Source organism: Winogradskyella luteola (genome assembly GCF_019203985.1).
Lineage (GTDB): Bacteria > Bacteroidota > Bacteroidia > Flavobacteriales > Flavobacteriaceae > Winogradskyella > Winogradskyella luteola.
This window is the reverse complement of sequence record NZ_JAGSPD010000011.1, coordinates 1-102,544: the sequence shown is the minus strand read 5'-3', so window position 1 is coordinate 102,544 and position 102,544 is coordinate 1. Positions and strand designations below refer to the sequence as shown.

General features: G+C 33.7%; 100 protein-coding genes and 1 tRNA gene. 54 read left to right on the top strand and 47 right to left on the bottom strand.

What is annotated here, in order from left to right:
- Positions 1-932 (bottom strand): YDG domain-containing protein (locus KCG49_RS13330; RefSeq protein WP_218547175.1); only part of this gene is annotated, 932 nt, incomplete at its 3' end.
- An 842-nt stretch (positions 933-1,774) separates the two neighbouring features.
- Here KCG49_RS13330 and KCG49_RS13325 point away from each other — a divergent pair.
- The 10 genes from KCG49_RS13325 (at position 1,775) to istB (ending at position 7,535) form a co-directional block, all read left to right on the top strand.
- Entirely contained in the window at positions 1,775-2,431 is a 657-nt protein-coding gene (locus KCG49_RS13325) for an IS1 family transposase (protein WP_439901107.1), read from the top strand.
- Between the two features lie 31 nt (positions 2,432-2,462).
- Positions 2,463-2,636 carry a hypothetical protein gene (locus KCG49_RS13320; RefSeq protein ID WP_218547173.1) on the top strand — a complete coding sequence of 58 codons (174 nt, stop codon included), beginning with the start codon at positions 2,463-2,465 and terminating at the stop codon, positions 2,634-2,636.
- Positions 2,637-3,068, top strand: a complete 432-nt coding sequence (locus KCG49_RS13315) for a type II toxin-antitoxin system RelE/ParE family toxin (RefSeq protein ID WP_218547171.1) — start codon at positions 2,637-2,639, stop codon at positions 3,066-3,068. It abuts the gene before it with no gap.
- A gap of 445 nt (positions 3,069-3,513) precedes the next feature.
- Entirely contained in the window at positions 3,514-4,029 is a 516-nt protein-coding gene (locus KCG49_RS13310) for a hypothetical protein (protein WP_218547169.1), read from the top strand.
- Positions 4,030-4,183: 154 nt separating this feature from the next.
- Complete coding sequence (locus KCG49_RS13305) at positions 4,184-4,498, top strand: hypothetical protein (protein WP_218547168.1); 315 nt, start codon at positions 4,184-4,186, stop codon at positions 4,496-4,498.
- 107 nt (positions 4,499-4,605) lie between these two features.
- The gene (locus tag KCG49_RS13300) at positions 4,606-4,866 is read left to right on the top strand and encodes a hypothetical protein (protein ID WP_218547166.1); all 261 of its coding nucleotides are present in this window, start codon (positions 4,606-4,608) and stop codon (positions 4,864-4,866) included.
- Positions 4,867-5,267: 401 nt separating this feature from the next.
- Positions 5,268-5,384: a helix-turn-helix domain-containing protein gene (locus tag KCG49_RS16500; protein WP_256260008.1), complete on the top strand. Its 117-nt coding sequence runs from the start codon at positions 5,268-5,270 to the stop codon at positions 5,382-5,384.
- Between the two features lie 25 nt (positions 5,385-5,409).
- Entirely contained in the window at positions 5,410-5,676 is a 267-nt protein-coding gene (locus KCG49_RS16495) for a hypothetical protein (protein ID WP_256260007.1), read from the top strand.
- Positions 5,651-6,793 (top strand): IS21 family transposase, encoded by a 1,143-nt coding sequence (gene istA / locus KCG49_RS13295; RefSeq protein ID WP_369680367.1) that lies wholly within the window; start codon positions 5,651-5,653, stop codon positions 6,791-6,793. The genes KCG49_RS16495 and istA overlap by 26 nt, the downstream gene beginning before the upstream one ends.
- A 10-nt stretch (positions 6,794-6,803) precedes the next feature.
- A complete protein-coding gene (gene istB, locus KCG49_RS13290; RefSeq protein WP_218547164.1) occupies positions 6,804-7,535 on the top strand; it encodes an IS21-like element helper ATPase IstB in 732 nt (243 codons plus the stop codon).
- Positions 7,536-8,212: 677 nt separating this feature from the next.
- Here the strand turns inward: istB and KCG49_RS13285 are convergent.
- From KCG49_RS13285 to KCG49_RS13275, 3 genes are read right to left on the bottom strand one after another with little or no spacing between them, the layout of a single operon-like run.
- Positions 8,213-8,719 (bottom strand): hypothetical protein, encoded by a 507-nt coding sequence (locus KCG49_RS13285; RefSeq protein ID WP_218547162.1) that lies wholly within the window; start codon positions 8,717-8,719, stop codon positions 8,213-8,215.
- A gap of 5 nt (positions 8,720-8,724) precedes the next feature.
- Positions 8,725-9,207 (bottom strand): hypothetical protein, encoded by a 483-nt coding sequence (locus tag KCG49_RS13280; protein ID WP_218547161.1) that lies wholly within the window; start codon positions 9,205-9,207, stop codon positions 8,725-8,727.
- 18 nt (positions 9,208-9,225) lie between these two features.
- Positions 9,226-9,837 carry a hypothetical protein gene (locus tag KCG49_RS13275; RefSeq protein WP_218547160.1) on the bottom strand — a complete coding sequence of 204 codons (612 nt, stop codon included), beginning with the start codon at positions 9,835-9,837 and terminating at the stop codon, positions 9,226-9,228.
- 89 nt (positions 9,838-9,926) lie between these two features.
- Here KCG49_RS13275 and KCG49_RS13270 point away from each other — a divergent pair, with 89 nt between their 5' ends.
- Positions 9,927-10,160 carry a helix-turn-helix domain-containing protein gene (locus KCG49_RS13270; protein WP_218547159.1) on the top strand — a complete coding sequence of 78 codons (234 nt, stop codon included), beginning with the start codon at positions 9,927-9,929 and terminating at the stop codon, positions 10,158-10,160.
- A gap of 264 nt (positions 10,161-10,424) precedes the next feature.
- Here the strand turns inward: KCG49_RS13270 and KCG49_RS13265 are convergent, their stop codons facing one another.
- Together KCG49_RS13265 and KCG49_RS13260 are read right to left on the bottom strand one after the other, a co-directional pair.
- A complete protein-coding gene (locus KCG49_RS13265) occupies positions 10,425-10,859 on the bottom strand; it encodes a JAB domain-containing protein (RefSeq protein WP_218547158.1) in 435 nt (144 codons plus the stop codon).
- 80 nt (positions 10,860-10,939) lie between these two features.
- On the bottom strand, positions 10,940-11,329 hold the full coding sequence (locus KCG49_RS13260) for a hypothetical protein (RefSeq protein ID WP_218547157.1): 390 nt from the start codon (positions 11,327-11,329) through the stop codon (positions 10,940-10,942).
- A gap of 520 nt (positions 11,330-11,849) precedes the next feature.
- On the opposite strand from KCG49_RS13260, the gene KCG49_RS13255 reads away from it, so the two are divergent.
- The 5 genes from KCG49_RS13255 to KCG49_RS13235 are packed head-to-tail and all read left to right on the top strand — an operon-like array spanning position 11,850 to position 17,887.
- Positions 11,850-14,051 (top strand): DEAD/DEAH box helicase family protein, encoded by a 2,202-nt coding sequence (locus KCG49_RS13255; protein ID WP_218547156.1) that lies wholly within the window; start codon positions 11,850-11,852, stop codon positions 14,049-14,051.
- A gap of 1 nt (position 14,052) precedes the next feature.
- A complete protein-coding gene (locus KCG49_RS13250; RefSeq protein ID WP_218547155.1) occupies positions 14,053-14,268 on the top strand; it encodes a hypothetical protein in 216 nt (71 codons plus the stop codon).
- Between the two features lies 1 nt (position 14,269).
- Positions 14,270-16,462 carry an AAA family ATPase gene (locus KCG49_RS13245; RefSeq protein ID WP_218547154.1) on the top strand — a complete coding sequence of 731 codons (2,193 nt, stop codon included), beginning with the start codon at positions 14,270-14,272 and terminating at the stop codon, positions 16,460-16,462.
- A complete protein-coding gene (locus tag KCG49_RS13240; RefSeq protein WP_218547153.1) occupies positions 16,462-16,959 on the top strand; it encodes a DNA phosphorothioation-associated 4-like protein in 498 nt (165 codons plus the stop codon). Before KCG49_RS13245 ends, KCG49_RS13240 begins: the two co-directional genes overlap by 1 nt.
- A complete protein-coding gene (locus KCG49_RS13235; RefSeq protein WP_218547151.1) occupies positions 16,949-17,887 on the top strand; it encodes a hypothetical protein in 939 nt (312 codons plus the stop codon). Before KCG49_RS13240 ends, KCG49_RS13235 begins: the two co-directional genes overlap by 11 nt.
- A 19-nt stretch (positions 17,888-17,906) precedes the next feature.
- Here KCG49_RS13235 and KCG49_RS13230 read toward each other — a convergent pair whose 3' ends face one another.
- From KCG49_RS13230 to KCG49_RS13205, 6 genes are all read right to left on the bottom strand, one after another.
- Complete coding sequence (locus tag KCG49_RS13230; protein WP_218547150.1) at positions 17,907-18,386, bottom strand: hypothetical protein; 480 nt, start codon at positions 18,384-18,386, stop codon at positions 17,907-17,909.
- Positions 18,376-20,052, bottom strand: coding sequence for an ATP-binding protein (locus KCG49_RS13225; RefSeq protein ID WP_218547149.1), 1,677 nt, complete (start codon positions 20,050-20,052; stop codon positions 18,376-18,378). The genes KCG49_RS13230 and KCG49_RS13225 overlap by 11 nt, the downstream gene beginning before the upstream one ends.
- A gap of 2 nt (positions 20,053-20,054) precedes the next feature.
- Positions 20,055-20,447 (bottom strand): DndE family protein, encoded by a 393-nt coding sequence (locus KCG49_RS13220; protein WP_218547148.1) that lies wholly within the window; start codon positions 20,445-20,447, stop codon positions 20,055-20,057.
- Complete coding sequence (dndD, locus tag KCG49_RS13215) at positions 20,431-22,518, bottom strand: DNA sulfur modification protein DndD (protein WP_218547147.1); 2,088 nt, start codon at positions 22,516-22,518, stop codon at positions 20,431-20,433. The genes KCG49_RS13220 and dndD overlap by 17 nt, the downstream gene beginning before the upstream one ends.
- A complete protein-coding gene (gene dndC / locus KCG49_RS13210) occupies positions 22,515-23,876 on the bottom strand; it encodes a DNA phosphorothioation system sulfurtransferase DndC (protein WP_218547146.1) in 1,362 nt (453 codons plus the stop codon). Before dndC ends, dndD begins: the two co-directional genes overlap by 4 nt.
- Before the next feature lie 324 nt (positions 23,877-24,200).
- Entirely contained in the window at positions 24,201-24,491 is a 291-nt protein-coding gene (locus tag KCG49_RS13205) for a hypothetical protein (RefSeq protein WP_218547144.1), read from the bottom strand.
- A gap of 25 nt (positions 24,492-24,516) precedes the next feature.
- Between KCG49_RS13205 and KCG49_RS13200 the strand changes: the two genes are divergently transcribed.
- Positions 24,517-24,882 (top strand): hypothetical protein, encoded by a 366-nt coding sequence (locus KCG49_RS13200; protein ID WP_218547143.1) that lies wholly within the window; start codon positions 24,517-24,519, stop codon positions 24,880-24,882.
- Positions 24,883-24,924: 42 nt separating this feature from the next.
- The gene (locus tag KCG49_RS13195) at positions 24,925-26,298 is read left to right on the top strand and encodes an SH3 domain-containing protein (RefSeq protein ID WP_218547141.1); all 1,374 of its coding nucleotides are present in this window, start codon (positions 24,925-24,927) and stop codon (positions 26,296-26,298) included.
- 45 nt (positions 26,299-26,343) lie between these two features.
- Here the strand turns inward: KCG49_RS13195 and KCG49_RS13190 are convergent, their stop codons facing one another.
- The 8 genes from KCG49_RS13190 to rseP form a co-directional block, all read right to left on the bottom strand.
- Positions 26,344-27,366, bottom strand: coding sequence for a DUF3871 family protein (locus KCG49_RS13190; protein ID WP_256260005.1), 1,023 nt, complete (start codon positions 27,364-27,366; stop codon positions 26,344-26,346).
- Complete coding sequence (locus KCG49_RS13185) at positions 27,341-28,207, bottom strand: AAA family ATPase (RefSeq protein WP_218547139.1); 867 nt, start codon at positions 28,205-28,207, stop codon at positions 27,341-27,343. The genes KCG49_RS13190 and KCG49_RS13185 overlap by 26 nt, the downstream gene beginning before the upstream one ends.
- 141 nt (positions 28,208-28,348) lie before the next feature.
- Positions 28,349-29,557, bottom strand: coding sequence for a site-specific integrase (locus KCG49_RS13180; protein WP_218547138.1), 1,209 nt, complete (start codon positions 29,555-29,557; stop codon positions 28,349-28,351).
- Between the two features lie 86 nt (positions 29,558-29,643).
- A complete protein-coding gene (locus KCG49_RS13175) occupies positions 29,644-30,915 on the bottom strand; it encodes a DUF3987 domain-containing protein (protein WP_218547137.1) in 1,272 nt (423 codons plus the stop codon).
- Positions 30,896-31,234 (bottom strand): helix-turn-helix domain-containing protein, encoded by a 339-nt coding sequence (locus KCG49_RS13170; protein WP_218547135.1) that lies wholly within the window; start codon positions 31,232-31,234, stop codon positions 30,896-30,898. Before KCG49_RS13170 ends, KCG49_RS13175 begins: the two co-directional genes overlap by 20 nt.
- Positions 31,235-31,391: 157 nt before the next feature.
- Positions 31,392-32,282 carry a hypothetical protein gene (locus KCG49_RS13165; protein WP_218547134.1) on the bottom strand — a complete coding sequence of 297 codons (891 nt, stop codon included), beginning with the start codon at positions 32,280-32,282 and terminating at the stop codon, positions 31,392-31,394.
- Between the two features lie 91 nt (positions 32,283-32,373).
- Positions 32,374-32,447: transfer RNA gene (locus tag KCG49_RS13160), tRNA-Asn, on the bottom strand.
- 93 nt (positions 32,448-32,540) lie between these two features.
- On the bottom strand, positions 32,541-33,881 hold the full coding sequence (gene rseP / locus KCG49_RS13155) for an RIP metalloprotease RseP (protein ID WP_218547133.1): 1,341 nt from the start codon (positions 33,879-33,881) through the stop codon (positions 32,541-32,543).
- Between the two features lie 193 nt (positions 33,882-34,074).
- Between rseP and KCG49_RS13150 the strand changes: the two genes are divergently transcribed.
- From KCG49_RS13150 to KCG49_RS13135, 4 genes are all read left to right on the top strand, one after another.
- Positions 34,075-34,749 (top strand): SCO family protein, encoded by a 675-nt coding sequence (locus tag KCG49_RS13150; protein WP_218547132.1) that lies wholly within the window; start codon positions 34,075-34,077, stop codon positions 34,747-34,749.
- Between the two features lie 79 nt (positions 34,750-34,828).
- Positions 34,829-35,056 (top strand): FeoA family protein, encoded by a 228-nt coding sequence (locus tag KCG49_RS13145; protein ID WP_218547130.1) that lies wholly within the window; start codon positions 34,829-34,831, stop codon positions 35,054-35,056.
- Entirely contained in the window at positions 35,049-37,148 is a 2,100-nt protein-coding gene (gene feoB / locus KCG49_RS13140) for a ferrous iron transport protein B (RefSeq protein WP_218547129.1), read from the top strand. Before KCG49_RS13145 ends, feoB begins: the two co-directional genes overlap by 8 nt.
- The gene (locus KCG49_RS13135; RefSeq protein ID WP_218547127.1) at positions 37,149-37,292 is read left to right on the top strand and encodes a FeoB-associated Cys-rich membrane protein; all 144 of its coding nucleotides are present in this window, start codon (positions 37,149-37,151) and stop codon (positions 37,290-37,292) included.
- A 4-nt stretch (positions 37,293-37,296) separates the two neighbouring features.
- On the opposite strand, the gene KCG49_RS13130 is transcribed toward KCG49_RS13135, so the two are convergent.
- A complete protein-coding gene (locus KCG49_RS13130; protein WP_218547125.1) occupies positions 37,297-37,734 on the bottom strand; it encodes a hypothetical protein in 438 nt (145 codons plus the stop codon).
- Positions 37,735-38,047: 313 nt separating this feature from the next.
- On the opposite strand from KCG49_RS13130, the gene KCG49_RS13125 reads away from it, so the two are divergent.
- From KCG49_RS13125 to KCG49_RS13100, 6 genes are all read left to right on the top strand, one after another.
- Entirely contained in the window at positions 38,048-38,707 is a 660-nt protein-coding gene (locus KCG49_RS13125; protein WP_218547123.1) for a metal-dependent transcriptional regulator, read from the top strand.
- Complete coding sequence (locus tag KCG49_RS13120) at positions 38,694-39,494, top strand: transporter (protein ID WP_218547122.1); 801 nt, start codon at positions 38,694-38,696, stop codon at positions 39,492-39,494. Before KCG49_RS13125 ends, KCG49_RS13120 begins: the two co-directional genes overlap by 14 nt.
- A gap of 69 nt (positions 39,495-39,563) precedes the next feature.
- Positions 39,564-40,475, top strand: coding sequence for a metal ABC transporter solute-binding protein, Zn/Mn family (locus tag KCG49_RS13115; protein WP_218547121.1), 912 nt, complete (start codon positions 39,564-39,566; stop codon positions 40,473-40,475).
- 22 nt (positions 40,476-40,497) lie between these two features.
- A complete protein-coding gene (locus KCG49_RS13110; RefSeq protein WP_218547119.1) occupies positions 40,498-41,235 on the top strand; it encodes a metal ABC transporter ATP-binding protein in 738 nt (245 codons plus the stop codon).
- 26 nt (positions 41,236-41,261) lie between these two features.
- Complete coding sequence (locus KCG49_RS13105) at positions 41,262-42,389, top strand: metal ABC transporter permease (protein WP_218547118.1); 1,128 nt, start codon at positions 41,262-41,264, stop codon at positions 42,387-42,389.
- Positions 42,382-43,542, top strand: coding sequence for a metal ABC transporter permease (locus tag KCG49_RS13100; protein ID WP_218547117.1), 1,161 nt, complete (start codon positions 42,382-42,384; stop codon positions 43,540-43,542). Before KCG49_RS13105 ends, KCG49_RS13100 begins: the two co-directional genes overlap by 8 nt.
- A 153-nt stretch (positions 43,543-43,695) precedes the next feature.
- Here KCG49_RS13100 and KCG49_RS13095 read toward each other — a convergent pair whose 3' ends face one another.
- Positions 43,696-44,490, bottom strand: coding sequence for a molecular chaperone DjiA (locus KCG49_RS13095; RefSeq protein WP_218547116.1), 795 nt, complete (start codon positions 44,488-44,490; stop codon positions 43,696-43,698).
- A gap of 133 nt (positions 44,491-44,623) precedes the next feature.
- Here KCG49_RS13095 and KCG49_RS13090 point away from each other — a divergent pair, with 133 nt between their 5' ends.
- The 4 genes from KCG49_RS13090 to KCG49_RS13075 all read left to right on the top strand — a co-directional run bounded on the left by KCG49_RS13090 (position 44,624) and on the right by KCG49_RS13075 (position 47,111).
- Positions 44,624-45,028, top strand: coding sequence for a hypothetical protein (locus KCG49_RS13090; protein ID WP_218547115.1), 405 nt, complete (start codon positions 44,624-44,626; stop codon positions 45,026-45,028).
- Between the two features lie 134 nt (positions 45,029-45,162).
- On the top strand, positions 45,163-45,573 hold the full coding sequence (locus tag KCG49_RS13085; protein ID WP_218547114.1) for a BrxA/BrxB family bacilliredoxin: 411 nt from the start codon (positions 45,163-45,165) through the stop codon (positions 45,571-45,573).
- Positions 45,574-45,720: 147 nt separating this feature from the next.
- On the top strand, positions 45,721-46,458 hold the full coding sequence (locus KCG49_RS13080) for a lysophospholipid acyltransferase family protein (RefSeq protein ID WP_218547182.1): 738 nt from the start codon (positions 45,721-45,723) through the stop codon (positions 46,456-46,458).
- Positions 46,455-47,111, top strand: a complete 657-nt coding sequence (locus tag KCG49_RS13075) for an HD domain-containing protein (RefSeq protein WP_218547113.1) — start codon at positions 46,455-46,457, stop codon at positions 47,109-47,111. Before KCG49_RS13080 ends, KCG49_RS13075 begins: the two co-directional genes overlap by 4 nt.
- 1 nt (position 47,112) lies before the next feature.
- Here the strand turns inward: KCG49_RS13075 and KCG49_RS13070 are convergent, their stop codons facing one another.
- Both KCG49_RS13070 and KCG49_RS13065 read right to left on the bottom strand, forming a co-directional pair.
- Positions 47,113-47,286, bottom strand: coding sequence for a hypothetical protein (locus KCG49_RS13070; protein ID WP_218547112.1), 174 nt, complete (start codon positions 47,284-47,286; stop codon positions 47,113-47,115).
- Positions 47,287-47,298: 12 nt separating this feature from the next.
- Positions 47,299-48,177, bottom strand: coding sequence for an AraC family transcriptional regulator (locus tag KCG49_RS13065; protein ID WP_218547111.1), 879 nt, complete (start codon positions 48,175-48,177; stop codon positions 47,299-47,301).
- 212 nt (positions 48,178-48,389) lie between these two features.
- On the opposite strand from KCG49_RS13065, the gene KCG49_RS13060 reads away from it, so the two are divergent.
- Positions 48,390-48,950 carry a T9SS type A sorting domain-containing protein gene (locus KCG49_RS13060; protein WP_218547110.1) on the top strand — a complete coding sequence of 187 codons (561 nt, stop codon included), beginning with the start codon at positions 48,390-48,392 and terminating at the stop codon, positions 48,948-48,950.
- Between the two features lie 66 nt (positions 48,951-49,016).
- On the opposite strand, the gene KCG49_RS13055 is transcribed toward KCG49_RS13060, so the two are convergent.
- From KCG49_RS13055 to hemH, 7 genes are all read right to left on the bottom strand, one after another.
- Positions 49,017-50,090, bottom strand: coding sequence for a PA0069 family radical SAM protein (locus KCG49_RS13055; protein WP_218547108.1), 1,074 nt, complete (start codon positions 50,088-50,090; stop codon positions 49,017-49,019).
- A gap of 364 nt (positions 50,091-50,454) precedes the next feature.
- Positions 50,455-51,237, bottom strand: coding sequence for an enoyl-CoA hydratase/isomerase family protein (locus tag KCG49_RS13050; protein WP_218547106.1), 783 nt, complete (start codon positions 51,235-51,237; stop codon positions 50,455-50,457).
- Between the two features lie 67 nt (positions 51,238-51,304).
- Complete coding sequence (locus tag KCG49_RS13045) at positions 51,305-52,771, bottom strand: sensor histidine kinase (protein WP_218547104.1); 1,467 nt, start codon at positions 52,769-52,771, stop codon at positions 51,305-51,307.
- 153 nt (positions 52,772-52,924) lie between these two features.
- A complete protein-coding gene (locus tag KCG49_RS13040) occupies positions 52,925-53,473 on the bottom strand; it encodes a CopD family protein (RefSeq protein WP_218547102.1) in 549 nt (182 codons plus the stop codon).
- 106 nt (positions 53,474-53,579) lie between these two features.
- On the bottom strand, positions 53,580-56,663 hold the full coding sequence (locus tag KCG49_RS13035) for a VPS10 domain-containing protein (protein WP_218547100.1): 3,084 nt from the start codon (positions 56,661-56,663) through the stop codon (positions 53,580-53,582).
- A 47-nt stretch (positions 56,664-56,710) separates the two neighbouring features.
- Positions 56,711-58,066, bottom strand: coding sequence for an MATE family efflux transporter (locus KCG49_RS13030; protein ID WP_218547098.1), 1,356 nt, complete (start codon positions 58,064-58,066; stop codon positions 56,711-56,713).
- Positions 58,066-59,106 carry a ferrochelatase gene (gene hemH, locus KCG49_RS13025; RefSeq protein ID WP_218547096.1) on the bottom strand — a complete coding sequence of 347 codons (1,041 nt, stop codon included), beginning with the start codon at positions 59,104-59,106 and terminating at the stop codon, positions 58,066-58,068. The genes KCG49_RS13030 and hemH overlap by 1 nt, the downstream gene beginning before the upstream one ends.
- A gap of 339 nt (positions 59,107-59,445) precedes the next feature.
- On the opposite strand from hemH, the gene KCG49_RS13020 reads away from it, so the two are divergent.
- On the top strand, positions 59,446-62,967 hold the full coding sequence (locus KCG49_RS13020; protein WP_218547095.1) for a TraB/GumN family protein: 3,522 nt from the start codon (positions 59,446-59,448) through the stop codon (positions 62,965-62,967).
- 1 nt (position 62,968) lies between these two features.
- Here KCG49_RS13020 and KCG49_RS13015 read toward each other — a convergent pair whose 3' ends face one another.
- Complete coding sequence (locus tag KCG49_RS13015) at positions 62,969-63,868, bottom strand: AraC family transcriptional regulator (protein ID WP_218547093.1); 900 nt, start codon at positions 63,866-63,868, stop codon at positions 62,969-62,971.
- Between the two features lie 201 nt (positions 63,869-64,069).
- Between KCG49_RS13015 and hemA the strand changes: the two genes are divergently transcribed.
- The 9 genes from hemA to hemB all read left to right on the top strand — a co-directional run bounded on the left by hemA (position 64,070) and on the right by hemB (position 73,569).
- Complete coding sequence (gene hemA / locus KCG49_RS13010) at positions 64,070-65,320, top strand: glutamyl-tRNA reductase (protein WP_218547092.1); 1,251 nt, start codon at positions 64,070-64,072, stop codon at positions 65,318-65,320.
- Positions 65,313-66,893, top strand: coding sequence for a hydroxymethylbilane synthase (hemC, locus tag KCG49_RS13005; RefSeq protein WP_218547090.1), 1,581 nt, complete (start codon positions 65,313-65,315; stop codon positions 66,891-66,893). The genes hemA and hemC overlap by 8 nt, the downstream gene beginning before the upstream one ends.
- A gap of 38 nt (positions 66,894-66,931) precedes the next feature.
- A complete protein-coding gene (locus KCG49_RS13000) occupies positions 66,932-67,111 on the top strand; it encodes a four helix bundle protein (protein WP_218547088.1) in 180 nt (59 codons plus the stop codon).
- Positions 67,112-67,140: 29 nt separating this feature from the next.
- The gene (gene hemE, locus KCG49_RS12995; RefSeq protein ID WP_218547086.1) at positions 67,141-68,166 is read left to right on the top strand and encodes a uroporphyrinogen decarboxylase; all 1,026 of its coding nucleotides are present in this window, start codon (positions 67,141-67,143) and stop codon (positions 68,164-68,166) included.
- 30 nt (positions 68,167-68,196) lie between these two features.
- On the top strand, positions 68,197-69,549 hold the full coding sequence (locus KCG49_RS12990) for a TrkH family potassium uptake protein (protein ID WP_218547084.1): 1,353 nt from the start codon (positions 68,197-68,199) through the stop codon (positions 69,547-69,549).
- Positions 69,546-70,328 carry an EI24 domain-containing protein gene (locus tag KCG49_RS12985; RefSeq protein WP_218547083.1) on the top strand — a complete coding sequence of 261 codons (783 nt, stop codon included), beginning with the start codon at positions 69,546-69,548 and terminating at the stop codon, positions 70,326-70,328. Before KCG49_RS12990 ends, KCG49_RS12985 begins: the two co-directional genes overlap by 4 nt.
- Complete coding sequence (locus tag KCG49_RS12980; RefSeq protein ID WP_218547081.1) at positions 70,328-70,864, top strand: GNAT family N-acetyltransferase; 537 nt, start codon at positions 70,328-70,330, stop codon at positions 70,862-70,864. The genes KCG49_RS12985 and KCG49_RS12980 overlap by 1 nt, the downstream gene beginning before the upstream one ends.
- 666 nt (positions 70,865-71,530) lie before the next feature.
- Positions 71,531-72,433, top strand: a complete 903-nt coding sequence (gene hemF, locus KCG49_RS12975; protein WP_218547180.1) for an oxygen-dependent coproporphyrinogen oxidase — start codon at positions 71,531-71,533, stop codon at positions 72,431-72,433.
- A 146-nt stretch (positions 72,434-72,579) separates the two neighbouring features.
- Positions 72,580-73,569 carry a porphobilinogen synthase gene (gene hemB, locus KCG49_RS12970; RefSeq protein ID WP_218547080.1) on the top strand — a complete coding sequence of 330 codons (990 nt, stop codon included), beginning with the start codon at positions 72,580-72,582 and terminating at the stop codon, positions 73,567-73,569.
- Between the two features lie 244 nt (positions 73,570-73,813).
- Here the strand turns inward: hemB and KCG49_RS12965 are convergent, their stop codons facing one another.
- The 5 genes from KCG49_RS12965 to KCG49_RS12945 all read right to left on the bottom strand — a co-directional run bounded on the left by KCG49_RS12965 (position 73,814) and on the right by KCG49_RS12945 (position 77,707).
- Complete coding sequence (locus KCG49_RS12965) at positions 73,814-75,127, bottom strand: hypothetical protein (protein WP_218547079.1); 1,314 nt, start codon at positions 75,125-75,127, stop codon at positions 73,814-73,816.
- A 3-nt stretch (positions 75,128-75,130) separates the two neighbouring features.
- Positions 75,131-75,469 (bottom strand): hypothetical protein, encoded by a 339-nt coding sequence (locus KCG49_RS12960; RefSeq protein WP_218547078.1) that lies wholly within the window; start codon positions 75,467-75,469, stop codon positions 75,131-75,133.
- A gap of 22 nt (positions 75,470-75,491) precedes the next feature.
- Complete coding sequence (locus KCG49_RS12955; RefSeq protein ID WP_218547077.1) at positions 75,492-76,220, bottom strand: hypothetical protein; 729 nt, start codon at positions 76,218-76,220, stop codon at positions 75,492-75,494.
- Positions 76,213-76,461, bottom strand: a complete 249-nt coding sequence (locus KCG49_RS12950) for a hypothetical protein (RefSeq protein WP_218547076.1) — start codon at positions 76,459-76,461, stop codon at positions 76,213-76,215. The genes KCG49_RS12955 and KCG49_RS12950 overlap by 8 nt, the downstream gene beginning before the upstream one ends.
- Positions 76,462-76,978: 517 nt before the next feature.
- A complete protein-coding gene (locus KCG49_RS12945; protein ID WP_218547075.1) occupies positions 76,979-77,707 on the bottom strand; it encodes a GLPGLI family protein in 729 nt (242 codons plus the stop codon).
- 82 nt (positions 77,708-77,789) lie between these two features.
- Between KCG49_RS12945 and KCG49_RS12940 the strand changes: the two genes are divergently transcribed.
- Genes KCG49_RS12940 through KCG49_RS12920 form a run of 5 tightly spaced genes read left to right on the top strand, consistent with a single transcriptional unit; the run spans position 77,790 to position 81,827 of the window.
- Positions 77,790-78,908 (top strand): CNNM domain-containing protein, encoded by a 1,119-nt coding sequence (locus KCG49_RS12940; RefSeq protein ID WP_218547074.1) that lies wholly within the window; start codon positions 77,790-77,792, stop codon positions 78,906-78,908.
- Complete coding sequence (locus KCG49_RS12935) at positions 78,908-79,381, top strand: methylated-DNA--[protein]-cysteine S-methyltransferase (RefSeq protein WP_218547073.1); 474 nt, start codon at positions 78,908-78,910, stop codon at positions 79,379-79,381. The genes KCG49_RS12940 and KCG49_RS12935 overlap by 1 nt, the downstream gene beginning before the upstream one ends.
- On the top strand, positions 79,381-79,902 hold the full coding sequence (locus tag KCG49_RS12930) for a PaaI family thioesterase (protein ID WP_218547072.1): 522 nt from the start codon (positions 79,381-79,383) through the stop codon (positions 79,900-79,902). Before KCG49_RS12935 ends, KCG49_RS12930 begins: the two co-directional genes overlap by 1 nt.
- Positions 79,903-79,915: 13 nt before the next feature.
- Entirely contained in the window at positions 79,916-81,079 is a 1,164-nt protein-coding gene (locus tag KCG49_RS12925) for a serine hydrolase domain-containing protein (RefSeq protein ID WP_218547070.1), read from the top strand.
- A gap of 34 nt (positions 81,080-81,113) precedes the next feature.
- A complete protein-coding gene (locus tag KCG49_RS12920) occupies positions 81,114-81,827 on the top strand; it encodes a 3'-5' exonuclease (protein WP_218547069.1) in 714 nt (237 codons plus the stop codon).
- Positions 81,828-81,837: 10 nt separating this feature from the next.
- On the opposite strand, the gene KCG49_RS12915 is transcribed toward KCG49_RS12920, so the two are convergent.
- On the bottom strand, positions 81,838-86,061 hold the full coding sequence (locus tag KCG49_RS12915) for a fibronectin type III domain-containing protein (protein ID WP_218547068.1): 4,224 nt from the start codon (positions 86,059-86,061) through the stop codon (positions 81,838-81,840).
- A 229-nt stretch (positions 86,062-86,290) separates the two neighbouring features.
- Between KCG49_RS12915 and KCG49_RS12910 the strand changes: the two genes are divergently transcribed.
- On the top strand, positions 86,291-87,982 hold the full coding sequence (locus KCG49_RS12910; protein ID WP_218547066.1) for an ABC transporter ATP-binding protein: 1,692 nt from the start codon (positions 86,291-86,293) through the stop codon (positions 87,980-87,982).
- Here KCG49_RS12910 and KCG49_RS16490 read toward each other — a convergent pair.
- From KCG49_RS16490 to trhO, 8 genes are all read right to left on the bottom strand, one after another.
- A complete protein-coding gene (locus tag KCG49_RS16490; protein ID WP_256260003.1) occupies positions 87,977-88,105 on the bottom strand; it encodes a hypothetical protein in 129 nt (42 codons plus the stop codon). The two genes, KCG49_RS12910 and KCG49_RS16490, sit on opposite strands and share 6 nt — an antisense overlap.
- Positions 88,106-88,337: 232 nt before the next feature.
- Positions 88,338-88,991: a 3-oxoacid CoA-transferase subunit B gene (locus KCG49_RS12905; RefSeq protein ID WP_218547064.1), complete on the bottom strand. Its 654-nt coding sequence runs from the start codon at positions 88,989-88,991 to the stop codon at positions 88,338-88,340.
- A gap of 95 nt (positions 88,992-89,086) precedes the next feature.
- Positions 89,087-89,788, bottom strand: coding sequence for a CoA transferase subunit A (locus tag KCG49_RS12900; protein WP_218547063.1), 702 nt, complete (start codon positions 89,786-89,788; stop codon positions 89,087-89,089).
- Between the two features lie 94 nt (positions 89,789-89,882).
- Entirely contained in the window at positions 89,883-92,234 is a 2,352-nt protein-coding gene (locus tag KCG49_RS12895; protein WP_218547061.1) for a penicillin-binding protein 1A, read from the bottom strand.
- 8 nt (positions 92,235-92,242) lie between these two features.
- On the bottom strand, positions 92,243-92,743 hold the full coding sequence (locus KCG49_RS12890) for a gliding motility lipoprotein GldH (RefSeq protein ID WP_218547060.1): 501 nt from the start codon (positions 92,741-92,743) through the stop codon (positions 92,243-92,245).
- Positions 92,727-93,911 carry a PSP1 domain-containing protein gene (locus KCG49_RS12885; RefSeq protein ID WP_218547059.1) on the bottom strand — a complete coding sequence of 395 codons (1,185 nt, stop codon included), beginning with the start codon at positions 93,909-93,911 and terminating at the stop codon, positions 92,727-92,729. The genes KCG49_RS12890 and KCG49_RS12885 overlap by 17 nt, the downstream gene beginning before the upstream one ends.
- A gap of 168 nt (positions 93,912-94,079) precedes the next feature.
- Positions 94,080-95,084 carry a radical SAM protein gene (locus KCG49_RS12880; RefSeq protein WP_218547058.1) on the bottom strand — a complete coding sequence of 335 codons (1,005 nt, stop codon included), beginning with the start codon at positions 95,082-95,084 and terminating at the stop codon, positions 94,080-94,082.
- Positions 95,085-95,090: 6 nt separating this feature from the next.
- Positions 95,091-96,155 carry an oxygen-dependent tRNA uridine(34) hydroxylase TrhO gene (gene trhO, locus KCG49_RS12875; RefSeq protein ID WP_218547057.1) on the bottom strand — a complete coding sequence of 355 codons (1,065 nt, stop codon included), beginning with the start codon at positions 96,153-96,155 and terminating at the stop codon, positions 95,091-95,093.
- 398 nt (positions 96,156-96,553) lie between these two features.
- On the opposite strand from trhO, the gene recA reads away from it, so the two are divergent.
- From recA to KCG49_RS12855, 4 genes are all read left to right on the top strand, one after another.
- Positions 96,554-97,555 carry a recombinase RecA gene (recA, locus tag KCG49_RS12870; RefSeq protein ID WP_218547056.1) on the top strand — a complete coding sequence of 334 codons (1,002 nt, stop codon included), beginning with the start codon at positions 96,554-96,556 and terminating at the stop codon, positions 97,553-97,555.
- A gap of 108 nt (positions 97,556-97,663) precedes the next feature.
- The gene (locus KCG49_RS12865) at positions 97,664-98,110 is read left to right on the top strand and encodes a hypothetical protein (protein ID WP_218547055.1); all 447 of its coding nucleotides are present in this window, start codon (positions 97,664-97,666) and stop codon (positions 98,108-98,110) included.
- A gap of 28 nt (positions 98,111-98,138) precedes the next feature.
- Entirely contained in the window at positions 98,139-98,684 is a 546-nt protein-coding gene (locus tag KCG49_RS12860; RefSeq protein ID WP_218547053.1) for an RNA polymerase sigma factor, read from the top strand.
- A 3-nt stretch (positions 98,685-98,687) separates the two neighbouring features.
- Positions 98,688-100,274 (top strand): hypothetical protein, encoded by a 1,587-nt coding sequence (locus KCG49_RS12855; RefSeq protein ID WP_218547052.1) that lies wholly within the window; start codon positions 98,688-98,690, stop codon positions 100,272-100,274.
- Between the two features lie 125 nt (positions 100,275-100,399).
- On the opposite strand, the gene KCG49_RS12850 is transcribed toward KCG49_RS12855, so the two are convergent.
- Positions 100,400-101,128: a lysophospholipid acyltransferase family protein gene (locus KCG49_RS12850; protein ID WP_218547050.1), complete on the bottom strand. Its 729-nt coding sequence runs from the start codon at positions 101,126-101,128 to the stop codon at positions 100,400-100,402.
- A gap of 104 nt (positions 101,129-101,232) precedes the next feature.
- Here KCG49_RS12850 and trpS point away from each other — a divergent pair, with 104 nt between their 5' ends.
- A complete protein-coding gene (trpS, locus tag KCG49_RS12845) occupies positions 101,233-102,204 on the top strand; it encodes a tryptophan--tRNA ligase (protein WP_218547177.1) in 972 nt (323 codons plus the stop codon).
- Positions 102,205-102,544 lie beyond the last annotated feature (340 nt).

Here is a 102,544-nt window from a genome sequence, read left to right as displayed (position 1 = left end):
TACCCTGTGGTGTTGATCGTGATGCCTGTGCCTACGTTGGCTGATACGAAAGCAAATACTGGACTTCCGCCTAGACCTACATCATCTCCCGTTTCTACTCCCACTAGTGACGCTGTTCCTGTGGCACTTGCTGCGGTCGTATCGTCATAAACCTTGTCATCTCCTGTCAATCCTGTTATAGTCAGTTCTTTTGCAGTGATGTCTGCCGATAAAGTAGGCTGAGTCAACGTATATTTTCCTGCATCTGTTCCACTTAAAGTGTACCCTGTCGTATTGATCGTAATTCCCGTTCCTACATTTGCACTTGCAAAAGTGAAGACTGGACTTCCGCCTAAAGAGACATCGTTCGCTCCTGAGACAACTCCTGAAAGTGACGCCGTTCCTGAAGCGGATGCTGCTGCGGTATCATCGTAAATTTTGTCATTTCCAGTCAATCCCGTGATAGTTAATACTCCAAGGGCTGTCGTATCATTTGCATTGAGCCCTGTCGTTTCATAGGTCTCTGTTCCTGAACAATCATTGTAGGCATACACTTGAAAGAAATATGGTGTTCCAGGATCTAAGTCTGTTACTGTTATACTTGGTGATGCCGAAGTTCCAAAGTAAACAGCTTGCTGTCCTGATCCGTTCCAACTGGTATCCGCCGTTGGCTCATCCCCATCACTTGGTGAGGTAAATGAGTTCGTATCGTTGATATAAATTGCATAGCCATCTGCACCACTTGCAGGCACTGTAAAACTTGATAAAGTTAATGTAGAGCTGGTCTCGGTTCCGAACACTGGGCTTGTTATCTGTGCTGTGGGGGCTGGGCAGGATTCAACTGCAATATCCACCTCAAAATTCAGGTCAAAACCACTTTGTGCCCCTCCATCAAAATATAGAATACCGCCTGCATAAGCCGATGATGGTGCATTATGGAGAAAAAGTCTCATAACTCCAGAAATATTGAAAGTATATTTACTTCCACTTGTCAGGCTGATTCCCAGACCTGAAAAATCAAAAACAGTGGCAAAATTGCTTAGGGAGGTAGTCTCTTCCGTAATATTTTGACCAGTAAGCTGACCGAGTTGTGTTCCTCCCATTCCCTCTCCTGCATAAAGCGTTACGGTATGACCGTTGGAGGGGGCAGCCCCAATCACTGAAATCGTATTTAAAGTACCTGAACAGTTAGCCGTAAAAGACTGGCCTTTACTAGTGCCACTTGTAATAGAACCCGTACCGCCACCATCTACAGTAATGGTACATTGAGAATACGATTGATAGGAAAAAAAGACTAACAAAAGAGGAGTTAGTAGATAGGTAATTTTTTTCATAATGGTTAGATTTAAGGTTTATACAATAAAAACACAACTTGTTTTTGCATGCGCAAGTTAATATATTTTTTAATATTTATCGATTAAAAGCGATATTTATCGACAAAAAGCGTATTTTAGTAATGGTACGGATTAGGGTAGTAAATTAGGTCATGGAAAAATTCTATGTCCCAAGTGCAAACAAGTTCCTGTTAAAAATGGATTTCAAAATAACAAACAGCGAGCGTTATAGGTGCAAATTTTGCAACTATCGCTTTCAAAGAGAATGGTAGTGTAGTAAACTGGTGCTTTTGAAAAAGGCATGAAATCGGATATTGATAATCAATAGATTATAAAATAATAAGCTTTCGAAAGAGGGCTTATTATCGTTCTTTGAAATAGTAAAAGTTTGATAGATGTTGTTAAATAAGGATTCTCTATCCTTACGTGTAGTAAATTGGTGCTTGATTATTTTTACAGATATGAAATGTAAAAACTGTAATCAGTCAAGTTGTATCAAAAAAGGAAAAAGAAATGGTGAACAACGTTATTATTGTAAAAACTGTCAATGTAGTTTTCAATTAAAATATACCTACAAAGCTTACAATTCTAATACCAATGAATTAATCAGAAGTCTATTAAAAGAAGGCTGTGGTATTAGAAGTATTTCGAGAATCGTAAATATTTCATCTAAAACAGTTCTTTCAAGACTATTAAGAATTAGTAATCAAATTAAATCACCATATTTCAATAAGCTAGGCTGTAAATTCGAAGTTGATGAAATGTGGACATATATAAATAATAAAGATAACTTTACTTGGATTACGTATGCTATAGAAAGAGAAACAAAACATGTTATTGATTTCTTTGTTGGTAGTAAATCAAAAGAAAATATTAAACCATTAATCAATAAACTTCTCCTTCTCCAAACAACAAAGATTTATACGGATAGGTTAAATATATATCCACCATTAATTCCAAAAGAAGTTCATAAACGTTTTCAATATTGTACAAATAGGATTGAACGGATGAATTTAAATTTAAGAACTCATATCAAGAGATTGAGTAGAAAAACAATATGCTTTTCTAAGAACAAGATTTACTTAGAAGCTCATTTGAAGATATATTTTTGGGGATGAACTACTAAAAATAATATGGTATATTTAAAATATGAATGAAGGTTATTATAATAAAAAAGGGGAACTTGTAAGCAAACAGGAATTTGATAAAGAACGTGAACGTATTATTGCTGAGCGTATCAAAACTGCTGAAAATGATGATAACTTGATTGATGATGAGGATTTAGATTTTTACTTATCTGAATTAGAAAAAATGGCAGATTAAGTGGATTACAAAATCAAATATACAAATGAAGCAATCGCAGAACTCAACAAAGGGTTTCTTTGGTATCGATCTAAGGAATTAGAATTAGGTCAGCGATTTAAAAATGCTTTCTATAAAATTCGTACTGAATTAAAAGACAATCCAAAAATATTCAAAGAAATAGGAAATAATCATAGAAGAGCCGTTTTAGGTTCTTCTTTTCCATTTACGATTCATTATTTAGTGAATGAAAAAACCAAGACTGTAAAAATAATAGGTGTATTTCATCAAGGTAGAGATATTGACTTAGTGAAAGAGCAATTAAAGTTGAGAAAGATTCATGAACTCAAAAATGAAAAAGGCCAAAGATTAAATCAATTAAAAAAGATTCATCAGCGACAAGAATTAGAAAAAGATAAAGGAAAAGAAAGAGATAGAGGTTTGGAACGATAATCCAAAAAGAAGGGATAATAGTTTCAAATTAAAGATTATAAATAAAATTAAACGTTCTTTTAGAATACTGTAATAAAAGTAAGAAATAGCTTTGATTTTTTAACAAAACAGCAAAAAAATCATCTTAGGCTACTATCCCTTTGGACTGAAGCACAAGGGGTACAATGACGTGGTCTCTGCTAATGTGAACCCCGTGGCGAGCAGGTTTAAGTACAATGGCATAGAACTTGAAGAATCATTAGGTATGGATTGGTATGAGATGTCCTTCAGGTAATATGACCCAGCAATCGCAAGATGGACAGCTATTGATCCTGTAGATCATTTTGAATACTCAACTTATTCTGCTTTTGATAATAACCCTATATTTTGGGCGGACCCTAGCAGTGCTGATGGTGAGTGTCCTAGTTGCGAAACCGAAGAAGATTGGGAAAACTATTATTCTCAATTGGATAATTCTGCTAAATCTGCAGGATATGCTAACTTTGAAGATGCATTATTTCAAAGTGAACATTTAACTGCTAGTTACGATGGAAATGGTCGTATGACTGCATATAAAAATGGCGAAGCTATCGATATTGTAAAGTATGATAGCCAACTAGATGCTATCTCCAGTTTTGTTGCCGATGCATTATTGATCGAAGCTCCACTAATGTTAGGTAAGTTTATTAGTAATTTATCTAAAGGTGGCTCTGATGATGCAATTGAGACGGCTGTTAAAGTAGCTGATGGTGTAGAAGATGCATCTGGTACAGCAAATATATATAAGTATGAAGGTACAGCTGATAATCCTTTTGGTCATTACAAAGTTGAGACATCTTTTGATGGAACAACTTTAACCACAGATCAAGTTATTACAAGTTCTGATTTGTCAACAACAACGATAAGAGCAACAAACGGTAATAATGCTTCAGTTGTAGCTAAGGTTGATTTACCTAACGCTAAGGCAGCTCAAGGTTATTAAAGAAGTCAAATAGGCAAACAATTAGGTGCATATAATAAGAGTTGCAATTCTTGTGTAAATCATGTTGGAAGTGTTTTACGCAATGGCGGGCTAAATGTCCCAAATAGTGCCTTGAAAGAATATGGGTTTATAAAAACATTATTTTGATTAAATTATGGGAAGATTAATATGCAGTAATCATCATGAAAGTGATATTATACAGATGAGCAAGATTTTATATAAATATTATATAAATAAAGAGAAAACAAATGTTATAAAGCTCATTTTTAATGTTAATGACTTAGGGCAATTTGTATATTACTTTTCAGTCGATGATGATATTGAAAATATAGAAAAAATTAAATCAATTAATGATTTTGAGAAATTTTTCACTAGAACAAGTGGTGATCCTGGTTCATGCCTAAAATGTTTTAAGTCTTATCTCAAGTTCAATAATATTAGTATACAAGAAAAGAAAGTCAATATTTAAATTAGGGCTAAAAACTCTAATAGGACTATATATTTAATAATTTTGTACTAATGAAACTATAAAAGCTAAGTTATCTTATATACTGCTCAATGTTTTTTTCGTGTAATATGGATTTTAAAAAAGAAAATATAGGTACATTTAAAATCTTTCGGAATGATTCAATAAATGATTATTTGATCAGAAATAATGATTCTCAAATCAGATATTATGGTAATCCAAATTTAGAACCCCAGCATTCAAAAATTAAGTGGATATCGAATAAAGCTTATTCTCTAGAAGTTTTAAATGCAAATTCTAAATTTGATTCTTTAGTATTTTTAGTCGAAATAGATAGTATTAAGAATGATACATTTTATGAATCTATATAATATGAGAGGCCTTAATATTAAAATTAACAGGAGAATGATTAGGGCTAATAACACTGATTTACCTAATTAGGGTAGTGTCCCAAAACAGGACATGCCTTAAAATTAGAATCTAAATAATTGATAAACAGCAATTAGTAAATATACTAGCTGCTGTTTTTCTTCGTTCATGATATATTGAAAACAAAAAAAGTTTCTAAAAATTTTAAAATATGGGTAAAACCTATCACAATTTGCAAAATTCGGACATAGTATACCACTAATATCGGATGAAACTGAGCCACCCGTGCTGGACCAAAGTGAGCATAGCGTGCCGGCTTAAAGTGGGCCACTAAAAATCGTTTCTATTTGTGTTTACAAATAATCTTTCTTTTACAGGAAAAGATTATGGCAAACAGATAGACATGCGAAAAGTAAAAACATTATTTAAGTTATATGCTGAAGGTGTTAGCAAGCGGCAGATCAGTGCCCAACTGGGTATATCTCGCAATACCGTAAGCAAATACATTACTTTTTTTTAAGAGTTTTAAACTGACGGCTTATGAAGTGTCCGCATTAAGTGTAGAGGAACTCCATAAGTTGTTTTCAACCAAAACTAAGACTAAAAGTGAGCAGCTAAAAACCTTAGAGCAATACTTTCCATATTTTGATAAAGAAATAAAGAAAACTGGGGTTACACAATACTTGTTGTGGGAAGAGTACAAAGAGAATCATCCAGATGGTTATATGTTCTCACAGTTTAGGTACTGGTACCTAGAATGGCGTAATGAAGTCTCACCGGTAATGCATTTCAATCATAAGGCGGGGGGATAAACTGTTCATAGATTTTACAGGAAAGAAATTAACCATTGTAGATAAATACACTGGTGAACTGCAAGATTTAGAGGTCTTTGTTTGTGTATTGGGTGCTAGTCAATATACTTATGTCGAAGCCTGTGATAGTCAGAAAAAAGAAGATTTTATACGTTGTATTGAAAACGCCTTGTGGTTTTATGGTGGTGTTCCAAGGGCATTGGTAACAGATAACCTTAAGGCGGCAGTCACTAAAAGTAGTCGTTATGAACCAAAAATAAATGCGACCTTCTCTGATTTTGCAGATCATTATGAAACCACCATACTGCCCACAAGGGCTTACAGGCCAAGAGATAAAGCTATTGTAGAGAACGCAGTACGAACTATATATACTAGGGTTTTTGCTAAACTTAGAAAAGAGACTTTTCACAGTAAAAAGGCTATCAATGCACGTATACTAGAACTGATTGCTCAACATAACAATATGTCTTTTAGAGGGCGTGAATATACAAGAGCTTCATTATTCCGAGAATTAGAAACTTCAGAACTAAAGGCATTGCCGACAAAGCGCTATGAGTTAAAGCACTATGCCAATGGTACAGTCCATAAAAACAGCCATATCTATTTTAACAAAGACAAGCATTACTATAGTGTTCCCTATAAATACATAGGAAAAAAGATACGGATTGTTTATTCTGATAGTTCCGTAGAGATTTACTACAGGCACAATCGTATCGCTTTGCATACAAGGCATGGAAAAAAGTATGCCTACACTACCAATAAAGAACATATGCCGTCACATCACAATTTTGTGAGCGATTGGAGTCCAGAAAAATTTATAAACTGGTCTGCTAATATCGGTGATAACTGTCAAAGCTATATCATTAAAATACTAGACAAGAAACGACATCCAGAGCAATCCTATAAATCTTGTGCTGGCATTTTACAATTGGCAAGAAAAGTAGGAAATGAGCGCTTAAATAATGCTTGTAAAAGAGCACTGGATTATGGTGCCTATAATTACAATATTATTGTGAGCATCTTAGAAAAAGGTTGGTATGTTATAGAGGATACGCCAGATGAGCAAGAAGAGGTGCCACCACATAAAAACATAAGGGGAAATCAATATTATAAATAAAAACAGAGATATGAATACACAAACACTAGAACAAATGAAGCATCTACGCTTCTATGGTATGTACAGAGCTTTTAATGAAACTTTGCAGGCCAACACCGTCGATTACACCAATGATGAACTCATTGCTTATTTAATGCAATCTGAATGGGATGACAGATATAATAGGAAAATAGAACGCCTTACTAAAGCTGCAAAATTTAGATACAAAGCCATATTGGAGAATATTAACTATCAGCCAGGCAGAAACATCGATAAAAACCAAATACAACGGTTTTCTTCTTGTGATTTTATTAAAAGTCAAGAGAACATCCTCATTACAGGAAGTACGGGTGTTGGTAAAAGCTATATGGCTTCTGCTATTGGCCATCAAGCCTGCTCATTAGGATATAAGGTCATGTACTTTAATACCAATAAATTATTTACCAAAATGAAAACGGCTAAAGCGGATGGCTCATACCTAAGAGAAATAAACCGACTGGAAAAACAGGACCTGCTCATTTTGGATGACTTTGGGCTTAAAACTTTAGATAGTGCCAATAGACATATTTTTATGGAAATCATTGAAGATAGACATGGTAGGCGTTCTACCATCATAGCCTCTCAATTACCAACTGAAGCTTGGTATCAGATCATTGGGGAACAAACTATTGCTGACGCTATTTTAGATAGACTGGTGCACTCTGCTCATAGAATTAATCTAAAAGGAGAATCTATGAGAAAAAAATTAAAAAAGAATCACTAATTTTAAACCACAAATGAAACGATTTTTAGTACTTCATTTACACTGCTCAATTTAATCCGGCACAGGTGGCTCACTTTACCCGAATTTTCCAATCGAACCGCTAAACTAGATTTGCTAATCTCTGTAATCATTAGTAAAAATAAGCCTTTCAAGAGATTGGAAATAAAAAATCCCGTCGAAATCGACGGGAAGTCTAATCAGGCTCCTCAGGTTGGGCTCGAACCAACGACCCTCTGATTAACAGATACTTAAAGATATTTTTCATTGTTTTTCAATAATTTTCAAATAGCTGAAAATAAACATTTTATAAAAAAAGTACTTTCATATACTTTCAAATAATTACATCCTGTTTTAAAAATGTTGCAGCATTGTTGCAGCAACTTTTTTTTTAATCTATCTTATTACATGTAAGACTGTAAAAGCTGTAATAACTGTTAAAGGGTATAATTCTTGTTAAAAGAATCGGTCTGGACGGGACAATTCCATTAAAGTTTTATAATCTTATATGCAGTAAATTACAATTAATATCAACCTTATGTATGACTAATTGTGTGCCTTTTACAGTATATCTCCTGTTACATATCTATACAGTCTATATTGAATGCAAAGTTCCTCCACAATTAAACCTAACTTTCAATTTTAAACGGCAATTTACCTATATTAGGAATTTAAATATTTTAAAATCCATGCTGTAAATAATTTATATTACTTGTATTGTCTGCCGTGTTATATAGCAGTACAACTTCATAAACTGAATCTGTACAAATAAATAAATTCTCCAGACTTTCATTCAAAATTGATATATTATTTGAAAGGTCTTCAATGTTAACTACGATAGATTCTAACCCACTTCCTCTTCCACTATTACTATTATTAGCATCAAAGTTTAGCAAAGTTAACTTTATACCTATGGTATTTCCTGCTAAGTCCATCTGTTCTGATAGCTGCATAAAATTGGTAGTACCATTAAAAGAATTTGTGCCAACAGAATTTCCATCTGACACAAATTCCACACCAATAGAATAAGTTCCATCTACATCACAACTATCTGTTGAAGAACTACCAGAGAAACTTATCTTATGTGTTGGATTACTTTGTTGTTCTTCATTATTATCATCTGAATCACATGAACTAGCTAGAGTTATTGATAATGCTATAAGGCTGAATTTCAAAATTGATTTCATTGTCTTCATATTTCTATATTGTTATTTATAAGCAATAGCTCATATTTCTTTTCTTGAATTGTTTTTAATTGGTCTTCCCTAAACTGACTATTCATCATACAAATACCAGTAGTTTTATTGTCAGTTACTAAAATTTCAAAAAATAAATCTTCTGAAAATGTATACAGGATTGAATTTCTATGTGTTGTTTCTACTTTACCACGATTAGGTAAATTTGACTGTATGCATTGGTTGAAATAGTCTAATAAAACTCCTTCAAATTTGTAAAAAACAGCACATAAAACATTTTTATTGAATAAGAGTATGATTTCTTTAAAGAAGGGTTTAGAGAAAAGAGAATCAAACTCAACTATATTGGATTTAAATAAATTATATTTTGTTTCAAAATAACTATCAGACTTGATTTTATGCTCCAATATTTTATCTGAATAGTCCTCTAATGACTTTCCTGTTTCAAAATAAAACTCTTTAATGAGCTTTTGATTCATTGCATTTAATCTATTAGGTTAAAAAGGTAATTCCTCAAATAGTTCTTTATAAACTTCATCTGAAGCACGAACATCTCTACCAGCCACTTCAAAAATCTTGACTAATCCTAAGAATATTTCCTTAGCTATTACTTTTCCTTTTTGCTGTATATAATCTTCTGTAAAAGACTTAAGATTTAAAGTTGTACCAATGGCTTCTTCTCTCTGGCTAATAATATTCTTTGCAGAACTTATATCATTTTGGGTTATACCTTTCCTAGCTAAATAGGTCAAATGCTCTTTAGTTTTAACCCTTAAACTAACTTCATTTTTTATTTGGTCTGGCAACTTAGATTCATAGTAAATACGCTCTAAAGGACTGTATTTAATGTTCTTTTCAATTTCATCAACTGCATCATTAAACTGAGTTATTGAAGTATATCCAGCCTCATAATGTTCTTCTTGTTCAACATTTTCCCTACTAGAAGTTTGTTGGCTTCTAAGAGCTTCATTTAAACTTTTTGCACGAGACTTTTCATCTTCAAGTTTTTTTATCCTCTTTTCATAAAATTCCCTTGAAGATTTCTTATCCTCTAAGATTAGAGCTATTACCACTACAGCAATAAATATTATGCCTATTATCTGTGTCACTAAAATTAATTTAAAGCACAAACCTATCATATACGATATATGCTAAAACAAATATAACAGATTCATTGAGCCTATCAAATAAGATAGGAATGAATAAGCAAATTGTATTAGAAAAAGTTGGTCAAAGAATTAGGGAAATAAGACTTTCAAAAGGGCTTACACAGGTTGAATTAGTAGCCAGAATGGAGATTACTACAGACCCTAATAATATTTCAAGGCTTGAAGCAGGCAGAAGTAACATTACTCTTTTTACAATTTACAGATTGAGTGTTGCCCTTGAAGTCCCTATGAAAGAATTGTTAGATGTTGATATCCCAAATTAAGAAAATGGCTACTTGACAGTTACAGACTGAAATTGCACTAAATACTATCCAAAAGATAGAATTCAGTCTAAAGTCACATTTAGCAGGATAATTTCATACCATCAATAATAAGTTCCGCTATATTTAAATATCTACTTCCAACATATAAAGTATTGAAAAAGCTAATGATAACCATTATTAAACACAAGCTCATTCACATGCTTTTAAAAAAACAAGACAGGTCAGATATATTACAGATGTTGCAAATTTTGCAATTCCTGCAAATTAAAATATTCCATTATCTGCAAAGCTGTAGTAAGATTCCTTTGTGATTATTAAATGGTCTAATAATACCAAGTCAACTATTTCACAAGCCTCTTTCAACTTTTTAGTGAGAATTTTATCACTTTCACTAGGTAATAACTTCCCAGATGGATGATTATGTAATAACACTATTGATGAGGCATTACCTTTTAAAGCAATACTCAATATTATTTTTAAGTCAACACTACAACTTGCCACTCCACCTTTAGATAAGTCATAAATACCAAGTATAACATTAGCTCTATTAAGTAACATTAACTTCACTTCTTCTTGAAACTCAATAATATTCTTATCCCAATGAGCTAAAGCAATTTCAAACACAGTCTCACTATTATTTACAGTAATCCTCTTATCTCCTTGATTCGAATAAGACACTTGAATTTCACTAACTTTCATATATGCTAAATTTAAAAAGTGTCCACTATTGGTATAGATATAATATATCAATACGAACTATGGACACTTTTGATTAATTACTAAATTGCTTGTTCAGCTAACTGTCCATTTTCTGAAAGTGATGAATCAGTCATTAATTGGTCAATAGCCTCATCTTGTTTATTACTCTCTTCAGATTTTGGAACAAATACCCACTTGTGAGTTAAAACTAATTCTTCACCAGTCTCCTTTACAACATAAGTGTAAGGTTCTACTTCTTTCTTTATAATAGCACCTGGCATTTCAGTCCCTATTAAAGCTTTGCAAGTAGGCTCATCAAATGTGCTGGTAACATATGCCTTTTTAGCTGTAGCGTAGTATTGTTCTGTTTCTTTTGACATTAACATTTCTACTCCACCTTGTAATTCTAAAATAAAGAATGGATTTCCATCCTCTTTTTCTCTTTGTTTGTAACCTATGATTCTAACCATAATAAATTGATTTTTGAGTTATGAAATAACCTAACTAACTATTTCAACAGAATATCATTACAACTATCACCTTGAATGAAATACTATTAAAATACTATCAGGTACAAATGGGATTCATCTGCACAAATTGGTGAGGGTATTTAGTGCTGTGCTCAGTGCGTCTGAGTGAGGGGTTGGATTGACCACTAAGCTCAATAAATATCTTAAATGTTTTAGTTAGAAGCGAAGTCTATAGATTGGTAAGATGATTTTTTGAAACTTTAAAATTTATCGCAAAGAATAAATTCCTTAAAAATCAATTTTTACATATGCTGCCTCAAAAAAATAATTTCCTGTCAAATTGGGGTGGGGAATGTTACTTTTTTGAAGGTAGGGGGTGCTTTTTATAGAGAAGGGCACTCGTGCATAATCGATATTTAATTTTTTTTAGTTCAAAAATTTTTTTCAAATTTTTGATTATCATATTTTTAGGGATTAATCATCAAAATAAAAATGAAATCTCTTGTTGTAGAGTCACTTAATGAATAGTAGTTTTAAAGACATAAAATTTCCACCAACTTATAAGTATAGTTCTGACTCTAGCAACATTCCATTAGAATTTTATGAAGATGCCTTCCCAATATCCAAGACAATAGACTTACTCCTTGGGTATTTTAGCTCTAACGCAATAAAAGTATTATCTCAAAGCATTGCTGAATTTGTTTTTAATGGTGGTGTAATGAGATTAGTTACTAATCATGTTTACAGTGAATCTGACTACAAAAATTTAATAGACAACACCGCTATTAATGATGAAGACAAAGTACTAGATATATTTGGAGACCTAGCTGAATTAGAGAGTAATTTGAGTCAAGAAGGAAAACATTTTTTTGACTGTTTAAAATATTTACTTAAAGAAAATAGACTAGTTATTGTTCCTGTAAAATTTAATGGAACTAATCTGGCTCACAGAAAAAAAATGCTACTTTATGATGGTGAATCTTATATAAGTACAGAAGGAAGTATTAACTTCACTCTTCCTGCACTTTTAAAAAATTCTGAAAGCTTTCAAGTAAATGCTCCATGGGTTAGTGATGTAGCAAAAGCTATAATAGAAGAAGATAAAAAACAGTTTGAATCTATAATAAACAAAGAGCATAAGAGCTATAATTACATTGATAAACAACAAATAGAAGTTGTAGTTAATTCTATTGGTAGAGATAAAAATATTAGTGACTTATTAGATGACTCTCTCAAATTAGGAAATGATATTTATGGTTCAAAAGTAAAAGCCATAATTACCAGAAAAAAAGAGAGATTTGAAGCTAAACTTGAAGAAATAATTAATACTCCTAGATTTCCTTTTGCACAAGGACCAAGGGATTATCAAAAAGATGCTTATTCAACCTGGAAAGAGAATAATTATTCTGGTGTTTTTGCAATGGCAACAGGAACTGGTAAAACCATAACTTCTCTAAATTGTTTGTTGAATTTATTTAATATTGAAGGTAGCTACAGAGCTATAATTCTTGTGCCATCTATAGCACTTTTAAACCAATGGGAAGAAGAAGTGAAATCATTCAATTTTGGTAATATTTTAAAAGTAGGTGGTGGTAATAATTGGGAAAAAGACCTAGCTAACTACTGTAGTAATTATTCTTGGGGGCTTAAAGAAGACTTGGTTATAATTTCTACTTATGGTAGTTTCACATTAGATAGGTTTCAAAACCTTTACGAAAAAATTCAATCAGAATTTCTTCTAATTGCAGATGAAGCTCATAATATGGGAGCTAATAATATTAAGAGTAAACTATCCAATATCAGTGTTACCAGAAAAATTGGTTTATCAGCTACACCTAAAAGAATTTATGACCCTGAAGGAACTATTGCAATAGATAAATTCTTCAATGACACTCCTCCATATACCTATAACTTCAGTATGGAAAAAGCTATGGAATTTGGCTTTTTAACTGGTTATAAATATTATCCATTAATTGTTGAATTAACAGAAGAAGAATTTGAGGAATATTCCATTATTTCTAAACGCCTATTAAAATATTTTGACTTTAAGAATGGGGTTTTTAGAGATGACCCAATGGTAGAAATATTATTATTGAGAAGAAAGAATATCATCCATAAGGCTCATAATAAAATAGACTTATTTAGCTCTATAGTTGGGGAATTAAAGAAAACTAATAAAGACAAATATGTCTTTGCTTACATCCCGGAAGGATACTCAAATAATGAAGAGGGTAAATCAACTAAAATATTAAATGAGTATTTAAAAAGAGTACACAAGGATTTCCCTGAAATAAAAATGAACTCCTATACTTCTGAAGACCAAGATTTGAAAGATATCTTGAAAGGGTTTGAAGATGGGAAAATAGAAATATTGTTTGCAATGAAAATGTTAGATGAAGGTGTTGATGTTCCAAGAGCTGAAGTAGGCATATTTGCAAGTAGCACAGGGAACCCTAGACAGTTTATTCAAAGAAGAGGTAGACTTTTGAGAAAGCATAAGGACAAAGCTTATTCAACAATATATGATATGGTAGTGATACCAAAATTGGAATCACATACAGATGAATTTTTCAACATAGAAAAGAGCCTAGTTCGTAATGAGTTAAATAGGGTTGCTTATTTTTCAAGCCTATCAATGAATTTTTATGATTCAAAAGACACTTTATTAAGTGTTTGTAGAAAATATAATTTAGATTTAGATACCATAATTAACGATTTATAATATGGAAAGAAATGACATACTAAAAGAAATTCTATCAGACCCAGATTTGATGGAGAAGTATGATATAAAAGAGAAAGACCTTAAAGAGTTAACTACTAGTGCACCTTACAATAAGAAAATTATTGAAGTACTATCTGTTATTATAAATGAGAATGATAATCATTTGAATAGCTCAATGATTTACAAAAAGATTAAAAAAGTACATAACATAGGATAGCATGGCATCGATTATAAATAGTATTTCATTCAAAAATTTCTTCAATTATTATGGAGATTATGATACCACAAGGTATGACTTTGAAGAAGGAGTTAATATTGTAGTAGCAGATAATGGTGCAGGTAAATCAAAATTTTTCAATGCCTTTTTATGGCTTTTTTATGATACTGTACTTAATTCAGATGATAAACGAACATATCCTGTAAAAGACTTTGCAGTTAAGATTATATCTGATAAAGCTAAAAATGAAACCTTAATGGGTGATTCTGTAGAAACAGGTATTAAATTAGAATATTCTACTGGTAGATATAAGTTTCAAATAGTTAAGTCTTTTATAGCTACTAGAATTGGTGAAAAATTATCTGACTTTGATAGTTGGCAAATAACCCTAAATGATGTTGAAGTTGATAAAACAGACCACGTATTACCAAAGTATAAGCCTATCTATGATGCTGAAGAAAAGCATAGAGTAATAAATCAACTAATATTACCCACTTTGAGACAATATTCTTTCTTTCAGGGTGAAGAGGTTGATAAAATGATAGACTTTACAAAGAAGTCTAGTATTGAAGATGCCGTAAGAACACTTACCAACATTAGTAAGTATGAAGATATTGCAAAAATTGTTCAGGATATTTCAAATAAAGCCTACAATGACCTAAACAAGCAAACCAAATCTACTAGTGACCATAATGATAGATTAGAGAGTGCAATAGAATTAAAAAAATCTCTAGAGATACAGCTGGAGCAGGAAAATGAAAAGCTGAATATTCAGAAAGAACTTTATGAAACAGCAGAACAAGAGAAAAATGACCTAGAACAAAATTTTGCTAATGCTGAAAAGAGAAAAGAACTAGATGATAAAATCTCTCAAAAAAGTAGAGTCTTACGAGGTGTAAAAGAAGATTATGATAATTTCCTAGAAGGCATTAATAGTAGATTTTTTGATGGTGGTTTCTCTTGGATTTCTTTAGGATTTGAGCGATCTGTGGTTGATTTTAAAGATAAAATAAAGGACTTTAGGCAAAAAAGATATGAGAAAAGAGCATTATTGAATGCTACTGAAAATCCAAATGATTACTTCACTATTCTTCCATCAGATTCACCAGATGCAGTGACACTAGAACAAATGATAGAAAGTGAACATTGCCACGTTTGCAATAGGTCTGCCGAAAAAGGTTCTGATGCACATAATTATCTTTTAAAATTAAAGAATAGACCTAATGAAACTGACTCTACAAGAGATTTTGTCAAGAATGATTTAGAGGATTTTTTTGGCAACCTACAAATTAATGCATCACCATTTCTAAACAAGTTTGAAGCTATACCTCAAAGTGTTTTAAGAACACGTGAAAAAGAACTAGAATTAAAAAAGAGATTAGATAAACTCAATTCAGAATTAAAAACTTTAAAAGCTAGAAGAAAGGATATTCTAATTGCTGGGACAGAATCTGAAGGTGCAGATAATGCTTCAGATATTATCAACCAATACAAAGGTTCAATAAGAAGAATAGAACAAGCTTCTGGCAGGATTGAAAGATTACAAAATAATATTAGTGAGCTTAAAACAAAAATCACCAATACAGATAAAGAGATTACTAGTTTAAGACCGAAAGATATTCCTGAAGGTTATACCGTAAGCTATGAAATTACTCAAGATTTAGTTGAAGCAACTAATAAAGCTCAAGCTCGAGTATTTGACAAAATGGTAAGTCTATTAGAAAGTCATGCTAATGAACACTTTGAAAGTCTTATCAAGTATAATGATATAAAAGGTGGTGTTTTAAGCTTTGAAAAGACACCTTCTGGCGGTATTTCATTAGATTATATAGATGAGTTAGGAAATGATGTTTCTGGAGCTTCTGAAGGCTTCCAGAGAATGAAAAAGTTTGCAGTAGTTATGGCTATTATTTCTGCCAATACTTCTCAATACAATTACCCTCTACTAGCTGATGCACCATTATCTGCATTTGGAAAAGCCTTTAATAAAGGTTTCTTTGAGGCTATACCAGATGTTTTTCCACAAAGTATAATTCTTGTTAAAGATTTATATGATAAAGACCTAGATGGCAAACTAACAGATTTAGGGCAAAAGCTACTTGAAAGTAATACCATTAGAACCTTATATCTAAATGAGGTTGATGAGGAATTACCACAGATAGAAAGAACCACCAAAATTGAAAGAAGAAAATAATGAATAGTCAAGAATTTAGAAATAATTTACTTCTTAAAAGACCTAGATACGCAGTAAGTAGAATCCCTGTGTTGGATGCTTTTTCAGAGAAAGGAAGCAAAAGTGCAGATTATAGCAGATTTGGACCTTACTATGAAATTTATATCTATGCCATGATGTTAGGTATAAAGAAAAAGCAAAGACTACCATTACCCCCTAGAGACCTTACTAAAGACTTTATTGAAATGGGAAAATGGAAAAGAGATTCTTCTCTAATAGATTTTCTTTTGATGGTAATTTTTACTCAAACAGATAACTTACAAATTGATTGGAATGAACTTGAGGATATGGGACAAGAAGACCTAAACAAGGTAATCTCAAGTGTTGTAAATTTAATAGAAGAATATGCTAATGGTGGTTTAGCATACCTAGAAGAATTATGGGAGAATGGAAAACTTGACAACTCCCATTATATGTTTATAGATTTATATAATACCAGTAGTAATAATGACAATTAAAGAAGCAATAATAAAGTGTCTAGAGAGCACAAAAACTATGCTTACTACTTCAGAAATCCATAATCACATAGTAGATAATGGCTACTATGAGTTTGGAGCTAAAAACCCTGTAGCAGTAGTATATAGTGAAATAAGAGACCTAAGAATTAAGGGAGACACCAGAATAAAAAGGATTAAGTTCACTGGTAAAAATTATAAATATTATTCTAAAAAATATGAGAACGAGATAAATATTGATTCATTTGAATTAAACCTGGTAAAATCATCTTCTAAGAATTATTTTAAAGAAAAAGACTTACACATTTTGCTTGCAACATATTTGAAAAACTCAAATACTTACAGCAAAACGATTTTTCACGAAAAATCTAGAAACTCTAGAGATAGTCATCAAAAATGGGTACATCCAGATATTATTGGCATCCAATTTACAAGTCTTAAATCAGAAGTAAATCAGGTTTTTTTAAAAGCAATAAATAGGCTTGAGTCATTTAAAATATCATCTTATGAAATTAAAAAAGAAATAAATTCAGATTATGAATTAAAAAAACACTATTTCCAAGCTGTTTCTAATTCAAGTTGGGCAAATTATGGCTATTTAGTGGCATTTGAAATAAGTGATACTCTTTCTGAAGAAATGGAGAGGCTTAATCAATCATTTGGAATTGGTGTTATTCAATTAAGGGCAAATCCTTACGAAAGTAAAATTCTATACCATGCAAAACATAAAAATCTAGATTTTAAAACGATGGACAAATTATGTAGAATAAATCACGAATTTGAAAATTTTATAAAACAGGTGGAATTATTGCTTACAGCTGGAGAAAGATACGTTCAAGCTACAGAAAGAGAATTAGATAGATTTTGTGATAAATATTTTACAAATGATTCTGAAATTGAAAAATATTGTACAGAAAAGAAAATATGTTAGGTAAGCTAATACTTACCGCTTATATATAATCACATACTTCTTTAAGTATTTTCTTGGCATATGCATTTGCGTAATTCCAATCAGATTGTGGTATTCCTCTAGGACAAGTTTTACTTGTATCTGAAACTAATTGAAACCTACTTATTTCTGGCTCATATTTCTCATAGTATGACTTAATTAAATTTCCTTGAGATTTGCATAATTCCGTGTGAACAGAATGCTCTATGGCTTGGGTAAGAGTTTTCCATCTAATTTCTGGAAAATCTGTTCTCAAATCTGTTAATTCTACAGATAATAGATTGATTCTACTAACGTAATCAAAATCTGAATCCCCATATCTTTTAATCTTTTTAGTAAAAGTACCAGATTTATAAAAATGTTGAACCCATCTTGAAAAGGTTATTTTCTGTGTTTCGCCAATGTACAACAAGTCTTTCGAAAAAATAAAATATACAAAAGAACCCTCTAAATCATAATTATTAAAACCTTTAATCTTCATCTTCAAATAAAGACCAATTATTATTAACCCAATTATCGACCTGATGAGATGAAGACCTTGAAAACTTATTAAATACATTTACAGCCACCTCTGCATCAATATTTTGAAATTTCTGAATTGTTTGATTTTCGCCAACTGCCAACGCGTGAAATAAGGCTTCAATAGACTGTCTTTCAGGTGAACCTTTTTCAAGCTTACTTAATACTAAATCATAAAAAGGATGTAATCTATTTATTAGAACATAAGTTCCCTCTAATCTATCAGTTGCACTTTCCCATAAATTTCTTCCTTGTTCCCAATATCTTACCCTTCTAAAAGCTTCTTTATCCTCCTCATCTTCATATTTTGAATCATCTTCCAAATTTAACTCATCAGATTTTGATTCTAACAATTCTTTTCTGTTCTTAACTTGTTCAGGGTCTATATCTACTCCTTCTTCCTCTTCTTCCTCTAAAACAGAATTTTTTACATTAAATTCTGCTCCCTCATTTCCATTATTTCTTGAAGTTTTTAAAAGCTCATCACATTTCTTAAAAACATCTTTAGATTGTCCCCTAGCAACACTTACCAATGTCATCAATATTTTTTCAATTTCTTCCGAAATTGTCAAATGCTGTTTTGACACATCAACATCAAATAAATCATCATGTTCACTAGTGAATAAAATTTTGGCTCTAAATCCAAGTTCACCACGTCCTATGAATAATTTATCTCCCCATTTTATAAGTCTCCCATTTCTGTAAAAATAGAATCCTGCATTTTTTTGTCCTACTTCATATTTCTTGATATTTTTTTGTTCATTTTCATCAAAACCAACAAAATTTCTCATACTATCCTTTGGAAATACAGCAACTTGAATTTTAATATTTTCCCCTTCAGGATTTAATGGATTTTCAAATTCAGATTCTAACGCCTTACATGGCTTCTTACAATCGTAACTTTCTTTTTTAAAAGACTCATAGCACTCATCCCAAAATAAAATATCTTTTGGGTTGATTAGTCTCTCTTTTTCAACACTTTCTATACCTTCCTTAGATTTTATTATTTTTACCTTAAAATGTCTTCCTTCCTTCGACAGGTATTCATAATAACTTACTCCAGCTTTCTGTGCAATATCTGTTATAATTTTATTAGCTGAAACCCTAGATGTATAAATAATATCACTTATTGTTACTATAGTTCCTGTTTCAGCTTTATTCAATTTATCTTGAATAATATCAGAAGAAAGAGTAGTTGAGTATCCAAATTTATTGTTCTCTCTAATTATTTCTCTATCCAAGAAAAAAGTGTCTGAAATGACATCTTTTTGTTTACTTGTAACCTCAACTCTATTTCCTAACGAAAAACCTGCTGACTTTAAACCTAAACCATATTTTGAAAGACTATTCTGAGAATACTGAACATCTGAACCTAATTCAAGTGCTTTTTTTATTTCTTCAACATTCATTCCCGTACCATCATCTACAATTCTAATTTTTTCAATATTCTGAATGTTATTTAAAGATTTTCCATCTTTTATATGAAGCTCTATTGTTATATTATTGGCATTAGCCATAACAGAATTATCTACTATATCTAGTATAGCTGAACTAGGCTTATATCCTATTTTAGAAATTGCTTCACATATTCTATCTGCATTAATTGGTAAAACTTCGAAATTGCTCATATTTATATACTAATTATTGTCTTTTCAATTTTTTCAACAAGAAAATCAAACCCATCTATATTACTATTGGAGTTAATCTCATTATTTAGTAGTTGTAAACCATCATCAATGTGGAGCTTTACATATTTTCCTAAATCTTTATCAGAAATATGGATGTCATAATGTAAAGCTACCATACCTAGATAGTAGTCTAAATAATCTCCAAATAGCACTGACCTACTATATTCCTTACCACTTGAATTTTGAATGTCTTTAATATTCAACTTTTTATCTTGTGATAAAGAATAGGTTAATGCTATTCTGGAAATTATATTTTCTGTACCCAAATTAAGCTTGCGTGTTAGTTGGGCAACTACATCTCTATTCTCTTTACTTGTTCTAATATGTGTAAACATCTTTTTCTTTTTTAAACTCTTTAAACAAACTATTTACAGGTAAAGCTTTTAATGTAGAAGCTCCTAACTTATTCTGTATTAAAAAAGTCTTGCTCAAGTTTGGCTTAAGCAGTTCATATTCTTTTTCAGACAGCTCTTTTTCTAATAATGGGAAAAGTACCACTTGTTCTGAAATAGATGGGTAAAACTCTTGTATGATATTTTTAGAGTGAAACTTGTCAAACTTCTGTAATGGGCTATCAATAAATACTGGAAACCTAATGCCAGACTCATCAACCAATGCTTTAAGTAATGCAGTAGCATACAACTGTTGCTCTCCTTTAGATAGGGAATCTTTATCAATGACATTATTATCCTTATCCAGTAAATCTATATCCATTACATCATCTACAATATTTACTTTTACATTGGTAATAAAGTCCTTTTTATGCATTAGCTTACTTAAACCAAGGGATACAGATTTTTGAAGTGAGTATTTCTTCTCCTCTTTAATCTTAACAATAAGATTATTTATTTTTTCTAGTAAAACTTTAGTGACTTCATACTTCTTTTTATCAGTCTCTACAAGATTGAAGTTTTTCTCATATTCAACTCGTACTTTTTTATGAGATGAGAGCTTCAGTTTTAACGCACCTAAACCTTCATTTAGTTTATCCTTCTCTTTGAGAAACTTATTAATTGAAGTATCTGTTTCAGACTTTTCATCTCTAAACTGTCTAGCTAGATGGTTGTCCTTACGAGCTTCAGCCTGCTTTATTTTGTTTATAGTTCTGCTCAATAAAGCTCTATTAGTGCGCTCCTCTTTAACTATAGCATTAAATTGACTTAAGAAAGTACTTTTGATGTTATTCAAAATAGCTTCAAACTCCCTGTATCTTTCTTCTGCAAATTCTAATAATACCTTACCAGACACATCACTTCTACTAGAGTTTAACTTATCTTCCAGAGATTTTTTAATAGCTTTTTTTACTTTAGAATCAATTGTTTTTTCTAAATCTAAAGCCTGTAAACTTTTTAATATACTATTAGAAAATGCTTCTAATTCCTTTGATAATAGCTTATCATTTAAAGCACCATATAAAACATTACTTTCTGAATCTAACTGCTCTTTAAGCTTGTTCAAGTGTTTACCAGCAATAACTAAAGGTGTTAAATCCAAAAGCTTTTTCAAGTTATTTTTAATTTGAATAGAATCTTGCTTTAAATCATCTCTGCGAGATTTTAATTCCTTCAGTTCATCTAAAGTAATTGAGTTTCCTTCCCTAATTAGTTTTTCCTGAAGGCTATCACTTTTAGATTTCAACAAAACTAATTGCTTGTCTATATCAACTTGCTTATCTTGATTATGGCTAATCTCTTTTTCTAATTCACTTTCATCATTAAGAAGTTGCGTTAGCTTCTCTTGTTGTAATTCAGAAACTCCTCTTCTCTTTAATTTAACAAGTAAGGATTCTAGGTTTTTCTTTAATTCCTCATACTTCTTAATCCCTAAAACCTCTGAATAAGCTTTACTCAAACTACGTAATTCACTTTTAGATTTAGCCTCTGCAAGTGACACTATTTTTTCAGCATCAAAGAAGAAGAATTTTGCTATTTCTCTAGGTAAAATGAAGTCATTTATGAATACCTCATAACCTACAGATTTTGTAAGCTCATTTTCATCTCCATCAATTAGAATAGTTACTGTTTCTTCTAAACTAGAAAAATCATATGTACGTTTGATAGTAACTGTTTTACATGGTATGGATGGTATAAGTAAATCTTCAAGTTCAATTTCAACAGACATCTTATTGTTGTCCACTCCTTCTCCTAAAACATCTCTATTCAAAAGTGAATTAACATATGCTTCATAACCACCAGAATTTCTAATATCCTGTTTGTACTTGTCTTCTACTTGAGACATCAATTTACCATAGAAACACCATATTAAAGAAGTTAAAAATGTTGTTTTTCCAAAACCATTTTTACCAGCAATAAGACTAATATTTTTGTCTTTTTTTGGGCTTAAGTCTATTTCATTAAGCCCTTTATATATTCTAAAGTTTTCTAATGTTATTCTATCAATTCTCATTGTTCAATTTCTTTCACAAAGCTTTCTATTCTATTTTCTACATCATTGTGTAAACCATATTTAGATAGCATTAGTGTTTTGGTTTCTTGTAGCGTAATTAAGTTATCTATAAGATGATAGTAAGACATATCTTCTACGCATATTTCTCTCAATATTCTTTTCTCTGTATCATCTAGAGACTTAATATTATTTGTGCTAATTTCTTTATTGTAAACCTCTCTGTAAGCATTACCTACATTAAAGTCAAATATCATATCTCTATTCCAAACCACTTGTATTGCTATAAGCTCTTGGTTAGTAATAAGTGCAACGTGAGGTCTTTCTTCTTGTATATTCTTTTGAATTTGAAGAAGTTCTTTTAGTAGCCTATGTCTATACTCTGGAGTATAGTTACCTTGATTGTGCCCATCTTCAGTAACAGCCTTTTGTCCATTTCTTCTGGTAGTCATTCTGTTTTCACTAACATTTCTACCTTCAACCAGACTATCCCTAAAGTCCAACAAGGGTTTCATCCAATGTTGACCATTATCTATTAAAGCAGACATAGACTTGTCTTTCTTTACTACAGTACAAGTCCAACAACCAAATCTACTTTGTCCACAAGAAGAATGCTCTTTATTAGTTACAACAGTTGGGCATTCATAATCATCAGCACTTGCATCTGCATAGATTTGAAAAAGTATTGAGTTATCAAATCCCCAAGGAGATGGAACAGCATTAATAATATACCACACTTCCTCAAGCATCAATTCTTTGATAGGAGCATAGACATATGTATTGGCAGTAGTGTTGTGTTTAGATAATCTATTACCCTTTATCTCATGCTTACGCATTGACCTTTCTCTTGTAGCACTTTCTTCATATCTAGTACCTAACAATACTATTGCTTCTCCCTTTTCATCTATTTGCTCTAGTAGAAAATTAGAAGTAGGTCTAATCTTTAACTTATCTGTACACCATCTAAAGGTGTTGTTTGGAACTGGGTAACCTTTTCCCAATACATTAATCCAGAATGATTCTTCTAATTTTGGTACTGTTTTCTTTACTATAATTGGTAATCCTTGGTCTCTAGCAGCAGTTTCAATTTTTAATAAAACATCTTCTACATAACTACTAATAATAGGGTTTTCAACCATTGTGTCATTGCAGACTACATAAACAGGTCTTCTTAACTGAAATGGATATGGCATTTCATCTTTTATTCTAGTCAAAGCTTCCCACATTAAAGTGAGTAACACTGTTGAATCTTTTCCACCACTAAATCCAATTATCCATGGTCTTTCTGATTTATCTGCATAAGCATACTGGTCAATAAGCTCATTGACAATTGATTCTATTTTTTTATTCTTAATTTTCATAGTGGTAATTATAATTTGACTAATTTAAAGAGTTCTGTGACTCAAAACAATTGAGTTAGGCAATTGTTATTCAATTAATTTTAACAAAAAAAATCAAACCTCTCATAATGTAAGCTATTGTTAATTTTTCAGACTAATGTATAATCATGAGTCAAGAAAAAAAATCATCTTGGTTGTCTAGTAAAGAAGCACAGAAACATTTTAAAATTAGAGGGTGCGACTTAATGCATTATAGAACTCAAGGGAAGCTTGAATTTGAAAAACGTGGTAAAGCATATTTTTACTCGAAAAAGTGTTTAGAAAAGTTACACCACTCTAATTAATTTATTCTTTTTTTTTAACTCCTAGATAGGGGTAATATGGAGTTGGATTTTTATGATAAATCCCATTTTCATCCCAAAAATTGGATAAAAAAGGTCTCACCTGCCCATCTACGTAATTTACCAATCCAACCATAATATCTGGTTCTGCGTTCAAAACATCTTCAATTAGGGCTACTTGAAAAACTTTATGTTCGTTAGGTTGATTTCTGTCATATACATTCATTAAAACACAAAGATTATTTGGCAATCCAACTATTTCTAATCCCAATTCATTTCTATTTATCTCTTCCATTATCAATAAATTTTAAATAAATTTAATGAAATACTTTAAACATCAACAACATGAAATTATGCATTGGAAAACAAAAAACAAGCTAATAAATAACACTACTAAAATTTATCTTATAGAACCTGAAGAAGATAAAGCAATTGAATTAAGGTTACAGTTGCATCAAGAATACATAGCCTTTGAGCTCCATTTACCTATTCCTAAACATATTCAATACAAAAGCCTTTTACATGGCGGATTCAATTACAATCCAGAAACAGATATCCCTATTACTCATTACCAAATAAAAAGAGTAATAAGAAACCTAGAAAACTCCAAATTCTATAGAAATAATAAATCCGAGACAATTGATGAGCTAATAGTATTATTAAATTCAATGTCGTGTTTTTTATAAGGAATTCTATAAATGAATGTAAATTATTTCAAATTATGATATATGCCTAAGATAAAAAACTGTCGTGATTGTAGGATTCCTGGGGATTTGCTTATGGAAGGTGATGGTAGATGTAAAGCATGCCATGGTGATGGTAAAGATTTTTATAAGCAAGTTGCAAACATCCCTGGAGAACTGGTACTTGAAGCTCTAAATATAGAACATGATTCAGATGAAGATTGTGAAATCTGTTCAGGTACAGGTCAATGTCAAACTTGTGGTGGCACTGGTCAGGTACATATAGAAGAAGAGGAGAATGAAGAACCCCACTCTATTGAAAGTGAAGATACAGCAGAAGAATCTGCGTCCTCAATTTCTAATACAGATGATAGCTATCTTGACTATCTAGATTATGATTCAAGTTCTTCATATAAAAATTCAAAATCAACTCACAAAAGAAACAAAGACAGTCATTCTATAACTTTTGGTTGTATAGCCGCTATTATTATAGGTGCACTAATTTATTTTGGAATTGCTTCATTGTTTGACAACAAATCTGAAACTCAAAAACCAACACAAACAGAAAATAGAATAAATAGGATTGGTTATATATATATTAATTCAGGCTATGCGAATGTTTATTCTGGACCATCTAGTGATTATAATGTTTTATATAAATTAAAACGAAAAGAAAGGGTGCAGGTGTTGTCTCAACATATTAGGTCGAATTGGTATAAAATTTCTCATAATAATCAAACTGGATATATCTCAAACGAATTACTAACTTTCAATTATAATGTCTTTAAAACATACAATGGTAAGTTCTACAAGGAATTTTATAATAAATCTATCTCATTAACTAAGGAGAATAGAAAGATTATTGAGAATATAATGGAACAACTTAAAGATTACTCTGATAATTTTGAAATCGTTTGTTATGATTACTTAAATCAGAAATCAGCAGCAATTCATAGAGGTCAAGAAGTTAGGTTAATTGCTGGTAAGGCTAAAATTTCTAGTCAGTTTAGTATTGTATATAACAGATGGACCAATAGCAATAAAAACTGGAAGAATATTATAGTTATAAGAAGTAAGGGGGTAAAAAAAGAACCACTCATAAAATCCAACAATCAAAAAAAATCAAATGTTATAACTAATCCTAATTCTGTATTATCTGATAAAATCCTTAGAACTAAAATGGGTAGCTTTCTAACTCAAGGAAGGTTAAAGTTTAACACTATAGTTGACGGAAAACTGGAAAATCTTTTCTATCAAAATTTTAATATTCACGTTACAAGTGAAAGCCTAAGCAAGTTAGGTTTTATACAAATAGGTCACAATAAGTTCTCCCATAAACACTCCAATCGCACTTACACACAAAATGATATTTATCAAAGGATTATAATACCTAAAGCAAGAAATATACTCAAAAATTAATTGGAAAGAATCTTATCTTACCGATTAAGGTAAGATAAGATTTACTCAACTCAAAAACCAAGAATAGTTAGAATCACTATTTAGGGTGTTTTTAAGTCCATTTGTAAATTCAAATGCGTTAACATTTCTATCACCAAAAGTATCAATATAACTACTCTTATTAGCTGATGTGAACAGGTTATATACATTCCAAAGATTGATATTCCCATCTCCATTTTTACAAAACCTCTCATCTTGATAATAATCTTTAGCTATAGTAGAAACTTGCCCATCATTTAACAGCAATTGTGGAATCTGGATTTTTTCATTCTTTGGTAGATAATTGTACAGTCTTGACCTACCTATTAACTGTGCAAATTGCTTTTCAGTAAGGCTGTAATCAGTTAAAGCTAACATCTCTTTTAAATGCTTTTCTGCATCATAGTTGGCAATTAACTCTTGTACTTTTGCTGCCAACTCATTTACACTACCTACACGCATTTCTGATTGCATACCATCTGTACTAATACATAGGTTACAGCAAATCATGTTCTGAAACCCAACAAATACCTGAAACTTCTCTACGGACTTCTTTGAATATAGATTCTCCTTGTTGTATGCACGCACTCCGCCAATAGTTAGAGCTAATTCATTTCCATTAATACTTTCAGTAATACTAGGTACACGAATTATAAAAGCCATTCTTTCATAATAGATGGTCTTTTCATGCTCTAGCAAGTCTTTTGCTGATTTATGTATTGCACTTGGTGTTCTACCTTTAATTTGATGACTTATGCGAACTTCTGGAACATCTATACTATGATGTGAAAATGATGCTGAAATAGCATTTTGAACCACATGAATAAATTCAGTATGAGCAATAGTGCGTTCATTGTCTTTAGAAAAGACAGGTATTATACAATCCTTTTGTAAATGAGAGAGGCTAATACTTTTGGTATTAGCCTCTATGAAAGGACTTGTATTATATTCCTTTTGCACCAATGGTTTTACTAAATCTTCTGAAGAACCTAAACAACCATCTGAACCTTGTTCTTTTGGTTTATTATTGTGTACTGCTAATAGTTCCATTGTTTGATATGTTTTGTGGGTTTAACAATTGGGCTTTTGATTGAATGGTTTCTTTTTGCAGTTTAAAATCTGCTTCCAACTCCTTTATATGGTAGTTCTGCCTATAAAGCTCTCTTAATTGTTCTAAGTCATTACACTGCTTTATCTTAGCTCTAACATCATCTATATTCTCACCTTGATTGCACCATAGCAGAATCTTTCTTCCTGTGGCTTCATTTATTATAAACTCTGGTTTGCCCATAAACAAGCCTGTCCTATCTTTAGAACTAGTCACAAAGTGTTTAATATCTACATCAAAAACTAGGGTAAATTCATAGTCTGTTCCATCACGAGAAATAGACTTCAAGCCAACTTTTTCAGGAACATACTTACCATCTTTTTGATTTAAAACATAATCTTGTTTTGTTCTCATAGTTGCTATGATATGACAAGGTGATTGTAGTACTTTATTCAAAAATACTTTTTCAAGCGGTTTAATTTTAGCCCAATTTGTAAATGAATTACCTGCCATTTTAGAATGGTAGTCCAATAGGTATTCCCAACAATGTGAGATGGAATCTATTATGATAACTTCCATACCAGCTTTTTCACACACCTCAATGGCTTTAACGTACTTTTCTGGTTTAAACGGTGGTTCTAATGAAAGTACATTGTAATTTCCTAAATGAGCATACAAATCTGCACTACCATTTTCACTATCTATAATAGCTACTTTAGATAAATCACCATTAGTTAGTCCTTTAGCTAACAATAAACTGGAATAGGTTTTGCCACTTCCAGAACTTCCTTGTAAAGCCAGTTTGATTTTTGCTTTTTTTCTCTCTGATTTTCTTAATTGCATAATCTAAAAATTAAAAATTGTTAATATTAAAACGAACTCGTAAGTCCATAAACTGAAAAAGCACCTATACAAACTGTAAGGTGCTTTTATTAAAGTATTTGTGTAAAATGTTTCAGTAAAAACTGAATACAATCTGAATAGTTATAAGTCAATAAATTTTCTATTCTCTTCATCTAAATCCTCATCTGAAAACTCCTTGAGGTAGGCAATAGTAATGCTTACATCACTATGACCCATCATCTCAGAAATCTTCTCAACTGAAGTACCCATCATTTTGTGAATGGTTGCCCAAGAATGCCTAACTACATAAGAACTTAATCTTTTCTCAATCCCTGCCAGTTTAGCTATTTCTTTTAAGTTCTGATTATACCTGCTTAGTACCTTATGCTTTCTGTTTGCAATTTGAGTCGGTGTTAGATTTTCTTCTAAAAGAATAGGAAACACATAGTTTGTAGCTCTATTTTGAGCCTTGTAAATGTCTAATATTTCTTGTGCCGGGGGAATTACTTCCATGTTGATTCTACCTTTAGTTTTAGACCTTGTGTAATAAATTCTATTGTTCCTTATATCAGACCATTTTAATAGCATTAAATCTTTAAAATTCATGCCTCTTGTGTACACTGAAAACATGAAAAAATGATAGGTTTCCAGTAGATTAGGATGCTCAGATAAATCTACATTCTTAAACTTTTTGAACTCTTCTAATGTCAATGCTATTTTGTTAGATTCAGGTTTTAGCTTTGAGATTTTATAGGATTCAAATGGATAAGGTTCTTTAGGTACAAGATTTCTTTTTCTTGCTTTATTAAAAGCAGCCCTAAGCTGTCTCATTCTGAAAGCTACACCACCATTTTTACTACCAGTTTCTCTAAGAAACACTTCATACTTTTCTAAAAATGTTGGGGTTATATCTTTAAATTGAAACTTCTTATTAGTATATTTAATGAGTGAATTTTTGGTGTCATGGTAGGCTTTTGCACTTCCCATTTTACCTGCTCTTTTTAGTTCATCAATTAACTCATCAAAAAAATCTAATACCATTAGGTTTTGATTTCTTTTATTACCTCTAAAAACTTCTTCAAATTCATCTAAAGTAAAATCACTTTGAGATACTTGAAACTCTCTAATGATTTTTAATGCTTTTGATTTGAACTTTAGAAGTACTTCGTTTTCTATTTGATAATTTGGATGTTGCTTGGTAAAAGATTCATTTTCAAAATGTTCTTTATAGGCTTGAAGCCCTAAACTTATATTTTTTCTTTTTCTATCCTTTATTAATCTTAGGTATATTCTATGCTTACCATTAGACAAGGCTCTGGCATCCAACACCAATTTTACTGTTGTTGTCATCTGTTCTTAATTTAAAATTTGGCAAATAACTGCCCCCAGAATAGAGGCAGTTTAATTACATGAATTACAGGTTTTACAACCTTACATTATAAAAGTTTGTATTGCCCTTTTTTGATTCTCCTAATTACTCTCTTTCTATGCCATTGCTGTAACTTATCAAACATAGTTCTTTGAGTTACATTATACTTTTCACCTGCTTTATAGGCTTGTTTAGTAGTAAATGACATACCTAATTCAGATAAGATTTCATCATCTTGCATTGACAATCCACCATTATCAATTGAGTTATAAGTAAATTGACTGTGACTTAATAATGTTTGCATCAATTTTAGTGAAACCATAAAATCCGTATCACTACATTCCACATTTTCAAGGTTTGGCAAATTTTCCATATTTCTAATTGCAGTTAGTATCATTGCAATTCTAAAAAGAATTAAGCCATGCCTATGAAGATTTGAAACAAAACCTTCTGAATGAGTTTGAATAATATTAGTCCTTATAGGTCTTATTCTATCCAAAAACTTCTGCTGTTGAGCTTCAGTAAAAGTGAACTCAATAGGTTTTTCAAGTGATTGTAATTTGCTGTACAATTCAAATATTTCAGTACCCAGTTTCTTAAATCCTGTTTTATGGTTTCTTGTATTCTGGTCAAATACATTTTTAAAATCACTTAACTCATCAAAATTGTAGATAATGAACCTTGAAAACAAACCATTTTCTTTTGACTTAATTAATGGTTGCAGTTGGTCTGGTGTACCACTTATTACCATTGAAAGTTTGGGCTCTTTTATATCCTCAAATACCTTTTCTAATTTTCTACTTATAGAAATAGGCTCATGATGATAGGCTCTTCTCAAAACATCAGAATAATTGCTCCAATCATTTCTAAGCATATTGCTCATTGTATCAGCTTCACTTTCCATAATTAGTAAACCATGATTACTACTTCCCATATAAGAGTACATTTCTGAAGTACTAATATTTGCAGGTAGAATTTTTACCATTATATCTGGGCAGTCTTCCTTGTCATTTTTCTTGCCTTTGTTTTCACTTTCACATGCCAAATATTCATTTTTACTTTCTTGGTAAATCTTATCATGTATAGGTTCTATCAATAGCCTTGCATAATTCATTACTCCTTTTCCACTTGCTGGTGGTGCAATAATCATTACATATAAATTAGTACTAATTTCATCTCCATCATAAACTCCATAAATATTTGGTAAGCAATTACTAAGTACTCCTAAAGAAGACAACAATACAATGTCCTTTTCTCTATCCTTAAAATCATCTGTAAGAGATTTTAATTTTTCAGGTAATCTGCTATAAATAAAATCTTCAATCTGTCTTCTTTCCATCAGTCTTGCTTTTTAACGATTTATCCAAATTGTGGTTTTGTTTACTATTACCTTTTAAGTGATTATACACTTCTTGCTCTAATTGCTCTTTTGAAGTAGATTCATTCTTCATCATCCAATTATCTAAATCAGACTTCTTAAAGTAGAGCTTGCCGCCATTTGGCTTTGTAAATTCAATTGCTCCTTTTGAAGTTAACTTATATAAAAAGGATTCACTAACATCTAAATAAATCAGTGCTTCTCTAAAACTCAATATCTCCTTAAATGCTATGAGTTGCGTTTTTTGAACATAATCTGTCCTTCTTAATTCTTTTTTCATCTTAAAAATTTTTATAAATACCCTGAGCTCATTTAATTTGGGTATCTTATTTCTGAATGCGAATTTGAATTAAGAAGGATTGTAGGTCAAATGCCAAAAATGTAGATTTTCAATATTTTGAAAGAAATATTGTAGAATTTATGTAGAAGTAAAAGAATTAGTCTCTAAAGTACTTAGAAATGACATTAGGAATGAACGAATCTCTTGCTATTCTAGCTTGAACCGCAAACATTTTTTTTATACTTGATAATTGTGAATTATTTGACTGAACAAACATATCTTTCACAAAATTATAAAAGCAAGGCTTAATTCTCTTAGTAGTGTATAGCTCTTTGTGCAGTACCCAATAAGTAAACCTCAATAGCTCAAAAGTAATTTTAGGTTCTAATTGGCTCTCTATTTCAGGAACTTCTTCATTTTCTACTAGATAGTTGGTGTAATCAATAAGTCTATTAAAATCATCTTGACTCAAAATAGTTTCTTGCTTCTCATTTTTGCCAGCCATAAACTTTAATATCGAATAAACTTTCTCGCTATTGATGGCATCAAAGTCCAGATTACTTCTTAAAGGAATAATTTTTACAATATCTACATCAATGATAAACTCATCCATACCTGGTATAAGTAATAATTCATTGATGTACTTGACAAGACCTTTAAGTGGAATTAAAAAATATGGATGATAAGCTAAAAGGTCTTTGCTTTTATTGATTAAAAGCTGAATTGCTTTCACTTGAATTGACAAATAGCTTTTTATAGCAGTATTATCATTTCTAATACAAAATTGATATAGATATTCTCTCGAAGTATAATATTGTTTCTTAAGGTATTCAATTATTAAGTCTTTAGTATATTCTATATATTCTTTAGCTTCACCTGTTTCATCATCAATCTCAATACAGTAAACCACCGTTGAGTTTTCTTTAAATTTATAAGAAATATAAGGGCTGCATTCAAGAATATTATTTGCAATATCCCTTATTTTACTCTCCTCGCTTAAGGTAATTTCAAAAAATTTGATAGGATTTGTTATTGTACTTATATCCATGACTGCAAAATTATATAAATGTTGCAGCATTGTTGCAGTAAAAACAAAAAAAGCACCTACAATAAATTTGTAAGTGCCTTTATTTACTAAGCTCCTCAGGTTGGGCTCGAACCAACGACCCTCTGATTAACAGTCAGATGCTCTAACCAACTGAGCTACTGAGGAAGATTGTTTTCGCAATAGCGAGCGCAAATATAAATTATTTTTTAATCTCTACAATATGAAAATCTATTTTTTTAGAGCTATTTCTAAATTTATTTAACGCGTAATAGCTTTAAAAATATCATTACCATTTGCAAACAGTACTAAGGCAATTAAAATAAAAAATCCTACGATTTGTGCACGCTCTAAGAATTTTTCACTTGGCTTTCTCCCAGAAACCATTTCGTACAACAAAAACATAACGTGGCCTCCATCTAATGCAGGTATTGGTAATAAATTTAAAACAGCAAGCATAATTGAAAGAAATGCGGTTAGCTTCCAAAAGGCTTCCCAACTCCAAAAATCTGGAAAGATATCATAGATCGCCTTAAAACCACCTAAGCCCTTGTATGCTCCAGTACTTGGGTTAAAAATAGCTTTGAGTTGAGAGAAGTAATTAACTATTGTAGATTTAAATTTGGTAGCACCGGCCGCAAAACTCTCACCAAAAGAGTATTCTCTTCGAGTAACGTCGTAATAACCTAATTCTGTAAATCGTTTTGCATCGATAAGTCTAAAAATATTCAGTTTAGCATTATTGTTAACCTTAAGGTCTTTTGTAAGCACATCATTACCTCTTAATATTTCTGCATTGACTGTTTGTCCTTTAAGATTTTGTAATTCATCTTCAAACAAATCAAAATAATCTAGCTTTTTTCCATTAAGGCTTAAAATAACATCACCTTTTTTTAAATCCGCGGATTTATTAGCTGAAGAATCTGGAACGGATTCAACAATAAAAGGGTATCTGTATCTAAATAGATTTCTACTACCTTGATCCGACAGCTGACCCAAAAAGTTTTCGGGCAATGTAATTACTTTGGTTTGGCCATCTCTTTCAATAGTCATTTCTTCGGCACCAATAATATACTGTCCAATTTCTGAGTCTTTTTCAATATTCTGATCATTAATGGCCATAACCTTATCCCCTGTTTTAAAACCTGCTTCTTGAAGCACAGGGTTTTCAATTAAATAACCGCCTTTTAGACTATCTATTTTAATATCCGTATCTCCATAAAAAAAGGATACAAACACAAAAATTACGTATGCCAAAATAAAATTAACCGTAACACCACCCAACATAATGATTAGTCGTTGCCAAGCTGGTTTAGATCTAAATTCCCACGGTTGTGGTGGTTGTGCCATTTGCTCTTTGTCCATGCTTTCGTCAATCATCCCGGCAATTTTTACGTAACCACCAAGCGGTAACCAGCCAATACCATAAACGGTTTCTCCTATTTTCTTTTTAAATAGCGAATACTTTACGTCAAAAAAAAGGTAAAACTTTTCAACTTTGGTTTTAAAGAGTTTCGCAGGTATAAAGTGTCCTAGCTCGTGCAATACGATTAGAAGTGATAAACTCAGTAAAAATTGGGATATCTTTATTACAAATTCCATGTAGTCATTTTCAAATTTCGATTGACAAAAGTAATGTTTTCAAGGCATTTAGAAAACAATTGTATTTTTAATCGATTTATTTTTAACAACGATTTATAAATCGTAGAGTTTCAGTATCATATTTGTGTTAAAAAAGTTCAAGAAAATTAGCTTGAATTGTACCTTTGCCATTTAGAATTTGAACTTAAAATTTATGTCATTTCTTTCATACTTTAAACGGTATAGAAACTTCGGGTTTTTTTTTACCGTATTGTGTATAATCATTATTGCGGTTATATATAACATACTTAGTGTAAAGCAACCCTTGCCTATTTACCAACCTGCTATGGTGAGTGAAGAATTGGTGGATAGCACTATTCAGCATAAAGCAAAATATCATAAAATAGCTGATTTTAGCCTCATCAATCAAAATGGTGAAACCATTACCCAAGATACCTATAGGGACAAAATATACGTGGCCGATTTCTTTTTTACAACGTGCCAAACCATTTGCCCGATTATGACGGACCATATGTACAAAATTCAAAAAGAAATTATTAATGACGATGATGTAATGTTATTGTCGCATTCCGTGACTCCAAAAATCGATACTGTAGCTCAGCTTAAAAAATATGCAAAAAAGAAGGGTGTTATTGACCGAAAATGGAATCTGGTAACAGGAGACAAAAAACAAATCTATGAGTTGGCAAGAAAAAGCTACTTGGCGGTAAAGACAGATGGTAATGGGGATGAATATGACATGATACATACCGAAAATTTTATGCTTATAGACAAAAAACGTCAGATAAGAGGCTTTTATGATGGCACACAACCAGAGGATATTGATAAGCTTCTTGAGGATATAGAAACTTTAAAAGACGAATCTTAAATTCTTTAAAAAGGGCTTTAACCACTTAAAATTTTAGCTTATTTTTGCTTCTTTAAAATTATTCTAAATAAGCAAAGAGTTGACATTAGCAGATTTAAAGCGCGGGCAACAAGGTGTAATTACAGATGTGTCTTCTATTCATATTCCATTAAAACTTCTCGAAATGGGATGTTTACCTGGTAATTCTGTTGAACTTGTACAGGTTGCTCCTTTTGCAGACCCCATGTACCTCAATATCAATGGATCGCATTTAGCCATAAGAAAAGAGACTGCTATTCACATTTTAATAGAAACCGTAGATGAGTAAGCAAATCAATGTTGCTTTAATAGGAAATCCCAATACAGGAAAGACCTCTGTATTTAATGCTTTAACGGGTTTAAATCAGAAAGTAGGCAATTATCCTGGTATTACTGTAGAGAAGAAAGAAGGTGTTTGCAAACTGCCTCGTGGTGTTAAAGCACATATTATCGATTTACCTGGAACTTACAGTTTAAACGCTTCTTCGCTCGATGAGAATGTGGTTATTGAACTGCTTCTAAATAAAAATGATAAGGATTTCCCAGATGTAGCAGTTGTTGTTAGTGATGTTGAAAATTTAAAACGAAACCTACTTTTATTTACGCAGATTAAGGATTTAGAAATTCCGACCATTTTGGTGATTAATATGTCTGACCGCATGGATTACAAAGGAATTTCTTTAGACATAGATTATTTAGAGCAACAGCTCGAAACCAAGATTGCTTTAATAAGTACGAGAAAAAACAAAGGTATAGCAAACCTAAAAGAGCTTATCACTAATTTTAAAGAACTTTCCGTTAAACCTTGTATGAATGCTTCCTCTATTGATAAAACTTACTTTAACAACTTAAGAAAAGCTTTCCCAAATCAGCTATTATATAAGCTTTGGCTTGTTATTACTCAAGATGTCAACTTCGGAAAAACCGATAGAAAAACCATTGATGCGGTTTCAGATTTTAAAACCAAGTCTAAGGCCGATTTAAAACGTCTTCAGCAAAAAGAAACCATAAAGCGCTATCAGTTTATTAACGAAACGCTTAAAAAAGGACAAACTATTGACCTTAAAGCTGCAAAAGACCTTAGAATAAAACTCGATAGAATTTTAACACATAAAGTTTGGGGTTACTTAATCTTTGCAATAATTCTGCTAACCATCTTTCAAGCTATTTACGACTGGTCCAGTGTTCCGATGGATTTTATTGATAGTACGTTTGCTTCTTTTAGCGAATGGACTAAAACCGTATTACCAGAAGGTGCATTTACCAATTTAATTGCTGAAGGTATTATTCCTGGGCTTGGTGGCATTGTTATTTTTATACCGCAGATTGCCTTCTTGTTTCTATTTATTTCCATTCTCGAAGAAAGTGGTTATATGAGCCGTGTGGTATTTTTAATGGATCGCATTATGCGGCGTTTTGGTCTTAGTGGAAAAAGTGTTGTACCCTTAATTTCGGGTACAGCTTGCGCTATACCAGCAATTATGGCAACACGTAATATTGAAAGCTGGAAAGAACGCCTTATCACTATTTTAGTCACACCATTCACCACTTGTTCTGCTAGGCTTCCAGTATACCTTATTATTATTGCACTGGTAATTCCTGAAGGTCGGATTTTTGGACTGAGTTATCAAGCATTAACCTTAATGTTATTATACTTAATAGGTTTTGGAGCAGCCGTTGGCTCAGCATGGATTTTACATAAAGTACTTAAAATAAGAAGTAAAACTTTCTTTGTGGTAGAGATGCCAAACTACAAATTACCTTTGCTTAAAAATGTAGGTTTAACCGTTTTAGAAAAAACCAAAGCTTTTGTTTTTGGTGCTGGTAAAATTATCTTGGCAATCTCAATTGTATTATGGTTTTTAGCATCTTATGGGCCTGGAGACAACTTTAACAATGCTGAAAGTATTGTTACTGAGCAATATGCCACAAAGGATTTATCGAAAGAAGAGTTTCAACAAAAATTGGCGTCTCATAAATTAGAGCATTCTTTTATTGGTATCGCTGGTCATGCAATAGAACCCGTAATAAGGCCTTTGGGTTACGATTGGAAAATTGGTATAGCGATTGTGAGTTCTTTCGCAGCACGCGAAGTTTTTGTCGGTACTCTAGCAACCATTTATAGTGTTGGTAGTGACGAAGAGGAAACTATAAAAAATCGAATGGCAGGCGAAGTCAATCCTATATTGGGCGGACCATTATTTAACTTTGCTTCTGGTATTTCGTTGCTGTTGTTTTATGCCTTTGCCATGCAATGTATGAGCACACTGGCTATCGTAAAACGTGAGACCAATTCTTGGAAATGGCCAATGTATCAACTCTTTATTATGAGCAGTTTTGCCTATATTGTAGCGTTAATAGCTTTCCAAACATTAAAATAAATGAATACTATCATTCAAAATATATTGGTTTTTTCTGCATTGGGAGTTGCACTCTTGTTCTTAGTTAGAAAATTTATGTGGAAGCCTAAAAAGTTAAAATCCACCAAAGCTTGTGGAAGTGATGATGGTTGTGGTTGTCATTAAAAAATCACTTCAAAACTTTAGGCTGAAATACAACTTCTAGTTGATAATCTTTATTGGTCAAATCTACAACACCCTCAGGGTAAGGCATCAAACCAAATCCATATGCTTTAAAATTAAGTGTATCAAAAGCTAAGTTATTAGCTTCGATAGCATATTCACTTGTGTCTATCCTAATCTTCTTATCCTCTATAAAACTTCCTTTTTTATATATTGAAAGTAAAACCTCAGCCTCACCAGCTCTTACGCACATTACATTTTTTGGGCATCTAGAATCCGTAATTACTTTTTTGAACTTTATTTCATAACCTTCAAAATCTAATTTTTCACTTAACCTTAGTAGTTTACTTATGCTTAAAGAATCTTTTACCACTTGATTTTGTGCTTCTGTAGAATTAAATAATCCAACAAAGCCCAGTGCCAATAAAAATAATATGCTTTTCATCTGTTTAAATTTTTGTAATAGCTTGTTTTTTCCATTTTTATGTTTGTTGTCATTGATCATTGTTTACCAAATGCCCATTTTGAGCCTTAACATTTACCAATATATCTGAGTTCAATTATTAATGAACTAATTTTAAATAACATATATTATATATACAAAATTATGATAATCAATTAAATAAAAATATTAACCAAGCTCAGATAATATATAGCATAAAGACCAGAATAATTATTTAATGTGACATATTTTAAATATTTTAGCTACATTTGAAAACTTTTTAAGTTAACTTAAAAATTAATTAAAGCTATTAAAAATGTCAATTGCTATCGAAAACTTTGTAAAGGCTATATACAATAATAACTCACATGATGCTAGAGATACAAAACCTGGCAATATTGCAAAAAAATTGGGGATTTCTAGTGCAGCTGCAACAGATATGGCAAAAAAATTGGCCACAAAAGACTTATTGCATTACGAAAAATACCAAGAATTACAGCTTACTGATAAAGGTAGAAAAATGGCTATTAATATTGTTAGAAAGCATCGTCTTTGGGAAGCTTTTTTATTTAAAATGTTCGACATGTCACTTCATGATATTCATAAAGAGGCAGAACTATTGGAGCACCAAACCTCAGACCTATTAGCTGAAAAAATAAGCGAGTACCTTGGCCATCCTAAGTTTGACCCTCACGGTGATCCAATTCCGAATGCTAATGGAGAAATCACAACCACTGATACGTCGATTCCACTTTCAAATGCTGAAGAGAATAAAACCTACATTATATCGCGGCTTACAAGCGACGATAAAGAATTTTTTGAATTCTGTGCCAAACAAAAGCTTAAATATGGCCACGAAATTAAAGTGTCAAAGCAATTCAAAAACAACAAAATGACTGAACTTTCAGTCGAAAACAACACTATTTTATTAAACGAAGACTTTACAACCTTAATCTATGTCAATGAAATTAACTAAAAAACTAATATTAAGTATCACAATGTTAGCATCTACATTACTTTCCTTTTCTCAAGATGGAGAAAGTGTGGCCCCACTTGTTACTGATAGACCAGATGCCACCGAAGCCTCATCTACAGTTGGTAAAGGTATTTTACAATTTGAAACCGGAGGATTGTACGAATCCTTTGAAGAGAACAATATAAGATTCGAAAACTATACCTTCAACACAATGTTGATTCGATATGGAATTTTAGATAATGTAGAGTTGCGTCTGGGTTGGGACTTTGTAGAAGGAGTTACAAAAGTCAATGGCAACAAATTAGATAATGTTACCAGTGGTCTATCACCGTTATTACTTGGTATGAAAATTGACATTGCCGAGGAAAAGGGCTGCATGCCAGAGATTGCACTTATTGGTCATGTATTCCCTGTGTTTAGTGCATCTGCAGATTACAGACCAGAGTATACAGGTGTAGATTTTAGATTATCGTTATCGCATACCCTTAGTGAAAAATCAAGTTTAGGCTATAATATTGGAGCAGAATGGGGAAATGATTCCCCTGAAGCTACAGCGATTTACACTTTGGCTTATGGGTATAGTATATCAGATAAATTTGGAATGTATGCTGAATTATATGGTGATTTCCCTGAAGATAACTCAGCAAATCATTATTGGGATGCTGGTATGACTTATTTGGTCTCCAATGATTTACAGTTAGATGCTTATGTAGGTACAAGCATAACCGAAGGCCAAGATTTATTATTAGGAATGGGAGTTAGTTACAGGATAAGAAAAAATAAATAATAAAAATTAAGACTAAGTGTGTTGCCTTAAGTACAGTCAAAATGTATTAGAAATTAAAAAAAAGCTCAAATGAAAAAACAAGTCGCAATATTACTGATACTATTAACTACTTTTTGTTGTGAAAATGAAACAAAAACTAACGGTAAATTAAATGTTGTTACCACAACAACTATGATAACTGATTTAGTTAAAAACATAGGAGGCAATATCGTAAATGTTGAAGGTCTTATGGGAAGCGGTGTCGATCCTCATTTATATAAAGCTAGCGAAGGAGATGTATCTAAACTGGTCAATGCAGATATCATATTTTACAATGGTTTGCACTTAGAGGGCAAACTTGTTGAAGTGTTCGAAAAAATGGGTAATCAAGCTAAAACACCAATAGCATTGGCCGACGAACTCGATAAAAAGGGCTTGATCGGCTCAGACTATTTTGCATCGAATTACGATCCGCATGTTTGGTTTAACATTAACTATTTTAAGCAGTTTGCCGAAAAAGTTACTTCTGTTCTATCTAAAAAAAATCCTGAAAACACATTGGCATTTGAGCAAAACAAAGATAAGTACATTGCCAAGTTAGATGCACTTCAAGCTAAAGTAAAATCAGTAATTGATGTACTTCCTAAGGAAAAAAGAATATTAGTAACTGCACATGATGCGTTCAACTATTTTGGAGAATCCCATAACTTTGAAGTTGTGGGTTTACAAGGGTTATCGACAGCAACAGAAGCAGGCGTACTAGATGTACAAAAATTGGCCTCCTTTATTATTGAAAAACAAATCAAAGCTATTTTCGTAGAAAGCTCAGTTCCTAAACGAACAATTGAAGCTTTACAGGCTGCTGTAAAATCAAAAGGCCATAACGTAGAAATTGGTGGCACTTTGTATTCTGATGCGCTAGGAAATACGGGTACGATTGAAGGAACTTATATCGGAATGTATGAGTATAATGTGAATACTATTGTTAATGCTTTGAAGTGACATTCACTGTCATCCTAAACTTATGAAACAAAAAACAGCCGTAAAAATTGACGATTTAACCGTAGCTTACAACTACAAACCTGTGCTTTGGGATATCGATTTAGAAATCCCAGAAGGTGTTTTAATGGCTATTGTCGGTCCTAACGGTGCTGGTAAATCCACACTTATAAAAGCTATTTTAGGCATTTTAAAACCCATAGCTGGTAGTGTAACCATATACGGTAAGCCCTATGAAAAACAGCGGCAGCTTGTCGCTTATGTGCCTCAAAAGGGAAGTGTAGACTGGGATTTTCCCACTACCGCTTTGGATGTCGTTAAAATGGGAACTTATGGTAGTTTGGGCTGGATAAAACGTCCTGGGCAAAAAGAAAAGAAAGCTGCTTTAGAAGCACTCGAAAAAGTAGGTATGCTTCCTTTTAAAAACAGGCAAATAAGCCAGCTTTCTGGTGGTCAGCAACAACGTGTGTTTTTAGCAAGAGCTTTGGTTCAAAATGCGTCTATATATTTTATGGATGAACCTTTTCAAGGTGTAGACGCCACGACTGAGATTGCTATTATCAATATTTTAAAAGAATTACGTAAAGCTGGTAAGACTGTAATTGTTGTTCATCATGACCTGCAAACCGTTCCAGAATATTTTGATTGGGTGACGTTCTTAAATGTAAAAAAGATTGCGACCGGACCAGTAAAGGATATTTTTAATGATGATAATTTAACTAAGACTTACGGTATTAATTACAAGGTGAGTATACAGGAGTAACTATCATTACTGCTTTTGCAGAAATTATGGACATAACAGAATACATACAACTCGTTTTTACGGACTACACACTAAGAACCATTACGCTTGGTACAGCAATACTTGGAGCAGTTTGTGGAATGCTCGGTAGTTTTGCAGTGCTTAGAAAACAAAGCTTATTAGGTGATGCCATTTCCCATGCTGCACTTCCTGGAATTGCCATTGCTTTTTTAATTACTGGAGCTAAAGACACTAATACGCTTTTAGTTGGCGCATTAGTTAGTGGGCTTATTGGTACGTTTTGGATTAGAGGTATTATAACCAAAACCCATTTAAAATCCGATACAGCATTGGGACTTATCTTATCACTCTTTTTTGGTTTTGGAATGCTATTGCTAACCTTTATTCAAAAACAACCCAATGCTAATCAGGCAGGTTTAGATAAATACTTATTTGGGCAAGCGGCAACTTTGGTTGAGAGTGATGTGTGGTTAATGGCTATTGTTGCCAGTATTTGTTTAATAGTGTTACTTTTCTTCTGGAAAGAATTCAAAATTCTTCTATTTGATGCCGATTACACCAAAACACTTGGGTTTAATACCAAAACTATAGATATTCTCATTACCAGTTTTATTGTATTGGCTATTGTGTTGGGTTTACAAACTGTAGGAGTTGTTTTAATGAGCGCTATGCTTTTAGCTCCTGCCGCTGCTGCACGACAATGGACTAATAGCTTAGCAAAAATGGTGTTTTTAGCAGCAGTTTTTGGCGCATTTTCCGGTGTGTTTGGTACTGCAATTAGTGCAAGCCAAAATAACTTATCCACAGGACCTGTTATTGTTCTTGTGGCTGGGGTATTTGTGGTGTTTTCCTTTATTTTTTCACCTAGTCGAGGATTATTATTTAAGCAAATTCGATTTATTAAAAATAGACGCGATTTACAACTACATAAAACATTGGCCTTTATGCACAACATCGCGGAAACGCACGAAGATATTTCGCATCCGCATGCTATTAGACTTTTAAACAATTTTCAAGGTTACACCAAAAGTACGCTTCAAAAATTGGTGGATAAAAATTACGTAGAATTGAATGGAAATATGTGGAGCTTAACAAAGACTGGTTTTAAAACCGCTGCCAATTTATATACAAAACAAAGTATTGAAGATGAATAGCGCACAGTTAGAAATACAATTAATAGCGAGTTTGGTCGCAGTTGCTTGCGCCATTCCTGGAACATTTTTAGTGCTTCGGAAAATGGCAATGATTAGTGATGCTATTAGCCATTCAATCTTACCAGGAATTGTAGTTGGTTTTCTCATCACTCACGATTTAAATTCCCCATTACTCATTTTATTGGCAGCCTTAACAGGAATCATTACTGTCGTTCTTGTTGAATACATACAAAAAACGGGATTAGTTAAAGAAGATACAGCCATTGGTCTAGTATTTCCGGCCTTGTTTAGTATTGGAGTCATAATGATTGCTAAAAATGCCGATGATGTACATCTCGATGTGGATGCTGTTCTTCTTGGCGAATTGGCTTTTGCACCATTTGACAGATTGATTATTGACGGAACAGACCTTGGCCCTAAATCCCTTTGGATAGTGGGAACCATTTTGTTTATTACAATTACCTTGCTATTTACTTTTTTTAAAGAATTAAAAGTGAGCACTTTTGACAAAGGTTTAGCAGCTTCTTTAGGGTTTTCGCCTGCAATTATACACTATGGTTTAATGTCTGTATCCTCCGTAACTACAGTTGGTGCTTTTGATGCCGTTGGTGCTATTTTGGTTGTAGCGTTAATGATTGCTCCTGCCGCTGCCGCCTATCTTTTGACCAAAGATTTAAAAAAAATGTTGACTTTATCCATTGGTTTTGGAATTTTTAGTGCCCTTTTGGGGTATTGGGTAGCGCACTGGCTAGATGCTTCTATTGCTGGCTCAATAACCACGGTGCTTGGTATTGTATTTTTAATAGTATACTTGTTTGCTCCTACAAAAGGGATCATTGCCGTGTTGTATAGAGAAAAACAACAACGCACCGAAGTATCATTGCTAACATTTTTGTTGCACCTAAAAAATCATGATGAAATTTCAGAACGTCATGTAAAACACCTCAACGAGCATATTAATTGGCAAAAAGTACGCTCTAAAACGGTATTAGATCTAGCTCAGAAAAACAATATGATTACCATTGAGAATAATATCGTTTCTCTTACTGAAAAGGGTGATGAATTTACCTCAAAAGCCATTGACTATATCATTACCAACGAAGATGCACAAATTGAAGATATGAAAGATGATTTCTTTTTGTTTAGAGGATAAGCCGATTTTAAGATTCTTCGGTCACCACGTTTCTTCTGAAAGGTATATTCATTTATTGGGATTTCATCAAAATCATATTGATTATTAGTCTTTCTATTAGGTAAAATATTAAGAATCCTCCTTACGCTATTTCTAATCGTGACTAAATCCTAATCACTTAAACCCACGTTCTTTCTGAATATGCTCATAAGCACTTTGAACCTGTCTAAACTTTTCTTCCGCTCCTTCTTGGTGCTCCTTACCTAAATGCCCAACACGATCGGGATGATATTTTTTTGCCATTTTTCTGTAGGCACGCTTTACTTCATCATCAGAAACGGTTTTATCAATTTCTAGAATTTTATAAGCATTATTGGTCATATCATAGAACATGGCCTTTATACTTTCAAAATCTTTATTGCTAATGCCCAAATAACCAGACATGGTATAGATTTGTTTAATTTCTACATCAGCCACATGGCCATCTGCTTTGGCAATACCAAACAAAAAGTGTAATAGTTGCAGTCGTGATGCATGATCCATCATTTGTCGTATCTGCATACAAACCTTGCGCATGGATACATTTTGTTTGCTAATGCGTTTAAACAACTCAAAAGCGTGGTTGGCACGTTCGGCACCATACATATTTCTAAACTGTTGACGTACAAAATCCAATTCGCGTTGATCTTGTTTGCCATCGGCTTTAATTATAATAGAAGCTAAAATTAATAAGCTTACTTCAAAATCACCAGATTGCGTTTTGGGTTTTTGGTCTTTTCGGCTTTGCTTTGGGCGTTTTCGGTAAGGATCGCGCTGGTGTGATCTTCCTGTTTGGCGTTCTCCCAACAATGGTGATCCGTTGCCCGATAAATTATCTACAAAACTTCCTAATGCAATTCCAATGATAGCTCCAATAGGCCCTCCAAAAGACCAACCAATAGCACCACCTATCCATTTAGCAAAACTCATGTATTATCGTTATTTAAAGTAAAAACCAAATATACTATTTGTTAGTAAGATGAAAATGTATTTTGTTACGTTTATCGCATAACCTTTTGTACTAAACCGCATCTTACAATATATAATCAATACTATAACGCTAATGAAGTCTAAATTTTACATTTTGATCTTAATATTGGTTACACTAAGTTGTAACAATGATGACGATGCTCAACAAAACAACGATCCAACACTTAACGGCTCTTGGTCTTTAGTTAATGTTTCTGGTAGATTAATGGGGTTGGACGACGATTATGATGCTGGCCTAATTACTTGGACTTTTAATACCGAAACATCTCAGGTCATCGTTTCCAATTTAAATGTAGAATTTGTTGTTTTTGATGGCTTAGCTACAGGTACTTACGACTATGTTTTAGATTCAACCAACGACATTCAAACGTTAACTGTTGAAAATTTAACCCTAGATATTACTACCTTTGAAAATCTGCAGTTGATATTAGATGAAGGTATTGCAGCAGATGGCTTCTTACTCACTTTTAATAAATAGAGTCACTATTATATGTTTTTTTAACATAGAAAATCGAAATAGTGCAATTCATTCTACCAACCAAATTCTAACGTTCACGCTAGTATTTTTCATTATCTTTGCATTTCAAAATAGGTAATTAAAAAGATTAGAATATGTATCCAGCAGAATTAGTAAAACCAATGCGTGAAGACTTAACCAACGTAGGTTTTGAAGAATTACATACAGCAGAAGCTGTTGATGCTGCCTTAGCAAAAGAGGGAACGACTTTAGTGGTTGTTAATTCGGTTTGTGGTTGTGCAGCAGCAAACGCTAGACCAGGAGCTCGTATGAGTTTACAAAATGCAAAACATCCTAGTAATTTAGTGACTGTTTTTGCAGGCGTAGATAGAGAAGCAACGGACAAAGCCAGAGAACACATGATTCCTTTTCCACCTAGCTCGCCAAGTATGGCTTTATTTAAAGATGGAGAATTGGTTCATATGTTAGAGCGTCACCATATTGAAGGTCGTCCTGCAGAATTAATAGCAGAAAACTTAATGGATGCTTATAACGAGCATTGCTAGGAAAACACAAATTTGAAGCCTAAAAGCATAGAAGCTTCGAATTATTAAATTATACTTACTGTCACATTGAACGTAGTCGAAATGTCTTTTTGAAACTAAAAGGTTTCTTGACAACGCTCAATGTGACAGTTTTTTTATTTTTACACCATCATGAAATTTTTGGCTTATCCACTTACCGTTTTATATTTTATCTGCTTTGGTCTAACCTTAGTGATTTTTCATCCTATACAGTGGCTTTGTAAAAATCTATTTGGTTACCAAGCCCATAAAATTAGTGTAGACTGGCTGCAGTTTTTTATAATGCGAAGCCTTAACGTTTTAGGCACTACATTTTCTTTTACCAACCCTTATACCATAGAAAAAGGTATCCCGCTTATAATTGTTACCAATCACCAGAGTATGTACGACATTCCACCTCTAATTTGGTATTTGAGAAAGCATCATGTAAAATTTATTAGTAAAAAAGAATTGGGTAAGGGTATACCGAGCGTATCCTATAACTTACGCCATGGAGGATCTGTTCTTATAGACAGAAAAGATCCTGTCGGCTCCATAAAAGCTATTGAGAGTTTTGCCAAGCGCATTGAAAAAAATAAGTGGGCTGCTGTTATTTTTCCCGAAGGCACAAGGAGTAGAGACGGCAAGCCTAAACCTTTTAAAACCAAAGGCTTGCTGACTATGATAAAGCATGCGCCAAACGCGTTGGTGGTTCCTATTACTATTAATAATTCATGGAAAACATTGCGTTATGGAAAATTCCCAATGGGACTGGGAGCAAATATCTCCTATACTGTTCATAAGCCTCTAAAAGCTAATATATACGAAGATAAATTAGAATTGATAAGTCTAATTGAAGCGCAGGTAAACAGTAGCATTGAAGTATGAACAACAAAGCACTTATAGAATCTACAATTGCCTTTGTAAAGGAGGAATTAAAAGGTGCTGAAGGTGGGCACGATTGGTTTCATATTGAGCGTGCTTATAAGAATACATTAGCCATTGCAAAAAATGAAAACGCAGATAATACCGTTGTCGCATTAGCTGCTTTACTGCACGACATTGCCGATCCTAAATTCTATAATGGTGATGAGAGTATTGCACCTCAAAAAGCAAGCGAGTTTCTCTTAAAACAAAATGTGGACAGTAAAATTATAGAACATGTGACTCTGATTATTGAAAACATGTCTTTTAAAAACTCATTTGATTTAAACACGTCTTTTACATCAAAAGAAATGGAAATTGTGCAAGATGCCGATCGCTTAGATGCCATTGGTGCCATTGGCATAGCACGTTGCTTTAATTATGGTGGATTTAAAAACAGACCTTTATACAATCCAGATATTCCACCAAAACTCAACATGACAAAAACCGAATATAAAGCTGCAAAAGCACCAACAATAAATCATTTCTACGAAAAGCTATTGTTATTAAAAGACCAAATGAATACTAAAACAGGAAAGCGAATCGCTGAAAAACGCCATGCTTTTATGGAGCAATACCTTAATCAGTTTTATGCTGAGTGGGAAAGTGAAAGATAAATCAGTTTTCCTTAGCTATTTCTAAGGCTGTTAATTTGTATTCTATAACAGCCATTTCCTCACCACATTTTATAAGTTCGTCAGCCGTTAAATCTGCTTTGGAATTTACCAAGCTTAAGATTTCTTTACCTTTAGTTGTGTAATAGTCTATTGCACTATCAATTTTCTTACCCATAATTTTTGAAATTTATTGCACCATTAGTTTCAGCTCACTTCTATATTTTGAAGCACTCTTACCTGTAAATTCCTTAAATAGTTTATTGAAATGAGAAAAATTATTAAACCCACATTCGTAACATATATCTGTGATACTCATTTGGCTTTCAGATAATAGCTTGGTAGCATGGACCACACGATATTCGTTAACTAATTTGGTAAAGGTCTTACCTGTTACCTTTTTAAAATAGCGGCAAAATGCAGGAACTGTCATACTCACCTTATCTGCGATTTCATCTAAACTGATATGCTCTTGAAAATTTTGATTAATGTGCTTAAAAATTAAATCAATCTTAGCACTATCTTGTGGTTCAGTTTCAAAAGTAAAACCATCGGCATTTAAAATGGTGTAATCTTCAGATTTTGCAAGCCCGTGTAAAATTTCGAGCAATACCAATATTTTTTTAAAACCTTCTTTTTCTGAAAGCTTTTCAATTTTTTGTCCTATCTTCTTTTTCGTCTTAACACCAAATAAGATACCACTTTTGGCGCGTTCAAATAAATTATTGATGCTTTCCATTTCTGGAACATTGAAAAAATACTCTCCTAAAAACTCTTGTCTAAATTGAACTACAGTTTCTGTACCATTGACAGTAAGACGATCGGTAAATCCGTTGTGAGGTAAATTAGACCCAATAAGTAATAATTGACTGTTGTTAAAGTATGATAAATGGTTTCCGATATGGCGTTTCCCTTTTCCTTTATTAACATAAACCAACTCTATTTCTGGGTGAAAATGCCAGAAAGGTTTGTTCTCTCCAATATATGCTTCGTGCTTTATAACACGCATAGAGCTCCCAAACTCAGGACTTATTTTCTCTAAAGTGGGTTTTCTCTTTGTTTTGTTCATAACCATGTAGTTAATGCAAATTTAATTGTAATTGAAGAGCAAAAACTATGCCCAATTATCATCAATGTGTGCTATTTTAACTCAATAATACAATCAATACTATATTGAGGTTAATTTTGAACATATATATACCAATATTCTTGTTTTCTACTCCTAGGTTATAAAATACCTTTGTACTGTTAATTTAGTTTAACCCCAAAAAATGATAAAGAATGAAAACAATTATTAAAAGTATTTTGGTAGTAGCAGTGATGTTAGGAACATACACAGGCTACGCAAGTGAGACATTAAACGTATTACCTACAACTAAATTGGTAAATGCGGGAGACAATATATCTGTAACTAATGCCTCTGGTGAATTGATTTTCAGCGGTCGTATTAAGCACACAGGCTATATCACAAAATTTTTTGACTTTAGTCAATTAAAAGATGGTATTTACAAGGTTGAAATAGGTAAAGCTTTTGAAATCGAGACCTTAAACATTAAAGTAAAGAACAATGGAGTTGCACTTATAGCAGATTCTCAAGAAAAGATTTTTAAACCTGTTATTAGAACTGAAGATGGTCAACTTATCGTTTCTAAAATAGCTTTAGACTCTAATAAAATGGACGTAAAACTTTACTTTGAAGATGAATTAATTCATACTGAAACAGTTGAAGGTCGTGAAAATATCATAAACAGAGTTTACAGATTAGATAAAACTCATCGAGGTAATTATAGTGCGGTTATAAAAACCAATGACAGAGTGTACGTTAAAAACTTTAGTCTATAAGTTATTGTTTATGTAATTAGTTATTTTTTTAGATAAAGAGTGGGCTTTTCGTAGCCCACTTTTTATCTAAAATAATTTCATCTGTCCATCTTTATATTGCTCATGCAGTGTTGTGTTTAGCTTTGGCATTGCTTTGCCCTTAAAATATTTAAGTCTTGCCAACTTAACCAAGTCATTGATTTGTTTTGCTATTTGCCCTTCACCTCTCATTCTTACCCCAAATCGACTTTCATTTAAGGTGCCCCCATGGCAACTTCCAATCTGATGTAAAACCTTATCTGCTCTATCTGGCATCGTTTTTCTTATCCAATCTGTAAAAATTTCACCGATGGCTCCGTTAAGTCTAACAATAGTATGTGCAATACTTAAAGCCCCTGCTTCTGAAACGGTCTTGGCCATTGGCAAAATTTCATGACTATTAATTGAAGGAATTATCGGTGCCAACATTACATTAACAGGAATTCCTTTAGCACTTAGTTCTTCCACAACTTTTAATCTTCTTTTTATCGTAGCTGTCCTTGGTTCTAATATTCGTCTTGTATCTTCAGAAAGCGATGTTATTGAAACATTAACTGAAATTAAATTATCTTCTGCCAATGCCTTGAGTAAATCTAAATCTCTCAAAATCAAAGCATTTTTAGTGATAATTGCTGTCGGATGTTTATATTTTAAAAATACTTCAAGACACTTTCTGGTGAGCTGAAACTTTTGCTCCGCTGGTTGATAACAATCGGTATTACCAGACATAACAATTGGATGCGCTTTCCAACTTTTCTTTTTCAACAAAGTTTCTAAAAGTTGGGGAGCAGTTTTCTTGACTAAGATTCGTCTTTCAAAATCTAACCCAGCACCATAGCCCCAAAACTCATGACTATTGCGTGCATAACAGTAAATACAACCATGTTCACACCCTTGATACATATTCATGGAATATGCCATACCAACGTCTGGACTCGTTACTTTGTTGACTATGGTTTTAGGAAACACATTGAGGTATTGTGTCTTGTTTTTATCAGCAATCTCTCCCTCTTTTTCGCAAAACTCTAAAAAATCATCTCGCATTTCGTGCGATAATTCAAAAAAACGGTTGTGAATATTGCGTTGGGCGCCACGTCCCCTAATAATAGATTTAGAGCTCATAAATGGATAATTAAAAAGTGAAACTTAAAAAAGTAGGACACTAAAGTTACCTATTATTTACTCTCAAATATGTTAATAACAAATTGGGTTATCCACAAATTATGTAAGAATATATTAATCTCGAAAAGAATCTGATTAATCAGCCTTAAAAATGTTAATATTCAACAGTAATTCGTTAAAATACTTGTTTTCAGTAACTTGAAATATGTTGAAATTTGTATAAAAAAGAATCATGAAAAGGAAATATATTATATTAATACTTCTTAGCCCAATTTTACTTGTAACCTTTATAATGCTAAGCCCATTCTATTTATTGCATATGCTTGTAGACGAAAGGCCTACTAAATTAGATACTGTGTAAAGCTTATCTCCCAGGAAAATCAGCCTTACGCTTTTCTAAAAACGCAGAAGTACCTTCAGTAAAATCTTCTGTGCCAAAGCACTCACCGAATTGTTTAATTTCAACATTATAGCCATCCTTGCCATCCTTATAATTGGCATTAATGGCTTTTATAGCTTTACCAATGGCAACCGAAGAATTCTTCATAATCTTACCTGCTATTTTTTCGCAAAGTGGTAACAATTCCTCTTGCTCAACAACATGATTGACTAAACCATAGTTTAAAGCTTGGCTAGCATCAATCATACCAGCAGTCATAACCATTTCCATAGCTCTACCTTTACCAACTAGCTGTGGTAAACGTTGTGTACCCCCGTAACCCGGAATAACCCCTAAAGAGGTTTCTGGTAAGCCCATTCTGGCATTTGTACTTGCTACTCTAAAATGGCAAGACATTGCTAATTCCAATCCGCCACCCAAAGCAAATCCATTTACGGCGGCTATGACAGGCGTACTTAAATTTTCTACAAAATCAAATAATAATTCTTGACCTTGAGCTGCTAACTTTGTGCCTTCATTGACATCAAAATCTGCAAACTCACTAATATCGGCACCTGCGACAAAGGCCTTTTCTCCACTTCCGGTTAGGATAATGACTTTGGTATCCGTATCGTTATTAGCTTCATCAAAAGCGTCGTGCAATTCTTGGATGGTCTCTGTGTTTAAAGCATTTAACTTTTTTGGTCTGTTAATGGTGATGGTTGTGATTCCGTTTTGGTATTCTGAGAGAATATTGTTATAAGACATTGAGAATATGATTTTAAAAGCACTTCGGCTGCTTCTGTCTACAGACAAAGGCAAGCTCAGTAAGACATTATCGTTTTTGTTCCTTGGGAAAAGTCACTGTAAAAATAGTTCCCTTTCCTTGTTGAGAGACAAAGGTAATACTTCCGTTATAAGTTTCCACAATGTTTTTTACCATTGCTAACCCTAATCCCATTCCGCTGGTTTTAGTTGTGAATTTTGGTTCAAAAACTTTAGCGCTATTTTCTTCAGAAATACCAGAACCATTATCCTCTATCGTAACTTTTACATTCCTATCCTCACTAAAAACCTTAACATTGATCCTTGGATTTTTAGAATTTTCTGATATAGCTTGGATGCCATTTTTAACAAGGTTGGTAACAACCCTTATTAATTGCGTTCTATCAAATTTAGCTATGATTTCTTCCTCTTCAGCTTCAAAAGTTATATAATGTTCATTAAAAATATCTAAGGCCAACTTTACAATATGCACAACATCTAAAACTTCACTTTTTTGTGCCGGCATCTTTGCAAAGTTAGAAAATGCCGAAGCAATAGAACTCATCGTATCGATTTGCTGAATTAAGGTGTTACTATACTCGTCTACTTTTTGATGAATATTCTCATCCTCTGGATTAAATTTTCGCTGAAAACTCTGCACACTCAATCGCATTGGTGTAAGCGGGTTTTTAATCTCATGAGCCACTTGTTTTGCCATCTCTCTCCACGCTTGTTCGCGTTCGCTTGTAGCCAGTTTCACAGCACTCGCTTCGAGCTCGTCTATCATACTATTATACGAGTTAACAAGCGTTTCAATCTCTTCACTAGAGGATTCTATTTGTATTTTTTTGTTACGTTTTTCTAATCGTGTTTCATTCATTTTATCACTAATGGTTTTAAGTGATTTAGTAATGAATTTTGAGATAAAGTACGCAAATACAATGGCAGCCAAAATCATTGCTAAATAGGCGTAACCTAAACGCAGCAAAAACTCATTTAGCTCTTTGTTTAGAAAATCATCGTTTTCTAAATAAGGTAGATTAAGAATAGCTAAGTTTTTAAATTTCTTATCTGTTATATAGGAATAAGAGGACTGAAACGTTTGACCATTTTCCTCTTTTTTAATCACGTAACGATGCTCAGCGGTATTTGATAGTTGATTTAAAACCTCTGCTTCTAAACAGCTCTCGGTGGTATCACGCTGAATGGTACGTTTAGAACTTATTAATAGTTGACCCTCAAGATCGTAAAGATTAACTTGGAGGTTGTGAACAGCATCAATATCAAAAATCTCTTCTTTAAAAATAAGAGGGATATTTTCTGTGGTTACAGGATATGTCGTCTTTTCCCTAATAACCAGATTAATACTCTTTCGAATGGCTTTTTCTTTTCGCTCTAAGCGCTGTCTATGATAATCTCTGGCTTCTTCGTTGTACTGGTAAATGGTAACTGCAGCAATTAAAATTGAAGCCAATAATACCAAAAGTATCATGGCTACAAATATTCGAGCTCTTAAAGACAGTCGTTTAATTTTCATAGAATTGCCACACCTTAATCGTGGTATCTTTAACTTTGAATTGAGATTTTAAATATAACAATAATCACTCCAAAGACAGTGCTTGTAAATTCCAAATATTAAAACCAAAATTCTAGAGCTTATAAAATTTAGAATCTGAGAATTGGTGCTTTTCTACGCTTCAGGATTTTTGGAGCGTATATTTTTATAAAGCTTAAAGCCAAGCATAATTAAAATTCCCAAGACCACAATACCTATGACACCAAAAACCCAATTAATAGCATTCTTTAAAATGACCAGAAATACCACTGCAAACAGAATGAATGTGGCTCCTTCATTCCAGATACGCATAAAGTTTGATGTAACTTTTACTTCGTCTTTTTGAAGTTGTTTATAATACACATGCGTTCTGTAATGATATATAAAGAGTAGGACAACAAAGGTTAATTTTACGTGCATCCAGCCTTGTTCTAACCAAAAGGGCTGAAGCACCATAAGCCAAATTGCAAAAACTGTGGCTAGCACAGCAGAAGGCCAAGTGATAATAAACCACAAGCGTTTTGCCATAAGCTTTAACTGCTTTCCTAAAATTTCTTTTTCTGGTGATGGTTTATGAAAAGCTTCTATTTGATATACAAACAATCTCGGAATGTAAAATAGACCAGCAAACCATGTGATCACAAAAATAAGGTGTAGGGATTTTATGTAATTGTAGTATTCCATTTTATTCCTGCGAAAACAGGAATCTCATCCCGATTTCTTAATATAAGCTATAATTTTGAACAACAAAAGTAAGGTTTTCATTCATTTTACTTTAATAGAGGACGAATCAATCCTCAACAAACAAATAATTCAAATTCTTTAAATTAAATGCTGCATTGAAAGCTTTAACCTCATCATTCAAGATTGAATTAAATGCAGATAGTTGTTTTTCAATTTTAGCGGTTAGCTCATTCTTTACAACAATATCTTGCTCAGTTGGTGCAAAATCCCCCATACTTACCAAGGAATTTAAATGGCCTAATTTGTTGGTTAATTTAATTGGAAAGTTTAACGGATCTTGACCACTTCTATTTTTAGTTTGGTATAGTTCCTTTTCGATATTGGACAATTGTTCTTCCAAGACTTTTGCTTTTTCAACTAAATCTTTTACGTTCTCATCATCTTTATATTGCTTTTGAAAAGCACCTAATTGCGCATTAATATTTCTAATCTTCTTTATGGATTTATGCGCTTTATCCATTGTTTCATTCACATCCTTAATAAATTTAAATTGTTTTTGCATATCCGCTAACGTGCCTTCTGCTCTTGGATCTGTAAGAATTGTAAACGATTGCGACTGTTCTTCACCGTTAACATTTAGACTAACTTTATATTGTCCTGGTATTGCTTTTGGCCCTTGTAAACTCGCCCACCACAAAATCATACCTTCCAATCGCTCAGCACCATCGTAAGTCATATTCCAAACAAACTGATTAGCGCCTTTTTTAACTTCTAGTTTATTTTTTTTATCCTTGGTTGAAAAGGTTTTTATCGTATCTCCTTTTGTATTAAAATAAGTGAGTGCCACGCTGTCATTTTCCTTATAATCTTTCAAATTAAAGTAGGTTATAACGCCATTGTGGTGGTTTGTTCCTCTGGTCTTACTTCCTTTATTACTACTGCCACGCATTCTGTAGGTGTCTTTGGGTTTAAATAATACGTTTTTACTTAAATCCATGTCATATAATTGATGGATAACTGTTAAATCATCTATCATCCAAAGACTTCGTCCTTGTGTAGCTACAATTAAATTATTGTCTTTAATGGCTAAGTCCGTTATTGGAACAATCGGTAAATTTAGCTGAAATGGTTTCCAATCTTTTCCGTCATTAAAAGAAATATACATCCCTGTTTCTGTTCCCGCATATAATAATCCCTTTCGCTTTGGGTCTTCTCTTAAAACTCTTGTGAAGTGTTCTTCATTAATTCCATTGGTAATTTTTTTCCAAGTTTTACCGTAATCTGTCGTTTTATAGAGGTAAGGCGTAAAGTCTCCTGTTTTGTATTTTGTGCCAGCAACATAACAAGTTCCGGCATCAAATGCGCTTGGTTCAATACTATTAATCATCATCCATTCCGGCATACCTTTGGGCGTTACATTATTCCAAGTTTTTCCAGCATCTTGTGTCACATGGATTAAACCATCATCGCTTCCCACCCAAAGCAAACCTTCCTTTAGTGACGATTCTTGAGCAGCAAAAATGGTACAGTAATACTCTACAGAAGTATTATCTTGGGTAATTGGTCCGCCCGAAGATTTTAGCTTTTCAGGATCATTCCGTGTTAAATCCGGACTGATGATCTTCCAAGATTGCCCTTCATTTTCTGTAACGTGAACATGCTGTGAAAAAGTGTACAGGCGATTGGGGTTATGTTTTGAAAATATAATTGGAAAATTCCATTGAAAACGATATTTCATGCCTTCAGCACCGTGCCCCATTGGATTATCTGGCCATACATTTATAGCTCTTACAGTTCCTGTCTTATGGTTTACTCTGGTTAAAAAGCCGTCATAACTTCCTCCATAGACTATATCGTTGTCTTCTGGATCTATAGCAATGTGAGCAGATTCTCCTCCAGCGGTAGACTCCCAATCGTCTTCTCCAATAGACCAACCATCTGTACGGTGTGGTATTCTAATTGTAGAATTATCTTGCTGTGCTACATAAATACGATATGGAAATGCATTATCGGTGGTGACACGATAAAACTGCGATGTGGGCTGATTATGATAGGTACTCCAAGTTTCACCTCCATCATAGGTAACTTGTGCTCCGCCATCACCACCAATAATCATTCTATTTGGGTTTTCTGGTGCAATCCATAAATCGTGGTGGTCACCGTGTGGTGCATTGTGCGTGCTAAACGTCTTTCCGCCATCTGTACTCTTATGGTAGCGCACATTCAACACATAGACTTTATCAACGTCTTCTGTATCTGCATAAACACGTGTGTAATACCACGCACGTTGGCGTAATTTTCGTTCACTATTGACTTGAGCCCATGTTTCACCTCCGTCTTCACTTCGGTATAAACCACCTTTATCTTTATTTTCTACAATAGCCCAAACACGTTGATTATTTACAGGTGAAACAGTGACTCCAATAATTCCTAATATACCTTCAGGAAATCCTTTTTGAGTTGAAATTTCCGCCCAAGTTTCACCACTATCTGTACTCTTCCAAAGTGCTGAACCTTCACCTCCAGAACTTAAACTGTATGGGGTGCGTTGTACACGCCAAGTAGAGGCGTATAAAATCCTTGGATTGGTTGGATCCATAATTAAATCTACAACACCAGCATACTTATTAGAGAACAAGGTCTTTTTCCAAGTTTTCCCACCATCCGTACTTTTATACACTCCGCGTTCTTCTGTAGGCTTGTAAATATTACCCATCACACCAGCATAAACGATATTGTGATTGGTTGGATGAATTGCTATTCTTGGCACATGTCGTGAGTTTTTTAATCCCAATTCCAGCCAAGTTTTTCCAGCATCAACACTTTTCCAGATACCGTAACCAGAAGATACATTTCCTCTTACTGTTTTTTCTCCTCCGCCAACATAAATTACATTCGGGTCACTTTTAGAAACTGCAATAGAACCTATACTGCCACCAAAATAACCATCAGAGATATTCTCCCATTGGCGACCTCCATTTGTAGTTTTCCAAATGCCACCACCAGTAGATCCAAAATAGTATAAATTTGGCTGATTTGGTATACCTGTAACTGCTGCACTTCGTCCGCCTCTAAAAGGGCCGAGTAATCTATATTCTAGAGCGCCATAATCAGATTCTTGAAAGTTTTGCGCTTCAATATTAAATGTGAAGATTGACAGCAATATTACTACAGCAGATAGGAATTTCATAATGAATTAGTGGTTGATTATAGAATCCTAAAATTACGGATTAAAAATTATTCTGTCTCCTTAGGCAACAAATTTAACTTTACCTCGCGATGCAAAAAGAAAACGGTTACAAGCGTTGCCAATACATCAGAAATCGGAAATGCCATCCAAACTCCTAAAGCGCCATAATATTTTGGCAGAATTAAAATTAATGGAATAAAGAAAAAACCTTGCCTTGACAAAGTTAATAGTAAAGCTGGAATCGCTTTACCAATAGCTTGAAAGTATGCAGCACCGATTAACTGTATACCTATTATTGGAGTTGCAGCAAACACCCAACGCATGGCTGGTGGGGTTTCTTTAAGCACCTCGGCATCTTGTGTAAATAATCGTGTAATGGCATCTGGAAAAATCATTAAAAACACAAATATGATAGCTGCTAATAAAATACCATACTTAATGGCCGTCATAATGGTTTCCCGAACTCTTTTATATTTTTCTGCTCCGTAATTAAAGCCTGCAATTGGTAAAAAGCCTTGTGTAATACCATAAACAGGAAACAACGCAAACATGAGCATTCGCACTACAATAGCATAAGCCGTAACAGAAGTTTCACCTCCCAAATCGAACAAAATATTGTTCATAAGTAAATACGTCACACTAACAATAGCTTGCCTGGCCAAGGTTACAAAACCCAATGAACCTATTTCTTTTACAATAGGCAAATCCAATCCAAAGTGTTTAATATTTATTTTTAATTCTGAATTCTTAGACAAAAAGAACCAAAGAATAAATAAAAAACATAAGATATAAGATCCTGTTGTTGCCCAAGCTGCTCCTGCCATTCCGAAGTCAAAAACTTTTATAAACAGCACATCCAAAACTAAGTTTCCAACGGAAGGAAACATCATAGCATACATGGCGAATTTGGGCTTACCTTCTGCTCGTATAACGGTGTTTCCCATCATACAAAGAGCTAAAATCGGCACTCCATACAATACGATTCTATAATATATCTTAGCGGGTTCAAAAATATCTCCCTTACCACCAAAGGCAGGAATAAGATCATTTATAAACCACAACCCAAAAACGACAAATATTACGGTAATAAAAGCGGTTAATGTAATCTGATTGCCAAACGTCTTACAGGCTTTCAATTGGTTGTTTGCACCTAATGCTCTCGAAATAATTGATGAGCCACCAACACCAATGGCCATACCCAATGCGGCAATAAAAAATGACACTGGTAATACAACATTGATGGCTGCTATAGCCGTTGGCCCTATCCAATTTCCAACAAAAATGGTATCAACCAAAATATTTAGTGACATCACCAAAATACCAATTGACGCAGGAACTGCTTGGCGGATCAATAATTTTCCTATGGATTCTTGTCCTAAATCTTGTGTTGATACCTTAGCCATTAAACGGTTAAGGGTTTTTTAGTAGTTGCCCATTCCTCTACCATATTTGCAAGGACTTGAGCAAAATCTTCACGATCGTTTAGGCAAGGAATGACCGTAAATTCTTCCCCACCTACTTCGTGAAAGATTTCCTCCCCCTCCATGGCAATTTCTTCTAGTGTTTCTAAACAATCGCTAACAAACGCTGGTGTAACAATGGCCATTTTCTTAGTGCCTGCTTTCCCCATGCGTTCAATAGTTCGGTCTGTATAAGGTTTTAACCATGGATCGAAACCAAGTCTAGATTGAAATGTAGTAGAGTATGTCCCATTTTTTAAGCCTAACTTTTTCGCCACATTCACAGTCGTAATTTCGCATTGATGACGATAGCAAAATTCATGCTGTGGACTCCCTTTTTTAAAGCAACATTTACCATTCATCTTACAATTACCATTGGTAATATCACTTTTACGGATGTGCCTTTCGGGAACACCATGGTAACTAAAAAGGATATGTTCGTAATCCAAACCATCGAGTTTTTCAGCTATACTTTTTGAAAGTACGTTAATATAATCTTCACGATGGTAAAATGCTGGGGTTCTTGTGATTTTTAACTGAGGGAAATATTCAGCGACCAGTTCATCTACCTTTACATCAATTGTTTCGGTTGTCGCCATGGCAAATTGTGGATAAAGCGGAATGGTCTTTATTTCGGTACAACCTTTATCTACCAATTCCTGTAGCCCATTTTTAATGGCCATACTACCATAGCGCATGGCTAAAGCCACAGGGTAGTCTACCAGTTCTTGAACTTTCTCCTGTAGCCTTTCTGAAAGTACAATTAAAGGCGAACCTTCATCCCACCATATCTTTTTGTAGGCCTTTGCAGAGGCCTTAGGTCTGGTGTTTAGAATAATTCCTTTTACTAAAAGATTCCGAGCCCAAAGAGGGACATCAATGACTCTTTCGTCCATTAAAAATTCACCTAAATACCTTTTAACATCTTTTGGATTTGGACTATCTGGTGAGCCTAAATTTACTAGCAGTATTCCTCTTTTCATGCTTTATTTTTAACCTATTAAATTATTGCAATCGTCTGTCGTTTTAGAATGTAGTTAAATCTACCAATGTATGCGATTGCAGGTCAAATACCCATAATGGGTTTTCATAAGCAAAAATACAACTCTATTTACAATATCATTAATTAGCTACAATAGGAATTATTAATACTGTTATCATGAAATATTTTAACTTTTCGACGTTAATATTTAAGATAAAACATCTAAAATATTAGTTTTTAAACGAGTTTTAAGGATTGACTATGGCTGTTTCAGGGAATTAAATATCTTTACGAGTCCCGATGTTTAATTAAAAGACATTCCATTTTCACGGAACATATAATGAGAAAAATTCTTACGGCCTTTATATTCACAATTTCAATAATAGGTTTTTCCCAACAAAAGTACCAAAGCTTGCTTTGGGAAATCACTGGGAATGGTCTTGAAAAACCATCGTATCTCTACGGAACCATGCATGTAAGCAAAAAGGTGGCTTTTCGCTTAGATGATGTATTCTATAAAGCTTTAAACGAAAGTGACTGTGTTGCTCTAGAATCTGACCCTGTAACATGGCCAGGTTTTAACTATGATATGATGTTAAATGAAATGGGTCGTTATAATAATTACAGAAACGACTTTTACACCAATCTCTTTAAACTAACGCATCCTGAGGAAATGGCCGTAAGAGCATCTGTTAGAATGGATAACGGAGCTGTTAATGCGTACTTGTACAGAAAAAATAATGCTGCAGATAATTTTGAAGAGGAAACCTACTTGGATATGTTTATTTATCAAGCTGGAAAGAAAAACGGTAAGGATATTTATGGATTAGAAGATTTGGCAGAGTCGCGCTATTTAACCACAAAAGCAGCCTATAACGCCAACAAGAAAGATTTAGATCCTTGGATTCAGAAACTGTATGCCAAGGAAAACCCATATCTCATTCAAGAAAATTTATACCGCGATAGAAACTTAGATCTTTTGGATTCTATTGGTGCTGGAGTTAATACTGAGTTTTACAGAGAGAACATGCTCTTTATTCGTAATGAAAACATGGTTAATTCCTTAGTTGAACTTATGCCAAAAAAGTCTGTATTTGCTGGTGTTGGCGCAGCACATTTACCAGGAAATCAAGGCATGATTAATATGCTAAGGGATAGAGGTTATACTGTAAAGGCTTTAACTTCTAAACAAACTGATTTCAGCAAAAACGAAAAAACAAAACTCGATAGTCTTTTTGTAGCGCCAACACTAAAAATGCACAATACACCTGATGGTTTTTTAGGCCTGAACACTTATGATGAACTCAGAGAGTTTTCCTATGGCGGACAGAAATACTATCTAGATCCAGATATGACCAATGGGGCATATTTAACGGTTAATAGAATTAGTCGTTTTACCTATTTACCTAACGAAAAAGAGCATATTACTTTAAAGGAAATCGATGATTTACTCTATGAGGATATCCCGGGCGATATTATAAGAAAAGAAAAATTGACCAACCCATATCCAGGACTTAGCATTGTTAACAAAACAAAAAAAGGGGAATTTCAGAAGTATCATATTTATCAAACACCTTTGGAAATCATTATTATAAAATTTGCTGGTCGCAGTGATTTTGTGTTACAGCACGAAGAAAAAATTTTCAACTCTATAACACTGAAGAAACCTTCGGATGACAATACCTTATTTGTGTCTCCAAACAAAAAATTTCAGGTTAATTTCCCTGAATATTATGTTACCAGCAATATGTACAATAGTGGTAAAAAACTAATAGAAGGTTATAAAAATGATGCCTATTATTTTGTGCAAGAGGCTGTGCTTCATGATTTAAATTATATAGAAGAAGACAGTTTTGAAGCTAAATATTTTCACCATGCACTTTACAAAACCTATAAGCTTAAAGAAGAAAAAGGAGGTTTTAAGGCTGGCACATATAAAAACTATGAATCCTATGCAGTTTTAGATTCAATCTCGGGCAAAAATCTTCATTTAAAAACTATAGTTAAGGACGGAAGCTATTATCTGTTAGGTTATGTTGGCACGAATAAAACAGACAAAACGAATTTCTTTAAATCCTTTAAATTTAACACAACCGATTATACTGGTTTTAAAAAAGTTGTAGATACTTCATTACATTTTTCAGTACAGACCAATGCCAAAGCTCCAATACCAAACCCCTATGGTTATGGCAGTTACAATAATAAGGATGCTAAAGATTACGAAGAAAAGACAAAATCCACAACTTATGCTACAAAATCCAATGAGCAGATAGAGGTTTCTAGAGTGAAATTTCATGACTTGCAGATGTATCATAATGTGGACAGTTTATGGAAAGATATTGAGCGTAAAGTAAATTACGGCTCACGCTATTACACTCCAGAAAATAAATTTCATATCTCTAACCGCACAAAATCTAAAACTGATGACACCTACTATTACAGTTTTACCTATACAGATTCAGCGAGTGCAAAGCAGGTAATGGTAAAGAATATCTTAAGAGAAGGTGTGCTTTTCGAATTGAAGACTTTAATTGATTCCATAAGTGGTCCATCAAAATTTGTAACCGAATTCTACGATACCTTTACACCTATAGACACTTTAATGGGTAAAAGTGTGTTAAAAGATAAAACCAGACAGTTCTTTAAAGCTTTAAAAGAAAACGATAGTATTATTTTAGAGGCTTATAACCTCATTAAATTCAAAACGTATAACAGTAAGGATATTGTTTCGGTTTTAAAGGATTTTGAGTTTAAAAAAGAACGTTTAAACATTAAGTCGCACCTTGTTGAAAAGCTTATTGAAATTGACCTAAAGAACAATTTAGCATTTATTAAGCAGTTGTATTTTGATAGTTATTCCGATCCACAAACGCAGACTTCGATCTTAGAAGGTTTGTTTGATTCCAATAAAAAAGAGAACTATGATTTGGCTTTGGACCTAATGGAACGCGATTTACCCTTAGCATCTGTTGGTAGTATTTTTTATAATTATTACACTAAAGATTCTTTGGAGTTAAAAGCTGCACTATATCCCAAAATCCTTCAGTACAGTACTATTAACGAGTACAAACAACCACTTTACGACTTACTGGCAAAGGTAAAAGATAGCGGATATATAAAAACCAAAACCTACAATAGGTACAAAAACCAATTGATAAACGATGGTAAAATTGAAGTAAAGCGTAGCTTGAGCAACGATACTTACAAATACAGAACTTATTCCGATGATTTATCGACTTATGTAAACCTCATTTTTCCCTATAGAAAAGAGCGCAGTGCTAAAGATTTCTTTGAGAAAATGTTGAATGTGGAAGACAAATCGGCATTGGTAAAGTACTATATTCTGTTAACTAAAAATAAGGAAGCTATTCCGAGTTCACTTAAGGAAAAACTGATTGAAGACGAAGACAACCAATACTATCTTCTTGAAGCCTTAGAGGATGCCAAACTATTAAAAACCATAAAATCGCTTAATATCAGCCAACAACGGTATGCCAAATCTAAACTGTTATCCCAAGCCAATTACGAAAAAGAAAAAGACTCCGTTACCTTTTTAATGAAGCGAAATTTTAAAACGGACAAAGGTAAAGATGCCGTAATGTATTTCTTTAAAATTGACAAGAATGATGACTATTCTGGCAAATCTGAAATATTGCATTACATCTCATTTATAAAACCAAAAGACCCAAAACAATTGGTTGTAGATTTTTATGATATATCTGAAAACTATGGCACTACAATAGATGAAACCAAAACCTTAGAAGAGCAATACATAGAAATTATTAACCTAGCCATTTACAAGGATCGTAAACGTGTAACTCCAAGCTCTAGAGGTGGTTATAATGGGTATTATGATTATTAGATTATGATGATGCTTGAGTATACTTCTTTGGCGTAGTCCCAAACTTCTTTTTAAAAGCTGCAATAAAATGGCTAGACGTGCTGTAACCGACTTTTAGCCCAACTTCATTGACGTTGTAGTCGCCAGATTCTAAAAGCTTGCGTGCCACTTCCATTTTATAGTCAAACAAAAAGCCATAAACCGTATCACCATAGATTTGTTTAAAACCTTCTTTAAGCTTTTTAAGGCTCAATCCTATAGATTCAGACAATTCCTGTAAAGTTGGTGGTTCGGCCATATTGGCAATAATAATGTCTTTTGCCTTTTTAAGTTTTGCCACATTTACCTCATCTACTAAAAATGGGCACTGCTCTATATCTGCATCTTCACTACGGTTAAAGTACAAGCTCAATAGTTCATATACCTTAGCCTTAAAATATAAAGACTTAATTGAGCTGTTGAGATTAAAGCTTATTAACTGATTTAAAACCACAGCCATTGATGGGTTTATTTTACCATCTGTATAATATTTTTTGTTCTTATTGTCTTCAGACAAGAAAGTAACGTAATTGGCATCTTGCGAAAACAAACCATGAAATTTCTCAATCGAAATAACAAAAGATACCAACCAAGAATTAGGCTGTAGTTCTAAATGAATGGGTAAATCTCGTTGTGGATTATAAAGTAATAAAGAGGTATCTTCAGTAATATTTAGTGTATAACTTCCTTTATTAAACACAAAAGCTGCTGAACCCTTGGTACAAAAGTGAAACTGAATAAAAGTGCTATCAATCTCACGTTCAAGAATTTGAACAGCATGCGCTTCATTTTTAGATGTTAATACAAAAAAACCATTCTCAATGAAAGTTTCATTAAAAGTACCTCTAGCGACACTTTTTGAAGTAGAATTTTCTAAATTCATTTTATTCTTATTTAGATTCGTTCTAAACAAAAGATCAAAAACCCCTTGATTTCACTACAAAAGTATGACAAAAATCATGTTTTAATAAAAAATAAACTCAAAAAACCAGAAACGACACTTTAAGTTCCTCTAGCGTTACTTTTTTAGTATTAACAAAATTACATTTGTGATTGTTAATTTCCTAGTCAGGTAAACGAGCGAATGCAACAACACAAAAGCACATATTTTTATGCCATTGGGCTCAGCTACAAAAAAGCTGATGCAGAAGTGCGTGGCCATTTTAGTTTAAGCGATACTGCTAAACAAAATGTTTTGGCACAGGCCAAGGATACTGGTATCGAAAGTATTTTGGTTATTTCTACATGTAACCGCACAGAGCTTTACGGTTTTGCGGAGCATCCTTATCAGTTAATTCATCTACTTTGTGAAAACACCAAAGGAACGGTTGAAGAGTTTCAGGATGTAGCCTATGTTTATAAAAACAAAGAAGCCATAAGCCATATGTTTCGTGTGGGTTCTGGCTTAGATAGTCAGATTCTTGGTGACTTCGAAATTATTAGTCAGCTTAAATTCGGGGCGAGAGCTTCAAAAAAAGCAGGCTTGTTAAATTCTTTTACTGAGCGATTAATTAATGCTGTAATCCAAGCCAGTAAACGTATTAAAAACGAGACGGAATTATCTTCTGGTGCAACATCTGTGTCTTTTGCTTCTGTTCAGTACATTATGAACAATGTTCATAATATTTCAGAAAAAAACATTCTACTTTTCGGGACAGGTAAAATTGGACGTAACACTTGTGAAAATTTAGTAAAGCATACTCAGAATTCTCATATTACCTTAATCAACAGAACGAAGACCAAAGCTGAAGAAGTTGCCGGTAAATTTAATTTGGTTGTAAAGGATTATGAAAATCTAGAACAAGAAGTTAATGGTTCAGATATTCTAATTGTAGCTACTGGAGCACAAAATCCTACGGTTTATAAATCTTTGATTTCAACTGAAAAACCGCTATTGGTTTTAGATTTATCTATTCCGAAAAATGTAAACGAAGATATTAGAGAATTATCTAATGTTACTTTAGTGCATTTAGATGATTTGGCTAAGATTACTGACGATACTTTAGAAAAGCGTAAAGCATATATTCCGGCTGCCGAAGCGGTTATTGAAGACATCATGGGAGAATTTAATGCTTGGTTAGACACGCTTAAATTTGTACCTACGATTCAAGCGATTAAACATAAGCTTACAGATTATAAAAATTCTGAATTAAACACGCAGCGTAAAAAGTTATCTGATTTTAACGAAGATCAAGCTGAACTGATTACCAATAATATTATTCAGAAAATCACCAATCAATTTGCCCATCACTTAAGAGCGGATGGCAATTCTGCAGATGAGAGTATAGAGCTCATCAAAAAAATATTTCAGTTAGAAACTACCAATAATGTCTAAAACAATTCGCATTGGCACACGCGATAGCCAGTTGGCTATGTGGCAAGCAAAAACAGTTCAGGAACAACTTGAACATTTAGGTCATAAAACCGTTTTGGTACCTGTTAAATCTACAGGTGACTTAATACTCGATAAGCCTTTATACGAATTAGGAATCACAGGTATTTTTACTAAGACCCTGGATATAGCAATGCTTAACGAAGACATTGATATTGCTGTCCATTCGCTCAAAGATGTACCAACCATTTTACCTAAAGGTATCGTACAAGCTGCCGTTTTAAAACGCGGCAATGTAAATGATACTTTGGTTTTTAAAAAAAATGAAGAGTTTCTGTCCGAAAGAGATGCTGTTATAGCTACTGGCAGTTTACGACGACGTGCACAATGGCTTAACCGTTACCCAACACATACAGTTGTTGGTTTACGTGGTAACGTAAATTCAAGACTTCAAAAATTAGAAGATAATGACAATTGGAATGCCGCTATTTTTGCTGGTGCCGGAATTGGGCGTTTAAATCTTACCCCAGAAAATTCAATCAATTTACATTGGATGATTCCTGCTCCTGCACAAGGAGCTATTATGATTACTGCTTTAGAAAGTGATGAAGAAACCAGAGCAATATGTGCCGAAATTAATCATGAAGAAACGGAAATCAGTACGTCTATTGAGCGCGAATTTCTAAATAGACTAGAAGGTGGATGTACCGCTCCGATTGGTGCCTTGGCTTATATAAAAAATGAAGAGGTTAATTTTAAAGGTATTCTCCTGAGCAAAGATGGCACCAAAAAAATTGAAGTCTCTAAGGTGGTTGCCTTAGGAAAACACCATGATTTAGCCGAGTTCTGTGCCAATTATATTATTGGTAAAGGTGGAAAAACGTTAATTGACCAGTTACAGCGTAGTGACAAAGCAACCAATATTTATTCGACTAAAAAATTAACCGACGATCAATATTTACTGTTTCATAACGCTGTTGTTGCTGATAGCAATGATGTCATAAAAATCAGTTTGAATCGTATCCCTAAAACTTTGGTGAGAAACGAAATCCAGAATGTTATCATTACAAGTAAAAATGCTGTTGAAGCCTTATTAACCAATTTTTCTGCTCCAGAGTTACAATTCAAAAATATTTATTGTGTTGGCAGACGTACCAAGCGCATGGTCGAAAAACGTATTGGCAAAGTGACACATACCGAAACTAATGCTAAAAAACTAGCAAACTATTTGGTTGAATTTATGGATGGTACCGAGGTGACCTATTTCTGTAGTGACTTACGATTAGATGATTTACCGAACATCTTAACTGAAAACAATATTAACGTAAACGAAATAGAAGCTTATCAAACCAAGTTTGATGCTGATAAAGTAGGCCACAATTTAGATGGCGTTATGTTTTACAGTCCATCAACTGTTGAAAGTTTTTTAAAACAAAATAAAGCATCTGGAATAGCATTTTGTATTGGCGAAACCACAGCAAAATCAGCAAGACAGTATTTTGAGGATGTGAGAGTTGCAAAAGTACCTACGGTGGAAAGTGTGATAGAATTAGTAAACTTATACTATGTTCAATAGCTGTTAGCCCTTAGCTATTAGTCGAAAAAACGAAAGAAATGAGAAACTTTAAGCAACTTGAAATTTGGAAAAATGGAATTCAAATAGTCAAGCAAGTTTATGTTCTTTCTCAAAAGTTAAAGTTTATTCAACCTGAAGATTTAAAAACCATTTTTGAACTTTTAAACAAAGAAGCAAAAATGATTAATAGTTTAATTAATAAAATCAAATACAGCTAAAGGCTAATGGCTAATAGCAAAAAGCTACCATGATTAAAAACGATTTATTCTTAAGAGCATTAAAAGGTGAAACTGTACATCGTCCCCCAGTTTGGATGATGCGCCAAGCTGGACGTTACTTGCCAGAATTTATGGAAATAAAGGCAAAGTACGATTTCTTTACGCGTTGCCAAACACCAGAATTGGCTAGTGAAATTACGGTTCAGCCTATTAGACGTTATGGAATGGATGCTGCAATATTATTCTCAGATATTTTAGTGATTCCGCAAGCCATGAATATTGAGGTACAGATGAAACCCAATTTTGGACCTTACTTACCAAACCCTGTACGCTCTCAAAAAGACGTTGATAATGTTATTGTTCCAGATGTAAAGGAAGAACTGAATTATGTTTACCAGGCCATAAAAGCGACTAAGGAAAAACTTAATAATGAAATTCCATTAATTGGTTTTGCTGGTTCTCCTTGGACTATTTTATGTTATTGTGTACAAGGTCAAGGTTCTAAAAACTTTGATAAAGCTAAAGAGTTTTGCTTTACTAATCCTATTGCTGCGCATCAGTTATTGCAGAAAATCACAGATACAACGATTGCCTATTTAAAAGAAAAAGTAAAAGCAGGTTGTAACGCCGTTCAGGTTTTTGACTCTTGGGGAGGCATGTTATCACCTGTGGATTATCAGGAATTTTCTTGGCAATACATTCAACAAATAATAGATGCTTTAAAAAACGATGCTCCAGTTATTGCTTTTGGTAAAGGTTGTTGGTTTGCCTTGGGTGAAATGGCTAAATCTGGCGCTTCTGCCCTTGGTGTAGATTGGACATGTTCAGCAAGAAACGCACGTTATTTAACAGGTGGAAATATTACATTACAAGGTAATTTTGACCCAACACGTTTATTCTCTCCACCTTCAGAAATTAGGAAGATGGTACATCAAATGATCAATGAATTTGGAAAAGACAAATACATTGTAAATTTAGGTCATGGCATTTTGCCAAATATAGGCTTAGATAATGCCAAAGCATTTATTGATGCAGTTAAAGAGTATGAAAGCTAAATACTATTTTTACTGTGTAAATACCTTTTTATGCCAAATTCATTTCAAAGATTAGCGAAGAAATACAAACTTCTAAAGCAAGGTTGGACACCTCAGCAAAACCTTTTTTATGGATTTCTCACATATATATTAATTGGGGCAATTCTTTTGTCATTGCCCATTGCACATAAAAATTCAGCAGTAATACTAGATCATTTTTTCATTGCAACATCAGCCGTATCAACAACGGGTTTGGTTACAGTATCTATTTTTGATACTTATAACGGTTTCGGGCAATTTGTAATAATGGCTCTTATTCAATTAGGTGGTATTGGGTATCTAACGTTTACAACCTTTATGCTGCTATCCACGACTCGAAAGATGACCCTATGGCATAAAAAAATTCTTTCTACAGAATTCACCTTACCAAAAACCATAAAAATTACAGATTTTCTTAAGTCTGTAATTCTGTTCACCATTATTATGGAATTAATTGGTGCTATTCTATTTTTTATAGCATTTAAAAATGAAGGTATGCAGACTGGCGAAGCATTATGGTCTTCAATCTTTCATAGTGTTAGTACATTTTGCACTGCTGGCTTTAGCTTATTTAATGATAGTTTTATGGGTTATGCAGATAATGGTTTTGTCAACTTCATAATTTCAATGCTCGCTATTTGTGGCTCATTAGGTTTTATAGTTATTACTGATTTTGGAATGATGATAAAGAACAGATCGCACAAACTTAGTTTTACTACTAAAATTGTCCTTTACGGATTTGTTATCCTGTTAACCGTAGGTACAGCTTTCTTTTATTTCTTAGAACCAACTATTGCTGAAAGTACAGATTCAAGATTTCTGACTGCTTTTTTTCAATGCATGACCGCCATGACCACAGTGGGTTTTAATACTGTAGATTTTGGAATGTTTACACAAGCCATGATGCTTATCTGTATATTTTTAATGTATATCGGAGCATCACCATCAGGAACAGCAGGAGGCATAAAAATAACTACTTTAACAGCTGTTTTCGCAATCATGAAAAGTCGTTTAAGAGGTCGTAAAAACATTACGTTTTTGGGTCGTCAAATTCCATACGAACGCCTTTATATTGCGACTTCAGCTTTCATTTTCTATACAATCATTATTGTCTTTGGTACATTTTTAATAACATTAACGAACGATCTTAAATTTGAAGATATATTATTTGAAGTCTCTTCAGCTCTTGGTACCGTGGGTATTAGTACGGGAATTACAGGAGATTTAAATACCTTTGGTAAATTTGTAGTGATTCTGCTAATGTTCATTGGTCGTTTGGGAGTATTAACTTTTGGACTGGCAATTTGGTCTAAGACTATGAGCAATGAAGAAGAGCGATTACTTAAAGAAGATATTGCGGTATGATAAAAAATATTATTAGAGGATTACAGGTCTATTCGGGTGCTTATGGTTTAATTTCAAAATTAAAACTATGGAAGTACTTTATAATTCCTGTTATTATAAGCATTGTAGTATTTGCAATGATTTTTGTTTCCGCCTATGGCTTATCTGATAATCTCGGTGAATGGATTGCAGGAATTTGGGTTTGGGAAACTGGTAAAGCTACTTTTACTGCAATTTCAACATTTATAGGTGGTATTGTAATTTTTGCCATTGGGCTTATTCTTTATAAGCATATCATTATGGCGTTGTCATCACCATTTATGAGTCCAGTTTCAGAGAAAATCGAAGCCTATTTTACAGGAAAGCCAGCCAAAAACTATGTCAGTACTTCTTTCTCAAAACAGTTAATGCGTGGTATTAGAATTAGCTTAAGAAATTTATCAAAAGAGTTGTTATATACCATTCCTATTTTACTATTAAAATTTATACCTGTTGTCAATATTTTTTCAACAGTCTTACTCTTTTTGGTGCAAGCTTATTATGCAGGTTTTGCCAATATGGATTACACGTTAGAGCGTCATTTTAAATACAAAGACAGCGTTACTTTTATTAGACAGCATAGAGGTTTAGCCATTGGTAATGGAATAGGCTTTTTATTATTGTTGTTAATTCCTGTTATAGGGGTAATTTTGGTCTTACCGTTAAGTGTAACCTCAGCATCTGTCATTGCTGTGGATCTATTATTTGATGATGATGATGAGATTGGTTTTGAACCTTTTGATAAAATAGAACTGGATTGATGCTTATACAATTTGAAGAGTTTGAAATTAGTTCCGTTCACAATGGGGATGCTTGGAAAATCTGTAATCTTATGGTTGCAAATGCCGATCGGTTTAAGCGTTATTTCCCAAAGACTTTGGAGCAAAATCTAAATCCTACACTGGCAAATCTATTTGTAGAAAAGAAAGTGAAGCAATTTAAAAACAGAGAAGAGTTTTTGTTCACTTTAAAGCAATCCAAAAGCAGGAAACTTGCGGGTCTCATTTACATTAAAGAACTCGATTGGGAAGAGAAACAAGGTGAGTTTGCCTATTGTATTGACTATACATTTAAAGGGCAAGGACTAATGAGTAAAGCTATAAAAGAATTGTCCATTTATGCCTTTGAAGATTTAGGACTAAAAACCCTTCAAATTATTGTTAACAAAGATAATGTAGGAAGTGTAAACGTTGCCACGAAGAATGGTTTCCAATGGCAAAGAACTAATATAAAAGAATTCACTCCACCTGGTGAGCAGGCTTTGGATATGGAGGTTTACGAATTGTATAAAAACTAAATTGCCCTGATCCCACAAGGTTTTAAAAAACCTAGTGGAATCAAATAACAACACATGGAAAAACTAGAAAAAGACAATTATTATCACATTTATAATCGTGGAATTAATGGCTGTAAAATTTTCAATTCAGATGAAAATAAGCGTTATTTTCTTGAACAGGCAGCAAAACATTTTGAAAATATTGTTTCTGTAATAGCTTTTTGTCTTTTAGATAATCACTATCATTTTTTAATTCAGGTCAATAAAGAGTCAAAACAAGTAACGCAAGCATTTTCAAACTTTTTCAATGCTTATTCAAAAGCATTCAATAAGCAAAATGACAGAACAGGAAGCTTATTTGAAAAACATTTCAAAAGAAAAAAAATTGATTCTGAAGAATATTTCATAAAACTCTTTTGCTACATTCACTTAAATCCTGGGCAGAATTGGGAAAGTTATCAGTATTCATCTTACCAATATTACATTCATAAAAAACAACCTAAAAACTTGAATATCTATAAACAAGATGCTGTAAACCTATTTGAAGATATTGAGAATTTAAAAATAGTGCATCACCAATACAATAATGAAGACCTACAAGGTTTTAAAAACCTTGCAGGACAAGAAACCAACAACTCTAACCTGCAAGGTCTCAAAGACCTTGTAGGTTTTGAAAAAGACAACTCTATAAAAGACAAATTCTTCAATTACATACACAAACTTCAAGATGCCATCACTTCAAAATTAGAAGCCATTGATGGCAATGCTGCATTTAAAGAAGATCTCTGGAAGCGACCGGAAGGCGGCGGCGGCAGAACCCGTGTTATTGAAAACGGAAATGTATTTGAAAAAGGAGGAGTCAACATTTCGGGTGTACACGGTAAGCTCCCAAAAAGTATGCAAAACTATTTTGGGGTGAAAGATGCTGATTTCTTTGCGTGTGGATTGAGCTTGGTATTGCATCCTAAAAGTCCGATGGTGCCAACGGTACATGCCAACTGGAGATACTTCGAGATGTACAATCAAAATGGCGATATTGTTGACCAATGGTTTGGTGGAGGCCAAGATTTAACTCCTTACTATTTGTTTGATGAAGATGCGAAGCATTTTCACCAGATTTGTAAAGCAGCATGTGACAAACACAACCTAGAATTCTACCCAAAATACAAAGCAAGGTGTGATGAATACTTTTACAACTCGCACCGAAATGAGGCTCGTGGAGTGGGAGGATTGTTCTTTGATTACTGTAAAAAAACGGATTCGATGAGCATGCAGAACTGGTACGACTTCGTTGCCGAAGTTGGTAATAGTTTCTTAGAAGCTTATGTGCCGATTGTAGAAAAAAGAAAAAGTTTACCATACACCAAAGCACAACGTAATTGGCAGGAAATTCGTCGTGGTCGCTATGTGGAATTTAATTTAGTACACGATAAAGGCACTTTATTCGGATTAAAGACCAATGGAAGAATTGAAAGTATCCTTATGAGTTTGCCTCCTCATGTGCAATGGGTATACGATCACCATCCAGAAAAAGGAAGTGAAGAAGAACGATTACTTAATGTATTACAAAACCCTGTGGATTGGGTTTAATTTTTTCATTCTGAACAAAGTGAAGAATCTTTTGAAATTATATTTATAAGATTCTTTGTTGCACTCTGAATGGCATATCAAATAAAACAATAAAGTTGTAAGTCAGTAACTTATAACTTTGTACTTATAATTTATAACTTTAGAACATGTTTCCAATTAGAAGAAATAGACGCCTTAGAACTAATGAAGCCATTAGAAGTTTAGTTAGAGAAACCATTATCTCTCCTAACGACTTCTTAGTACCACTTTTTGTAGTAGAAGGCAAAGGTGTAAAAGAGGAAATTGCATCAATGCCCAATTATTACCGTTACAGCTTAGATTTACTTAAAGCCGAAATAAAAACACTTTGGAGTTTAGGTTTAAAATCAGTGTTACTTTTTGTAAAGATTGATGATGCTTTAAAAGACAACAAAGGTACCGAAGCCTTAAACTCAAACGGCTTAATGCAACGTGCCATCAAAGTGGTTAAAGATGTTTGTCCGGACATGTTAGTGATGACAGATGTTGCTCTAGATCCATTCTCCTCTTATGGACATGATGGTATTGTTGAAGATGGACGAGTTATTAATGATGCTACGGCTGAAGTTTTAGCAGAGATGAGTATCTCTCATGCTGAAGCTGGAGCTGATTTTGTTGCCCCAAGCGATATGATGGACGGTAGAATTATCGGAATTAGAGAAGGTTTGGACCAATCTAACTTTTTGGATGTTGGAATTATGAGTTACTCTGCAAAATATGCATCCGCTTTTTATGGTCCTTTTAGAGATGCCTTGGATTCTGCTCCTGTTGATATGGTAGATGTACCAAAGGATAAAAAGACTTATCAAATGGATGTTGCCAACCGTGACGAAGCCATACGAGAAACCGAAATGGATATTAGTGAAGGAGCAGATATCGTTATGGTAAAACCTGGGCTTTGTTATTTAGATATTGTACGCGATGTTAGAAATAGCTTTGATATTCCAATTGCGGTATATCAGGTCTCTGGTGAGTATGCCATGCTCAAAGCTGCTGCAGAAAAAGGATGGTTAGACCATGATGCCGTGATGCTGGAGCAAGTCACGTCCATTAAACGTGCTGGTGCAGATATTATAGCGAGTTATTTTGCTAAGGATGTGGTGAAGTTAATATCATAATTGTTGTATTTAACCTTATTTCGCATACCTTTCGGCAGGCTTAAAACTAATGGGTCTTGGTATTAATATTATATCCATTGAAGATATAAAACGATAAGTGAGAAGCTGTAATCTCAGCAACCTGAACATCTCATTAATTAAAATCTATAACCTCATACAATAAAATATCTATTTTATTGATTCTAATTGATTTTCTGTATAGCAGCAAAAACCCGACCTGTTTTATGTTTTCTTGGTTAATTATTCAATCAAATAATTTTATGTTCTTTGTACTTCCTCCAATATTGTAGCTTAAGCCTACTGTAGAAATTACATTACCATCAGACTCTGTATTGACATTAAAATCTTCACCGAAAGTATATGTAATTAGAATATTCTTGGCAAGCTTATATTCAATATTTAATACAGCTTTAAGGTCCTCTTTTGAATCATCCATGAGTTCTATATTCTGAAATCTTTGAATAAATTCGCCAGAGAAAGAAAGCTTATCTTTTTCAAAAACCAATTTAGCTCCAATATCAAAATTATCAGTTTCTACATTATCGATAACATCATTCTTTATAAATCTAGCTACTCCCAAAAATTCAAATTTTTCATTTTCTGTTCTATAAGATGGTGTTAACCAAAAGCCCCATTTTGGTACACTCGATTTATCAAATTCATTATCACTGAAGTCTAATGTAAAAGCTGAGGCAAACTCTAAGAAAAATCCTTTGTAATTTTTATTGTTTAAGTCTATGAGTGTTTCAACAGCTTGTGATTTAGATTGAATATCATTTTTGTTTTCAGTTAGTACCTGTACTACTAAAGTGCTATTAATATAAGATAGTAATTTGGTTTGAGTGTCTAAAGGAGACGTGTTATTTTTTTCTCTCAGAGGGCTTACAATATCTTTTTCAATGATTTGTCTAATACGTTCTTTTACTTGTGAGTTTAGGCTCTTAGACTTAAACAAATTTTCAATTTCAACAGGGAAACTATCGAGAAATGCATTAAAATCAGTGTATCTAGGGTCAGCTGCTAAAGTCTGGGTTAGATTAATAGCACTTACCATCGTCAAACGAACCTCCTTTAACTCTAATAAAGCTTGTTGAAGCTTTTCTTTATTCTTTTTTGACGGTGAGCCTGAGAAGATCAATGTTCTATACCCAATACCCAAACGTCTGCCGGTACTTGTCGCTTCGTCATCAATCTGATTTTCAATATCTATAGTTGCTATTGAGATTGAGGAGTTTCTGGCCATATTGGTCCAAACCGAATTTAGGCTGGGATCCAATAATTTATCAAAAGTTAGATTTTTGTGATTAAAGAGCCAATAAGGAGAAAACTCTAATGCTAGGTTTTGAGGAACTGAAAACCCGTTTTCATCAGAAAAATTATCGAATAAATTGGCTTTAAATGCATCAAAAGTTGTTGGCCTGGCAATTTCTGTAGGTTGAACACCCAAAATTGTAAATGCTGGTGATGATGGTGCTTTTAATTCTGTTAGATCAAAATCTTGTGCGTTTGAATAATTAAAAAATATCAGAATGCTTAATATTAATAGTCGTAGTTTCATAACTCAAATAAATTTAATAAACGTTGTATAATAAATAGCTGAATTGTCTTCTTCTACATCCTCACTATATGTTTCCACTTCCTCCCCATTTATATAATAAGATATGCTAGTTTTATTAGTATCGGGATTGGTATCAGTAACTAAAGAGCCTATTAGAATAAAAGTTCCTTCTAACTTTGCCCCTGTACCTATCTTTATATTTATTATACTTCCTGTGTGATATTGGCCTTCAACATCTCTAAAGCTGGAATCGCCATCTTGACCGTTCCCAAAAGTAATCGTTAAATAATAGGCTTCACCTGAGTCCACATTGTACTCTGTTTCATTTACAATATTTTTCATACTTCTTAGTTTAAATTATTATTTAGTCTTTTATTTTTATTAACTTTTTTACATTACCTATATCTCTTTTATAGTCTGTCCGTTTAGGTATTTCAAAAGCTTTGTTTTGTGTTTTGCCATCTATATCTATATATTCTATGGCTATTGTCTTGGTCTCAAGCAATTTTGCTGTGATCATTAGTTTTTGGTCTTTTTCATTCACTTCAATATGAAGCTTCTGTGTTTTCTTAAAATCCTTGTAAATTTCGTTTTCCATCTTTAGAAGATCCTCAGATTTTTTATACTCTGCATCTCTTAACACCTTTTCCTTTTCTGCTTCTTTTATTTCTAGATTCAGATAGTACGTAGTAATAGACCCTCCTATGAGTACTGCAAACGTCGCAAGTCCTACCCACTGTTTTGCGCTAACGATATCTTTCTTTAAATTGATAACCAATTTATTATAAGTATCATTTATTTTTAAAGGGCTTCTAATATCTAAGCTGTCTAAAGAAATGCTTTGTCCCACTGAGATTTTAAATAATGCCCAATAGACCACAACCAACGGCAGAAAAAACCCAATGTAAATCCATGGGCATACCGACTTGAACAATAGCACAGTTGTTAAACCAGCTGTAGTATAAAATCCCAATAAGAATTTTAAATACGTATTATAGTTTATTAAATGCTTGTTAAGATTAGTAAATGTATCATCAACTAATTCTTGCCCTTTCCCTAACCAAAACTGGTCAAAATCTTTAAGCTCACTCATCTTTATTGATCTTTAAATAAACTCTCTGGGTGTTCTTGCCGCACGGACATTTTACAACAATATAATCGTCTATTGGGCCTTCTTCTATTGTATCTGCGCCCCTAATCCCTAAATTACTTTCCACAGTTGGTCTGGTAACTACTGTATATATAGGCGATGTAATTACGCTAAATTCCTTTTGGCAGGAATCATCATTGCAGGTAATCTTCTGTATCTCGTGCAAGGAGGTCTTAGCATCCATAATTCAAAATATTAAATTATGCTACTAAACTAGGTCTAAAGGGAAGGTATTTCCATACCCATTAATGGGTATTTACGCTTAAAAATACTAAATAGTAATATATTAACATAGACCAAATGCAATTTTTTAAACCCCTATATACATGGTAATTTTCACGTAACTTAAGGTTAACGCTAGGTTAACCAGGTGTAATTTCTTTTTTAGGCCAATTCTGGCAGTTAGATTTGTAGTGTACAATCATTAAAACGAATTATTATGAATTTCAAAAAATTACTAAGTTAGGCGAAGATTTAAAACACTTCATCTCTGGTACCGACGCTAAAAAATAAAGTGAAGAAGCTGTAGCAAGAGTAAAACGCGAACTCGAGCGTGCAGAGCGTGAATTGGCTAGAGCTAAGCGCGAAACAGAGCACGCTGAAAGAGAAGTGAAACGCGCTACTAAAAACTAGAGAACTCCCCAACGAAAAAGAAAGACTATTAGAAAAGTGTCATTAAAAACTTTTCTATTAGTTTTTATTTAGTTGCCTTCATCAGACCAAAATCCATTTGCCCATTTTCTATAGTCTTCTTCTGTTATAATATCGCCTTCTAAAGGTTCTTCAATTTCTTCGGCTTCATAATGGTCTAATTCTATACTCTTAGCCAGATAAGTATATTTATTATTCTGAAACTCTAAAACCAATCCTGGAAGTCCATTGAATCCTCTTGGGCCATGTGGAAGAGGAATCTCTTTTGTAAACCAGGCTATGCGGTTTTCCTTTGCCGTTAAAATAGCTTTATAACATAAGTAACCATTAATAGTTTTAGTCTCTTCGGTTATATCCCAAAGTATAGGTTCTTTTTTTATACGTTTTCTAGTTCCCACAACTTCAGAAGTGCTGATGTTATAATTTCTTGTCCAATCAGAGTAGTACAAGTTCGCACTACCCGCCATATACCAACTCATATTTATACCAGATGGTGTAATATTAACTACGCCATTATCGTTATCCCATCTAGGTATTTCAACTTTTTCTTCAACATAATACAAGGAAACGCTATCATTAAACACCAGGTAAGCCTCAACAGGTTGGGACTCATGTAACATTTCTAGAGCTTCGTTTTTAGCTTCAGTATTCTCTGGATTCTCATAAGGTTTTTCAATAGTACTTTTGTCTAAAGATACTTTATAAACTACTTTTCCCTTTTTTTGTGCATTCAATAAAAGAGAGAGAGTTATAATGAAAAAGGTTACAATATTTTTCATATTTAAAATTATGAAAAAAATATTTAGCACCACATTAACTATTCATTTTGTAACTTCGCAATAATTAAACTTCTATGCATTAATGGGCTTACTCATTTTTTACGCTGTTATATCTATTTTCTTTTCATTTTTGTGTTCTATTCTAGAAGCTGTGCTACTTAGTATTACACCTACATTTATCAACGTTAAAAAGAAAGAGGGCAAAGCTTATGCTAACGATTTAGAAGAGCTAAAAAAGGACGTTGACCGGCCCTTAATTGCAATTTTAACCTTAAACACAATTGCGCACACCGTTGGTGCTATTTTGGTTGGTGTACAGGCAAAAGTTGCTTATGTAGAACTCTACGGGACTACCAAACGCAGCATTCTTGGTGTAGAATTCACAGAAGATTTAATGGTTGGTGTCGTTTCTACGATTATGACGATTTTAATATTGGTCGCTTCAGAAATCATTCCCAAAACCATAGGTGCGACCTTTTGGAAACAGCTTGCTAACTTTACAGCAAAAGCGCTCAACGTGTTGATATTTCCATTAAAGTGGACCGGTATTTTGTGGTTGCTCCAACTCACAACAAAATTAATTGGTGGCAAAGGCCACGGTAGTGTTTTAAGTCGCGAAGGTTTTGTGGCCATGACTGAAATTGCTCACGAAGAAGGTGTGTTTGAAGAAAACGAAAGTAAAGTTATCAAAAATCTCTTAACCTTTAAGGAAGTGCAGGCAAAGGACATTATGACACCTCGTACAGTAATGAAAACCGAAAACGAGACCATGAATATCGAAACCTTTTTTGCCGCAAACCAAAATATTCGTTTTTCTCGTATCCCTGTCTATACTGAAGATTCAGATAACATTACAGGTTTAGTTCTAAAAGATGAAGTCTTTAAAGAAATGGCACTTGGCAATGGTTCTAAACTACTTACAGACATTAAACGAAGTATTATCATTGTTAATCGCAGTATGCCAATTCCGAAACTATTTGAGCAATTGGTAGAAAGCCGAAATCACATGGCTTTAGTCGTCGACGAGTACGGATCTGTTAGTGGTTTGGTTACTATGGAAGATGTTATTGAAACACTTCTTGGTCTAGAAATTATGGATGAAAGTGATAATGTATCGGACCTACAAATGTTGGCCAGAAAAAGTTGGGAAAGCAGAGCTAAACGTTTGGGTTTAATAGAAAACGACAATCCTGAAAGCTAATGCCAACTTGCTATATTGAAACACCACTTGGCCATGCTAAAATTGTTGGAGATAGCAATGGCATTGCCTCAATTTCAATATTAGACACACCTCAAGAATTATCTAAAGTTATTCAAGAATCACTTTTAGATTGTGTAACGCAGCTTAAGGCCTATTTTAAAAACGAGCTTAAAACCTTCGACTTAAAATTAAATCCAGAGGGTACCGCATTTCAAAAAAAGGTTTGGAAACAATTGCAAACCATCCCTTATGGTAAAACCATTTCTTATTTAGATTTAGCCAAACAATTAGGTGATGCAAATGTCATAAGAGCAGCAGCAAGTGCCAATGGTAAAAATCCGCTTTGGGTTATTATACCTTGTCATCGCGTTATTGGCAGCGATGGCAGTCTAACAGGTTATGCAGGCGGGTTACACAGAAAACAGTGGTTGCTAAATCACGAGAGTGAACACAAACAACAAACCCTGTTTTAATGTACAAATCGGGCACAGAATTATTAAAGCGATTTTTTAAAGCCTCAACGATATATAAGTATGGTTTCAATTGGTCGCCAATGTATAGAAGAACTACAGCAAAACTAATTGAGGTTAGTGATGATCTACACTACGTAAAAATTAGACTTAAACTCAATTGGAAAAACCGCAACTATGCAGGTTCTATCTTTGGAGGTAGTATGTTGGCGGCAACAGATCCAATTTATATGATTCAATTGATTCAAATTTTGGGAGATGATTATGTGGTTTGGGACAAGGCTGTTGAAGCACGTTACAAGAAACCAGCAAAGTCAACTATCTATGGTGAATTTATCTTTACAGAAGATGAAATTGAAACAATAAAACAGAACGTAGCTGAACATAATGAAATCGATATTTTAAAAACCATGAGTCTTGTTAATGAAGAACAAAATATAATTGCTACTTTTAATAAAACACTTTATATCGCCGACAAGCGTTTTTATAAAGAAAAGCTTAGGAAGCGTAGAACAAAAAACTAATAAATTACCCCCAATGAAATTCCTTAAAAAACTATTTAAATTCTTAATCATCCTTTTCGGATTACTAATTGTTGTTCTTTACATTACAGATACAGATTACCTCATCAAAGCTGTAAGGACTATATACATGAAAGGCCATACCACAGCTTTTCTGGAAGATTACAAAGAATTTGACAACCAGACCATAGAAGCAAGTAACAATCCGCAACCTTGGCCCAATCATAAAAATTATAATACCGTTGAAGCAACCGATGTATTGAAAAATGCTAACAACGATTGGGGAACAATTGCCTATCTAATTATAAAAAACGATAGCATTTGGTTTGAAGCCTATTACGATGGCTTTGGTGAAGATTCAAAATCGAATTCGTTTTCAATGGCCAAAAGCTATGTGTCTGGATTAATGTTCATGGCTATTCAAGATAGTTTCATAAAAAGTTTAAATCAGCCTGTATGCGATTTTTTACCTGCATTTTGTGAAGGCAATGCGGCAAATATGACGGTTGGTGATTTATCCTCTATGGCATCTGGCACCAATTGGGACGAAGCCTATTATTCGCCCTTATCTATCACAACACGTGCTTATTTTGATGATGATTTAGCCAAAGTAATGAATGGCTTAAAAATGAAAACAGACCCAGGCAAAGCTTTTAAATATGCTAGTGGAGACACACAAATGTTGGCTATGGTAATAGAAAAGGCAACAGGTAAAAAGCTCTATGATTATTTTGAAGAAAAAATTTGGAAACCTCTAGGTTCTGAAAATTCAACATTATGGCAAGTGGATAGCGAAGATCACGATTTGGTAAAGGCGTATTGTTGTATAGCAAGCAACGCCAAAGATTTTGCACGTTATGGCAGATTATTTAAAGACCATGGCAAATGGAATGGAAAACAAATCATAGATTCTAGTTATGTCGCAAAGTCCATAAAACCACGGTTTGCTGAAAGCCCTGAATACGGTTACGGTTGGTGGTTACATCATCAATTAGGAAAAGACTTTTTTATGATGCGAGGCCATTTGGGTCAATATGTTATTGTGCAACCAGAGGACAATGTTATTATTGTAAGGCTGGGGCATAAAAAGTCACCAAATCTTGCAAGCGATGGTATATACACGTACGATATTAGTTTGTATATTGATGAAGCTTATGAGATGATGAGCAAAAAAAATTAAAAATTAAAAGCCCCCTATTTTCTCAAGAAGTACCATGATAAGTAAACTTAACCTAGAAAACATACTATTCCTAGATATAGAAACGGTTCCAGAAACTGAAAAATTCAATGATTTAGATCCTACCAAACAGGAGCTTTGGGAGGCAAAATCCAAATATCAGCGTAAAGAAGAGTTTACAGCTGAAGAATTCTATGATAGAGCAGGGATTTGGGCAGAGTTTGGTAAAATCATTTGTATTTCAGTTGGGTATTTTAAAATGGAAGGTGACATAAGAACCCTTAGAGTAACTTCATTTCATGGTAATGAAATTAAAATTCTAAAAGATTTTAAGAATCTATTGATTACACATTTTAGTTCAAACAAGCATCTCCTTTGTGCACATAATGGTAAGGAATTCGATTTTCCGTACATCGCAAGACGTATGATTATTCATAATATAGAATTACCCTATAAGCTCAACCTGTTTGGTAAAAAGCCATGGGAAGTACCCCATTTAGATACCTTGGAGCTATGGAAATTTGGAGACTACAAAACCTACACATCTCTTAAGTTATTGACTAACGTTTTGGGTATTCCTTCCCCTAAAGACGATATCGACGGCAGTGAAGTCTATAATGTCTATTACAAAGACAACGACATTGATCGTATCATCAAATACTGCGAAAAAGACACTATTGCGGTTGCTCAAATATTATTGCGCTTACGCGGTGATGAATTACTCCATAATAATGAAATAAAACACGTCTAGACGACTATTTCTATTTTATAATTAGTTTTTGTGTTTTTTCTTGATTTCTATTTTTAAGCTTCACAATATATACGCCAGCATTTAGTTCTGATGCGTCCACTTGGTGCAAATTAGAGCTAGATAATAATGTCATTTGCTTTACCAATCGTCCTTGCAGATCGTAAATTGTAAATTCAGAATCTAGGTCTAACTGTCCCTTAATATTTATAGTTTGCGTAGCATTTACATTAAAAATGGCAATACCATCAAAATTAGTATCTGTAATGCCTAAAGTACTTTGAGCAAACCTAAGGTAAAAACGCCCTATTCCATTTAAATCAGTATCAGCCGTAAACATATATTCCGAAGTATTCAACAGTGTAAATATGTTGGTATGTCTATCTTCTAAATAAACCTCAATATCTTCGGCGAGAGTTCTTTCAGATATATTGAATACTACTTGTTCCCCTTGAGGAATATGCACTCCCAATGGAATTATAACATCGGATAGTTCCGTGTTTCCAATAGATTGAACACCAATAGCTCTACCGGTATCTTCTTCAACTAATCGTGAATAAATTGCTAGCGAAGGGGATGCACCAAAAATCTCGGAATCGTAATTTGGGTCTTGCCCTAGTGTGGCATTATCCGTAAAGTAGAAATCAGTTTTATAAAAGTCAGACACCCCATTTAGTTTTAATTGTAAATGCGAAATGGTGTTGGTATTATTAGATCTTCCTTCTATAAAATCATCGGAATCTCCTATTGTACGCATTGCGGCTGTAAAGTTGAAATTAATTCCGCTTGTATTGGTTGCCACTAAAAATCCTTGACCAGGCGTTATTACGGCAAAGGGATTGGCTTCTGAATACGCCTGATTCCAAATCTCCCAACCACTAGAAGCATTACCATCGTAACCGTAAATACCAGCGCGTTCTATATTGAATTTTGAATTATTCAAACTCAGAAAATCACTCAGCATAATGTATGAAGGATAAGGGTTTCCTATTAAATTCCATTCTGGTGTAGTAGGTCCAGAAATAAGTACAGGTACCGATACATCCTTGGTCGTTACCAAACCTGAAAATGTAAATGTACCATCATCTGTTGAAGCAGCACGATAACCTTTTGCAACACCTAATTTCTCTGTTTCATCACTTGCATAAGTAACATAGGTATTAGTTACTTTTTCAAAAGGACCAAATAGGTAATGTGTGTTGCCAGCATTGCTCACTATATTAGAATTTGCATCCTTGAAAATATTAAACTGCTGACCAAAAACTGGAGGAGCAACTAAATCATTACCACCAGCGAGCGTGTTAACATGACGTTTATATTGTACATTTCCAACCACAGAACCATTGACAATCAAACTTGAATATTGATCAGAGATTGATTCGAGTATTACATTATCATTAGAAATCAAATTGCCATTAGCAGTAATAGAGCCATTGAAAGCTACAACCACATCTGCGCCAGACTTTACATCAATTGAATTAACAACAACATCTGTATTCACTGTATATGTACCATCTAATATCACAGCATTATTAGCACCCGTAGAACTTGAAGGAGCAAAAGGAGTCCAAGCATCATTGGTATATACTAAATCATTGGTGCCAACCAACTTTACGGTATAGTCTTCCACTTCTCCATATTGAAAATTATCACATGGACCAGGAATTTCGTTATATCGCAATGTTACACGCATTCTGGTTTCTTTCTCCAATGCTGAAGCAGGAACTGTAAAACTACCACTTACTGGTGTATCTTGAGTTGGTACCTGTGTCCAAACCTGTTCATTGTTATCTTCAAAATCGCCATCATTATTGTAATCTATCCAAACAGAATAACCCTCGTCATATAACTGATTTGTCCAAGTTGGTGTTATTGTAATTGTATATTGCGTTTCTTTTCTGAGTATAGTAGATTCAGATGTGAAATCTGAATAAAACTGACCGCCAGATGAATTATCAATAGAACTCAACTGTACTCTACTTATAAATTCGTCACTTACATCTGTACTTGCTGAATTGCAATAGCTTGAAGGATTATTTGCCAATGTTAATACGGCAACTTCGTTACTATCCGTAGAAGTGTTTCCGATGGCATCTTTTGCCCTTACTGTAAAACTATAGATTGTTTCTTCAGAAAGCCCAGTAACTTGATAGGACGTTGAACCTACATTTGTAATTAAAATATCATCTTGGTATATATCGTAAGATGCAACTCCAACATTATCCGTTGAAGCATCCCAATTGAGATCTACACTAGTTGTAGTAACGTTGCTGGCCAATAGATTTAGAGGAATACTTGGAGCTTCTGTGTCTAGTTGGTCCGTGGTTGCATTTACAGAATTACTCTGTGCAGAGCTGTTTTCGGCTGCATCTTTTGCAATCACATAAAATGTGTAAGCGGTACTAGGGGTTAAACCAGTAACTTGATGTGTAAGTGTCTGTACAGTTGCAATAAGGTTAGTGTCTTGATACACTTCATAATCCGTAACTCCTACATTGTCTGTTGATGCGTCCCAGCTCAGGTCTATGGACGATTGTGTAATATTGCTAGCTGCTAAATTTGTTGGAGCAGTTGGAGCCCCAGTATCTGGTTCTAATGTACTGGGATTTATCGTATTACTAGCTGCTGAGCTATTGTTTGCAGCATCTTTGGCTATAATGTAAAAACTATAGGAAGTCTCTGCAGATAGGCCTGTAACTTGGTAAGTAAGAGATGAAACTGTAGCTATAAGACCTCCGTCTTGATAAACTTCATAGTCCGTAACACCAATATTATCTGTAGAAGCATTCCAACTTAAATCCATACTATTTTCAGTTATATTATTGGCAGCTAAGCCCGTAGGTGCTGTTGGTGCTTCAGTATCTGTTAGGGTTCCTGTTATCTCAATATTAAAAGTTTCCTTATAATATCCGCATGATCCTACGGTATAGGTGACCACATAATTTCCTGTTGAAGAAGAAGATAAATCTATTACTCCCGAGCTTGTATTAATTGACAAACCAGAAGTACTGGTAAATGTACCTCCAGATCGGCCAGTAATCGTTGGTGAAGGGTCAGAATCATTGACATCATAAGTGCTTAAAGGATATGTAAACGTTGCAAAATCATTATAGTGTATATCTATATAATCGAGAACAACTGCAGCATACTCTTTTGCAAATGGCACTAAAGTTTGAGGTCGACTATCATAGAAGTTACCATTATAAGTTCCTAAATCCCTGACACGTCTATTTACTTCTGTCATTATACCATCAACATTTCCACCACCATCATTAGAACCAGCACTTGTTCCGCTCCCGTTACCAGAACCATGTCTTCTATTATTGTAATAGTTACCGTCAAAATAAGCATTGGAATGAGGTGTGGTATCATCGCAACTCGTATTCCCGTAATCCGATGCACTAGGCACTGCTCTATAACCAGAGGTTACACCGCAGCCAGGATTCACATTGGTATTATAAAAAACAGCTGGCATTTCTTGAAACAATTGACCTAAACTATTATTACCTCTAATTAGTTCCTCGTGAGTTAGGTTGTTAAGATTAGTACCAACCAGATTTTTAATCGTTGATCTATCGATATTGCTCGTGCTGTTTAAATTACCAGAATTCAATTGATTGGCCGTAATGTTATATCCTATTTCAATTCTCGGAATTGTATGGCTTTGTCCATGTAAATCAATGTAAAGTCCTTTGCCCCAATTGGTTTCTACTGAAGTACTGGCCTGATCTATAAAACTGTGCCAAGCATTCCAATGATCTATAGAGTCAGCATCCCCACAGGTAGCTTCACCTTGTTCTCTATTTGGGTCTAATTTAGAGCGGTGTAGGTTATTGATAATAACGTGTGCATAGCAGCCTGTTAATGCAAATATTTCTGCCTGTATTTCCCTGATTAAAATATCTGTGTTATCATCACGTTCATTGGTACCGCAACTGCGATCTGGTAAAGTAGAATCATCATCTGGGTAAAATACACTTCCAATTGTTTGTCCAGATTGTTTTACACCTCCATGTGGCGCAGAAATTATAATAGGCAAATTACCAGGTATGTATTCTATATATTCTCTGTTATCACCAGAAAATTGTTCGTAATAGATCGAAACACCAGGAGTTTGTGCATTAATTTGTAAGCTAAGAAGTATTGCTATTATTAAGTAAAGAAGTTTAGGTTCTTTTGAGTTTACGTTAAGTAAACTTACTAGCAAAGCGTTTAGGGTTAAGGTAATTTTTTTCATTTGCTTAGGGCTTTCAATGAATTTTGTTAGTCTGCTAATATATTATAAATTATTTCTAAAAACAGATAAAACGCATAAAAAATCGATGAAATGCATTAATTTAAATTATCTAAAAAACATAAATAATTGATTATCATTAATTTAATGATATATTCCTATTCTACTAAATTTTGATACAAATCTGTGTTTTACGCTTATTTTTACTCTTTGATTTTGATTATTTTTACCTATGCCTAATAAAGATTTGTTAAACGTTAAAGATCTGTCTATTTCATTTTTTGATGGAAAAACAGAAAAAAAAATCATTAAGTCCATTTCATTTCAAGTAAAACCAAATGAAATATTGGCTGTCATAGGAGAGTCGGGTTCTGGGAAATCCATTTCATCTCTTGCCATAATGGGTTTATTGCCTAAACAGATTTCAAAAATAACTTCTGGTTCTATTTTGTTTGAAAACATAGAATTAACCAATTATTCTGAACAAAACTATTTAAAGATTAGAGGTAATGACATAGCAATGATTTTTCAAGAGCCCATGAGCTCTTTAAATCCTTCTATGCGTTGTGGGAGACAGGTCGAAGAAATCTTAAGGCAACATTCAACTTTGTCTGCTTCTGAGGTAAAGTCTGAAATTTTACAGCTTTTTGAAAAAGTAAAGCTTCCAAACCCTAATAGAATCTTTAAATCCTATCCGCACGAAATTTCTGGAGGACAAAAACAGCGTGTTATGATTGCCATGGCAATTGCCTGCAAGCCAAAATTACTTATTGCGGACGAGCCCACAACTGCTTTAGATGTTACTGTACAAAAGGAAATTTTAGAGCTGCTGAAAACCCTACAAAAAGAGACAAAAATGAGTATTTTATTTATATCGCACGATTTGTCTCTGGTTGCTGAATTGGCAGATAAAGTTTTAGTGATGTACAAAGGAGAAATAGTGGAACAAGATAAAACCCAAATTATATTTAATTCCCCAAAGCACAATTACACAAAAGCATTGATTGGAGCTAGGCCATCTACTGCATATAGGCTAAAAAAACTGCCTACAATTTCAGATTTTATGGAGGGTGAGGTTAATACAAAACTTATTACCATTGAAGATCGAAAGAAAAACCATGAAAAAATATATGCACAATCCCCATTATTGGAAGTTATTGATGTTGAAAAAATCTATCTATCCAGCAAGGGCTTCTTTTCCAAGGATATTGCTTTTAAAGCTGTAGATGGTGTAAGCTTTAAGGTCTATCCAGGCGAAACTTTAGGTTTGGTAGGCGAATCTGGTTGTGGTAAATCTACTTTAGGCAATGCGATTCTTCAACTAGATAAAGCTACATCTGGAATTATAAAATATAACGGTAAAGATATAACGGGTCTAAGAAAAAAAGAGTTGCGCCGATTGCGAAAAGATATTCAAATTATATTTCAAGACCCATTTGCATCGCTTAATCCAAGACTAACGGTTGGAAACGCCATTATAGAGCCTATGAAAGTGCATAAGATTGGTAATTCTTATGCCGAAAGAAAAGAAAAAGTAATAGAACTTTTAGAAAAAGTAGGTTTAGAAGCCTATGCATTCAGTAGATATCCGCATGAGTTTTCTGGTGGTCAACGACAGCGTATTGGTATAGCTAGAACAATTGCTTTAGAGCCTCAATTAATAGTTTGTGACGAATCTGTGTCTGCATTGGACATTTCAGTACAAGCCCAAGTGCTTAATCTTTTGAATAATTTGAAAGAACAATTTGGATTTACCTATATTTTTATTTCGCACGATTTGGCTGTTGTAAAATATATGGCAGATCAATTGCTTGTAATGAACCAAGGAAGAATTGAAGAATTAGGGGATGCTGATAAAATTTATGAATCGCCTGTGAAAGACTACACCAAAAAATTAATTCATGCTATTCCAAAAGGATTATAGCATGAATATTTTCTTGGTTAACTTTAGAACACCAGAAATAACTCTCATGGTATTTTTTAAGTTTGAAAACATAACATTGTCATTTAAAGTAGGTTCTGGTAGATTTGATTTGGTCGTTTTCATAAGTCATAAAATTTACGGTAGATTTGGGGCAAAATCGTAAATTAAGTTTAGGGTAAATTTGGTTAATTCAATTTGGGATTGCTAATATGGTACATATTTTTAATTTATCGGTTTAAATACCTTATAAATCGATGAAATGCATGTTTATTTAACATTTAAGCACATGATTGAAGATTATGCTTACAAAAATACGATAACTTAGTTGCAGGATTAATTCTAAAGGTAGTATTGTTTATACATTCATTTCTGGTATGTCTCCATCTATAATCAAATGACCTTCGGTTGCATTTTTGATGTCCTCTACCGAAACTCCTGGGGCACGCTCTAATAGTTTAAAGCCCCCATTGGTGACTTCTAAAACAGCCATATTTGTTACTATTTTTTTTACACATTGAACTCCTGTTAAAGGTAAAGAACATGTTTTTAACAACTTAGACGCACCAGCTCTATTGGTATGCATCATAGCTACAATAATATTCTCTGCGCTTGCAACCAAATCCATGGCTCCTCCCATGCCTTTTACCATTTTACCCGGGATTTTCCAGTTGGCAATATCTCCATTTTCCGATACTTCCATGGCACCAAGTATTGTTAAATCAACATGTTGCCCTCTAATCATGGAAAAGCTTGTGGCTGAATCAAAAAAGCTGGCTCCCTGTAATGTTGTTATGGTTTGTTTTCCTGCATTAATAATATCTGCGTCCTCTTCGCCTTCAAACGGAAATGGCCCCATACCCAAAACTCCATTCTCACTCTGAAATTCTACTTCGATATCATCTCTAACAAAATTGGCCACCAATGTTGGGATGCCAATACCTAAATTAACATAGTAACCATCTTTTACCTCTCTTGCTATGCGCTTTGCTATTCCGTTTTTATCTAACATAACTTTAGTTTGTCCATTCGGACCTTATTAAAAAATCTTATTAATTGGAGCTTAATTGTATAAAAGGGATTCCCGCCTTTGCAGGAATAACAGACCTAGGGCCTTTCTCTTACCGTGCGTTGTTCAATACGTTTTTCAAAATGTGCTCCCTTAAATATACGCTGCACAAAAATTCCTGGAATATGAATTTGATTTGGGTCTAATTCTCCAACTGGCACTAATTCTTCAACCTCAGCAACGGTTATTTTTGCTGCACCGCACATGTTAGGGTTAAAATTTCTTGCCGTGCCTTTGAATATTAAGTTACCAGCAGCATCTCCTTTCCAAGCTTTTATAAACCCAAAACCTGCCTCAAAAGCATGTTCTAAAACATACATTTTACCGTTAAACTCTCTAGTTTCTTTACCTTCAGCAACTTCTGTTCCGTAGCCTGCTGGTGTATAAAATGCAGGAAAACCTGCTTGTGCTGCTCTGGCGCGCTCGGCTAGCGTTCCCTGGGGTATTAACTCCACATCTAGTTCTCCAGACAGCATTTGGCGTTCAAACTCATCATTTTCGCCAACATAAGATGAAATCATTTTTTTAACCTGCTTTTGTTGTAGCAATAAGCCTAAACCAAAATCATCTACACCTGCATTATTAGAAATACAGGTCAATCCTTTTATGTTGAGTCTTACAAGTTCTGCTATGGCATTTTCAGGAATACCAGAAAGCCCAAAACCACCAAACATAAAGGTCATATTGTCGCTTACACCTCGTAATGCTTCAGTGACGTTTGCTACTTTTTTATTAATCATGAATTGAGAAATTTAGCTTCTGAAAAATACGAAAGACTGAGCAAACTTCATATTAAAATTTGCCTAAATATTTTGAGAAAATCACAGATATAATTTAAAAATCCACATCAACACTTTGGCCGTCATCTTCATCTGAATCTGCACCAAGATCTCCTTCATCATGGGCTTTACAATCTACATTGATATCTAGTTCTGAAGGTTTTTCAAAGTTACCTGTTGATACGTCTAAGGTTTTATCTGCATAACAAGCTTTCATGTATAAGCCCCAAATAGGTAATGCCATTGCAGCTCCTTGACCGTAAGTAATACTTTTAAAGTGTGCAGCTCTGTCTTCTGCGCCAACCCAAACACCTGTGACTAAATTTGGTACCATACCCATAAACCAACCATCACTTTGGTTTTGTGTGGTTCCTGTTTTACCGGCAATTGAATTTTTAAGTTCGTAAGGGTAGCCTGTAATAATTTCTTTGTAGACAGCCACTTTAGTAGCCCAATTATGCCTTAGTCGTCTTCCTGAACCTGCATTTGTTACTCCTTCCATAAGATTAACAGTCACATAGGCAACTTCTTCACTTAGTACATCTTTACTTTCTGGAGCAACTTGGTACAATACTGTTCCATTTTTGTCTTCGATACGCGTTACCATAACTGGTTTGTTATAAACTCCTTTGTTTGCAAATGTAGAGTAGGCAGCCACCATTTCATACACGCTAATATCTGGTGTTCCTAAGGCAATTGCTGGTACTGGAGTAATCTCTTGCTCTACACCTAACTTTTTTGCCATTTCTACAACAGGTTGAGGACCAATTTCATTCATTAAGCGTGCCGTAATGGTGTTAGTAGAACTGGCAAGTGCATCTTTAAGGGTTTGTTTTCCGGAATAGTTGCCGTCAGAATTTTTTACCGTCCATGGTTCTGGGTTTCCAAATTTATTAGCTTCAATTGTGATAGGTGTTCTTGGGAAAGAATCGCATGGTGACATTTGTAATTGGTCAATGGCTGTAGCATATACAAAAGGCTTAAATGTAGAACCTACTTGTCGCTTCCCCTGCTTTACCATATCGTACTGAAAATGCTTATAATTCATACCGCCAACCCATGCTTTAACGTGGCCAGTTAATGGGTCCATAGACATCATTCCTGGTTTTAGAAACGATTTGTAATAACGCATAGAATCGATGGGTTTCATAACCGTATCTACTTCACTTGCCTTACCATCTATCCATTTAAAAACCGTCATTTCTATAGGTTTATGGAATGAAGCTTCAATCTCCTTATCAGATTTCCCTTGATTTTTTAAAATTCTCCAGCGCTCTCCTCTACGCATACCATCTTTCAACAGTTTATTAATTTCAGATTTGTTGAGTTCTAAAAATGGTGCAGTTGGATTTCTGTCTGGTGTGTTTTGATGATCGAACTCAGCCTGTAATCTTGGCATATGCAATGCTATAGCTTCTTCTGCATATTTTTGCATACGCGAATCAATCGTTGTAAACACCTTTAAACCATCACTGTACAAATCATATTTGCTGCCGTCAGGTTTTCGATTGTTCTTGTCATTAGCCCAATCTTTCATAAAGCCTCGAAGATACTCTCTAAAGTAAGTGGCTATTCCTTCGCGATGCGACTCTGGAGTGTAATTTAAATCCAACTCTGTTGCTTGTAATGAATCTTTTACTTCTTCAGAAATGTATTCATATTTGTGCATTTGAGCTAAAACCACATTACGCCTGTTTTTTACACCAACAGGATTTCTTCTAGGATTATAAAGTGAAGAATTTTTAAACATGCCAACTAGCATAGCCGATTCTTTCATATCTAAGTCCTTTGGCTCTTTGCCAAAATAAATTCTTGAAGCAGAACGAATACCATCACCATTATTACCAAAATCATAAATATTGAAGTACTGCGCAATGATTTCCTCTTTGGTATATTGACGTTCTAGTCTAATAGCAATAATCCATTCCCTAACTTTTTGTAAGGCTCTTTGTATTTTGTTTTGTGAGACTTGATCTGTAAAAAGCTGTTTTGCTAATTGCTGGGATATAGTACTTGCCCCACCTCCTTGTCCAGCTTTAAAAATTGCTCTCAAAGTACCTCTACCATCAATGCCTGAATGGTCATAAAACCTAACGTCTTCAGTGGCGATTAAGGCTTCAACTAAGTTTTTTGGTAAATCTTTATACCCTACAGGCGTTCTATTATCGTTAAAGTAAAATTTACCTAAAGTTTTACCGTCTGATGAAATGATTTCTGTCGCTAAGTTGGTTTCGGGGTTTTCTAACTTCGTATGGTCTGGCATCTCACCTAAAAGTCCCCATGACGCAAAAAGAAACAATAACACAATCGCTAAGATACCTCCTGTAAAGAGCATCCAAAACCATCTTACATACTTTGAAAAACCTTTTACTTCTGTTTTAGATTTAGTTGTCTTCTTTTTTGCCATAGTATTAATTATTGCACTTGTTCTACCCTAAAACCTATATCTGTTATACCCTCTAAATTCTCTATGCCATTAACCTCGCCATTATTGCGCATGGCATGCTGAATATTAACTTTATAGTCTCCATCTTCAGTAAACTTAAATGGTGTTTTATAACCTTTGTACCATAGCATGTTTTCCTTAACATCTGTAAACCCTTCTCCTAGAAGCTCTCCGTTTGGTGCTGCCATTTTATACTCTAAAGTGTCCTTAACTGTTTTTCCGTTTGGATAATTTAGCTCTACAATGAGATATAGATTATTAAATTTATAATCGTTTGTATTTCTTAGATTGACATACAAATTATAGTTGTTTATAGTATCTGGCGCACCAAAGTTGAAACTAGCTACCGAATCCTTATGCCACTCGTTGGGCACGGATTTATAAACATCAAAAGTCGCTTTTGAATCACAAGCCAAAATCAAAAAACATAAACCAACTATGGATAATATGCCATTAATTTTTCTTTGCATTCTGTTTTTGATTACGATTTCTACTGCGGTTTTTGTTTCTGTCCCTATTGTTTTTACGTTTCCTTTTGGATTTTGGATTATCGAAACGTGTTAAACTGTCTTGCCCTACAACGTTTTCAAATTCAGTTTTAGTGTCTTGTATATGCTCAGCAGCATACTCTTCTAAACTGGCAACTTTCTCTTTTTTCTTGTTTTTAGCAATGATTTCATTGGCTTGTTCTGTAGTAATGACATGCCAATTCATCCATTCTCCCTCATAAGCATACCACATTAAGCCTTTAAAAATATCCGTCTTTTGGCATACTGCAGTTCCCTTTTCGGTATAAAGTTTGGTATCATTTTTTGGAAATGCCTTTAGGGCATCTAAATAGGCATCTAATTCGTAGTTTAAGCAACACTTTAATTTTCCACATTGACCTGCCAATTTCAGCGGATTTAAAGATAACTGCTGATATCTTGCTGCAGATGTACTTACGGATCTAAAATCTGTTAACCATGTAGAACAGCACAATTCCCTTCCACAAGAGCCTATCCCACCAAGTCTTGCTGCTTCTTGCCTAAAACCTACTTGACGCATTTCAATACGGGTTCTAAACTCTCTGGCAAAAACTTTAATGAGCTCCCTAAAATCCACACGCTCTTCAGCTGTGTAATAAAACGTAGCTTTACTGCCATCACCTTGATATTCAATATCCGAAATCTTCATCTTAAGTTTAAGATCTATGGCAAATTGACGCGCTTTCACCTTCATGGGCTCTTCTTTGTCTCGCGATTCGGACCAGATGTCTATATCGCGTTGCGAAGCTTTTCGGTATATCTTTAGAACATTTTCTTCATCGTTGATATCAACTTTTTTGCGCTTCATTTGCACGCGTACCAATTCGCCAGTTAAGGTTACCATACCTATATCGTGACCGGATTTTGCTTGGGTAGCGACAATATCGCCTATGCTTAATGTTAAATTCTCAGTATTTTTGTAGTATTGTTTTCTTCCGTTTTTAAAACGTACCTCAACACCTATAAAAGGGTCTTGTCCGTTAGGAAGCGACATGTTAGCCAGCCAGTCGAAAACAGTGAGTTTATTGCAGCTATCCGTGCCGCAAGTCCCATTGTTTTTACATCCTTTTGGTTGACCGTCTTTACCAGTTGAGCAACTGTTACAAGCCATAAAAGTTATATATATTTAATCTAGATCGCAATGTCTAGATAAAGGATTCATAATTTAATAATGAGTAAAGATACTATTATTTCTTTAGTTGAATAAAGTGCTTTTATTTAAACCTCTGCCGGAAAAAAGATAAACTGAAAGAAAATTATAAAGCTGAACAAAAATAAGTCAGTTAAGCTCTATCTCGTAATTGAGTTTATTTGAAAGCGTTCTTAAATGCGATTTTGATTTAAACACGTTTGAGAGCAATAGTTGACTCCAGCCAATTTTTTTAGAATATGTATTGAACGTTTCTGCTCTCCAATTAAAACCATCTTTCCAGAATTTATTTGGCGAAATGTAACAAAACGTATAATCGAATATAAAACTCGATGTGTTTTCATCTTTAAGTTTTTCGAGTTTGTTTGGAGCCATAAGGGTGATATTGTTCTCAGCGCAATTCGCTCTAATTTTAGACACTAAACCCGTATAGTCTTTTTCTAAAGAAGAAATGTCAAAATCATTGTATTCTGTATTTCCAATTTTTTGAATCGGCCTCAACTGAAGTATATCAAAGCCCGAAGCATCAAAATGCTTAAAAAAATCTTCTAGCTCATAAAAATTATCCTTATTGAATGTGTAGTTGATTCTAACTTTAAAGTCGTACCTAGCTTTTAACGTTCTAAACGCGGCAAATGCATTTTGAAATTTTTCATAGCTTGCTTTTTTCATGAAGCTTTCATAGCTCTCTTTTGTAACACCATGAAGCGATATGGTGAATTCATTAAGACCTGCGATAAGTAACTCTTCTATTTTTTCTTCGGTGAGTAAGTTGGCATTTGTAGTTAAAGATATATAGGGCACATTATACTGCTTTCCGAGTCTTACAATTTTTGGTAAATTCTTATATAGCGTTGGCTCTGTGCCACAACCTATTTGCAACTTCAAAGCTCTGTTAAAAATGGCTTTAGCGACAAGATCGAGGTCTTGGTCTTTAAACTGCCCCTTTAGTGTTTTTACATAATCCGCATCTGTAAAATAGCACATTTTACAACGTAGGTTGCATGCCATTACTGGATCTAGGTTAACTGCCAGATAGCGTTTATTAAGCTTATGAAGTACATATAGTGCTAAAAACTTAACTCTATGACTTTTTATCCTTCTGTTGAGCTTCAAAAGCTTGTAAACATTCATACTGTTTTATTTTTTTAAGCTCTCAAATATATTTCTTAAGTCTTTTTTATAAGGCAAGTGATCTGCTCTTCCTTTTTTAAATATATCATTGCTATTGCCTTGTCCCTTTCTCAAGGCTTTTTGTTCTTCGTATGGCAATTTAATGATTTCTTGGCACTGTGTAGAACAACAGTTGTCCATTTTTTCTTTACATTCTTCACACTGAATAAACAATAAATGACAAGCCTCATTAACACAATTAGTGTGTAAATCGGCTGGTTTTCCACATTGATGACAATTAGCTATAACATCATTACTTATACGTTCTGATCGTCTTTGGTCAAATACAAAGTTTTTTCCTATAAACTTATTTTCTAAACCCTCAGCATCAACTTGTCTAGCATAATTTATAATACCTCCTTCTAACTGATACACATTCTTGAACCCTTTGTGCCTGTAATAAGCACTAGCTTTTTCGCAACGGATACCGCCAGTACAATACATTACAAGCTTCTTATCGTCTTTATGCGCTCTTAAATCCTCTTCAATTAAGTCTAGGGATTCCCTAAAGGTATCTACATTTGGTGTAATGGCATTTTTAAAATGGCCTATTTCACTTTCGTAATGATTACGCATATCTACCAAAACCGCATTTGGGTCTTCTATCAGTTCATTGAATTTCTCTGCGTTAACATGAATACCTTTGTTTGTAACATCAAAAGTGTCATCATTAAGACCATCTGCAACGATTTTATGTCGCACCTTCACTTTTAATTTCAGAAAAGCAAAATTATCGTGCTCTATGGCAATATTTAATCTTACATTTTCTAAAAACGTAATAGTGTCTAAGTGATTTTTAAACGTTGTAAAGTTATCAGCTGGTATAGATAATTGTGCATTTATACCTTCGTGAGCGACATAGATTCTACCTAGGACATCAAGCGCGTTCCAAGCCAGGTACATATGGTTTCTAAAAATTTCGGTATTGCCTATTTTGGCATATTTGTAGAAAGAGATCGTTAAGCGGTCTTTGCCTGCTTTTTCAATGAGTTCTGCTCTTTCTTTAGCGCTTAAGTTATTGTACAGTTGCATGCTATACTAATTTTTAAGGTTAAAGATTTTAATATACACCTTCCCCAAGGTTTCGGTGTGTGTGCAAAGGTATTTATTTTATTGGATTAGCATAAAAAAAGCACTTTGAATTTATCAAAGTGCTTTTCTAACCAACCAATTAACTTAAAACTTATTGAAAAAGGTCATTTAACTGAGATATATCAGCTACTGCTTAAAACAACAGTAAAACACCTTTAGTTTTTCGCTAACTTGAGAAGTTCTTCTTTAAAAGAATATTTTATCAAGCCTTTTTCATAGCAATTTTTTCCTTTTTCATTTAGTAGATGTAAAAAGTGTAAAATGGTTGCGTCATAAAATTGAAAAAAATAAAATAAGTGGTATTTTTGATATCAATTTTAATTAAGAAAACAGAAGAAATGAGTAGTGAAAAAGATGCAAAATTAAAAGCGTTAAAGTTAACGCTAGATAAGTTAGATAAAGCTTACGGCAAAGGAACGGTAATGAAAATGAGTGATCAGGCCATTGAAGATGTAGATGCAATTTCGTCTGGTTCTTTAGGTTTGGACATTGCTTTGGGTGTTGGTGGTTACCCAAGAGGTCGCGTTATAGAAATATATGGGCCGGAATCTTCGGGTAAAACAACTTTAACGCTTCATGCTATTGCAGAAGCACAAAAAGCTGGCGGAATTGCAGCTTTTATTGATGCAGAACATGCCTTTGATCGTTTTTATGCTGAAAACTTAGGTGTAGATATCGATAATTTAATTATATCACAGCCAGACAATGGTGAACAAGCCCTAGAAATTACCGATAATTTAATTCGCTCTGGTGCTATTGACATTGTTGTTATTGACTCCGTAGCAGCCTTGACTCCAAAAAGCGAAATAGAAGGCGAAATGGGAGATTCTAAAATGGGCTTACATGCACGTTTAATGTCACAAGCCTTAAGAAAGCTAACAGCCTCCATCAGCAAAACACATTGTACCGTAATTTTTATCAACCAATTGCGCGAAAAAATTGGTGTAATGTTTGGTAATCCCGAAACTACTACAGGTGGTAATGCCCTAAAATTTTATGCTTCTGTACGTTTAGATATTCGTCGTTCTACTCAAATTAAAAGTACAGACGGAAACGTAATGGGCAACAAAACGAGGGTTAAAGTGGTTAAGAATAAAGTTGCGCCACCATTTAAGTTGGCAGAATTTGATATTATGTATGGTAAAGGAGTCAGTAAAGTTGGTGAAGTCTTAGATTTAGCCGTTGAGCGTGATATCATAAAAAAGAGCGGTTCTTGGTTTAGTTATGGAGATACAAAGCTTGGTCAGGGACGTGATGCCGTAAAAACTCTAATTAAGGATAATCCTGACTTAATGGATGAATTAGAAGAAAAAGTTAGAGCATTAATAAATGACAACTAACAACGTGAAATAAAAAGTCCTGAAAAAAAATCAGGATTTTTTTATTTTTCGACGCAACCTTTTTACACTTTCTACATCTATAAATAGAATTAGTTATAATATATTACAATGAAAAAGTGCACTTTAGTTTTTATTGTGTTATTCATGATTTTCACCTCCTGCTCTGTTGATGAAGGGTCTGGACCTGATTTCTCTTTTCAATTTATGCCTATTGAAAGCGTAGAAGTTCCCGAGGAATTTATACATGGTGAAACCTACACGATAAATGTAAATTATACACAACCTAACTTATGTTATGAGTTTAATAGTTTTGCTTATGACATTGACGAACAAACGAGAACTGTAGCTGTTGTTAACACGGTGTACGATGCCGGAGGTGATCCTTGCCCTGGTGAACCCCAAGTTGTTAGTGTAGGTTTTGATTTTACAGTAACAAGCACAGAAACATATGTATTTCAGTTTTATCAAGGTGGAAACACTGCGGGTGTAGATCAATACCATATTGTTGAAGTACCAGTGTCTATGGGTAGACAAAGTGTTGATCCAAAAAATTAAGTAATTATTAATTAATTCCAATAACAATGTGAGTTTAGACAGACTCATAAAAAATTGTATTAAACAAGATGCTGAAGCTCAAAGCCAATTATACAAGCAATATGCCAGTAAATTATTTTCGCTTTGTCTTAAGTATTCTAGAAACTATGCTGAGGCAGAGGATAACCTGCATGATGCATTTATAACGATATTTAGTAAAATAAATCAGTATAATAGTAAAGGTTCTTTTGAAGGTTGGTTAAAACGGATTGCAATTAATACATCATTGCAGCGCTACAGGGAAGATGTTGGTGTTTACGATATTGTAAACGAAGAGAATATAGAAGATGTTTCGGTAAACATAAACGATAAAGATATAAGTATTGACTTTTTACTGAAAATCGTTCAAGAATTGCCAGACAGGTATAGATTGGTATTCAATTTGTATGTATTAGATGGTTATTCGCATGTGGAGATAAGTGAATTGATTAATGTTTCAACCGGAACCTCAAAATCAAATCTTGCTAGAGCGCGATTGATTTTAAAAGATAAAATAGAAGATTACAGAGCGAATAAAAATTCGCGATCATTATAAATAATGAAAGAGAAGAAGAACATAGATAGGCTTTTTCAGGAAAAGTTTAAAGATTTTGAAGCAGTACCAGATGGTGCGGTTTGGAATCGTATAAGCGAAAGTCTACCTAAGAAAAAGAAAAAACGCAGAGTCGTTGCTCTTTGGTGGCAAGTTGGTGGTGTTGCCGCAGTGATTGCCCTATTGCTTACAGTGGGTGTATCTGTATTTAATTCTGAAACTAAATCTACCGAAACCCCTGTTATTGTTGACACTGAAGACACCTCTAAAGACAATAAAAACGACAGCAATGGAAATATTCCTTCAAATCATAATAAGGAAGATAAGCCAAGTAATGATGACGATTTTGAGAAGATTGAACTTGTAGAATCAGATAAAAATGAGGAACCCAATCGTAATGACGGTAACAATCCTCAGAACAAAAACACTTCTAGCAGATTAACATCTCCTATTCACTCAAACCCTAATGCGGTTGCTGAAAATCCTAGTGAAAAAGAAGAGAAAATACGTTCTCAAAAACACAAACCTTCAGTTATTATTAGTGGGAGCAATAGCACTAAAGTAGCTAAGGTAGCAGAAAACACTGATATTAAAGACTCAGAGAACAACAAAAAGACAGCGCTCACTAATGAGGATGAAATAAAATCAGTAATAAAGGAAACTATAGGAAATAATAAAACCGCAGTTACCGATAACACCACAAAAGATACTGATGCTTCTAGTATAGAAAGTGCAGATACCGATACTATTAATGATAGCGATAAAAAAGATGATACCTTATTAGAAGATCCAAAAAAACAATCTATTAAAGATGCCGTTGCGGCTCAAGAAAACGAAGACATTGATGAAAAAGAAAAAGAAGATGAGCAGAGCAGGTGGAGCATTGCACCTAATGTTGCACCTGTTTATTTTAGTTCTTTGGGCCAAGGATCTTCAATACATAGACAGTTTAATGAAAACTCTAAGAGCAGCGATGTAAATATGAGCTATGGTATTTCTGGTGCCTATGCTATTTCAAGTAAATTAAAGGTGCGTGCTGGTATTAATAGGGTTAATCTCAACCAAACCACTTCAGATGTATTAGCTTTTACAGATGGTGAGTTTGCATCGCGAGGTACTCAACAAACTCAAGTGGGAAATATCAGTGCAAAAAACGGGTCGGGAGATGTAACATTAATGAGTGCAAATGTGTTTAACCGAAACTCTTCACCAGAGCTTTTTAATACTAAAATTGCAGGTGATCTCGATCAACGTTTCAGTTTTATAGAAGTGCCTTTAGAGTTGGAATATCGTTTGGTTGACAGAAAATTTGGTCTCAACGTTATTGGTGGTTTTAGTACGTTTTTCTTAAGTCAGAATGAAATATACGTTGATATTGACGGAACTTCAACTTTAATCGGTGAAGCCAGCAATATCAATTCAACAAGTTTTAGTGCCAATTTCGGATTGGGACTAGATTACAAGTTGTCAAAACAATGGAATATTAATCTTGAACCACAGTTCAAGTACCAAATAAATACATTCAATAATACGTCTGGTGATTTTAGGCCTTTCTTTATTGGAGTATATACAGGATTAAGTTTTAAGTTTTAGGTTAAATTTAAATTAGGTTGTTAAGTTATTGCAAATCTAAATGTCACAGAACAGGAAAACTATAAAGCAATGGTGACAGCAATAATAAAAAAGCTACTCGTGGTTAGGGTAGCTTTTTTAATGCCTTAACTATTTAATGCGTCACAAATTACGGTTCTTACCTTTTCATTAAGGGCTTTGGTGCTTTCAATTGTTAGTCCCTCTGTTTTAAAAAATTTATGGATTTTAGCACGCATCTTTCCTGGACTTCCGCTAAAAAACGTATATGAAAATCGCTTTTTATTATCGTAAAATGTAATAGGCACAACCGGAATCTGATGATTAATGGCTAAACGAAACGCTCCGTCCTTAAATGCATCGAGCAAGATATGTTCCTCTGGCACTCCACCTTCGGGAAAAATACAAATACTTAAGCCTTGTCTTAATCGCCTTTGTGCTCTCAAAAAAACAGCTTGTCTACTCCTTGCGCTACTTCTGTCCACTAAAATACATGTACGTTTGTAGAAGAATCCAAACAATGGAATTTTTGCCAATTCCTGTTTGCCAACAAATACAAAAGGATTTTTTACAGAAACGAGCATAAGCATAATATCTGTCATAGAAGTATGGTTGGCAACAAACATATAACTCTTCTTAGGGTGAGGGGTTTCTTCTCTAGTAATTTTATAATTGAAACCCATACCCACTAAAATAAACTTCGCCCAAAAACGTGCTAACTTAAAAAAAAAAGGATACCATTGTTCTCTAGAAATAGAGATTGAGAGTATTGGAAACAAAACAATAATTGGTAAGGCTACCAAAATGTAGAACCAAATGCGATACAAAAGCCAAAAAGAGTATTTAAAAAACTTCATCAGCCCAAAACTAGGGAAATAGTTCTGTTAAAAAAATTATCTTTGTTTTCGATTTTAGAATTAAGTTTAATTTAATGAGATTCCCATTTTTTTGGGAAGTTGGCATGGCAAGAATACTAACAGGCATACAAAGTACAGGAACACCACATCTAGGTAACATTTTAGGTGCAATTTTACCAGCAATAAAAAAAGCAAAAGATGAAGCTAATGATTCTTATTTATTCATTGCAGACCTACACTCATTAACGCAAATTAAGGATGCTGAAACCTTACGCAATAATACTTACTCTACTGCTGCAACTTGGTTGGCCTTTGGGCTAGATATCGATAGTACTGTATTTTACAGGCAAAGTGACGTACCTCAGGTTACTGAGCTCGCTTGGTATTTAAATTGTTTCTTTCCTTTTAAACGATTAGAATTAGCACATAGTTTTAAGGATAAAGCAGATCGATTAGATGATGTTAATGGTGGTTTGTTTACCTATCCAATGCTTATGGCCGCAGATATTTTATTGTATGATTCAGAAATCATTCCGGTCGGTAAAGACCAAGAACAACATATAGAAATGACCCGTGACGTTGCATCGCGTTTTCATGCTAAAATGGGTGGCGAAACTTTTGTATTGCCAAAAGCAGATATCCAAAAAGATACTATGTTGATTCCTGGAACCGATGGTGCCAAGATGAGCAAAAGTAAAGGTAATATTATTAATATATTTTTACCAGAAAAGAAATTGCGAAAGCAGATAATGTCTATACAAACCGATAGCACACCACTAGAAGATCCCAAAGACTGGAAAACCTGTAACTGCTTTGCGCTTTATAATATACTTGGTTCTGATGAGCAAGTAATAGAAATGAAAGCCAATTACGAAAGAGGTAACTATGGTTATGGCCATGCCAAGCAAGCTTTGTATGAACTGATTTTAGAACGTTTTGCTAAACCTAGAGAACGCTATAATTATTATATGGGCAACCTTAACGAAGTGGATACTGCTTTGTCTAAAGGAGCCACTAAGGCAAAATTAGTGGCTGATGATGTATTGAAGCGTGTTAGGGAAAAAGTTGGGTATTAAGGTTATGAAAAAAGAAATGTTAAGTCCTTTATTTACTTTCTTGGCTATGGTTTTAATCATTATTTCGAGAGTAATCGATACAGATAGAACGGGCGACATCATCGGCTATCTTGCAATTATAGTTGCCATATTAGCTTTAGTTCAAGTCTATAAAATCTACAGGAAGTTTAAATAATTGTATCTATCGCATCTAATAAATTTAAATCTAATATAGTTGTTAAATAATGTTCTAGCCAGCTAAAGCATAGAATGATTTAAACATAGATTTTCTATTAGAAATCAATTGGTCTTTCTTAATCATATGCACCATTTCAATACCGGACAAAGTTCTTTTGGCGGA

What these genes read in the sequence shown, in the direction of transcription:
- KCG49_RS13265 (WP_218547158.1), bottom strand. Translation starts at nt 10,859, where the DNA reads ATGAAAGTTAGTGAAATTCAAGTGTCTTATTCGAATCAAGGAGATAAG.
- KCG49_RS13020 (WP_218547095.1), top strand. Translation starts at nt 59,446, where the DNA reads ATGAGAAAAATTCTTACGGCCTTTATATTCACAATTTCAATAATAGGT.
- KCG49_RS13100 (WP_218547117.1), top strand. Translation starts at nt 42,382, where the DNA reads ATGAATAGCGCACAGTTAGAAATACAATTAATAGCGAGTTTGGTCGCA.
- feoB (WP_218547129.1), top strand. Translation starts at nt 35,049, where the DNA reads ATGAGTAAGCAAATCAATGTTGCTTTAATAGGAAATCCCAATACAGGA.
- KCG49_RS12855 (WP_218547052.1), top strand. Translation starts at nt 98,688, where the DNA reads ATGAAAGAGAAGAAGAACATAGATAGGCTTTTTCAGGAAAAGTTTAAA.
- KCG49_RS13015 (WP_218547093.1), bottom strand. Translation starts at nt 63,868, where the DNA reads ATGAATTTAGAAAATTCTACTTCAAAAAGTGTCGCTAGAGGTACTTTT.
- KCG49_RS12955 (WP_218547077.1), bottom strand. Translation starts at nt 76,220, where the DNA reads ATGAGTGAGCTTAAAGATTTTGACCAGTTTTGGTTAGGGAAAGGGCAA.
- KCG49_RS12980 (WP_218547081.1), top strand. Translation starts at nt 70,328, where the DNA reads ATGCTTATACAATTTGAAGAGTTTGAAATTAGTTCCGTTCACAATGGG.
- KCG49_RS13095 (WP_218547116.1), bottom strand. Translation starts at nt 44,490, where the DNA reads ATGAGTTTTGCTAAATGGATAGGTGGTGCTATTGGTTGGTCTTTTGGA.
- KCG49_RS13135 (WP_218547127.1), top strand. Translation starts at nt 37,149, where the DNA reads ATGAATACTATCATTCAAAATATATTGGTTTTTTCTGCATTGGGAGTT.
- KCG49_RS12850 (WP_218547050.1), bottom strand. Translation starts at nt 101,128, where the DNA reads ATGAAGTTTTTTAAATACTCTTTTTGGCTTTTGTATCGCATTTGGTTC.
- KCG49_RS12890 (WP_218547060.1), bottom strand. Translation starts at nt 92,743, where the DNA reads ATGCAAAGAAAAATTAATGGCATATTATCCATAGTTGGTTTATGTTTT.
- KCG49_RS13325 (WP_439901107.1), top strand. Translation starts at nt 1,775, where the DNA reads ATGAAATGTAAAAACTGTAATCAGTCAAGTTGTATCAAAAAAGGAAAA.
- KCG49_RS13285 (WP_218547162.1), bottom strand. Translation starts at nt 8,719, where the DNA reads ATGAAATCAATTTTGAAATTCAGCCTTATAGCATTATCAATAACTCTA.
- hemC (WP_218547090.1), top strand. Translation starts at nt 65,313, where the DNA reads ATGTCTAAAACAATTCGCATTGGCACACGCGATAGCCAGTTGGCTATG.
- KCG49_RS13180 (WP_218547138.1), bottom strand. Translation starts at nt 29,557, where the DNA reads ATGACAACAACAGTAAAATTGGTGTTGGATGCCAGAGCCTTGTCTAAT.
- recA (WP_218547056.1), top strand. Translation starts at nt 96,554, where the DNA reads ATGAGTAGTGAAAAAGATGCAAAATTAAAAGCGTTAAAGTTAACGCTA.
- KCG49_RS13110 (WP_218547119.1), top strand. Translation starts at nt 40,498, where the DNA reads ATGAAACAAAAAACAGCCGTAAAAATTGACGATTTAACCGTAGCTTAC.
- KCG49_RS12865 (WP_218547055.1), top strand. Translation starts at nt 97,664, where the DNA reads ATGAAAAAGTGCACTTTAGTTTTTATTGTGTTATTCATGATTTTCACC.
- KCG49_RS13230 (WP_218547150.1), bottom strand. Translation starts at nt 18,386, where the DNA reads ATGAAGATTAAAGGTTTTAATAATTATGATTTAGAGGGTTCTTTTGTA.
- KCG49_RS13120 (WP_218547122.1), top strand. Translation starts at nt 38,694, where the DNA reads ATGAAATTAACTAAAAAACTAATATTAAGTATCACAATGTTAGCATCT.
- KCG49_RS12920 (WP_218547069.1), top strand. Translation starts at nt 81,114, where the DNA reads ATGATAAGTAAACTTAACCTAGAAAACATACTATTCCTAGATATAGAA.
- KCG49_RS13240 (WP_218547153.1), top strand. Translation starts at nt 16,462, where the DNA reads ATGAATAGTCAAGAATTTAGAAATAATTTACTTCTTAAAAGACCTAGA.
- KCG49_RS13065 (WP_218547111.1), bottom strand. Translation starts at nt 48,177, where the DNA reads ATGAACAAAACAAAGAGAAAACCCACTTTAGAGAAAATAAGTCCTGAG.
- trpS (WP_218547177.1), top strand. Translation starts at nt 101,233, where the DNA reads ATGGCAAGAATACTAACAGGCATACAAAGTACAGGAACACCACATCTA.
- KCG49_RS13220 (WP_218547148.1), bottom strand. Translation starts at nt 20,447, where the DNA reads ATGTTTACACATATTAGAACAAGTAAAGAGAATAGAGATGTAGTTGCC.
- KCG49_RS13070 (WP_218547112.1), bottom strand. Translation starts at nt 47,286, where the DNA reads ATGGGTAAGAAAATTGATAGTGCAATAGACTATTACACAACTAAAGGT.
- KCG49_RS13320 (WP_218547173.1), top strand. Translation starts at nt 2,463, where the DNA reads ATGAATGAAGGTTATTATAATAAAAAAGGGGAACTTGTAAGCAAACAG.
- KCG49_RS12885 (WP_218547059.1), bottom strand. Translation starts at nt 93,911, where the DNA reads ATGGCTTGTAACAGTTGCTCAACTGGTAAAGACGGTCAACCAAAAGGA.
- KCG49_RS13060 (WP_218547110.1), top strand. Translation starts at nt 48,390, where the DNA reads ATGAAAACAATTATTAAAAGTATTTTGGTAGTAGCAGTGATGTTAGGA.
- KCG49_RS13115 (WP_218547121.1), top strand. Translation starts at nt 39,564, where the DNA reads ATGAAAAAACAAGTCGCAATATTACTGATACTATTAACTACTTTTTGT.
- istB (WP_218547164.1), top strand. Translation starts at nt 6,804, where the DNA reads ATGAATACACAAACACTAGAACAAATGAAGCATCTACGCTTCTATGGT.
- KCG49_RS13235 (WP_218547151.1), top strand. Translation starts at nt 16,949, where the DNA reads ATGACAATTAAAGAAGCAATAATAAAGTGTCTAGAGAGCACAAAAACT.
- KCG49_RS12915 (WP_218547068.1), bottom strand. Translation starts at nt 86,061, where the DNA reads ATGAAAAAAATTACCTTAACCCTAAACGCTTTGCTAGTAAGTTTACTT.
- dndC (WP_218547146.1), bottom strand. Translation starts at nt 23,876, where the DNA reads ATGAAAATTAAGAATAAAAAAATAGAATCAATTGTCAATGAGCTTATT.
- KCG49_RS12935 (WP_218547073.1), top strand. Translation starts at nt 78,908, where the DNA reads ATGCCAACTTGCTATATTGAAACACCACTTGGCCATGCTAAAATTGTT.
- KCG49_RS12925 (WP_218547070.1), top strand. Translation starts at nt 79,916, where the DNA reads ATGAAATTCCTTAAAAAACTATTTAAATTCTTAATCATCCTTTTCGGA.
- trhO (WP_218547057.1), bottom strand. Translation starts at nt 96,155, where the DNA reads ATGCAACTGTACAATAACTTAAGCGCTAAAGAAAGAGCAGAACTCATT.
- KCG49_RS13200 (WP_218547143.1), top strand. Translation starts at nt 24,517, where the DNA reads ATGAAATACTTTAAACATCAACAACATGAAATTATGCATTGGAAAACA.
- KCG49_RS13055 (WP_218547108.1), bottom strand. Translation starts at nt 50,090, where the DNA reads ATGAGCTCTAAATCTATTATTAGGGGACGTGGCGCCCAACGCAATATT.
- KCG49_RS13185 (WP_218547139.1), bottom strand. Translation starts at nt 28,207, where the DNA reads ATGCAATTAAGAAAATCAGAGAGAAAAAAAGCAAAAATCAAACTGGCT.
- KCG49_RS13105 (WP_218547118.1), top strand. Translation starts at nt 41,262, where the DNA reads ATGGACATAACAGAATACATACAACTCGTTTTTACGGACTACACACTA.
- KCG49_RS13075 (WP_218547113.1), top strand. Translation starts at nt 46,455, where the DNA reads ATGAACAACAAAGCACTTATAGAATCTACAATTGCCTTTGTAAAGGAG.
- KCG49_RS12900 (WP_218547063.1), bottom strand. Translation starts at nt 89,788, where the DNA reads ATGATTAATAAAAAAGTAGCAAACGTCACTGAAGCATTACGAGGTGTA.
- KCG49_RS13035 (WP_218547100.1), bottom strand. Translation starts at nt 56,663, where the DNA reads ATGAAATTCCTATCTGCTGTAGTAATATTGCTGTCAATCTTCACATTT.
- KCG49_RS12950 (WP_218547076.1), bottom strand. Translation starts at nt 76,461, where the DNA reads ATGGATGCTAAGACCTCCTTGCACGAGATACAGAAGATTACCTGCAAT.
- KCG49_RS13090 (WP_218547115.1), top strand. Translation starts at nt 44,624, where the DNA reads ATGAAGTCTAAATTTTACATTTTGATCTTAATATTGGTTACACTAAGT.
- KCG49_RS13170 (WP_218547135.1), bottom strand. Translation starts at nt 31,234, where the DNA reads ATGAAAAAAGAATTAAGAAGGACAGATTATGTTCAAAAAACGCAACTC.
- KCG49_RS13195 (WP_218547141.1), top strand. Translation starts at nt 24,925, where the DNA reads ATGCCTAAGATAAAAAACTGTCGTGATTGTAGGATTCCTGGGGATTTG.
- KCG49_RS13040 (WP_218547102.1), bottom strand. Translation starts at nt 53,473, where the DNA reads ATGGAATACTACAATTACATAAAATCCCTACACCTTATTTTTGTGATC.
- KCG49_RS12880 (WP_218547058.1), bottom strand. Translation starts at nt 95,084, where the DNA reads ATGAATGTTTACAAGCTTTTGAAGCTCAACAGAAGGATAAAAAGTCAT.
- KCG49_RS12945 (WP_218547075.1), bottom strand. Translation starts at nt 77,707, where the DNA reads ATGAAAAATATTGTAACCTTTTTCATTATAACTCTCTCTCTTTTATTG.
- KCG49_RS13255 (WP_218547156.1), top strand. Translation starts at nt 11,850, where the DNA reads ATGAATAGTAGTTTTAAAGACATAAAATTTCCACCAACTTATAAGTAT.
- rseP (WP_218547133.1), bottom strand. Translation starts at nt 33,881, where the DNA reads ATGGAATTTGTAATAAAGATATCCCAATTTTTACTGAGTTTATCACTT.
- KCG49_RS13250 (WP_218547155.1), top strand. Translation starts at nt 14,053, where the DNA reads ATGGAAAGAAATGACATACTAAAAGAAATTCTATCAGACCCAGATTTG.
- KCG49_RS13130 (WP_218547125.1), bottom strand. Translation starts at nt 37,734, where the DNA reads ATGAAAAGCATATTATTTTTATTGGCACTGGGCTTTGTTGGATTATTT.
- KCG49_RS13305 (WP_218547168.1), top strand. Translation starts at nt 4,184, where the DNA reads ATGGGAAGATTAATATGCAGTAATCATCATGAAAGTGATATTATACAG.
- KCG49_RS12905 (WP_218547064.1), bottom strand. Translation starts at nt 88,991, where the DNA reads ATGTTAGATAAAAACGGAATAGCAAAGCGCATAGCAAGAGAGGTAAAA.
- KCG49_RS12895 (WP_218547061.1), bottom strand. Translation starts at nt 92,234, where the DNA reads ATGGCAAAAAAGAAGACAACTAAATCTAAAACAGAAGTAAAAGGTTTT.
- KCG49_RS12940 (WP_218547074.1), top strand. Translation starts at nt 77,790, where the DNA reads ATGGGCTTACTCATTTTTTACGCTGTTATATCTATTTTCTTTTCATTT.
- KCG49_RS12990 (WP_218547084.1), top strand. Translation starts at nt 68,197, where the DNA reads ATGCCAAATTCATTTCAAAGATTAGCGAAGAAATACAAACTTCTAAAG.
- hemE (WP_218547086.1), top strand. Translation starts at nt 67,141, where the DNA reads ATGATTAAAAACGATTTATTCTTAAGAGCATTAAAAGGTGAAACTGTA.
- hemH (WP_218547096.1), bottom strand. Translation starts at nt 59,106, where the DNA reads ATGAAAAGAGGAATACTGCTAGTAAATTTAGGCTCACCAGATAGTCCA.
- KCG49_RS13085 (WP_218547114.1), top strand. Translation starts at nt 45,163, where the DNA reads ATGTATCCAGCAGAATTAGTAAAACCAATGCGTGAAGACTTAACCAAC.
- KCG49_RS12985 (WP_218547083.1), top strand. Translation starts at nt 69,546, where the DNA reads ATGATAAAAAATATTATTAGAGGATTACAGGTCTATTCGGGTGCTTAT.
- hemB (WP_218547080.1), top strand. Translation starts at nt 72,580, where the DNA reads ATGTTTCCAATTAGAAGAAATAGACGCCTTAGAACTAATGAAGCCATT.
- KCG49_RS13245 (WP_218547154.1), top strand. Translation starts at nt 14,270, where the DNA reads ATGGCATCGATTATAAATAGTATTTCATTCAAAAATTTCTTCAATTAT.
- KCG49_RS16500 (WP_256260008.1), top strand. Translation starts at nt 5,268, where the DNA reads ATGCGAAAAGTAAAAACATTATTTAAGTTATATGCTGAAGGTGTTAGC.
- KCG49_RS13175 (WP_218547137.1), bottom strand. Translation starts at nt 30,915, where the DNA reads ATGGAAAGAAGACAGATTGAAGATTTTATTTATAGCAGATTACCTGAA.
- KCG49_RS13045 (WP_218547104.1), bottom strand. Translation starts at nt 52,771, where the DNA reads ATGAAAATTAAACGACTGTCTTTAAGAGCTCGAATATTTGTAGCCATG.
- KCG49_RS13300 (WP_218547166.1), top strand. Translation starts at nt 4,606, where the DNA reads ATGGATTTTAAAAAAGAAAATATAGGTACATTTAAAATCTTTCGGAAT.
- KCG49_RS13030 (WP_218547098.1), bottom strand. Translation starts at nt 58,066, where the DNA reads ATGGCTAAGGTATCAACACAAGATTTAGGACAAGAATCCATAGGAAAA.
- KCG49_RS13205 (WP_218547144.1), bottom strand. Translation starts at nt 24,491, where the DNA reads ATGGAAGAGATAAATAGAAATGAATTGGGATTAGAAATAGTTGGATTG.
- KCG49_RS13150 (WP_218547132.1), top strand. Translation starts at nt 34,075, where the DNA reads ATGTCATTTCTTTCATACTTTAAACGGTATAGAAACTTCGGGTTTTTT.
- KCG49_RS12910 (WP_218547066.1), top strand. Translation starts at nt 86,291, where the DNA reads ATGCCTAATAAAGATTTGTTAAACGTTAAAGATCTGTCTATTTCATTT.
- KCG49_RS13280 (WP_218547161.1), bottom strand. Translation starts at nt 9,207, where the DNA reads ATGAATCAAAAGCTCATTAAAGAGTTTTATTTTGAAACAGGAAAGTCA.
- KCG49_RS12930 (WP_218547072.1), top strand. Translation starts at nt 79,381, where the DNA reads ATGTACAAATCGGGCACAGAATTATTAAAGCGATTTTTTAAAGCCTCA.
- KCG49_RS13000 (WP_218547088.1), top strand. Translation starts at nt 66,932, where the DNA reads ATGAGAAACTTTAAGCAACTTGAAATTTGGAAAAATGGAATTCAAATA.
- dndD (WP_218547147.1), bottom strand. Translation starts at nt 22,518, where the DNA reads ATGAGAATTGATAGAATAACATTAGAAAACTTTAGAATATATAAAGGG.
- KCG49_RS13225 (WP_218547149.1), bottom strand. Translation starts at nt 20,052, where the DNA reads ATGAGCAATTTCGAAGTTTTACCAATTAATGCAGATAGAATATGTGAA.
- hemA (WP_218547092.1), top strand. Translation starts at nt 64,070, where the DNA reads ATGCAACAACACAAAAGCACATATTTTTATGCCATTGGGCTCAGCTAC.
- KCG49_RS13190 (WP_256260005.1), bottom strand. Translation starts at nt 27,366, where the DNA reads ATGGAACTATTAGCAGTACACAATAATAAACCAAAAGAACAAGGTTCA.
- KCG49_RS13260 (WP_218547157.1), bottom strand. Translation starts at nt 11,329, where the DNA reads ATGGTTAGAATCATAGGTTACAAACAAAGAGAAAAAGAGGATGGAAAT.
- KCG49_RS16490 (WP_256260003.1), bottom strand. Translation starts at nt 88,105, where the DNA reads ATGAAAACGACCAAATCAAATCTACCAGAACCTACTTTAAATGACAAT.
- KCG49_RS12960 (WP_218547078.1), bottom strand. Translation starts at nt 75,469, where the DNA reads ATGAAAAATATTGTAAATGAAACAGAGTACAATGTGGACTCAGGTGAA.
- KCG49_RS13165 (WP_218547134.1), bottom strand. Translation starts at nt 32,282, where the DNA reads ATGGATATAAGTACAATAACAAATCCTATCAAATTTTTTGAAATTACC.
- KCG49_RS13050 (WP_218547106.1), bottom strand. Translation starts at nt 51,237, where the DNA reads ATGTCTTATAACAATATTCTCTCAGAATACCAAAACGGAATCACAACC.
- KCG49_RS12965 (WP_218547079.1), bottom strand. Translation starts at nt 75,127, where the DNA reads ATGAAACTACGACTATTAATATTAAGCATTCTGATATTTTTTAATTAT.
- KCG49_RS13125 (WP_218547123.1), top strand. Translation starts at nt 38,048, where the DNA reads ATGTCAATTGCTATCGAAAACTTTGTAAAGGCTATATACAATAATAAC.
- KCG49_RS13270 (WP_218547159.1), top strand. Translation starts at nt 9,927, where the DNA reads ATGAATAAGCAAATTGTATTAGAAAAAGTTGGTCAAAGAATTAGGGAA.